The organism is Bradyrhizobium sp. SZCCHNR1051 (assembly GCF_032489615.1).
GTDB lineage: Bacteria > Pseudomonadota > Alphaproteobacteria > Rhizobiales > Xanthobacteraceae > Bradyrhizobium.
The window spans coordinates 114,920-230,262 of sequence record NZ_JAUEYJ010000003.1; the positions used below are offsets into that span (position 1 = coordinate 114,920).

The 115,343-nt window shown below is 65.0% G+C and carries 83 protein-coding genes, 1 tRNA gene and 2 pseudogenes (1 of these 86 cut by a window edge); 32 read left to right on the forward strand and 54 right to left on the reverse strand.

All coding sequences use genetic code 11. From position 1 onward, the window contains the following. Positions 1-307: 307 nt before the first annotated feature. The 10 genes and pseudogenes from QW868_RS04250 to QW868_RS04295 all read right to left on the reverse strand — a co-directional run. Positions 308-727, reverse strand: a pseudogene (locus tag QW868_RS04250) (toprim domain-containing protein); the annotation flags it as partial. 153 nt (positions 728-880) lie between these two features. Beyond that, positions 881-2,893 (reverse strand): carbohydrate porin, encoded by a 2,013-nt coding sequence (locus tag QW868_RS04255; RefSeq protein ID WP_409977822.1) that lies wholly within the window; start codon positions 2,891-2,893, stop codon positions 881-883. Between the two features lie 298 nt (positions 2,894-3,191). Next, positions 3,192-5,867, reverse strand: a complete 2,676-nt coding sequence (gene mgtA, locus QW868_RS04260; protein WP_315764493.1) for a magnesium-translocating P-type ATPase — start codon at positions 5,865-5,867, stop codon at positions 3,192-3,194. A gap of 125 nt (positions 5,868-5,992) precedes the next feature. Then, positions 5,993-6,244, reverse strand: coding sequence for a hypothetical protein (locus QW868_RS04265; protein ID WP_315764496.1), 252 nt, complete (start codon positions 6,242-6,244; stop codon positions 5,993-5,995). 56 nt (positions 6,245-6,300) lie between these two features. Next, positions 6,301-6,657 carry a hypothetical protein gene (locus tag QW868_RS04270; protein WP_315764499.1) on the reverse strand — a complete coding sequence of 119 codons (357 nt, stop codon included), beginning with the start codon at positions 6,655-6,657 and terminating at the stop codon, positions 6,301-6,303. Positions 6,658-6,949: 292 nt separating this feature from the next. Beyond that, on the reverse strand, positions 6,950-8,017 hold the full coding sequence (locus tag QW868_RS04275) for a toprim domain-containing protein (RefSeq protein ID WP_315764502.1): 1,068 nt from the start codon (positions 8,015-8,017) through the stop codon (positions 6,950-6,952). Next, the gene (locus tag QW868_RS04280) at positions 8,017-12,219 is read right to left on the reverse strand and encodes a strawberry notch-like NTP hydrolase domain-containing protein (protein ID WP_315792168.1); all 4,203 of its coding nucleotides are present in this window, start codon (positions 12,217-12,219) and stop codon (positions 8,017-8,019) included. The genes QW868_RS04275 and QW868_RS04280 overlap by 1 nt, the downstream gene beginning before the upstream one ends. Before the next feature lie 207 nt (positions 12,220-12,426). Continuing rightward, positions 12,427-14,554 (reverse strand): annotated as a pseudogene (locus tag QW868_RS04285) (ParB N-terminal domain-containing protein). A gap of 106 nt (positions 14,555-14,660) precedes the next feature. Further along, on the reverse strand, positions 14,661-15,617 hold the full coding sequence (locus QW868_RS04290) for an ArdC family protein (protein ID WP_315764505.1): 957 nt from the start codon (positions 15,615-15,617) through the stop codon (positions 14,661-14,663). 376 nt (positions 15,618-15,993) lie between these two features. After that, entirely contained in the window at positions 15,994-17,346 is a 1,353-nt protein-coding gene (locus QW868_RS04295; protein WP_315764508.1) for a DUF5623 domain-containing protein, read from the reverse strand. 1,212 nt (positions 17,347-18,558) lie between these two features. Here QW868_RS04295 and QW868_RS04300 point away from each other — a divergent pair. From QW868_RS04300 to QW868_RS04315, 4 genes are all read left to right on the forward strand, one after another. Next, positions 18,559-19,518, forward strand: coding sequence for a hypothetical protein (locus QW868_RS04300; protein WP_315764511.1), 960 nt, complete (start codon positions 18,559-18,561; stop codon positions 19,516-19,518). Between the two features lie 262 nt (positions 19,519-19,780). Next, a complete protein-coding gene (locus QW868_RS04305; protein ID WP_315764514.1) occupies positions 19,781-20,143 on the forward strand; it encodes a hypothetical protein in 363 nt (120 codons plus the stop codon). A gap of 490 nt (positions 20,144-20,633) precedes the next feature. Continuing rightward, the gene (locus QW868_RS04310; RefSeq protein WP_315764517.1) at positions 20,634-20,987 is read left to right on the forward strand and encodes a hypothetical protein; all 354 of its coding nucleotides are present in this window, start codon (positions 20,634-20,636) and stop codon (positions 20,985-20,987) included. A 480-nt stretch (positions 20,988-21,467) separates the two neighbouring features. After that, positions 21,468-22,199, forward strand: a complete 732-nt coding sequence (locus QW868_RS04315) for a hypothetical protein (protein ID WP_315764520.1) — start codon at positions 21,468-21,470, stop codon at positions 22,197-22,199. A gap of 258 nt (positions 22,200-22,457) precedes the next feature. Here QW868_RS04315 and QW868_RS04320 read toward each other — a convergent pair whose 3' ends face one another. After that, positions 22,458-27,140, reverse strand: coding sequence for a hypothetical protein (locus tag QW868_RS04320; protein WP_315764523.1), 4,683 nt, complete (start codon positions 27,138-27,140; stop codon positions 22,458-22,460). Positions 27,141-27,761: 621 nt separating this feature from the next. Between QW868_RS04320 and QW868_RS04325 the strand changes: the two genes are divergently transcribed. Next, entirely contained in the window at positions 27,762-27,983 is a 222-nt protein-coding gene (locus QW868_RS04325; RefSeq protein WP_315764526.1) for an AlpA family transcriptional regulator, read from the forward strand. Here the strand turns inward: QW868_RS04325 and QW868_RS04330 are convergent. Both QW868_RS04330 and QW868_RS04335 read right to left on the reverse strand, forming a co-directional pair. After that, positions 27,931-29,208 (reverse strand): tyrosine-type recombinase/integrase, encoded by a 1,278-nt coding sequence (locus QW868_RS04330; protein ID WP_315764528.1) that lies wholly within the window; start codon positions 29,206-29,208, stop codon positions 27,931-27,933. The genes QW868_RS04325 and QW868_RS04330 overlap by 53 nt on opposite strands. A gap of 167 nt (positions 29,209-29,375) precedes the next feature. Further along, a tRNA-Ser gene (locus QW868_RS04335) sits at positions 29,376-29,465 on the reverse strand. 222 nt (positions 29,466-29,687) lie between these two features. Here QW868_RS04335 and QW868_RS04340 point away from each other — a divergent pair. Beyond that, entirely contained in the window at positions 29,688-30,029 is a 342-nt protein-coding gene (locus QW868_RS04340; protein ID WP_315811982.1) for a hypothetical protein, read from the forward strand. A 36-nt stretch (positions 30,030-30,065) separates the two neighbouring features. Here QW868_RS04340 and QW868_RS04345 read toward each other — a convergent pair whose 3' ends face one another. From QW868_RS04345 to QW868_RS04360, 4 genes are all read right to left on the reverse strand, one after another. After that, on the reverse strand, positions 30,066-31,526 hold the full coding sequence (locus QW868_RS04345) for a trehalose-6-phosphate synthase (RefSeq protein ID WP_315757256.1): 1,461 nt from the start codon (positions 31,524-31,526) through the stop codon (positions 30,066-30,068). A 217-nt stretch (positions 31,527-31,743) separates the two neighbouring features. Next, entirely contained in the window at positions 31,744-32,562 is an 819-nt protein-coding gene (otsB, locus tag QW868_RS04350; RefSeq protein WP_316229981.1) for a trehalose-phosphatase, read from the reverse strand. Between the two features lie 3 nt (positions 32,563-32,565). Then, positions 32,566-34,080, reverse strand: coding sequence for an MFS transporter (locus QW868_RS04355; RefSeq protein WP_316229982.1), 1,515 nt, complete (start codon positions 34,078-34,080; stop codon positions 32,566-32,568). 403 nt (positions 34,081-34,483) lie between these two features. Continuing rightward, entirely contained in the window at positions 34,484-36,520 is a 2,037-nt protein-coding gene (locus QW868_RS04360; RefSeq protein ID WP_316229983.1) for a HAMP domain-containing methyl-accepting chemotaxis protein, read from the reverse strand. 299 nt (positions 36,521-36,819) lie between these two features. Between QW868_RS04360 and QW868_RS04365 the strand changes: the two genes are divergently transcribed. The 4 genes from QW868_RS04365 to QW868_RS04380 all read left to right on the forward strand — a co-directional run bounded on the left by QW868_RS04365 (position 36,820) and on the right by QW868_RS04380 (position 41,902). Continuing rightward, positions 36,820-37,305, forward strand: coding sequence for a (2Fe-2S)-binding protein (locus QW868_RS04365; RefSeq protein ID WP_315717018.1), 486 nt, complete (start codon positions 36,820-36,822; stop codon positions 37,303-37,305). Positions 37,306-37,404: 99 nt separating this feature from the next. Then, the gene (locus QW868_RS04370; RefSeq protein ID WP_316196881.1) at positions 37,405-39,744 is read left to right on the forward strand and encodes a xanthine dehydrogenase family protein molybdopterin-binding subunit; all 2,340 of its coding nucleotides are present in this window, start codon (positions 37,405-37,407) and stop codon (positions 39,742-39,744) included. Between the two features lie 68 nt (positions 39,745-39,812). After that, positions 39,813-40,613, forward strand: coding sequence for a xanthine dehydrogenase family protein subunit M (locus QW868_RS04375; protein ID WP_316229984.1), 801 nt, complete (start codon positions 39,813-39,815; stop codon positions 40,611-40,613). Positions 40,614-40,789: 176 nt separating this feature from the next. Continuing rightward, positions 40,790-41,902, forward strand: coding sequence for a CaiB/BaiF CoA-transferase family protein (locus QW868_RS04380; RefSeq protein ID WP_316230074.1), 1,113 nt, complete (start codon positions 40,790-40,792; stop codon positions 41,900-41,902). Between the two features lie 368 nt (positions 41,903-42,270). Here QW868_RS04380 and hppD read toward each other — a convergent pair whose 3' ends face one another. Further along, positions 42,271-43,389, reverse strand: a complete 1,119-nt coding sequence (hppD, locus tag QW868_RS04385) for a 4-hydroxyphenylpyruvate dioxygenase (RefSeq protein ID WP_316229985.1) — start codon at positions 43,387-43,389, stop codon at positions 42,271-42,273. Positions 43,390-43,511: 122 nt separating this feature from the next. Between hppD and QW868_RS04390 the strand changes: the two genes are divergently transcribed. Together QW868_RS04390 and QW868_RS04395 are read left to right on the forward strand one after the other, a co-directional pair. After that, complete coding sequence (locus QW868_RS04390; protein WP_316229986.1) at positions 43,512-43,991, forward strand: Lrp/AsnC family transcriptional regulator; 480 nt, start codon at positions 43,512-43,514, stop codon at positions 43,989-43,991. A gap of 93 nt (positions 43,992-44,084) precedes the next feature. Then, entirely contained in the window at positions 44,085-44,396 is a 312-nt protein-coding gene (locus tag QW868_RS04395) for a DUF1272 domain-containing protein (protein WP_315740755.1), read from the forward strand. Positions 44,397-44,574: 178 nt separating this feature from the next. Here QW868_RS04395 and fahA read toward each other — a convergent pair whose 3' ends face one another. From fahA to QW868_RS04420, 5 genes are all read right to left on the reverse strand, one after another. Beyond that, positions 44,575-45,849, reverse strand: a complete 1,275-nt coding sequence (fahA, locus tag QW868_RS04400; protein ID WP_316229987.1) for a fumarylacetoacetase — start codon at positions 45,847-45,849, stop codon at positions 44,575-44,577. 117 nt (positions 45,850-45,966) lie between these two features. Next, positions 45,967-47,313 (reverse strand): homogentisate 1,2-dioxygenase, encoded by a 1,347-nt coding sequence (gene hmgA / locus QW868_RS04405; RefSeq protein WP_315811974.1) that lies wholly within the window; start codon positions 47,311-47,313, stop codon positions 45,967-45,969. Beyond that, positions 47,313-48,269, reverse strand: a complete 957-nt coding sequence (locus tag QW868_RS04410) for an MBL fold metallo-hydrolase (protein WP_316229988.1) — start codon at positions 48,267-48,269, stop codon at positions 47,313-47,315. The genes hmgA and QW868_RS04410 overlap by 1 nt, the downstream gene beginning before the upstream one ends. A 27-nt stretch (positions 48,270-48,296) precedes the next feature. Further along, positions 48,297-48,524 carry a DUF2783 domain-containing protein gene (locus QW868_RS04415; protein WP_315757245.1) on the reverse strand — a complete coding sequence of 76 codons (228 nt, stop codon included), beginning with the start codon at positions 48,522-48,524 and terminating at the stop codon, positions 48,297-48,299. 12 nt (positions 48,525-48,536) lie between these two features. Then, entirely contained in the window at positions 48,537-50,171 is a 1,635-nt protein-coding gene (locus tag QW868_RS04420) for an FAD-dependent oxidoreductase (RefSeq protein ID WP_316229989.1), read from the reverse strand. Positions 50,172-50,322: 151 nt separating this feature from the next. On the opposite strand from QW868_RS04420, the gene QW868_RS04425 reads away from it, so the two are divergent. After that, the gene (locus tag QW868_RS04425) at positions 50,323-50,880 is read left to right on the forward strand and encodes a MarR family winged helix-turn-helix transcriptional regulator (protein ID WP_315757243.1); all 558 of its coding nucleotides are present in this window, start codon (positions 50,323-50,325) and stop codon (positions 50,878-50,880) included. Positions 50,881-51,015: 135 nt separating this feature from the next. On the opposite strand, the gene QW868_RS04430 is transcribed toward QW868_RS04425, so the two are convergent. Continuing rightward, on the reverse strand, positions 51,016-53,469 hold the full coding sequence (locus tag QW868_RS04430) for an adenylate/guanylate cyclase domain-containing protein (protein ID WP_316229990.1): 2,454 nt from the start codon (positions 53,467-53,469) through the stop codon (positions 51,016-51,018). Between the two features lie 258 nt (positions 53,470-53,727). Continuing rightward, positions 53,728-55,806, reverse strand: coding sequence for an AsmA family protein (locus QW868_RS04435; protein WP_316229991.1), 2,079 nt, complete (start codon positions 55,804-55,806; stop codon positions 53,728-53,730). Positions 55,807-56,018: 212 nt separating this feature from the next. Here QW868_RS04435 and QW868_RS04440 point away from each other — a divergent pair, with 212 nt between their 5' ends. Both QW868_RS04440 and QW868_RS04445 read left to right on the forward strand, forming a co-directional pair. Next, positions 56,019-56,693, forward strand: a complete 675-nt coding sequence (locus QW868_RS04440) for a Crp/Fnr family transcriptional regulator (RefSeq protein ID WP_315740764.1) — start codon at positions 56,019-56,021, stop codon at positions 56,691-56,693. A 266-nt stretch (positions 56,694-56,959) separates the two neighbouring features. Beyond that, complete coding sequence (locus QW868_RS04445; RefSeq protein WP_316229992.1) at positions 56,960-58,594, forward strand: glycosyltransferase family 39 protein; 1,635 nt, start codon at positions 56,960-56,962, stop codon at positions 58,592-58,594. A 24-nt stretch (positions 58,595-58,618) separates the two neighbouring features. Here the strand turns inward: QW868_RS04445 and QW868_RS04450 are convergent, their stop codons facing one another. The 4 genes from QW868_RS04450 to QW868_RS04465 form a co-directional block, all read right to left on the reverse strand. After that, positions 58,619-61,771 (reverse strand): efflux RND transporter permease subunit, encoded by a 3,153-nt coding sequence (locus tag QW868_RS04450; RefSeq protein ID WP_316229993.1) that lies wholly within the window; start codon positions 61,769-61,771, stop codon positions 58,619-58,621. After that, positions 61,771-62,697: an efflux RND transporter periplasmic adaptor subunit gene (locus QW868_RS04455; protein WP_315740767.1), complete on the reverse strand. Its 927-nt coding sequence runs from the start codon at positions 62,695-62,697 to the stop codon at positions 61,771-61,773. The genes QW868_RS04450 and QW868_RS04455 overlap by 1 nt, the downstream gene beginning before the upstream one ends. A 159-nt stretch (positions 62,698-62,856) precedes the next feature. Continuing rightward, positions 62,857-63,534, reverse strand: a complete 678-nt coding sequence (locus tag QW868_RS04460; protein WP_315811968.1) for an OmpA family protein — start codon at positions 63,532-63,534, stop codon at positions 62,857-62,859. A 134-nt stretch (positions 63,535-63,668) separates the two neighbouring features. Then, entirely contained in the window at positions 63,669-65,312 is a 1,644-nt protein-coding gene (locus tag QW868_RS04465; protein ID WP_316229994.1) for a caspase family protein, read from the reverse strand. Between the two features lie 273 nt (positions 65,313-65,585). Between QW868_RS04465 and QW868_RS04470 the strand changes: the two genes are divergently transcribed. Next, the gene (locus QW868_RS04470; protein WP_316229995.1) at positions 65,586-66,392 is read left to right on the forward strand and encodes an N-acyl homoserine lactonase family protein; all 807 of its coding nucleotides are present in this window, start codon (positions 65,586-65,588) and stop codon (positions 66,390-66,392) included. A 714-nt stretch (positions 66,393-67,106) separates the two neighbouring features. Continuing rightward, positions 67,107-67,526 carry a hypothetical protein gene (locus QW868_RS04475; protein WP_316229996.1) on the forward strand — a complete coding sequence of 140 codons (420 nt, stop codon included), beginning with the start codon at positions 67,107-67,109 and terminating at the stop codon, positions 67,524-67,526. A gap of 30 nt (positions 67,527-67,556) precedes the next feature. Here the strand turns inward: QW868_RS04475 and QW868_RS04480 are convergent, their stop codons facing one another. Beyond that, positions 67,557-68,267: a hypothetical protein gene (locus tag QW868_RS04480; protein WP_316229997.1), complete on the reverse strand. Its 711-nt coding sequence runs from the start codon at positions 68,265-68,267 to the stop codon at positions 67,557-67,559. 473 nt (positions 68,268-68,740) lie between these two features. Further along, on the reverse strand, positions 68,741-69,736 hold the full coding sequence (locus QW868_RS04485) for a L,D-transpeptidase family protein (RefSeq protein ID WP_316229998.1): 996 nt from the start codon (positions 69,734-69,736) through the stop codon (positions 68,741-68,743). Positions 69,737-69,938: 202 nt separating this feature from the next. Here QW868_RS04485 and QW868_RS04490 point away from each other — a divergent pair, with 202 nt between their 5' ends. After that, positions 69,939-70,820: an efflux RND transporter periplasmic adaptor subunit gene (locus QW868_RS04490; protein WP_410051277.1), complete on the forward strand. Its 882-nt coding sequence runs from the start codon at positions 69,939-69,941 to the stop codon at positions 70,818-70,820. A 161-nt stretch (positions 70,821-70,981) separates the two neighbouring features. Here QW868_RS04490 and QW868_RS04495 read toward each other — a convergent pair whose 3' ends face one another. After that, the gene (locus QW868_RS04495; protein WP_315740775.1) at positions 70,982-71,842 is read right to left on the reverse strand and encodes a caspase family protein; all 861 of its coding nucleotides are present in this window, start codon (positions 71,840-71,842) and stop codon (positions 70,982-70,984) included. Between the two features lie 431 nt (positions 71,843-72,273). On the opposite strand from QW868_RS04495, the gene QW868_RS04500 reads away from it, so the two are divergent. From QW868_RS04500 to QW868_RS04515, 4 genes are all read left to right on the forward strand, one after another. Then, positions 72,274-73,998 (forward strand): hypothetical protein, encoded by a 1,725-nt coding sequence (locus QW868_RS04500; protein WP_316229999.1) that lies wholly within the window; start codon positions 72,274-72,276, stop codon positions 73,996-73,998. 391 nt (positions 73,999-74,389) lie between these two features. Further along, on the forward strand, positions 74,390-75,115 hold the full coding sequence (locus QW868_RS04505; RefSeq protein WP_316162503.1) for a thermonuclease family protein: 726 nt from the start codon (positions 74,390-74,392) through the stop codon (positions 75,113-75,115). Between the two features lie 155 nt (positions 75,116-75,270). Next, the gene (locus tag QW868_RS04510) at positions 75,271-76,458 is read left to right on the forward strand and encodes a pyridoxal-phosphate-dependent aminotransferase family protein (protein WP_316230000.1); all 1,188 of its coding nucleotides are present in this window, start codon (positions 75,271-75,273) and stop codon (positions 76,456-76,458) included. Between the two features lie 8 nt (positions 76,459-76,466). After that, a complete protein-coding gene (locus tag QW868_RS04515; protein WP_316230001.1) occupies positions 76,467-78,566 on the forward strand; it encodes a S9 family peptidase in 2,100 nt (699 codons plus the stop codon). A 195-nt stretch (positions 78,567-78,761) separates the two neighbouring features. On the opposite strand, the gene QW868_RS04520 is transcribed toward QW868_RS04515, so the two are convergent. The 5 genes from QW868_RS04520 to QW868_RS04540 all read right to left on the reverse strand — a co-directional run bounded on the left by QW868_RS04520 (position 78,762) and on the right by QW868_RS04540 (position 84,088). Further along, on the reverse strand, positions 78,762-79,481 hold the full coding sequence (locus QW868_RS04520; protein WP_316230002.1) for a ribonuclease activity regulator RraA: 720 nt from the start codon (positions 79,479-79,481) through the stop codon (positions 78,762-78,764). A 206-nt stretch (positions 79,482-79,687) separates the two neighbouring features. Then, on the reverse strand, positions 79,688-81,424 hold the full coding sequence (araD, locus tag QW868_RS04525; protein ID WP_316230003.1) for an L-arabinonate dehydratase: 1,737 nt from the start codon (positions 81,422-81,424) through the stop codon (positions 79,688-79,690). Next, complete coding sequence (locus QW868_RS04530; RefSeq protein ID WP_316230004.1) at positions 81,421-82,281, reverse strand: ABC transporter permease; 861 nt, start codon at positions 82,279-82,281, stop codon at positions 81,421-81,423. The genes araD and QW868_RS04530 overlap by 4 nt, the downstream gene beginning before the upstream one ends. 11 nt (positions 82,282-82,292) lie before the next feature. Then, positions 82,293-83,057, reverse strand: a complete 765-nt coding sequence (locus tag QW868_RS04535; protein WP_316230005.1) for an ABC transporter ATP-binding protein — start codon at positions 83,055-83,057, stop codon at positions 82,293-82,295. Then, the gene (locus QW868_RS04540; RefSeq protein WP_316230006.1) at positions 83,057-84,088 is read right to left on the reverse strand and encodes an ABC transporter substrate-binding protein; all 1,032 of its coding nucleotides are present in this window, start codon (positions 84,086-84,088) and stop codon (positions 83,057-83,059) included. The genes QW868_RS04535 and QW868_RS04540 overlap by 1 nt, the downstream gene beginning before the upstream one ends. 123 nt (positions 84,089-84,211) lie before the next feature. Here QW868_RS04540 and QW868_RS04545 point away from each other — a divergent pair, with 123 nt between their 5' ends. From QW868_RS04545 to QW868_RS04555, 3 genes are all read left to right on the forward strand, one after another. Next, positions 84,212-84,922, forward strand: coding sequence for a GntR family transcriptional regulator (locus QW868_RS04545; RefSeq protein WP_315773920.1), 711 nt, complete (start codon positions 84,212-84,214; stop codon positions 84,920-84,922). A 402-nt stretch (positions 84,923-85,324) separates the two neighbouring features. Beyond that, positions 85,325-85,759, forward strand: coding sequence for a response regulator (locus QW868_RS04550; RefSeq protein ID WP_315777231.1), 435 nt, complete (start codon positions 85,325-85,327; stop codon positions 85,757-85,759). Next, complete coding sequence (locus QW868_RS04555) at positions 85,740-89,351, forward strand: PAS domain S-box protein (RefSeq protein ID WP_316230007.1); 3,612 nt, start codon at positions 85,740-85,742, stop codon at positions 89,349-89,351. Before QW868_RS04550 ends, QW868_RS04555 begins: the two co-directional genes overlap by 20 nt. Before the next feature lie 112 nt (positions 89,352-89,463). On the opposite strand, the gene QW868_RS04560 is transcribed toward QW868_RS04555, so the two are convergent. From QW868_RS04560 to QW868_RS04605, 10 genes are all read right to left on the reverse strand, one after another. Next, positions 89,464-90,099: a response regulator transcription factor gene (locus tag QW868_RS04560; RefSeq protein WP_315717165.1), complete on the reverse strand. Its 636-nt coding sequence runs from the start codon at positions 90,097-90,099 to the stop codon at positions 89,464-89,466. A 458-nt stretch (positions 90,100-90,557) separates the two neighbouring features. Continuing rightward, a complete protein-coding gene (locus tag QW868_RS04565) occupies positions 90,558-90,986 on the reverse strand; it encodes a response regulator (RefSeq protein WP_316230008.1) in 429 nt (142 codons plus the stop codon). Positions 90,987-91,205: 219 nt separating this feature from the next. Continuing rightward, positions 91,206-91,529 (reverse strand): PilZ domain-containing protein, encoded by a 324-nt coding sequence (locus QW868_RS04570; RefSeq protein ID WP_316230009.1) that lies wholly within the window; start codon positions 91,527-91,529, stop codon positions 91,206-91,208. 34 nt (positions 91,530-91,563) lie between these two features. Then, a complete protein-coding gene (locus QW868_RS04575; RefSeq protein WP_316162517.1) occupies positions 91,564-92,433 on the reverse strand; it encodes a protein-glutamate O-methyltransferase CheR in 870 nt (289 codons plus the stop codon). Positions 92,434-92,462: 29 nt separating this feature from the next. Next, positions 92,463-92,852: a response regulator gene (locus tag QW868_RS04580; RefSeq protein WP_315716971.1), complete on the reverse strand. Its 390-nt coding sequence runs from the start codon at positions 92,850-92,852 to the stop codon at positions 92,463-92,465. Positions 92,853-92,882: 30 nt separating this feature from the next. Beyond that, positions 92,883-93,356: a chemotaxis protein CheW gene (locus QW868_RS04585; protein WP_315740790.1), complete on the reverse strand. Its 474-nt coding sequence runs from the start codon at positions 93,354-93,356 to the stop codon at positions 92,883-92,885. 26 nt (positions 93,357-93,382) lie between these two features. Next, a complete protein-coding gene (locus QW868_RS04590; protein WP_315757213.1) occupies positions 93,383-96,178 on the reverse strand; it encodes a hybrid sensor histidine kinase/response regulator in 2,796 nt (931 codons plus the stop codon). Positions 96,179-96,436: 258 nt separating this feature from the next. Further along, a complete protein-coding gene (gene flbT / locus QW868_RS04595) occupies positions 96,437-96,832 on the reverse strand; it encodes a flagellar biosynthesis repressor FlbT (RefSeq protein WP_315740791.1) in 396 nt (131 codons plus the stop codon). 226 nt (positions 96,833-97,058) lie between these two features. After that, positions 97,059-98,609 carry a flagellin gene (locus tag QW868_RS04600; protein WP_315740792.1) on the reverse strand — a complete coding sequence of 517 codons (1,551 nt, stop codon included), beginning with the start codon at positions 98,607-98,609 and terminating at the stop codon, positions 97,059-97,061. Between the two features lie 296 nt (positions 98,610-98,905). Then, the gene (locus tag QW868_RS04605) at positions 98,906-99,655 is read right to left on the reverse strand and encodes a histidine kinase dimerization/phospho-acceptor domain-containing protein (protein ID WP_315740793.1); all 750 of its coding nucleotides are present in this window, start codon (positions 99,653-99,655) and stop codon (positions 98,906-98,908) included. 656 nt (positions 99,656-100,311) lie between these two features. On the opposite strand from QW868_RS04605, the gene QW868_RS04610 reads away from it, so the two are divergent. From QW868_RS04610 to QW868_RS04630, 5 genes are all read left to right on the forward strand, one after another. Continuing rightward, positions 100,312-101,034 (forward strand): Crp/Fnr family transcriptional regulator, encoded by a 723-nt coding sequence (locus QW868_RS04610; protein WP_316230010.1) that lies wholly within the window; start codon positions 100,312-100,314, stop codon positions 101,032-101,034. 244 nt (positions 101,035-101,278) lie between these two features. Then, positions 101,279-101,668 (forward strand): response regulator, encoded by a 390-nt coding sequence (locus QW868_RS04615; RefSeq protein WP_008968243.1) that lies wholly within the window; start codon positions 101,279-101,281, stop codon positions 101,666-101,668. A 222-nt stretch (positions 101,669-101,890) separates the two neighbouring features. Then, complete coding sequence (locus tag QW868_RS04620) at positions 101,891-102,205, forward strand: response regulator (RefSeq protein ID WP_316230011.1); 315 nt, start codon at positions 101,891-101,893, stop codon at positions 102,203-102,205. 6 nt (positions 102,206-102,211) lie between these two features. Further along, positions 102,212-104,761, forward strand: a complete 2,550-nt coding sequence (locus QW868_RS04625; RefSeq protein ID WP_316230012.1) for a hybrid sensor histidine kinase/response regulator — start codon at positions 102,212-102,214, stop codon at positions 104,759-104,761. A gap of 236 nt (positions 104,762-104,997) precedes the next feature. Then, complete coding sequence (locus QW868_RS04630) at positions 104,998-105,243, forward strand: hypothetical protein (RefSeq protein WP_315740795.1); 246 nt, start codon at positions 104,998-105,000, stop codon at positions 105,241-105,243. 127 nt (positions 105,244-105,370) lie between these two features. Here the strand turns inward: QW868_RS04630 and QW868_RS04635 are convergent, their stop codons facing one another. After that, positions 105,371-105,976 (reverse strand): LuxR C-terminal-related transcriptional regulator, encoded by a 606-nt coding sequence (locus QW868_RS04635; protein ID WP_316230013.1) that lies wholly within the window; start codon positions 105,974-105,976, stop codon positions 105,371-105,373. A 315-nt stretch (positions 105,977-106,291) separates the two neighbouring features. Between QW868_RS04635 and QW868_RS04640 the strand changes: the two genes are divergently transcribed. After that, positions 106,292-107,443 (forward strand): hypothetical protein, encoded by a 1,152-nt coding sequence (locus tag QW868_RS04640; RefSeq protein ID WP_315740797.1) that lies wholly within the window; start codon positions 106,292-106,294, stop codon positions 107,441-107,443. Positions 107,444-107,476: 33 nt separating this feature from the next. On the opposite strand, the gene ipdC is transcribed toward QW868_RS04640, so the two are convergent. The 4 genes from ipdC to QW868_RS04660 form a co-directional block, all read right to left on the reverse strand. Then, positions 107,477-109,114, reverse strand: a complete 1,638-nt coding sequence (gene ipdC, locus QW868_RS04645; RefSeq protein WP_316162523.1) for an indolepyruvate/phenylpyruvate decarboxylase — start codon at positions 109,112-109,114, stop codon at positions 107,477-107,479. A 156-nt stretch (positions 109,115-109,270) separates the two neighbouring features. Then, complete coding sequence (locus QW868_RS04650; RefSeq protein ID WP_315740799.1) at positions 109,271-109,462, reverse strand: hypothetical protein; 192 nt, start codon at positions 109,460-109,462, stop codon at positions 109,271-109,273. A 113-nt stretch (positions 109,463-109,575) separates the two neighbouring features. Next, positions 109,576-110,487, reverse strand: coding sequence for an acyl-CoA acyltransferase (locus tag QW868_RS04655; RefSeq protein ID WP_316230014.1), 912 nt, complete (start codon positions 110,485-110,487; stop codon positions 109,576-109,578). Between the two features lie 197 nt (positions 110,488-110,684). Next, the gene (locus QW868_RS04660; RefSeq protein ID WP_410051279.1) at positions 110,685-111,905 is read right to left on the reverse strand and encodes a hypothetical protein; all 1,221 of its coding nucleotides are present in this window, start codon (positions 111,903-111,905) and stop codon (positions 110,685-110,687) included. Between the two features lie 147 nt (positions 111,906-112,052). Between QW868_RS04660 and QW868_RS04665 the strand changes: the two genes are divergently transcribed. Next, complete coding sequence (locus QW868_RS04665; protein ID WP_316230015.1) at positions 112,053-113,237, forward strand: glycosyltransferase family 4 protein; 1,185 nt, start codon at positions 112,053-112,055, stop codon at positions 113,235-113,237. Here the strand turns inward: QW868_RS04665 and QW868_RS04670 are convergent, their stop codons facing one another. Further along, a complete protein-coding gene (locus QW868_RS04670) occupies positions 113,238-114,416 on the reverse strand; it encodes a glycosyltransferase (RefSeq protein WP_315811951.1) in 1,179 nt (392 codons plus the stop codon). Beyond that, on the reverse strand, positions 114,409-115,343 hold the 3' portion of the coding sequence (locus tag QW868_RS04675) for a polysaccharide deacetylase family protein (RefSeq protein ID WP_316230016.1). It continues 88 nt past the right edge of the window; only the last 935 of its 1,023 coding nucleotides appear in the window; the start codon falls outside the window, past its right edge — the gene reads right to left on this strand; its stop codon occupies positions 114,409-114,411. Before QW868_RS04675 ends, QW868_RS04670 begins: the two co-directional genes overlap by 8 nt.

Here is a 115,343-nt window from a genome sequence, read left to right on the forward strand (position 1 = left end):
GATCGCGGCCTTCCATAGCGATCTACAAGACGGCGGGCGGACCGGACCAGAACCCGCTGATCCCTTCGAGCAGTGGGCCGGAGCGACAGCGGAGGATGGCGGTTCGCGGTTATTTTGCTTCGCGATGCAAAGGCCCGCGCGCGGGCCGGCGGAAAATAGCCGCGCACCGCCATTGCCGGACCGGACCGCCTGCCGTCCGATCGCCTCTGAAGAAGGCCCCGGCGCGGCTCTCAGAAGCTCAGATGAGATCCTCTCGCCCGTTCACGAGTTGCGAGCGCAGAGCAGCCCCCCGAGGTAGGACCGACGTTTAGGCCGACATCACGTCCATGAAGCGCGCGGCGTCCTCGCGCAACAGCTGATGGCGCAGCATGTCCCGGAGCCGGGCTCGCCCGAAGGCGCGCAGATCTTCGTTGAAGTCCCCAAGGCGAGGACACAAGGCGATCGCCTCGATGCCGGCGTCCAGCGCTCTGACCGTCAATGCCTTTGCCGCAGTGATACCGGCAGCATCAGCGTCGACTGCGACATAGAGCCGGCGCAGTGTGACCGGCCACAGCAGCGTTGCGAGATGATTGGCGGAGAGTGCGGCGGCCACCGGCAGGGATGGCAGCACCGTCCGCAACGACAACAAGGTCTCGATGCCCTCGCCGGCCGCCAGCACGTCATCAGCGATCCCGAAGCGAACGGCGTGCCCAGACAGGTCGCCCATGGCCTGCCGCCGCGTATCGATCAGCCATGCCCAGCCTTCGGCGATGGTCGCGTGTGAACCGCGAAGCGCGAAGCGAAAATCGGTATGGCTCTCGGACTTTACGCTTTGGTTAGCCGCGCGGAACTTCGGAATCCGGCGGCAGCGAGCATTGGACGCGTTCCGCGTGCGCGCGGGTCAGAACTCCCCATGGAGGCGACAGGCGAAGATCGAGACCGGTCCACGGTCGGCGTTGTAGGCGGGATTTGCGATGAACTGATAGTCCGCGGTGACGATGACGTTCTTGGTGACCTGGTAGGCGTAGAACGCCTCAAGAATTTGCTCGGAGCGATAGTTGAGCTGGCCGTCCCCGATCAAGAGGCCGTTTCCGCCGGCGGCGAGATAATCACGATGCGCAGTGGAGAGCCCATTGACAGCACCGCCGATACCGACCGTATCGTTCGGTCGTCCCCAATAGCTGCCCTTGATGGAGACACCGCCGGCCAAGCTGCGGTCGATATCGGTGAAGGAGAGAATTTCGTTCTGGCCGTCGTTCCAACTCGCCCGGGCGAACATGCCGATATCTTGGGCGACCTGCTGCTCGAGATTGGCATAGACGCCGTACTTCGGATTAACGTGACGGATGCTCGCCATCACGTCGTTGATATCCCGGGTGGGTTCCAACGCTGCGAGGGCGATCGCTTGGCGATAATTACCCATGACGCCCTGATTCACGAACGCGCCGAGCCGCAGCTTGCCGGGCTGATCGAAGATGGTGTGGCGCTCCTCGAACTCAATCACGGCGCCGCCGGTCTTGAATGTCAAGATGTCGCTGTTTGGCTGGGACGGCACCTCGACAAAGGCGGCACGCACCGCCCAATCCTTGCGATTGAGCTCGACCATGGCGCCGCGTGTATAGCCCGGAAGGTCAGCGGGAAAATCATACGCCCCCGATTCCCAGATCGACCAATTCATGAAATCGGCGCGCGGGTCATGTGCATAGGCATTGTTGTCGAAGAAATCGCCGATCGCAAAGCGGCCGACAACCAGCGTGACACGGTCGATGTCGCGCTTCCCGGGAAGCTGGTTGGGACCGTCCGTGACCTCCTCCTGCTCGCCACCCAGACCCCAGGTCTGCTTGAGGTAGTAACGTTGGGGACGAATCTTCGGAAACGCCGCGCCCGCCTTTTGCGCTTCCCCATTAGGAAAGCCGGCGATGCCCAACGTCCCATTCAGGCCAAAGCCCTGCGCGAGCTCGGGGTTGAAATAGAACTCCCCGCCGTCCCACAGCCGCACGCCAAGGAATGCCGTCGTGGTCCAAGTCTGCTGCAATTGCCCACCACCTGGAAGGCTGTTTGTTCCCGCATAGGGCGAACGGAACGCCGGATAGGCCTGCGGCAGGAACGTCGTCTGCGCGTGGATCGTCCAGTCGTTCGATTCGGGATGCGCGGTCTTGGCCTCCGCTGCCGGCTTCCAGAGTGTGTCGCCGAACTGATAGTTGAGCCCGACCTTGGCAAGGTGAATGCGCGGGTCGACATTGACGCCCGGCAGCCCGAAGCCGCTGAGGTCATACGCCTGACGCGCCAGGTCGACATAGTCGTATTCGAGCTTGGCGGTCCAGTTGCCACTGACCGCGAATTCGAGGCCGACGCCCGCCGTCCAGCCGGGCTGATAGCGGCCGATGATCGCCCCGCTGCCGTCATTGATGCCGACATGGGTGTGCCCCCAGGCAAAGCCGCCGGTGACAAAAGGCATCCATCGCCCATAGGCGTAGCCGACGCGGCCCCGCAAGGTCCCGACGTAGTCAAGCGTCGCATTGAAGGGCGCGGGCGCCTGCGCCAACGCCGCCTGGTCTGCCGGGCTCGTGAACGACGCATCCGCTTCCAGACCCAGCACCATGTGATTGGCGAATTCGCGATTGTAACCCACCTGGTACCCGCTGATCAGGCCGGTGGGGCCATGCGGAAAGAACACGCCCTGCAGGGGAAGCGAATTGGTGCCGGGACCGAAGCTTCCACCGCCGTAGCCCCAGTGGCCGCCAACATAGAAGCCGGTCCAATCGTAGACGGCTCTTGCCGCCCTTGCCTTGAACGGCAGCTCGACCGCGAGGCCAGGACCGGAAAGCGCGAGCACTCCCACTGCCAAGACAGTTGCAGCACTCTTGTGGGATCGGCGGAGCCCGTTCACGGAGGGACGATTTCGAGCAAGCATTTGGATGGTCTCATCTCGACAAAGGATTACCAATCGGATGCCCGCCGTCTGTGACGGCAGTGCAACAAGCCTTCTGATCAGGGTCGGCTTGTTCACCTCACCAAGCCCCAGCCGAACCGCCAGACGTGGTTGCTCCATCGAATGGCGCACCTAGTACCAGCCAGATCGAGAACTCCGGCCCGATAAAGCTGGTAAGAGAGGCGCAGCATGACAATCGCGATGCCGATGACCACGCTTGCGACGTGTCGCTGCGCACGACTTCGGAACAGCACCCACGTCTCGATGTGCATAACCGAACCTACAACCATTGACCGAACCGGCGAATGTAGAACCGCTTGATCAATTGCGTGAGCAGGCAATAGCTCAGCAGAATCCCGATGAGCCACGGGAAATACGACATTGGAAGTGGCACCATGCCGACATGCGCGCCAAGCGGCGAGAATGGCAGGTAGATGCCGATCGCCATGATGCTGACCGTCAGCAGGATGACCGGGGTAGCGGCCCGACTCTGGATGAACGGGATGTGCTGTGTGCGGATCATGTGGACGATCAGAGTCTGCGTCAGCAGGCCGACCACGAACCAGCCGGATTGAAACAGCGATTGTTTCTCGACCGAATCCGCCCCGAATACGTGCCACATCACGATGAAGGTCACGATATCGAAGATGGAGCTGATCGGGCCGATGAACACCATGAAGCGAGCAACGCCACCTGCATCCCACTTCCTCGGCTGGGTGAGATAGTCCCGGTCCACGTCGTCCCACGGAATAGAGACCTGGGAGATGTCATAGAGCAGATTCTGGATCAGCAATTGGATCGGCAGCATTGGCAGGAACGGCAGGAACACGCTCGCGACCAGGACGCTGAACACGTTGCCGAAGTTCGAGCTGGCCGTCATCTTGATGTATTTGATGATATTGGCGAAGGTCTTGCGCCCCTCGATAACCGCTTCTTCGAGAACCAGAAGGCTCTTTTCGAGCAGGATGATATCCGCCGATTCCTTGGCGATATCGACGGCCGTGTCGACCGAGATGCCAACATCCGCGTCCTTCAGCGCGGCGGCATCGTTGATGCCGTCGCCCAGATAGCCGACGGTGTGGCCTTTGCTCTGGAGGGCGCGAATCACCCGCGACTTCTCCAGAGGAGACATCTTGGTGAAGATGGTGGTCCGCTCGGCAGCTTCGGCCAGCTCGGCGTCAGCCAGGGCCGCCACGTCTTTTCCTGCCATCGCCATGTCGACCGCGAGCCCTACCTCCTTGCAGATCTTGCGCGTGACGACCTCGTTGTCGCCGGTGATGATCTTGACCGCGACCCCGTGCTCGTTGAGCGCCGCAATAGCTTCGCGCGCCGTCTCCTTCGGCGGGTCGAGGAAGGCCACGTAGCCGGCAAGAACCAGCTCCTTCTCGTCCGCAACCGTGTAGGCGCGGTCCTCCGGAGGAAGCTCCTTGTAGGCGACCGCCAGCGCGCGCAGGCCGTCCTCGTTCAGGTCGCGCGTAATCTCGCGCACGTTCCGTCGCATCTCATCGGTGAACGGCACCACGCCCTCGGGCGCTGCAGCATTCTCGTCGGCGAACGCGCAGAGCCCCAGCACTTCCTCGATCGCGCCCTTGCAGACCAGCAGGTTCTTGCCGCCGTTGCGAACGATCACCGACATACGGCGACGTACGAAATCGAACGGAATCTCATCGACCTTCTGATAATGCTGCACCTTGCCGACCAGCTCCAATTGATCGGCGTATTCCAGCACGGCCACGTCGAGCAGATTTTTCAGGCCGGTCTGATGGAAGCTGTTGAGCCAGGCCAACTCCAGAACCTGGCTGTCCTCATTGCCATGAATGTCGAGATGCCGCTCAAGGATGACCCGATTTTGCGTCAGCGTCCCCGTCTTGTCGGTGCATAGGATGTCCATCGCACCAAAATTCTGGATGGCATTGAGCCGCTTCACGATGCTTTTGCGTCGCGCCATCATCACCGCGCCCTTGGCGAGGTTGGCGGTGACGATCATCGGCAGCATTTCAGGCGTCAGACCAACCGCGACCGACACCGCGAATAGCAACGACTCCAGCCAATCGCCCTTGGTGATACCGTTGATGAGGAACACCAGCGGTGTCATCACCAGCAGGAAGCGGATCAGCATCCAGCTGACGCGATTGACGCCGATGTCGAAGCTCGTGAGCGGCCGTGCGCCGACGATATCCCGCGCCATGGCGCCGAAGTAGGTCGTATCGCCTGTCGCCACCACGACGGCGGTCGCGGTGCCGCTCACCACGTTCGTGCCCATGAAACTCGCCGTCTCCAGTTCGAGCGGGCTGCGAGCGAGGTTCCGCGGGCTCGGCAGGAGCGGATATTTCTCCAGCGGAAGAGACTCGCCCGTCAGCATGGCCTGGCTGACGAAGAGATCCTTGGCGCTCAAGAGCCGCACATCGGCCGGGACCATGTCGCCGGCCGACAGATGGACGATGTCGCCCGGCACCAATGCCGAAATCGGCATCTCCTGCGGGCGCGGCATGCCGGCACGCAGCACCGCCGTCGTCGAGCTCACCATCGCTTTCAGCTCTTCAGCGGCCTGGTTCGACCGGAATTCCTGCCAGAAGCGCAACAGCGTGCTCAGCAGGACCATCGCGGAGAGCACGATGACCGTCCTGAACGAGCGATCGTCTGGCGCGGCGAAAATCACATCGGAAAATAAGGAAACGATGCTGACCGCGAACAGCACGCCGTTGAATGGCGTCAGGAACGCCTCGAATAGCTGATGATACCAGGTCGGCGGCTTCTCGTGACTTACTTCATTGAGGCCATACTGCTCCTGCCGCCGTTCGACCTGTTGTTCGGTCAGGCCAGTTGGCGTCGCCTCCAGACGAGCCAGCGCTTGCTCTGGCGAGCATTCGCATAGCTCGACCAGGAGAGACGAAACGACCCGCCCTTTGCTGCCCATCTCACGGTTGTTTTGCGGCGGCTTTGTCACTTTATTCATGGCACGTTGCTCTGGAATGGGAGGTATCGATCGAAGTCGGAGTGCATCCAGACGCGATGGGACGCGCCCGCCAGGCGTGCGCCTTGGCAGGGAGGAAGCGTGCGACAGCGTGAGGAAGAGCCGGACTAGGCGGCTTGGCGGAGGTTATTGCAACTGACACCCTCGTCAGTTGCGGCGCCGCCGTCTACGGCCCAGCGACATTCAAGCCTGCCGCTGGCCGGGTTGGTGCGCCACACCATCACGAGCGCCGTGCGTGCCGGCGCGCCGGTGACGCGACGGTTCTCGAGGAAACCGACCTGATTGACGCGGTTCGCCCGGCTTCCCTCAGGCCCGGGCGCAGCGGCATTGCCGCGAAGAAACGTGACGTTCGTGTTCATGGCTCACCTCTCGGATAGCGACCCCGACGGGTCCCGAGAGGCGAGGACGACAGGCCCTAGGCCCGGCCGCTGCTCGCCCAACGGGCAAAGTCGGGAGCGAATCCGGTTGACTTTTTGGATGTCCGACGGAGGCGCTTCGCCTCGGCCGGACTGCGACTAGGGGAACTGTCCATATTCCTGTTTCGGTTGGCTGAAATGCTCCGGAACTCCCGGCGCGCGGTTCGAATGCTCCCCGAGATATTGTTTGTCAAGCCGGAAATCGAGAGCAGCCCGAACGGTGCGAGTTGATCATTGACCGAACGGCTCTGCTGGATTTCCACCACGACGCGACGGGTCAGCGAACTTTGGCCTGCCGCCTGCCAGTCGGTCCTCGCCAGCTGAACATCCGTACCACCCGCGCCTGGTTCGGCCATGTCTTGATCCGCACCACCAACATCGATGCCGAAACAGATCTCACGCTGAAGGCCAACGCCGTAGCTCTTTGCAAAGTCAGTGAGCCACGACCCGCTGGTGTATGGAAGGAGGACAAGGCTGTCATGGCCTTTCCGAGATCCTTGTGAGTCAGGAGCTATATTTCGGCGTTCCGCCAAGCATTCCTGCTTTGAGTGTTGCTGGACGCAGCGCAAGCGACCACCCTCTTGAAGGCCGACGCGACTTTGTCCGGTATGGCGGCACATCGGCCAGGACGGCCCAGAACACCGTCTGTCACTCCGTCCTGATCGTTCCCTGGCGTATGAAGCGAACGACATCCTGCCGCGCGAGCTGGATGCGCAATTTCGCGCGCAGTGCGCGGGGGCCAAATGCACGCAGGTCCTCGTTGAAGTCGCCTCTCCGTGGAGACAGGGCAAGGGCCTCAATGCCAGCTGCTTCGGCGCGTTTGATCAACGCTCCGAGCGCCATGCAACCCGCTGCATCGTCGTCCCGAGCGATATACAGTCGCCGCAGTGCGAATGGGAACAGCATGGCGGCGAGATGGTTGGCTGAGAGCGCAGCAGCCATGGGCATGGCAGGCAGCGCACAGCGCAAGGATAGCATCGTCTCGATGCCTTCGCCGACAACGAGGACGTCGTCGGCCGAGCCAAAGCGGACGGCATGGCCGAGCAGACCACCCATGGCCCGTCGCGGCGTGTCGACCGGCGCCTTGCCGAGACGGATCGGATCGAAGCCATTCGGATCGAGCCAAGTACGGTGCGCGCCGGTGATGCGACCATCGAGATCGGTCACACGCGCGATCATCGCCGGCCAGGTCTCGGTCGGCGAACCGTCGTCCGGCCGATAGTAGCAGCGCGGGTTAAACCGCAGCGCGCCTGCATCATGGACAGCCTTGATGCCGCGACTATTCAGGTAGGTCTCGACGAGCGTGCAGCGGATCGGCTGCGACATGGCGAAGAGACGCTGCGCCGCTTCCGGCGATCCGGCGGGGGCGGATGTACGAATGAGCGTTGGGCTTCGGCGCGGTTCGGCGCGAGGCAGACTCAGAAAGCGTCGTGCCTCAGCGGCAACATCGTGAAAGTCAACCAGGCCGCAGCTCTCGCGGATCACGTCGAGCAAATCGCCATGTTCGGCCGAGGCGGCATCGGTCCAATGCCCGGCGGCGCCAGGACCGTAGTCTGGGCCGCTGAGTCGGACGAACATTGAGCGGCCGGGCGTATTGCGAGCATCGCCCACCGTCCAGTAGCGGCCCTGGCGCCGCCCGTTAGAGAGATAGTGACGGCACACCGCCTCGGCCTCACGCGCGAGGTGGCGCGCCAGCTCTGACGCGTCGCCTGCCATCACTGTCGCTCCCGCCCACGGACTTGCGTAATCGGAAACCGCTCCAGGACCTTGGCGAGGATCGCCGCACCGCCCACATCGGTCGGCACGAACATCCGCAGCTTCCAGGAGATGATCTCGCTGAACAACCCATAGGCTCTGAGACAATCTCTAAGCCCCTCGGTAAAGCCCAACAGCTCGATCCGATTGGCGCCCATGACACGGGCTCGCCGCAACTGCAGGCCTTCAGCGAGATCGAGCACATAGCCGTCGCGCAGCAGTGCCGCGGACGCGTCTTCAGCTGCGAGCGCCGGTCTCTCCGCCGACATTGCCGTGACCCAACTGAGCGGGACCTTCCGGCCGATGATGCGCTCGCCTGCATTGGTCTGGAGACGGTAGACCCGCGTCGACTCCTGAGGGAGGCGCTTCCAGATCGGCAGCAGGAGCCCGGTGACGAGGTAGATCGTGCTGGTCGTGAACTCTGGGATCGATGCGAGCTCCGCGCTCCAGCCGGCCTTGAACTGCTCGCGATCGGCCTCGACCCAATCGAGCTCGGCGAGCTTGGCCAGCGGCAGAGTCTGGCGCCCCATCGGTGCGATCAAATGGACGCGTGGCTCGATCTCGCCATCGTCGAGCAGCCAGCTCGGCGCCGGAACCTGGATCGCCGCTCGCCCCGAGCGCACGTTGCGCAGCGGAACGGCGCGGCGTTGCAGCAGCCGCTCCAACGCCTCGTTCAGCAGCATTGGCCGATTGCGGTCGCGCTGGGTGATGGTGACGAGATGGGTCTCGGCGCCCGTTGCCGGATGGCTATAGATCGTGCGCCGCTCATTGACGACGAAGCTCTCGGCTCGCAGCGTCTCCAGGCCAGCATCGTAGGTCCCCGATGCGATGGCCCCCTCGATCCGCGCTGCCAGCAGTTGCTCAAACACCGTGAACAGGATGTTCTGCAGCTGAATCGTCAGCGCCAGCAGCCGGTTCAGGAACGTCGTGATCGGCGGCAGCTCATCCCGCAAGCCGTTGTCGTCCGTCAGCTTCAATCCCGTCGCCTGCTCGAACCGTTGCAGCGAGCAGCTTCCGACCTGGCCACGAACCAGAAGCCCATAGAGCTGGCGCAGAGCATCGCGGGCGTGCGGACTTTCGAGATTATCCTCGGCGCGGAACAGCCCCTGCCCGCCGGTCTGGCGCTGGCCGCGGGTGTTGGTCCGCCCAAGCCCCTGGATCGCGGCATCCGCTTTCCAGCCCGGCTCCAGCAGATAATGCACCCGCAGCCGCTTGTTCTTGGCCGACAGTTCGGCGTGGTAGCTGCGCCCGGTGCCGCCGGCATCCGAGAACACCAGGATGCGCTTCTGATCATCCATGAACGCGGCGGCCTCCGCGAGGTTGGCTGAAGCCGCTCTCGTCTCGACCGCGAGTCGATGCCGGATACGGACGATCCGCCGCGACCGTCCCGTGACCTCGGCGACTATATCGGTGCCGAACCGCTGGACGATCTGATCGAGTGCACCGGGCACCGGAGCAAGCGAGGCAAGATGCTCGATCATCTGGTCGCGGCGCGCGACAGCCTCGCGACTCTCCATAGGCTGGCCGTCGCGATAGACCGGCCGCGACAACAAATTACCCTCGCCGTCCGTGAACGGCTCGTACAGCTGGACTGGAAAGGAATGGGCAAGGTAGTCGAGCACATATTCGCGCGGCGTGATGTCGACCTGGACGTCGCCCCACTCCTCGGTCGGGATGTCGGCCAGGCGGCGCTCCATCAGGGCTTCACCGGTCGAGACGATCTGGATGACTGCGGCATGGCCAGCTTCCAGATCACGCTTGATCGCGTTGATCAGCGTCGGCGTCTTCATCGAAGTCAGGAGGTGCCCGAAGAAACGCTGCTTGGCGGATTCGAAGGCCGAGCGAGCCGCCGACTTGGCTTGGGCATTCAGCGTGCCGGTTGCGCCGGTGATGTTGGCCGCGCGCATCGCAGCTTCAAGATTGTTGTGAATGACCGCGAACGCCTCAGCATAGGCGTCGTAGATCCTGACCTGCTCGTCGGTCAGCCGGTGCTCGAGCAGTTCGTATTCGATCCCCTCGAAGGAGAGCGATCGTGCAGCGTACAGGCCGAGGGCCTTGAGATCCCTGGCCATCACCTCCATGGCAGCGACCCCGCCCTCCTCGATCGCCGCCACGAAATCCGCCCGCGTCGCAAACGGGAAGTCCGCGCCGCCCCACAATCCAAGCCGCTGGGCATAGGCGAGATTGTGGACGGTGGTCGCGCCTGTTGCCGAGACGTAGACGATGCGGGCATTGGGCAGCGCGTGCTGCAGTCTCAATCCGGCGCGCCCCTGCAGTGAAGCCGCCTGCTCGCCCCGATCGCCCTTGTTGCCCGCGGCATTCTGCATCGCATGGCTCTCGTCGAAGATGATCACGCCGTCGAAATCCCGCCCCACCCAATCGACGATCTGGCGGACGCGGGAAAGCTTCTCGGCCTTCTCGTCGGTCCGTAGCGTGGCGTAGGTCGTAAAAAGGATGGCTTGATCAAGCCGGATCGGCGTGCCCTGGCGAAAGCGCGACAGCGGCGTGACCAGCAATCGCTCCATGCCGAGCGCCGCCCAATCGCGCTGTGCGTCCTCAATCAGCTTGTCGGACTTGCTGACCCAGATCGCCCGGCGCCGGCCCTTCAGCCAATTGTCGAGCAGGATGCCTGCGACCTGGCGCCCCTTCCCCGCGCCGGTGCCGTCGCCCAGGAACCAGCCGCGCCGGAAGCGGACCGCGCCCTCGGCGTCCTCGCTGGCCGCACAAACCTGGCCGAAGGTCTCGTCGACGACCCAATAGCCAACCAGGAATCCATCATGCGCCTCACCTGCATAGATGATGCTCTCAAGCTGCGCGTCCGACAGCACGCCATCGGTTACGAGCCGGGGCAACACATGCGGCCGATAGGTCGGCCTAGGCGGCACGACGGAGGCCATGGCGGCGGATTGCACGAGCTTCGTCGGATGCGGTTGTGCGCCCGGGATTCGGATCGACTGTAGCTGATACGCCTCGTACAGCGCGTCAGTCAGGCGGGGTCCTTCCGCGGGCACATCATCCACCGGCTCGTAAGCGAGCTCACAGCCCGCAGGCTCGGGCGTGGTCGACGGTGGAGAGGAGCAGCTAGAGGCCAATGCGCGCTGGTCTCTCGGCCGCCGACCGGCACGCATGTCCACCCGCGCAACAAAACGGCCCACCATCGGCAGCCGCGGCGGCACGAGCGCCGTGATCCAACCAAGCAAGGCCCTCACGTCGGGCGCGATCCCGGCTGACTGCGGAAAGACATGAGGATCTCGCGCCGGCTGCTTGTCGATCACGAGCAGCCGGGTGGCCGTCGTCGTCCCCTGCCTCGCATAGACAGCGCCATCGATCGCAGCGGAGAAGACGAGGCGGCCCCGCTCCTGCAGACACACGAAAGCATCCGTCCAGGTCGGATTGTCCGGCGCAAAGCTGGCGGCCGCGATGGCGACCAGTCGTCCTCCATCTCCGAGCCGTGCGAGCGCCGAAGAGACATGGCGCAACGTCGTATCGGCCAGAGGGCGATCCACGTTCGCTGTCGCCGAGAACGGTGGGTTCATCAGGACGACGCTTGGGACGCAGGCGGCATCAAGATGATCATCGATCTGCGCGGCATCGAAGCGCGTCACACTCACGCCCGGAAACACCAGGTCGAGCAAGGCGGCGCGGCTGGCAGCGAGCTCATTGAGTAGGAGCGAGCCGCCGGCAAGCTCCGCGAAGACCGCCAGGCTCCCCGTCCCCGCTGAGGGTTCGAGCACGCGGTCGGTCGATGTCACTTGCGCCGCCGCGGCCGCGGCGAGCGCCAACGGCAACGGCGTCGAGAACTGCTGAAAACTCTGGCTCTCCAGTGAGCGCCTGGTATGGCTCGGAAGAAGCGCTGCGATCTTGGCGACCATCGGCAGCATAGCCGAGGGCAAGCCATGGCTCGCCTTGATCATCGCCGGACCGTACTTGGTCAGAAACAGAACAGAAGCGACCTCGCAGGCCTCGTACGCCGTCTTCCAATCCCAGCTGCCCTCGGCATCACTGGCGCCAAACGCGGTCTGCATGACCAAGCGCAGGCACCGTGCATCGATGCGCTCGCCGCGAGTGAGGATTGGCAGGAGCAGCTCGGCCGCACGAAGGACGGCCTTGGCGCGCGCCAGCAGAGCAAAGGGAGCCGTGTGGCAGCTCGTCTCGGTGATCATGGGGAGGAACCTCAGAGGAGAGCGGGATACGAAAGGGCGCCGCCGAATGCTCTCTCTGGTCCGGCGGCCTCACCCGCGCTGCTCCGCCTCTCTCACTCTCGACCCGCTCAAACAGACGGTGACCTCTCAATGAAAAAGCCCGGCCGAGCTGGCTGGGCTTCCATCGACGATTACTCCGGGCCCGAGGCGATCCTCCCCCGGCAAGGGTCATTCCGCGGCGACGATCTCCTCGACTTCGTCTGCGCCTTCCGTTGCTTCCTCATCCTCGTTGAGGAACGCCGGCAGGCTCTCGGCATCGGCGCCTTCGACTGACGGAGTGATGTCCGCCTCGGCGCCACGCAGCGGCTCCGGCAACCAGCGGCTACCTTCGAGCAGCCGTTCGGCTTCGCGCGCCATGTCTGGCTTCTTCAAATGCGCGATGAGCTGAACCGGCGCCTCTCCCTTCGCTTCGCGCACCGCCTGCAGGATGCGATGCTTGGTGACGCGACCAAAGTAATTGTCCACGGTGGGCTTCCAGCCGGCGCTGACGATATCAAGCCCGATGGCACGCGACAGACGGTCAGCCTGTTCGAGGCGGCCACGGACGCCGTGAGCTGACAGGCGGCCCTGATGCACCCGGTTGGCCGGCTCGAAGATCGCGTTCACCGCCTGTGACGCACAATGGGCGAAGAGCTCGGCCTGCGCCGCTCCGTCCATCACCGTCAACGCTGCCCAGAGGTCCTTGTCGCTGGCAGGAAGTTTCGCCTTCCAGGATGCGTGACGGGCGGCGATCGCCTTGGCCGGAGCGCTGTCCTGCAAGCCGGGCGGCTGCGCCGGGAAGCTCGGCGTACGCAGCGAGATCTCCAGGCAATTGAGCGTCGAACCGAACGGATAGAATGTCGCCAGCACGAAGCTGTGCAACACCGCCTGAAACGCGATCGAAGGCTCTCGGCCGAGCGCATCACGAAGGGCGAGCGTGCGATAGGCTGAGAGCTCGCTGATCAACCGGTCGGGCAAGGGGCGTTCAGCATCCTCACCGTCCTCATCAGACCCATCCCGCTCGCCGCTACCGATCACGATCGTCGGCGTCGGCGCCGGTACGCTGCCCGCCACATCAGGAACGCCGGTCCCGCGATCGCCGCCGGCACCAGCTTCGGCATTCGGCTCGTCGCTGGTCGCCGCGACCTCATCCTCTGGACGGACGAAGCCACGGGCGACACGGAGGCTGCCCTCGGAGTCGATGCTGACGAATGCGCCGGCCCGGGCCATCTCGGCTCGATCGTAGATCATCGGCCGATCGTCGAACGACTGCAGCGCCGCCTCGATCTCACCGAGACGCCACGTCCTCGGGTAGCTCGTCGGCCTGGCCATAGTCCGCCTCGAGCTTGGCCTGCTCGGTCCGCAGCGCTTCGATAACTGCCTCCTCGTCGGCGGTGAGTTCGGCGGGCTCTCCGTGAAGCTCGCGCAGGCCATGCGTATGTCCGAACGGGAAATCGACGGCGGCTGCGATCCACTTCCAACCCTCGGCGCCGATCCGCTCCGCTTCCGTCTGCAGCTTCTCAGCAACGAGTCGATCGAGCAGCGCGACATCCTGCAGCCAGCCACCGTCATCGGCCTCGAACAGATCCCGCAGCACCACCCCGCCTGCGGCCTCGTAGGCGGCAAGCCCGACGAACTGAGCCCTCCGATCGAACGCCCGCACCGTCTGCTCCGTAAGCTGACGACGGATCTGGTAGGGCGCATCGCAACCGGAGCGGCTGACCTTGTCCCAGACGTCCTGCTGGCGCACATGATCCGCCGTCACCGTAAACGCCATCAGCTGATCGAGCGTCATGTCGTCGGCCGCATAGACATCAAGAAGTGCTGGAGCGACAGCAGCCAGCCGCAGTCGCTGCTTGACGACCGCAACCGTTACGAAATGCCGCGTCGCGATCTCCTCCTCGCCCATGCCGTTGTCGCGCAGACCTTGGAAAGCGCGGAACTGATCGAGGGGATGCAGGCCGACGCGCTGGTCATTCTCGGCGAGAGAGTCGTCCAGAGCCGATCCCTGATCGCGTACCACGCAGGGCACTGCTTGCGTCTTCGCCATCCGCTTCTGCTTCACCAGGAGCTCCAGCGCCCGGTAGCGGCGGCCTCCCGCCGGCACCTCGAACATACCGGTCTCCCTGCCCTCATCGTCGAGGACGGCCCGCACGTTCAGGCTTTGCAATAGTGTCCGCTCGGCGATGCTCTCCGCCAGCTGTTCGATCGAAACGCCGCCCTTGATCCGGCGCACATTGGACTGGCTCAGCACCAGCTTATTGAAGGGAATGTCGCGCGACGGCGACAGAGTGATCTTCTGGACGGCCTTGGTCATGTGTTGGTTCTCCACGACGGGCGGCCCGGAGCCTCTCTCTGGCCTTCACCCGTCGCAGAGCACCTCTCGCCCTCTTCCTCTCCTGAGCTCGTCCAGAGCGCTATTCTCACGCGGCGGCGCAATCCGGTCCGATCGCCTGAGCGAGGCCAGCGACATCCGGTGCAAAGCCGAGGAGATAATCGGCCACGCGGCTCGCCTGGCTCGCCGCCCGCACGATGGCCCGATTGTCCTCACGCAGGACATCGAGCCAGTTGCCGATATAGTCCGCATGGCGCACGGTCGGCACGATGCCGAGCGCGGCGCAGCTGAAGGCGGACGCGATTTCTGCGATCAGCTCCTCGACGGCGTATTTGTGGCTGCCGAACCGGCCCGCAAGATCACGGTCCAATCGCGACGCATGACCGCTCGCATGGGCGAGCTCGTGCAAAGCCGTGCGGTGCCAGTTGATCGGCTCGAAGAAAGCCGCAGGCGGTGGTACCTGCACGAAATCTTCCACCGGCGCGTAGAACGCCCGATCGCCGCCAATCCGGAAGTCGACACCACTCTTCGCAATCAGCGACTCCACCACAGGCTCGATCGTCCCTAGCGGCGGTGGCGACGCCGCGGTCGCGATGTCCGCTGGCAGAGCCTCGCACTGGTCGGTGTTGAAGACGGTGAAGCGCTTCAGAAACGGAATCGCCTGTGCCTCTTCGCCGGCCTCGCGGGCACGCTGCCGTTCATCCGTTGGCACGAAACGATCGGCATAGACGACCGTGACGCCGCGCTCGCCCTTGCGGACATGCCCACCCAGGGACAACGCCTGCCGGAACGTCAGCCAGCTCTGGCCGGCAAACCCACGTTCAATGACTGCCCCCCAGAGGATCAAGACGTTGATTCCCGAGTACGGCCGACCCGTGGTCGCATTCTTGGGCAACGCCAACTGAGCCTTCGCCGCCCGCGTCCCCCACGGCTGAACCCAGGGCACACGGCCGCTCTCCAGCTCGCCGATGATCTTGCTCGTGATCTCCTCATAGAGGCTCGCCCGGCCCTCGCCGGCGCGCACACCAACTCTCCGTCCCTGCATCGCGGATCTCCGCGACGGGCGCGGCGGAACTCTCTCGCCACTTCCAACCCGTCACGGCCAAACCGACCTGCACTCTTGCTCTTCGTGTATTTGCGGCCAAACGCATTGCATGTGGCTTACCCAACGCGCCTTATTCGATGCTTCAGGGATGGAAGCCGTCGACCGAACGGATTGGAGCTACAGCAATGAAGTCTTTGGCCAACGCTGGGAACACCTTCTTGGGTGCGTGCCGACCAGATCGGTCCATACCATCTCGATCGTTTTTGCGTTGCGACGGATGTCTACGCGGTGAGGACCCGACTGGCCTTCGACCAGTCGGGCTAATCCAGGTGAGTCACTACCAGCACGTTTGTTGCTGCTCAGGCCGCCCCCTCTGCTACATCGCCGGTCGCACAGACTGTCGAAGCTTAGGTTCGTCGCCGGCAGGAGGAGCTACCTTCCACGTTAGAAGCGATGCGATAGCCTGATCCGCTTTTTTCAGGAGTTTCCTTAACTGCGGGCACTCAGGATAATGTCGAGCAAGAATCGCTTTGATCTCGCCAAGACTCGCAATATGCCGATGCAAACTCCCTGGCACTGCAGCGAGCGGATCGCTCTCCGGGAGCTCGTGATAATATAGATCAAAGAACACCTCATCGGAAAGCTCGTCACGGCCGTACTCATGCTCGGCCCTACTATCGAGCTCGCAACGCATTGCCTCGATCCTGCGGTAAACGCCCGCACGGCCTCTCGTTCCGATCAGCACGGACTTCAGAAGCCTTCCAACCGCCTTGTGTTGTTCAATCGGCATTCGGGCCTTCGGCCAACGCCGCGTCCCCGAAAGAAGGCTATTGTACTCGGTAGAGTTTATTGGTCGCGCTCGGTTACCGAGAGTCTTGACCTCGCGAGCTTTTGCCGCGATCTCCGCCATGCGGCCCGGACTGACGAACGCGGGCGCCGTCGGCCTTGACTCTCCCTGCCAGTCAGAAATCACGATCGGAGGGGGAGCATCTGCCAATCGCGAGATCAGCGGCTCCAGCGAGTATCCCTTCGACACGTCAGCCAAAAGAAAGAGCGACGTGCCATCGTCGGGCCGATACATGCCCTTCCACGGTGCCTTGACAACAGCCCAGCCATGCCGGGCCGCCCATTCGTGCTGCTCTGGCGTCACACCACCACGGGAGTACGGCTCGCTGGTACGGATGAAGCCTTTCGCGACCGGATCGTACCAACCAGCATCATGGTCAGACCCAGGCATCCGATTTTGGAAGGATCCCTTGGGGAAGGAGCGATTTGCACCTGAAGGAACAAGCCCGGTCGCTTCCATAAACTGGATCTTCCTTGCAATCTTGCAGGCGGCTTCACGCGCAGCCTCCTGCGACGGTTCAGTGTAGAGATCCGCAAGATGATCCGGACCTTCGCGCCGCATCGCGGCTAGCCCGTTCTTGTATTGCGCGGGCTTCACCAGCGCATCGAGCGGCTTGCCAAGCCGCATCTTAAGAATCTCGCAGCCCGAGGAACTGGTCGTTCGATCCCGCCAGAGGACGGAGATGTAGAGAGCGAATGCGCGCTGGGCTGTGGCGCGCTTTTCACCAAGCGCTCGCTGGGCATGCCTGTAGTTCTCGAACCCAGCAGCCATCGAGGCTTTATGCAAGGCAACAATATGCGAAACGCCCTCCAATTTCTTGAGGCGCTTGGCAAGCTGCTTGATGCCAGAGATTGAGGATGGACGAACATGATTGTTCGACATGTCAGGTCTCCCGGCTCTAAACGAAGCGTCGCCCGTCAACCACCTCTCGAGCCCGACAAGACATGACGGGAGCGATCGATAAGGGCAGCGCCTCAACGGCTTCGCTATGACGGGCGGCGGGCTCCTGCCGAGAACCAACTCAAGTATGCCACAACCCTGGCCTGCATGGGAAGACCGCTCCTATGAAACGGAGCAGAACCCACAGCTTCTGGTGACTCAGTCGTGACAAAGAGCCAGCCCGGCCTGATACCCTGGCGTACTGTCGGGACGCCGAGATCGAACTTGTTCTCAAGGCCCGCGCCGGGGTACGGGCGATCGTTGCGCTGGACGAGATTCACCGCCAACATCCCGATCTCGATCCCAACATCCAGCGTACGCGGGAGCGACGGATTACTGCATGGCGCACGTTGCAAAGCGGCCGCCGAGGTTGATTTGGAAGTCAGCCCAATTGCCACAATCCTTGCTCTCCACGTCGGAGCAGCTCTCGACGACTCGGCTTTAGGTTGTGTAAGTTACGGAAATGCAGCCGACATGAGCGCCAGAAATGCTACTTTCGGATGGCTCTGCCGTTCGCGCCCGCGCGCTGCGAGACGGCTGGCTCAAGACCACGGTGGGAGACCTGGGTTGCTGTCTCGATACAGCGGCGGGGGCCGTTGCGAGACTGCTGGGCCATCCGATTGGGGGAAGAGCCGGACGAACGATCGAGACGCTATCGCCACGGAAGCAGATGGCCGCGAAGGCACGCTCCCTCAGCGTGATCCATGGGCTAGGTCCACTCCCGATGCATACCGACGGCGCATATCGGCTGGAACCGCCCCGGTTTGTCATTCTCGTGTGCACATCGCCAGGCAGTTCTCCAGTCCCAACAACGTTGACACGATACCGGGACCTCCGGATCAGCGCCTCGGAGCGTGCCCGTCTTGAAGCCGCTCCTTTTCTCGTCCGCAACGGCAGGCAGTCCTTCTATTCAACAATCTGCGGCAGATCCCGGCCGTTCATCCGCTATGACGCGGGCTGCATGGTGCCGCAGGGGATGGAGAGCGGTACGGTACTCCATCTCATGGCCAAGCGCGCGCGGGATGCCGGACCGACCCTTGTTTCCTGGCGTACAGGTGATGTTCTCGTGATTGATAATTGGAATGTCTTGCATGGACGCGGGCACGGGCCTGCAGAAGCCTCGCAGGACAGGAGACTCCTGAGAGTGAGCGTCCAATGAAAACTCAGGATCCAAAGACCCCCGCCATCGTGGCGGCCCTCTCGGCAGACGCTCTGATGGGAAAGTCGCAGGCGTATATCGGGCGGGCGCTGGCAGCCAAGGCAGCAGGGACCATGGGCGAATACCAGCTTTGGGCCTCTCTCGCCCTTGAACTGGTCGGCAAGGCGGCGCTCGCAAAAATCCACCCGTGCCTAGTGGCCGACCCGAACAGCTATGTCTCGTTGTTCGCTGCGGCAGGCATGAATGTCAGCCCGGACATCAAGACCATCACCGCCAAGACCCTGTTCGAACGCCTTGCGCACGTTTCGAAGCGGTTTAATGAGAAGACGAAAAACTTCTGCATCAACATGAGCGAGAGGCGGAACGCGGAGCTTCATTCCGGTGAGGCTCCCTTCGAAGGCGTTGTCGCTTCGTCGTGGGAGGGCCGTTATTGGCACACGGTGGAAATTATTCTTGAGGGGTGCGGAAGCTCGATCGAGTCCTGGCTCGGCGTCGACAAGGCCAAGGTCCCGAAGGCACTGCTGGCAGAATACACGCATGCAACAAAACAAGCGGCTGCAATCCGGGTCGAGACGGCTGCCGAGGCCTTCAACGCGTTGGCGAAGAAGCAACGCGACGCAGCCCATGCCCGTGCCGCTGCTGTCGACGTCTGGAATATCCGGCCGAGCTTCAGGCTGCTAGCAGATCACATCTGGGAGGCGGAATGTCCGGCATGCAAGTCACGCTCCTTTTTGGCCGGCGTTAAATTTGATGAGGAGGTCTCCGAAGATGACAACGGAGACGATCCCTACGAAGAGTTGGTCGACGTTTCTTATGTCGCGGAAGAATTCCTGTGCACATCCTGCGGCCTGCACCTCGATAATCGCGATGCGATCCAAGCGGTTGGGCTGGACGTCGACCACATCGAAACGGAAACACGCCAGCGAGAGTACGAGCCCGATTATGGCAATGATTGACAATGTTCATACTTCGAGAGCCCCTTATGCTGAAAAGAACTGCGTTTCCACCCCAAGAGGCGTGGCGGGCCTCGAGCTGTTCGAGGCGCACGACTTCATAGAGCGTCCGCGATCGGAACTAAGCGGAGCGTTCGGCCCGTTCGTCGATCAGCTCCATGCACGTAGCGCGGCGCGCCATCCAGGATTGGAGACGCTATGAGCGGCACGCCTTTGGCCGAGCCGAGGGCTATTTTCAGGCACGCTCTCGCTCGAAGGTGGCACCGTGGAGGCTTCGGCAACCATCGGCATCGACGCCTTTGGCGAGCTGACGTTTGAACTCACGCCGATTCCTCTTTCGCCACGCTCGGGGGGCGTTCTTCTCAACTGGCATCAGGAGAAGAGCGCCGTGGTCTGTTTTTCGTTCCGGGGCTTGGCCGAAGACGGCACGCGCTTCGAGACAGAGCATCTCTTTCTCTCAAGCCTGGTAACGGCCTCAGACCAGGCGAGCGGTGCGCGTCTCCCGTCGCCAAGGAGCGCGCCAAGCAGACGAGCCAGCGCCGGCGCGGCGGCCGGCTCCGAAGCTGGTGTCGCGGCCGGCGAGCTACGCGACATTCGTCGCGCGCTTTTCGTATTTTACCACGCCTGAAATGAATGACCGATTCCGAAGCTCATAGGGCCCTAGAATATTCAGAGAAATTGGACCTGACGCGCCGATGTAACGGCCCGAATTTTCCGTCGATCCTCTCCCCACTGGAGACAGTACGACCTTTGGTCATCGATGATCCGGCTGCCCTCACGCTGACAATAACTGGCCCGAGCGGAGCGAAGACAGAGAAGGCACCCGCAGGAGGGTCAGCATCGCGGCCGCCGCGTCAGCGGAGGGACCCGGGACCGAGTGCCGTCGCGAGACCGGTCAACAAGGCACCCGCATTCGGGACAGTGATAGCGGTGCCGCGCAGCGACAGTCCCGAACGCGAGTGCCTCCGGCGAGCGACACCATCGACGGCAGCATCCGGAGCAATGAACTACCGCTCGGCAGCTTGTACACGTTGAAATTCTCGTTCTCCCGCTTGTCAGCTGACTCCTTCCTCGGTCATCCTGCCGAATCACTTCTCCAGACCAACGGAGGCGACACTATGAATACGAACCAAGACAGATATCTTGCTGGTGAGCCGTTGAATTCACAGGACCTGCAGAGCGAACGCCTAGCTTGCCTCGCCCATCCCTGCGGCGGCGAGACCATCTATCTCAATACGGGCGACGTCGACCGGTACGTTCGCGATCCGGATGGTTTTGCAGCTGAGCACTTTGGGCTCAGTAAGTCCGACTATCGCGAATGGGTCTTCCACGGAGGTCATGCACTATGTGCTGCACAGACCAAGGCCGGAAAGCCATGTCGCAACTTCGTGACTCGCCATGGGACTGATGCGGCTGAATGGAAGGCCGCACATCGCAGTGAGTATTGCGGCTCACATCGCCATTTGGGCTGAGGCGCGCGGTGGTCTTGGGCCCGCCAGAGACCTAATTGCCACCCGGCGACGACCGCCCGCGGGGGCTAGCCACCGCGCGATGGGTCAATCGGCAACCCGGTGTGGGTTTCCCCACGATGTGGATTCGTTTTCGACGACCGCAATGCTGAAACGTCTTATCGCTACCGTCGCTGTCTTCGCGCTGACCGGGCCGGCGAACGCATTTTACACTGAGTGCACGGCTTCGAAAAGATGCTGAGCTTGCCAACCGTGTTAACCGGCCGGGCGGCAACACCGACCCGCGTTTCCAGCCTGTAGACAAGGGCGACAAGGTCGCCTTTCGAGATAAGTTCGAAAGTTGGTGATTCGTATTGCACAGCAAGGATGGTATCCTCGACTACGGCTGGTACCCGAGAACATCCTGACTAGGTGCACAAAGATGGACGGCACGTCGTAACGTCAAATTGGCGCGCTGCTTCAAGACCTGCGCAATGGCGAAACATGAATGATTCTTCCGACATCCACGCCTATTTGAGGGCCGCAGAAGCCGCTGAGCGTGACAGCCTTGTGGAGCACAAGAGCTTGCTCGCCTTTGCCGGTGAATTGGACCAGCATTTCAGAACCCTAGTGACCGGCCGAGCCTACTGCTCTCACCCGGCCATCGCCCTGCTGGGCATGAACGCCCATGCGTCCTATCTCGCTGTGCTTAGCACGGCGCTACGAGGTCAATCGCCGCCAACATTCATGGTAGTCCGAGGCTGCATCGAAAGCGCCTCGTATGCTTTCTTGATTGGCGACGACCAGTCGGACGGTGACGTTTGGGTTCGGCGGGAGGAAGAACCCCAAGCGGTCAAGGCAAGATTCACGGTGAACCGCGCCGTCCAAAAACTGACGTCGGTGGATCCCAATTTGGGTAAACTTCTAAAATCGAGCTACGACTGGACAATTGAGTTCGGCGCTCACCCAAACAAACGATCTATTCTTGATCACTTGCGTGAAGGAGACCCTCATCCGGAAGGCCATCAGTTCTCGCTGATTTACATTCATGGCAGCGACTCTCTCGCTGTCTTAAGGTGCATAGCCGCCTGCATCGAGAACGGAAGCATGGCAATAGCTCTGTTAAGTCATGCCATGCCCAGTCATCCAGAAGGTGAGCGAGTTTTCGCGGAAAACCGGGAATCAATTTTACGTTTTCAGAAACACATGGCGGATGAAGGTTATTTCACACCATAGCACATTCGCCTTTTGTTTTGCTGCCGACAGCTACCTGCAATTGATGTCGCATCTTAGGCCATGCAACGCAAAAGACGACTGCTAACAAAGTCCTACATGGGCAATAATTAACTCTATTCAATCACAAGATCGGGGCCTCGAAAACCAAGCGCCAGACCTGGTGCCACGGGGGGGGCCGTAACTCGCCCCCCCAAATTTACTTGCGCGCGCGGGACGCGAAGAGTGTGCATTAAGCTGAGACGCTCATAAAGTCATAGCCTAGTCGGAATCAATCTCCTTACCCCAAGGCCCGATACCATCCACGATGTCATGATCGAGGAACTTCTTGTCGCGCCTGTCGAGATGCTTGTCCATCGCGCGCTTGAGCTCGTTCCGATTGAGCTGCACATGGGCGAGCTTAAGGGAAAAGAAGTCGCTATTGTCATAGTGCACTCCCACATCATCGCGCATCCAGGTCCAGGCGCGTGCGTCCGCTGAACGCAGAAAGAGGACCCATGCAGCGTAAGCCTCGACCGGATCATCGGCTTTGAGATAGGCAAGCCACCAGTGGCGTGCGCAGGCTTCACGCCAGCGCAGCCGCGCGGCCTTGCGCCGGATGCCGGCGCAGTCCGAATGCATTTCACCTTCTGGCCATGCTTCGGTAACCGGCAGAGCGTATCCGGTGCCAAGGCCAGCTAATAGAGTGCCGCGCCGCTGCCGCCACACCAACGGGGATGCGCGGTCTGCCGCTACGGATTCAGCTATCCACGCGGACTTGCCGTTGTAGGACGCGGCAACGGCGACGTCGAAGAGATCGCGATCCGAATGGCAGAGCTGTAGGCTCAAGACTTCGTCTCGGAGCGACAAGACGGCCGGTGAATCGGGCGCACGAAAGATGACATGCAGCAATTCGTCGATGCTGGCTGCACCAAGATAGCGAGTGGCCATCGTCATGCGCAGCGCGCGCCACAGCGCGGCGCCGCGTTCGGGATTGTGAATGAGCAACGCCTCACATAGGGCAAGGAAAACCGTCTCGGCGAGGCGCACCCGCCGCCGGAAATCGGTGGTGATCTCGCCCGCCCCTTCGAGCCAGCGATCAAGCATATCAGGGGCATGCAGGACCACGAGTTCCATGTCGAGCGCATCAACGTTAGTGAGATAGAGACTAGCTCCTGCCTTACGCGCTTCCTCCATGCGCGCCGTTGCGGTTTCGACCGCGCGCACGTAGGCTTTGGCGCGAGCATCGGCATCGAGCGTAGCGCGCAACGATGCCATCGGGTTGCTCCGTTCGTCGGCACTGGGCCTGGGCCGCACAGAGATGACAAACGGCATAAATCTCTTCTCGGAGCGATCCACCGTTAGCGTAGATCCCGGGTCGGGCTCAGCGATTTTTTCGGCGGCGAGCACGTGACCGAGAATTTCGGCAGCAACACGGACTTCGGCCGGATCAGCGCCGCGCAAACGCGTCGCTTCGAGTAGAAGCCACGGAGCGAGCCGGGGTGCCAGCTGGTCGAAGGGCAGAGCCGGTTCGGCTTTGATGAGTGCGTCAGTGCCGTAATGGTTGACCCAGATGTGAGCCAACGGATCCCATGCCCACCCGTTCGTCGCAAGGATGCGCCCAAAACGTGCAGCATGTGCCATGGTCAGCATGCGAAACAAGACATGGCGCAACTCGTGGTCGGATTGTTCGGCCAAACCGGTGAGCCATTGCCAAGCGTTTTCGCTAAAAGCGCACCCGTGAAACGACAGGAGCACTATAAGATCGCGTTGCTGCTTCGCGGGTGCGTCTGCATACCGGATGATGAGAGCGTCCACATCCTCATTGGACGGCGTTCGCACGATCTCGACGAAATCGGCAGGGATAAATCTCAGGTCAGCGGCGATCAGCTTGTCGATCTGGCTTTGCGCATCGGCAAGATGCGCCAGTTCGATCTTGAGCAGTTCGCTTGCGGCATAGGCCTCGTGGTTGGCATCCTTGTCGCGTGCGCTCTCGCGCAACGCTTGCGCTGCCGCCGCTTCGGTCGCGCCCGCCAGAATGAAGGATTCGCTCGCGTGGATTGCGCTCCAATAGCGTGATTCCGGCGGGCATGAGGCGAAAGCGTGCAATTTGCGACGAACCAACGTGACGAGAGCGTCAGGCACACACCGGGCGAGTGCTGGCTCCATTACCTCAAACTGATACTCTGCGTGCGTGTGCCCCATCTGCCGATGGAGCTTCTCGACATCAAAAGTTGCGGCGGCTGCGCGCAATTCGTCGATCAAACCGGAGGGTGGCTGAAATGTTGGGTCGAGCCATAACTTGCTGGTGCGCTGCAGGCGGCTGTGGAGATGGCTCTCTTTGTCGTCTAGCGCGATCGCTGCGTGGCGGCGTTCCAACTCAAAAAGGCTACGGCTTGGATTCTCCAGATAGTCCTTCTCATAGGTGAATTGCCGGTCGAGGCCAGGGTCGATGGCAGCCGCCTTCTCCTCGTCGATCTCTTGGCCGGAGAGCCACAGCAGAAGCGCAGCGGCACGCGCAGAGAGCTCCGGATTAATCCCGGACTCAGGCCGGCGCGCACGGATCTCGACAGACAGAGTGCGCAGGGAGGCGGCGGTCGGTTCGGGATCGACCTCGTTCAGGTAGCACAGCCATTTCAAGCCCTGCCATGCCTCTGCGTGCCCGCGAACAGCCGAAGCAACCGCTATAGCCTCGAAGCACGGCAGAATATTAGCCAGAGGAAATCCTTCAAGGATTGAAGGCGCAGCTGTCTGCGGCCTACCATCGTCGCGATCCACCAGTTGAAGCCTGACGCCCAGAACAGTCAGCGGCCCGGACGCATCAACTCCAATTCGACTGTGGTAGCGCTGCGCGCGCCGCCGCTCAAAATCCTCGTTCGCGTTGGGCGTGTTGTCGACTTCGCGTGACACGATCGAAAACCAAGTGCGAACCCGCCCGATGATAGTCATCAATTGCGGACCTTCGATGCGCGGGATGGCACGAAGCGCGCTGATAGCCCAGAGTCGCGCGGACGCCTGGGCATGCGCGTTCGAATGCTCGACGGCATCAAGAAGCGCTTCAGGAACGCTGACCGCGAGACTGGCAAGCTCGCGACGGTGCCCGTCGGTAACATTTTGGGTTTGTAGCCAAGCGGTCACCAAAACGCCGCCAATTGGAGTCGTGGACGGCCCGCCCCGTTCAACGAAGATCGACACGGCTGCGCGCAGAATTTCGGCGCGCTGATCAAGGCCGGCAATCGGGTCTAGCCATTGGTTGACTTCGGCGTCGGCCTCCGCAAAGGTCGCCCAGTTTTTCGCATCGAGATGCGCAAGCAACGCCGCCCCAAGTGCATGAGCAACAACGGTCGGGTTGAGCTGCATGACGCCCGCCGGTCCGGGGCGCACAAAGCGCGCGTCAATGATGTCGCTGAGCCGGGCGTAGACCTCGCGCTCGGAGAGATCGGGCCGGCTTGCAGTTTCGCCGAGGCTCTTGAGCGAAAATTCCTGAATGCCGCCGCGGTAGCATTTGGCAATTTCGGCTAACCACGCTCGCCACTCATCCTCGCTAAAGGATTTGCCGGCGCGATCCCCGAAGGTATCGCGTCCGTATTCCCACAGAAGACGATGAACCGTGACCTGCCCCGCTTCGACGAGCCGATCGCGAAAACGGATAACCAGCTTGAAGAGACGCGGCGTCCGCGCCAGCTCAATGAGTTCGGGATGCAAATCCGCCTGGGTGAGGCCCTCGAAAGCGAGCATCTGACCAAGCTCGCCGGCCGCCTCGGCGTCATAGACGTCAACGACAACTGGCACTGCCGCGACCACAAGCCCGCGCAAGCTTGAGAGTCTCTCCTCGAAGTGATGCCGTCGGGTGCTTAGCATCACTCGCACCCTTCCTTCGAACGCTGTGCCTTGGGCGACCTTAAGGAGGGATAGCCACGGGACCGACGGCTCCTGATTGAGACCGTCGAAAAATACAGTGAGAACAGGGCCTTCTTCCTTGGGCCGTTTGAGCAAGTAGTCGAGGCGGCGCAACCAATGCTCGGGATCGCGGATACCGGTGAGATCGCAGAGGCGCTCAGCAAGAAGACGCTTGAAGGCCGATTCGGAAGTCCCGGCCATAGGCGCGAGAGCGGAAGATGGAACGGTGAGGACAATTGGGTGCTCGGGCATCCGCTCGCTCAACCAGTCGAGCGCGGCCCAGGTCTTTCCGACACCATCCCATCCGATGATTGCGGCTGGAGCATCGTTGCGCGCTGGACCACGCCACCAAGCGTCGAGCGCATTGTGAACGGATAGGCGACGCACCTTCTTGGCCTGCGCGCCCCCCGCGGCGTCCTGCCCCAACTCGGCATTAGACGTGCGCCGCGAGGTCCAGATGCCTTCCAGCTTGCGATGTGATTGGGATCGCAGCGTTTCGAAGCCAAGTGACCAGGCCTGTAGACTACGGCGCAGGACGGCGATGGCCTCGCCCATGACGGGCTGGAGCGCAAGCGCTTGGTCGGCCGCACGCTTCGAGAATTCGACTGCGACGAGGTCGGGATCAAACGCGCAAAGAGCTGCGAGCGGTGCAGGCTCGTGCTCTTTCCAGTCGATGACTAGAACTGGGACCCCCAGCCGCTCGCCCTTCTGGACAAGATCCTGCGCAAGTTGCTCGGGGACGCTCCGTGTGGCAACCAATGTCCACGCCTCCAGAGCCTCGTCACGCGCCAGCGCATGATCAATTTCTCCAAGCAATTCGCGGTCTCTAAGGCTGGTGTCGTCTCCGTATTTCTTACACTCCAAGCGGAATCGGCGGCCCTGCTGGCTAGCTGCACCGGCATCGCCGCCGTGCTGAAATCCCGACTTAGCGACCGCGACCGAGATGCCAAGCAACCGTCCGACAAGGCCTGCCGCAAGACTTTCTAGCTTGTGCGCGCTCCGATCTGCCTGAAGAGCGGCTTTCAGTGCTTCCTGATGGGTTCGGTCGGCAGCGCTCAGCGACATGGGGCGGGCTTTGGGACAGAAGCGGGACAGAAACTGAGGGACAGAACAAAGCGGACTTCGTGTGCGGGCCTCAAGGCATGAACGCCCGTGGCCAATGCGGAAATTGGTTATCGGTCGGTGGCGCGGCATCCGAATCCACCCGGAATCATAGCAGCCTCGGCCAGCCCCGTCTTGCGCCGCAGGCGGCGTCCCGATTGGGCGCCGCCTGCTTTCATCTAGCCGGACGCAAAGGTGGGATCGGCCAGTCCGATCCGCAGCAAAGATGCCGATTGTGGGGCGGTTCTCGGAATGCCACCTCCAAAGTCAGCAGCCTTGCAGACCGCGTCCGGGCTCCGGCACTACCCAACGAGTTTCGCGGTTTTGTTCTGACTGATGATATTTTGCCGCGCCCGGAACGATTCGAACGTCCGCCCCTCAGATTCGTAGTGTGATGTACCTCAGTTCACTCAATCACGCCTCACGGTCAGGCCCCAATGGGAGTGCTCTGGCGTACGAATAGGCCATTGTTCGCACTGCTCGGACTCGGCCAAACTGCCTAAGGAATGTTGGACCCGAGCGAGAGCAAGGCGAGAACCTTAGCCCGGCAGCAGTTTATGTGAAACTTGTAGTGAGGCGATTGGAATGATCGGCGACCTGGACGAGCGCCTTTTGCGGCTTCGCGACGTAAAACAAAAAACCGGGCTAGGCACGTCCACGATCTATCGACGTATCGCCGACGGCACTTTCCCCGTTCCTCGCAGTCTCGGTCCAAACACCGTACGCTGGCTGCAGTCCGATATCGACGCCTGGATCAAATCATTGCCGCCATCTCGCGTCCCGGCTTCGGCGAACGCCGAAGACTGAGGATATCCCCGATCTGCATCTGGTCGACCATCAGCAGGTCAGCCCAGGCCTGCGCCAGCTCGATGCGGCGGTCGAGGTGCTCGGCCCGGTTATAAGCGCCCTCGACCGCATTCTTGGGCACGTGTGCCAACATCAGATCGATGATGTGCCGATCGTGCTTGTAGCGCTCGTTCATCACCGTCGAGAACGTCGCCCGCCAGCCGTGCGGGACGTGGCGATGATGGTAGCCAGCACGGTTCAGCAAGTAGCCGATCGCATTCTCGCTGGCCGGACGATGAGCATGTCGCTGGTTGGGGAAGAGATAGGGTGTTCGCCCCGTGAGCTCGCGAAGGGCGCGAAGGACATCGCGAGCCTGGGTCGAGAGCGGCACCAGGTGATCTCTGCTCTGATCATCCTTGTACTGGAGACGGAGCTTCATCCGCTCGGCCGGCACCACCCAGATCGGAGATTTGGGATCTAGATCTTCGAACTCTGCCCAGGGCGCCGCAATCAGCGTTCCCGGCCGTAAGGCCGTCAACGCCAAAAGCCTCAGTGCAAGCTTGGTGACCGGCGAGGCCGGTGTCTCGTCCGCCCGGCGCAAGACGATCCTCGCTTGTTCGAGGTCCGTGACGGCCGGCTGCCGTCCCTTCTTCAGTGGCTTCATCGCCTTCTGTACTGCGGCGGCGGGATCGTTCTCGGCACGGCCCGATGCGATGGCGTAGACGAAGACCGCCGACATCCGCTGGCGGACGCGGCGCGCAGTCTCGACCGCGGGACGCCCCTCGATCTGACGTAGAACAGCAATGACGTTGGCCGCAGTGATATCCCTGATCGGGATGGTGCCGAGATCGGGAAACACGTCCCGCTCCAGGGAATGGAGAACGTCGAAGGCATGCTGCTCGACCCAATGCCCCTTGTTCAGATCATGCCATTCGCGGGCAATCGCCTCGAACGTCGACGATTGGCTCGTGGCGACCTGGAGGCGCCTGAGCCGCTTCTCGACGGCAGGATCCCGCCCCTCTCGAAGAAAGCGCTTGGCGCTTGCCGCCGCGTCCCTGGCTTCGGCGAGACCGACCGAGGGATACGGTCCGAGCGAAAGCAGCTTCTCCTTGCCATCGAACTCGTAGCGCAGGCGCCATAACTTGCCGCCGGCAGCGGAGACGTAGACGTGGAGGCCTCCGCCGTCGGTGAGCTTGTAGGGCCTGTCCGCCGCCTTGGCTTTCCGGATCTGGACGTCAGTCAGCATGATCTCACCCGCGATACCCGGTCAGCTCGGCCCGATACCCGGTTTCATACCCGGTCCAGACCGGGTTTGGATGGGTCATCCTGGGAAGGGCCGGTAACGATTCCACCACCTAATGCATTGTTAAACAAGCATTTTGGCAGGTTTTGGGAATGGCTGGGATGGGTGACTGGCGGAGAGAGTGGGATTCGAACCCACGGTACGGTTTCCCGCACACACGCTTTCCAAGCGTGCGCCTTAAGCCACTCGGCCATCTCTCCAGCGGCCCTCTCTTGGCGGGGTCGGCGGCGTTTTGCAAGCCGGGCGGGGGCTCAAGGGCTAAATTTCCCCCAAATCGCTGATAAAAATCATCAATCCGCCCTGGTCGCGGGCTCAATCAGGAGGCCATGCCGCCCGGCCGGCCCATCATGAACCGACCGGCCGGGCGGCACGACCACTGTTTTGCAGCCCGTCGGTCCCGGCTGCCGACTGAGGGATTCGCGATGCCGTCATCCTCCCCTGCCCGTCTCGCCATCCTGCTGACGGCGGTGCTCAGCCTCGCCGCCGGCCCGGCCCGCGCAGATCATTGCACCAAGCAGGGCGTCGACGTGACCTGCGACGACGGCCGCAAGGGGATCTGGCAGGGCGATGCGATCCTGTGGCCGGACGGGACGAAGTCGAGCCTGAAGCCGCACCCGTCCGTCATCGTCGGCAACAAGGCATCCGTGGTGGTGGGACCCGGCGTGTTCGTCGGACAGGGCAACGGGATGGTGCCGATGGACAATCCGAGCTCGCCGAACAAGCTGCGCTGCGCCGTGCTCGACGGCGTCTCCTACTGCCATTGAGCCTCGCCGCACGGAGCGGCGAGGAGCAAGTCCGGTTCAGTGATAGCGCGCGCCAGGCGACAGCATGCGGCCGGCCAGAAAACCCGCCGGAGTGGCAGGCAGGGGTTCGATCTCGACCTCGGCAGCGTCGCCGTCCTGCAGCGCCTCGACGAAGTCGGCAAACCATTGCTGGATCGAATGGCGGCGCAGCTTCGTCATCATGATCTCATAGCGCATGCGGCGCTCGTTGAGCGGCATCGACAGCGCCATCGCGATCGTCCGCGCCATGCCGTCGATGTCATGCGGATTGACGATCAGCGCCGCATCGAGCTCGTTGGCGGCGCCGGCGAATTTCGACAGCACCAATACGCCGGGATCGACCGGGCTCTGCGCCGCGACATACTCCTTCGCCACGAGATTCATGCCGTCTTGCAGCGGCGTGACGACGCCGACCTGGGCGCTGCGATAGAGGCCGGCCAGCACGCCCTGACCATAGCCCTTGTTGAGGTAGCGGATCGGCGTCCAGTCGACCTCGCCATGGCGGCCATTGACCTCGCTGACGAGGCGCGCGACCTCGCTCTGCAGATTGCCATAGGCCTCGATCGATTCGCGCGACGGCGTTGCGATCTGCAGCAGCGACGCGGCGCGCAGCAGGCTCGGGTGCATCGTCCACATCCGGTCGAAGGCGTTGATGCGGTTGACCAGACCCTTGGAGTAATCGAGCCGGTCGACGCCGATGGCGAGCTTCTCGCCATTCAGGCTGCGGCGCAGCCGCGACACATCCGGATGCGCCACCGCCTTTGCCGCCTGCTGCGCAAACTTGTCGGCGTCGATGCCGATCGGGAACACGGCCAGACGTGTGCGGCCGTGCAGCGACCTGACCACGCCGTCACGCACCTGCAAGCCGAGATCGGCGCGGATGCAGGCGGTGAAATTCTCGCGATCATCCTCGGTCTGGAAGCCGATCAGATCATAGGCGAGCATCGCGGTGACGAGATCGCGGTGATTCGGCACGCTGTCGATGACGCTGCGCGCGGGCCACGGCGTATGCAGGAAGAAGCCGATCGGGCTCTTCACGCCCAGCGTGCGCAACTCCGCGCCGAGCGACAGGAAGTGATAGTCCTGGATCCAGAACAAGGTGTCCGGCTTCTGGAACCGGAGCAGCGCGCGCGCCACGAAGGCGTTGACCTCGCGATAGGAGCGATAATCATCATGCGAGACGCTGATCAGATCGCTGCGTGAATGCAGCGCCGGCCACAGCGCCGAATTGGCGAAACCTTCGTAGTAGCCGGCATAATGCGCAGCCGGCAGATCCAGCAGCGCGAGCGCGCCTTCACCGATCTGCTCGATCTCCGCGATCGGTTCCGTCTGCGCGCCGTCGCGCACCCGACCCGAGGAACCCACCCATACTGCCCCCGATTTCTCCACAACGGGCAGCAATGCTGCCGCAAGTCCGCCGGTCATTGGCTCATTGGCTTTGCCACGGGCCACCCGATTCGAAACCACGACGAGGTTCACAGCTCCCTCCTGTTGGTCATGTCGGTTAACAGCTGTTCATCAATATGGTTCCGGGCCACCCTTTCAACCAATTGAAACCAAATTCGGGCATTCGCGCGGTGTAATCACAGCGTCAAATCAAGTCAGAACTGTTCTAATCAACAGCGACGCATTCAACATGCGACCGCATGGCGAATGGAACTAACAACGTAGCGATGCGGAACCGCTGCAGGGATCGCTAGGTCGATGAATTAGTTCCATCGCCGGCGAGGCGCGCCAGGAATGCGCGCACGTCGTCCGGTGCGTCGAAATGTCCGTCGACGCCGAGCGCACGGCGGCCGACGGAGAACGAGAGGCCGGCGAAATCCGGCATGATCGCGAACACCGTTTCATCCGTGACGTCGTCGCCGATGAAGAACGGCTTGCGTCCCTTGAACGGTGCGTTCCGCATCAGCTCGCGCACGCCGCTCGCCTTGGTGAAGCCGGCATGCTTGATCTCGCACACACACTTGCCGGGCAGCACCTCGATCGGCGCCCCCGGCAACTCGGCGCGGATGCGCGACACTTCTTCGTAGATCGCCTTCTCAGCCTGCGGCGCGAGGCGATAATGCAGCGCCAGCGAGTAGCCCTTGTCCTCGAGCAGAATGCCGGGGCTGAGCCGGGCGATCGCAGCGAGCCTGCGCTTCAGCTCCTTGTCCAGCGGCGGCGCCTTGATGGCGTCCGCCTCGCCGCCGCCGCCGAGCCGCATCTCCGCGCCATGGCCGCCGACGGCGGGATAGACCTCCGGCGCGAAGATGAGATCGATGTCGTTGAGAGAGCGGCCCGAGACCAGCGCCAGCGCGCCGGAGGTTCGTTGCAGCAATGCGTTCAGGGTCTCGGCCAGGCCCGGCGGCACCCACACCTCGCGCGGCGTCGGCGCGAGATCGAGCAGGGTGCCGTCGATATCGAGCAGAATCGCCACCTCGCGAAGATGCGGCACGAGACTGGTGGGCGCCGGAACGATCTCGGCGGGCTCCGACGCAGGAGAAGCGATCAGATCGGAGTTTTCGGACATCATCAACTACTCCATGACAGCGAGCGGACGCGCCACCTGTTCGAGCGATTTGCGCTCGGCCGCGATGGCATAGCGCCAAGCGACGAGCGCCGCCACCAGCATCAGCGCGGCACCGAACAGATAGCCGCCGAACACCGCGCCGCGCGCCCCGCTGTCGAGCAGCGCGCCGAACAGCGCGGGTCCCGCGACGCCGCCGATCCCGGTGCCGATGGCGTAGAACAGCGCGATCGCGAGCGCGCGCACTTCCAGCGGAAAATTCTCCGACACGGTGAGATAGGCGGCGCTCGCCGCCGGTGACGCGAAGAAGAAGATCACCATCCAGGCCGCAGTCTGCGTCGCGGCGCTCAGCACACCGATCGAGAACAGATAGCCGGTGAGCGCAAGCAGCACGCCGGAGACGCCATAGGTGAAGGTGATCATGGCGCGGCGCCCGAGCGTATCGAACAGGCGGCCGAGCAGCAGCGGCCCGAGCACGTTGCCGGCCGCGAAGGGCAGGATGTACCAGCCGACATGATCGGACTTGATGCCGTAGAAGTCGGTCAGCACCAGCGCGAAGGTGAAGAAGATCGCGTTGTAGAAGAACGCCTGGGCGATCATCAAGGTGAGCCCGACCAGGGAGCGCTGGCGATAAACTGAGAACAGCGTATGCGCGACCTCTCGTAACGGCGTGTGGCTACGCATCCGCAGCCGCATCCTCGGCAATTCCTTTGCGCGCGCCTCGCGGTCGTGGCCGATGACGTCGCGTTCGATCTCCGCGACGATCCGATGCGCCTCTTCAGGATGGCCGTGAATCATCAGCCAGCGCGGACTTTCCGGAATCCACATCCGCATGACCAGCACGACGAGGCCGAGACAGGCGCCGATGCCGTAGGCCAGCCGCCAGCCGACATCCGGGCCGGTGACGTCGGGATCGAGCAGCACGATGGCGCCGACCGCGCCGAGCGCGGCACCCAGCCAGAAGCTGCCGTTGATCATGAGATCGGTCCAGCCGCGATAGCGCGCCGGCACCAGCTCCTGGATCGTCGAGTTGATCGCGGTATACTCGCCGCCGATGCCGGCGCCGGTCAGGAAGCGAAACAGCGCGTAGGTCGCGATGTTCCAGGACAAGGCGGTGGCGGCCGTCGCGGACAGATAGAGCGCAAGCGTGACGAAGAACAGCTTTCGGCGGCCGATGCGGTCGGTCAGCCAGCCGAAGCCGAGCGCGCCGAGCACGGCGCCGGCGAGATAGGCGCTGTTGGCAAGCCCGATGTCGAGATTGGAGAAATGCAGCGCCGGGCTCTGCTTGAGCGCGCCCGACAAGGCGCCTGCCAGCGTCACCTCGAGCCCGTCGAGCACCCAGGTGATGCCGAGCGCCAGCACGACGCGGGTGTGAAAGGCGCTCCAGCGGAGATCGTCGAGCCGGGCGGGGATGTTGGTTTCGATGACGCGATCCCGGCCTGCCATGTCGCCCGGCGGAGCGCCGGATTGCGGCGCTGACGTGACGACGCGGAGGTTGGGAAAGGATGCCTGTCGGGGTGCCATGGAATCCCAATGCGACGGCGCGGGTCGCACCGCATGCTCGACCGAGAGGATGAAGCAAATGCGGCAGCGAATGCCTGCCGCTGCGACTCAACGTCTCGTCGCGCGCAGGGTTCCCGGAGTGGGGCGGGGTTCGGCGCTCGACCCGCCTGGGGCCGCAGCGTTTCCTGGGTGAGGCCCAGGCGCGCCTCATTTCAGCTGTCGTCCCGGGCAAGCGAGCGGAGCGAGCGCGACCCGGGATCCATACCGCGTGATGCAAGATTGGGGCACGCGATCGATACCGCCCGCCACACATCTGCCGCGGCGTACCGATCCCGGCGTTCGCCGGGATGACAGCGGAGGGTTTGGCCGCGGGCCCGCCAACGCATTGGCGAGCGGCGCGAAGACCAGCCTGTCGCCGCAAAACTCACGCCGCGCGGATGTTGGCCATGAAGCGGTTGAGCTCCGCGCGCAGCCGCGCGCTCTCCGAGGACAGCGACTGGGCCGAGCGCAGCACCTCCTCCGAGGCTTCGCCGGTCTGGGTCGCGCCGCGATTGACCTGCGTGATGTCGGTGGCGGCGGCCTGCGTGCCTGCCGCGACGCTCTGCACGTTCCTGGCGATCTCCTGGGTCGCGCCGCCCTGCTGCTCGACCGCGGTGGCGATCGACGCGGCGATGGTCGAGATCTGGCGGATCGTGCCGCCGATCTGCTTGATCGCCGTCACCGACTCCTGGGTCGCCGCCTGCATGCCGGAGATGTGGTTGGAGATGTCGTCGGTCGCCTTGGCGGTCTGCTCGGCCAACGACTTGACCTCGGAAGCCACCACCGCAAACCCGCGGCCGGCATCGCCGGCGCGGGCCGCCTCGATGGTCGCGTTCAGGGCCAGCAGGTTGGTCTGCTCGGCGATCGCGGTGATCAGCTTGACGACGTCGCCGATCTCCTGCGCCGCACGCGACAGCTTGCCGATGCGCCCGTCGGTCTCCTCGGCCTGGGCCACGGCGGACTCCGCGATGCGGCTGGACTCGCGAACCTGGCGGCCGATCTCGTTGACCGAGGCCGACAGTTCGTCGGTTGCGCTCGCCACCGAGTGGATGCGGCCCGTGGCCTGGTCGGAGGTGCCGCTGACGCGGCTCGCCAGCGACTGCGTGGTCTCCGCGGTGCGCGTCAGGGTCGAGGCCGCCTGCTCGAGGTGCTCGGCCGAGGTCGAGACGTTGGACACGATCGAGCCGACGGCGGTCTCGAACTCGTCGGCGAAGCGGATGAGCTCGGCCCGCCGCGCGGCGCCCGCCGCCCTGTTCTGGGCGTCCTGCGTCGCAGCGTCGCGCTCGGCCTTGGCCACCGCCTGGACCTTGAACTCCTCGACCGCCGCCGCCATCTCGCCGATCTCATCGGCACGCCCGAGGCCGGGCAGCCGGACGTCGAAATTGCCCGAGGCGAGCTCGCGCATCGCCTTGCACATCGTGATCATCGGCTTGGAGATGCCGTTGCCGAGCATCAGCGCCAGCACGGCGCCGAGCGTCAGCCCGCCGATCGCCAGCATTGCGATCAGCCGCTCGATGTCCGCGATGGTGGCGTTGGTCGCGGCCTCGATGCGCTGCTGGTCGGAGGCGACCTCGGATTTCAGCCCGTTCGACAGCGCGATGATCTCGGTCCCGACCACGCTCATCTCCTGTTCGAGCTTGCCGAGCGCCTTCATGTTCTCCGACAGCTTGATGAAGGCGGCGCGGTACTGCTTGATCAGGTCGCCGAGCTCGGCGACGCGCTGGGTGATCTTCTCGTCATTGGCATAGATCGTCACCAGCGAGGTTTCCAGGAAGCGCGTGCGCGCGATGGCGCCGTCGGCCGTCTTGGCATCGGGCTTGGCGACGTAGGTCCCGACCAGCGCGGACACGGTCAGGTACTGGCCCGTGAGGTCCTTGGCCGTGGTCTGCACCGACGGCAGGCCGGCCAGCGCGGCGGTGTCTGCCAGATCATCGAACTTGAAGCGGATCTTGTTGCCGATGAGGCCGATCTGGTCGGTCGCCAGCTTCGCGTTCTCGCGGGTCAGAGCAACGATGCTCGAGAATGTCTTGGCGAAGGCCTGAAACTGCGCCTGCAGCTTGCCGACCTGCGCCCGCCGCTCGGCGCCGGTCGCCGCCATGGATTTGTCGATCGCGGCCTGGAGTGCCTGCTGGGCAGCGGTGGCCGCCGCCTCGTCGTCGGCTTTGCCGGTCAGGGCATAATAGCGGGCGAGCGCCTGGTACGAGACCAGCTCGCGATCGATGGTGCGGGTGGTGTCGGCTTCGGCAACGCTGCCGCGATAGGCTGCCACCGCCGCGGCGACCCGCTCGAATCCCAGATAGGAGAAGCCGATGCTGGCAGCAGAGATCGCCAGCACAACGGCGAAGCCAAGGACGATCTTGCCGCGAAAACGCAGGGTCAGAAAATTGGCACGCCGCGACTGCGGCGCAAGCTGCGCAGACATTCCCACCCCCGACACGCCATTCTTTAATATTGGCCAGAAACCAAACCGCCCGGCGGCAACGCACCAGAGCGTGATCAAAACTACGTCACAATGGCTAAGGGGCGGTAAATGGGCAGCGTCGGCCTGCGGCCTGCGCTTCACCTGCGCCGGTGCCGGCTCGCGTGGCGCGCCACATGCGACCGGATCGCCGATGCCGCGCGCAAGACGTCGCAATGACATCGGAGACGAAAATTCGAGTTGCAAAGTCCTGAGGGCGCTGTTTCTAATCAGAATAAGAATAATTCATCGGGAGGTTACTCGTGTCGACAGTCAAACTGACGGTGAACGGCAAGGCGGTCTCGGTCGAGGCCGAGGATCGCACCCTGCTCGTTCACCTCCTGCGGGATCATCTGAACCTCACCGGCACCCATGTCGGCTGTGACACCAGCCAATGCGGCGCCTGCGTCGTCCATATCGACGGCCGTGCCGTGAAATCCTGCACCGTGCTGGCCGGCCAGGCCGCCGGCGCCAACGTCACCACCATCGAAGGCATCGCCAAGGGCGACGAGCTGCACCCGATGCAGGCGGCCTTCCGCGACAATCACGGCCTGCAATGCGGCTATTGCACGCCGGGGATGATCATGTCGGCCATCGATATTGTGCACCGCCACGGAGGCGAGCTCGACGAGAGCACGGTGCGTGAGGAGCTGGAAGGCAACATCTGCCGCTGCACCGGCTATCACAACATCGTCAAGGCCGTGCTCGACGCTGCCGGACGGATGAAGGTCGCGCAAGCTGCCGAATGAGGCCGGCGAGAGCCGCCGTTTACCGCAATACCGAGACCACGACCGCTGCGCGCGATGGCCGCGGCGGGACAACAGAACTCCGGTAGGGGAGAGATTCGCATGGGTATGGAAGGCATTGGCGCCAGCGTCGTCCGCAAGGAGGACAAGCGTTTCATCACCGGCAAGGGCCGTTACGTCGACGACGTCAAGCTGTTGGGCATGACCTTTGCCCATTTCATCCGCAGCCCGCACGCGCACGCCAAGGTCAAGAGCATCGACTCCTCGGCCGCCGAGGCGATGCCTGGCGTGGTCGCGGTGCTCACCGGCCGCCAGATCGTCGACGACAAGGTCGGCAACCTGATCTGCGGCTGGGCCATCACCTCCAAGGACGGCTCGCCGATGAAGATGGGCGCATGGCCGGCGATGGCGCCGGAGACCGTGCGCTTCGTCGGCCAGGCCGTGGCCGTGGTGATCGCCGAAAGCAAGAACCTCGCACGTGACGCCGCCGAGGCAGTCGTGGTGGAGTATGAGGAGCTGCAGGCCGTCGCCGACATGCCCTCCGCGCTGAAGCCCGGCGCGCCGCAGCTTCACCCGGAAGCCCCCGGCAACGTCGTCTACGACTGGTCGATCGGCGACGAGGCCGCGGTCAACGCCGCCTTCGCCAAGGCCGCCAACGTCGTCACCCTGGAATTGACCAACAACCGGCTGGCACCGAACGCGATGGAGCCGCGCGCGGCGATCGCCGAGTACGATGCGGCCGAGGAGCATTTCACGCTCTATACGACGTCGCAGAACCCGCACGTCGCGCGCCTGGTGCTGTCGGCGTTCTACAACATCGCACCAGAACACAAGCTCCGCGTCATCGCGCCCGACGTCGGCGGCGGCTTCGGCTCCAAGATCTTCATCTACCCGGAGGAGATGGTGGCGCTGTGGGCCTCCAAGAAGGTCGGCCGTCCGGTGAAATGGACCGGCGACCGCACCGAGGCGTTCCTGACCGACGCGCACGGCCGCGACCACATCTCCAAGGCCGAGATGGCGTTCGATGCCGACAACAAGATCCTTGGCCTGCGGGTCAAGACCCACGCCAATTTCGGCGCCTACATGTCGCTGTTCTCGTCGTCGGTGCCGACCTATCTGTACGCGACCCTGCTGTCGGGCCAGTACAACATTCCGGCGATCTATGCCGAGGTGATGGGCGTCTACACCAACACCACGCCGGTCGACGCCTATCGTGGCGCCGGACGCCCGGAGGCGAGCTATCTGCTGGAGCGGCTGATCGAGACGGCGGCGCGCCAGTTGAAGGTCGATTCGGCCGATCTCCGGCGGAAGAACTTCATCACCCAGTTCCCGCACCAGACCCCGGTGATCATGGCCTACGACACCGGTGACTTCAACGCCTCGCTCGACGCGGCGATGAAGGCGATCGACTATGCCGGTTTCCCGGCCCGCAAGGCGGCGGCAAAGGCGGCCGGCAAGCTGCGCGGCCTCGGCCTGTCCTGCTACATCGAAGCCTGCGGCATCGCGCCGTCGAAGGCGGTCGGCAGCCTCGGCGCCGGCGTCGGCCTGTGGGAGTCCGCGGAGATCCGCGTCAACCCGGTCGGCACCATCGAGGTCCTCACCGGATCGCACAGCCACGGCCAGGGCCACGAGACCACCTTCTGCCAGCTGATCGCCGAACGCCTGGGCGTGCCGATCAGCCAGGTCTCGATCGTTCATGGCGACACCGACAAGGTGCAGTTCGGCATGGGCACCTACGGCTCGCGCTCGGCCGCCGTCGGTCTCACGGCGATCCTGAAGGCGATGGAGAAGGTCGAGGCCAAGGCCAAGAAGATCGCAGCCCACGCACTCGAAGCGTCGGAAGGCGACATCGTCATCGAGAACGGCGAGTTCAAGGTGACCGGCACCGACAAGTCGATCGCGCTGCCGATGGTCGCGCTCGCCGCCTACACCGCGCACAACCTGCCGGACGGCATGGAGCCCGGATTGAAGGAGACTGCTTTCTACGATCCGACCAACTTCACCTTTCCGGCCGGCACCTATATCTGCGAGCTCGAGGTCGATGAGGCCACCGGCAAGACGTCGTTCGTCAACTTCGTCGCGGCGGACGATTTCGGCCGGCTGATCAACCCGATGATCGTCGAGGGCCAGGTCCATGGCGGCCTCGTCCAAGGCATCGGCCAGGCGCTGCTCGAGCACGCGATCTACGACAGCAACGGCCAGCCGGTCACCGCCTCCTTCATGGACTATGCGATGCCGCGTGCTGATGACGTGCCGTCGTTCAAGCTGAGCCACACCACGACCCTGTGCCCGGGCAATCCGCTCGGCGTGAAGGGCTGCGGCGAGGCCGGCGCGATCGGCGCGTCGGCTGCCGTGATCAACGCGATCACGGATGCGATCGGCAACAACAAGCTGGAAATGCCGGCGACGCCCGACCGCGTCTGGCACGCGATCCACGGTTGATCATCGCTCCGGGGCGCGCGCAGGCGCGGCCCCGGAATGATCTCGATGAAAAATTCAGGGAGATTCCCATGTACGAGACGACCTACCATCGCGCCTCCTCGGTCGACGAAGCGGCGGCGCTGTTCGCCAAGGGCAGCGAAGCCAAGTTCCTGGCCGGCGGCCACACCCTGCTTCCGGTCATGAAACAGCGCCTCGCCAGCCCGTCCGATGTCATCGACATCGGCAAGATCAAGGACCTGATCGGCGTGCAACTGTCCGGCGACACGCTCGTGATCAAGGCGGCGACGACCTATTACGACATCATGACCAATGCCGACGTGAAGAAGGCGATCCCCGCGATCTCCTATCTCACCTCGGTGCTCGGCGATCCCGCCGTGCGTCACCGCGGCACCATCGGCGGCTCGATCGCCAACAACGATCCGGCCGCGGATTTCCCGGCGGCACTGATCTCGCTCGGCGCGACCGTGAAGACCAACAAGCGCACGATCTCGGCGGATGATTTCTTCAAGGGCCTGTTCACCACGGCGCTCGAGGACGGCGAGATCATCACCGAGGTGTCGTTCCCGGTGCCGGAGAAGGCGGGCTATGCCAAGATGCGCCATCCGGCGTCGCGCTTCGCGCTGACCGGCGTGTTCGTGACCAAGACGAAGGGCGGCGACGTCCGCGTCGCGGCCACCGGCGCCTCGCAGAGCGGCGTGATGCGCGTATCCGCGATCGAGGCCGCGCTGAAATCGAGCTGGTCGACCTCGGCAATCGACGGCGTCAGCGTTTCGGCGGCAGGCCTGCTGAGCGACATCCACGGCTCCGCCGATTACCGCGCCAATCTGGTGAAGGTGATGGCACAGCGCGCGGTGCAAGCCGCGGGCTGATTGTCGTAGATCATTCCGCATCACGGCAGGACAAATTCCATACGGCGCGCAGCAATGCGCGCCGTATTGCTTTGCGACATACAGCGCGCTTGCGTTGGCCTAATACAAGCGGGACAATTGGCTCATCAGGAAACGCCAATCGCAGCGCGATGAAAGAAGCCAGGGACAACACGGACGTGCTCGACAAGACCGCACCACACAGCCAGACCCGCGCCACCGGACCGCTCGCGGGCTTTCGCATCGTCGAGTTCGCCGGCATCGGTCCCGGACCGTTCGCCTGCATGCTGCTGGCCGACATGGGTGCGGAGGTCGTCACGCTCGATCGCGTCGGTGCACGCAAGACCATGAAGTCGGCGGCCGGCCGCGGCCGCAAGGTGATCGAGCTCGACCTCAAGGACAAGGCTGTGATCGCCGAGGTGCTCGACCTTCTTTCTGGCGCCGATGCGCTGATCGAAGGCTTTCGCCCCGGCGTGATGGAGCGCCTCGGCCTCGGCCCCGACGTGGTGCTCGCACGCAATCCCAAGCTGGTCTATGGCCGCATGACCGGCTGGGGCCAGCAGGGACCGTTGGCGCAGGCGGCCGGCCACGACATCAACTACATCTCGATCACCGGCGCGCTGGCCGCGATCGGACCCAGGGAGCGGCCGGTGCCGCCACTCAACCTGGTCGGCGATTTCGGCGGCGGTGCGCTCTATCTCGTCGTCGGCGTGCTCGCCGCACTGCTCGAAGCCTCGAAGTCCGGTAAGGGGCAGGTGGTGGATACCGCGATGTGCGACGGCGCGGCCTCGCTGCTCGCGATGTTCTTCGACCTCACCGCGATGGGCCGCTGGACCGAGGGGCGCGAGCGCAACTTCCTCGACGGCGGCGCGCACTTCTACGGCGTCTACGAATGCGCCTGTGGAAACTTCATCTCCATCGGCTCGATCGAGCCGCAGTTCTACGCGCTGCTGCGGCAGCATGCCGACCTCTCCGATCCCGCCTTCGACGCGCAGATGGACCCGCGCGCCTGGCCGGCGCTGAAGGAGAAGCTGGTCGCGGTGTTCAAGAGCAAGACGCGCGAAGAATGGTGCAAGATCATGGAAGGCACCGATATCTGCTTCGCGCCGGTGCTCACCATGTCCGAGGCGCCAAAGCACGCCCACATGGCCGCCCGCGGCGTCTTCGTCGAGCGCCACGGCATCACCCAGCCCGCCCCCGCCCCACGCTTCTCGCGCACGCCGTCGACGATACGGGAGCCGGAGGTGGTGGAGATTGGGGCTGTCGTGAGTGCGTGGAAGGCTGGCGGGTAAGCGATTGCGGCGCGGTCGCGCCGATCAACGCTGCGCGACAATCCCGATGCCAGTGAGTTGACGACGCCCGCGCCTCACCCTCGGTGTCGTCCCCGCGAACGCGGGGACCCATAACCACCGGCCGCAGTTTGGCGAAAATCGTCTGCGACTATGCCCTATCGATAGATCACGCGGTATGGGTCCCGGGTCGGCGCCCGACGCCGCTGGCGCGTCGTCGGGCTTGCCCGGGACGACAGTTGAGGGGTTGGCGACATCCTGCCTCCAATCACACTGTCATTGCGAGCGAAGCGAAGCAATCCAGGGTGCGGACGGAAGTCTGGATTGCTTCGTCGCTCTGCTTCTCGCAATGACGGGCGCATCTCCTCCACCTACTCCGCCGCCTCCACCTTCAGCACGCCGCGGCGGATCTGGTCCTCTTCGATCGACTCGAACAGCGCCTTGAAGTTGCCTTCGCCAAACCCGTCGTCGCCCTTGCGCTGGATGAACTCGAAGAAGATCGGGCCGATGGCATTGGCCGAGAAGATCTGCAGCAGCACCTTGGTGTGGCCGCCATCGACCACGCCCTCGCCGTCGATCAGGATGCCGTTGCGCTTGAGGCGGGTGACGTCCTCGCCGTGCCCGGGCAGGCGCGCTTCGATGCGCTCGAAATAGGTCTCGGGCGGCGACGGCATGAACGGCAGGCCCGACGCGCGCAGGCCCTCGACGGTGGCGTAGATGTCGCGGGCGCCGCAGGCGATGTGTTGGATGCCCTCGCCGCGATAGATCTTGAGGTACTCCTCGATCTGGCCGGAATCCCCGGCATCCTCGTTGATCGGAATCCGGATCTTGCCGTCGGGGCTGGTCAGCGCGCGTGAGAACAGGCCGGAGGCGCGGCCCTCGATGTCGAAGAAGCGGATCTGGCGGAAGTTGAACAGTTTTTCGTAGAAGCCGGCCCAGACGTCCATGCGACCGCGATGCACGTTGTGGGTCAGGTGATCGATGTAGTAGAGGCCGGAGCCGATGGGGCGCGGGTCGCGCTCGCCGATCCACCCGAATTCGAGATCATAGGCCGAGCCCTTGGCACCGTAGCGATCGACGAGATAGAGCAGGCTGCCGCCGATGCCCTTGAGTGCGGGCACGTCCAGCGTCTTCTGGGCCGGCGGCAGGTCGGCCGGCTCGGCGCCGAGCGCGATCGCCCGCGCATAGGCCTTCTTCGCGTCGACCACCCTAAACGCCATCGACGGCGCACACGGCCCGTGCGCGGCGACGAACTCGTGGCCGTGGCTGCCGGGCTCCTCGTTCACGAGGTAGTTGATGTCACCCTGGCGGTACAGCGTGATCGCCTTGGTCCTGTGCCGCGCGACCGCGGCAAACCCCATCAGCTTGAACAGCGCGTGCAACTCGCTCGCGTCGGGATGCGCATATTCGACAAACTCGAAGCCGTCAGTGCCCATCGGGTTGTCGGCGGAGATGGTGGCAGGCGGCGCATCGTGCGGAAACGGACCCATCGGGGGAAGCTCCTTCAGCTTGATGGGCGGATCATCTCCCGAATCCCGCGCACGGGGCATGCAAACCATTGTCATTTTCGCCCGAATATGCACGATCCATGTACATTCAGAGGAAATGGCGCATGATTTCGGTCGACAGCTTCGATCTCCGTATCCTGGCCGCGCTGCAGGACGACGGCCGGCTCACAAACCAGGAGCTGGCGGATATCGCCGGCCTGTCGGCCTCGCAGTGCTCGCGGCGCCGGATGCGGCTGGAGCAGGACGGCGTCATCGCGGGGTATCGCGCGCAGCTCGCCAGCCGGGCGCTCGGCTTCGAGCTGATTGCCTTCATCCAGATCACCCTGGCGACGCACTCGCCCGACAATGCGCAGAAGTTTCGCACGCTGGTGAACCGCGTCGAGAACATCCAGGAGGCCTACGCGCTAACCGGCGATTCCGACTATTTGCTCAAGGTCGTGCTGCGCGATCTCAAGAGCCTGTCCGACATCGTCAACAACGTGCTGATGCCGCACCAGAGCGTGGCGCATGTCCGCTCCTCGATTGTGCTCGACCGCCTGAAGGAGAGCGCGAAGCTGCCGCTGGCGTCGCTCCCGCATGGCTGACGCCGCCGTGGCGCAAATCGAGGGAAATGCGCCATTCACCGTCATCGCTCGCTCTGCGACACTCGCCGGGTTTCAATTACCCGCGAGACGACCATGGCCCTGCAGCTTCGCCCCAACTGCGAGTACTGCGACAAGGACCTGCCACCGCAGGCGCAGGACGCGCGCATCTGCTCCTACGAATGCACCTTCTGCGCCGACTGTGTCGAGACGAAGCTGTTCAACGTCTGCCCGAACTGCGCCGGCGGCTTCGCGCCACGGCCGATCCGGCCCGCGCGAGAATGGCGGCCGGGCGTCTGCACGGTGAAGCAGGTGCCATCGGACAAGCGCGTGCATCTGAAATATGCGGCCGAGGACGTCGCGGCCTTCGTGGCTGGTATCAAGAGCGTGGCGCCGGAAGAGCGCTGATCTCTATCCCCGTCATTCCGGGGCGCGCGCAGCGCGAGCCCGGAATCCATACTCACGATCGAGATTTTGGATGGAAGGCTTAGCCACGGGCGGCTCGCGTCACCACATCCGCCTGTGGTTATGGATTCCGGGCTCGGCCCTGCGGGCCGCCCCGGAATGACGGCGGTGGGTGGAGTGGCTACTCGGCCGCGACGATCGTGCCTTCGACCTCGCCGAAGCCGACCCGATAGCCGTTGCCCTGGCACCAGCCGCGCATGACGAGGGAATCGCCATCTTCCAGGAACGTGCGCTTGATTCCACCAGGGAGCTCGACCGGCTCGGTGCCGTTCCAGCTGATCTCCAGCAGGCTGCCGCGCTGATGCTTCTCCGGACCGGAGATGGTGCCGCTCCCCAGGAGATCGCCGACACTCATGGCACAGCCGGACGAGGCATGGTGCATCAGCTGCTGCACGCTCGACCAGTACATGTACTTGAAATTGGTCTGCGCGATGGTCTGCGCGGCGTTGCTGCCGGAGGCACGCAAGGCCACGTTGAGGGAGAGATCGTAGTTCTGCGCCTCCTTCTGCTGCAGGTAGGGCAGCGGCGTTGGATCCTGCGTTGGCCCCGACACGCGGAACGGCTCCAGCGCCTCCCGCGTCACCACCCACGGGCTGATCGAGGTCGCGAACGCCTTGGCTTGGAACGGGCCGAGGGGCACATATTCCCATTGCTGGATATCGCGTGCGCTCCAGTCGTTGAGCAGCACGAAGCCGAAGATCATCGCCTCCGCCTGCGCCTCGCTCAGCATCTCGCCGAGCGGCGACGACTGGCCGATGACGACGCCCATCTCCAGCTCGAAATCGAGCCGCTTGCAAGGGCCGAAGCTCGGGGCATCGGCACTCGGCGGCTTCAACTGCCCACGCGGCCGGCGCACCTTGGTACCGGAGACGACCACGGTCGACGCGCGCCCATTATAGCCGATCGGCATGTGCAGCCAGTTCGGCTGCAGCGCATTGTCCTTGCCGCGGAACATGACGCCGACATTGGTGGCGTGCTCCTTCGACGAATAGAAATCGGTGTAGCCGGCCACGTCGAACGGCAGATGCAACGTGACGTCCTGGCGCGGCAGCAGCGCCCGGCTGCGCAGCGGCTTGTCGTCACGCAGCCGCGGATTGTCGTGGCGCAGCAGTGCGCTGATCGCGGCACGCGTCTTCGACCACACGGCGGGGCCGAGCGCCATGAAGGCATTCAGCGAGAATTGCGCGAACACCTCATAGGCCGGCGCCAGATCGAGCAGGCCTTCGTCCTCGAGCACGGCGAGGTCGAGCACGAACTCGCCAATGGCGACACCGACGCGCGGCTTTGGCGAATCGGCGGCGGAGAACACGCCGTAGGGCAGGTTCTGGATCGGGAAGTCCGAGGCCGGATCGACCGGGATGAAGGAGCGGAGCGAGGGATCGTTGGGATGAGTCAAAATGCTTCTCCGGACTACGTCGTCATGCCCGGGCTTGACCCGGGCATCCATCTCTCACCGCACAGAGAATGTCGTGGATGGCCGGGTCAAGCCCGGCCATGACGGCATTCTCCCAGTTCAAGGCCTGTTCGGATCGAAACGCTTCTCCAGTCCGTTCCAGCAATCGGCGTAGTCGCTCTGCATGGTGCCGGACTCCGCGGCGTGCTTGGTGATCCGCTGCGGGAAGCGCGTCTCGAACATGAAGGCCATCGTGCCCGTGAGCTTGACCGGCTTCAACTCGCCATTGCTGGCGTGATCGAACGCCTCGCGATCCGGACCGTGCGGCAGCATGCAATTGTGCAGGCTCATGCCACCAGGCACGAAGCCCTGCGGCTTGGCGTCGTAGACGCCGTAGATCAGACCCATGAACTCCGACATGATGTTCATGTGATACCACGGCGGACGGAAAGTGTTGTCGGCCACCATCCAGCGCTCGGGGAAGATCACGAAATCGATGTTGGCCGTGCCGGCGGTTTCCGACGGCGAGGTCAGCACGGTAAAGATCGACGGATCGGGATGATCGAAGCCGATGGCGCCGACCGGCGAGAAGGTGCGCAGGTCATATTTATACGGCGCGTAGTTGCCGTGCCAGGCAACGACGTCGATCGGCGAGTGCCTGAGCTCGGTCTTGAACAGCGCGCCGCCCCATTTCACGTAGAGTTCGGTCGGCGTATCCTTGTCCTCATACGAGGCCACCGGGGTCAGGAAGTCGCGCGCATTGGCAAGACAATTCGCGCCGATCGGGCCGCGCTCCGGCAAGGTGAAGGCGCCGCCATAATTCTCGCAGAGATAGCCACGTGCCGGTCCCGCCGGAATCTCCACCCGGAACTTGACGCCGCGCGGGATCACGACGATCTCGCCAGGCTCGGCGTCGATGCGGCCGAACTCGGTGACGAACAGCAAACGGCCCTGCTGCAGCACGAACATCAGCTCGCCGTCGGCATCGTAGAAGTGCTGGTCGACCATCGACTTGGTGATGACGTAGACATGCGCCGCCATGCCGGCCTGGGTCGTGGCATCGCCGGCCGTGGTCATGGTCTGCACACCCTGCAGAAACGTCACATCGCCTGCCGGAAGCGGCGTCGGATCCCAGCGCAGCTGCTGCACCGTGATCTCCTGCTCGTGACACGGCGCGGTGCGCCACAACCCGGCATCGACCTTGGCGAATCGGCCGGAGTGCTTCACCGAGGGCCGGATGCGGTACAGCCAGGAGCGCTCGTTGGAGCCGCGCGGCGCGGTGAACGGCGAGCCAGACAGCTGCTCGGCGTAGAGCCCGTAGGCGCAGCGCTGCGGCGAGTTGCGGCCGATCGGAAGCGCGCCCGGCAGCGCCTCGGTCTCGAACGAATTGCCGAAGCCGGACATGTAGCCCGGCGTGACCTGTCCCGATGCGCGGTGCAACCGGTCAGGCGATGTGTTGATGTTCATCATCCTTCTCCTTGCAGGCGGGCCCACATCTCGCGGTCGCGCTCGGCGGTCCAGATCACGGGATCGTCGATGCCGCTGGCTTCGTCATAGGCACGCGACACGTTGAACGGCAGGCAGTGCTCATAGATGGCGAAACTCGAGAATTTCGGATCCATCACGTCGCGCGTGGCGGCCATGGACTCCTTGAGGCTGCGTCCCTTGGCGACCGACATCTCCGCCGCGCCATACAACGACGAGACGAAGTCGCGCGTCATCGCGATCGCTTCGCGCACCGTGGCCTCGCCCTTCAGCGCGTCGCCGCGGCCGGGCGCGATCGCCTTGGGATTGAAGTCGCGGATCTCGTTCAGGGTCGACGGCCATTCGCGCAAATAGGCATCGCCGCAATAACAGGCCGAGTGATATTCGATGAGATCGCCGGAGAACATCACCTCGGCATCCGGCACCCAGGCGACGATGTCACCGGACGTATGGCCGGCGCCGAGCTGGATCAGTTGCACCTCGCGCTTGCCGAGATGGATCGTCATCTCGCCATCGAAAGTGAGCGTCGGCCAGGTCAGGCCGGGAATGCTCTCGGCGTCCTGGAACAGGCGCGGGAAGCGGCCGTATTCGGAGTCCCAATCCTGCTGGCCGCGCTCGACGATCAGCCGGTGCGTCTCCTGCGAGGCGACGATGCCCTGCGCATGATAGGCCGAGGCGCCGAGCACGCGCACGGCGTGGTAGTGCGACAGCACGACATATTTGATCGGCTTGTCGGTCACCGTCCTGACGCGCTCGATCACCTTGTTGGCCATCGCCGGCGTCGCCTGGGCATCGAACACGATGCAGCCGTCGTCGCCGACGATGACCGCCGAATTCGGATCGCCCTCTGCAGTGAATGCATAGAGATCCGGGCCGATCTCGGAGAAAGTGATCTTCTTCTCGGCGAGATCGGTGGTGGATGCGAAACCCTTCGCCATCAGTTCATTCCCTGTCTGCGCAGCAGGCTATTGCTGCTGCTGTTGTTGCTGTTGACCGGTATCGGCCATGCTGCGTTTCGCCAGCGTGATCGCCTCGCGCAGCACACCGATGTCACCGATGTGATTGGCGAGGATCAGGACCAATGCCGCATCGAGGTCGGCGCTTTCGAGGTCCGAGAGGCCCCGATGGGCTTCGACGATGGCGCGAAAGGCATCGTCGGGCTTGGCGAAATTGGAAGCGGTCGAGAGTGTCATCGTTGCGGCTCCTCAGCTCAGGCCGGAGGCGCGTGCGACCGCCGCCGCGATCGCGGCCCGGCGCGGGTGCCGGAAGCGCGCCGCGACATAGCCGTCCGGACGCAGCAGATAGGATGTGCCGGGTTCGGCTCCGTAACGCTTGCCCGCGAAACCCTCGCCATCGGCAAGTCCATTCGGACCGCCGATGCTGACGACACCGACATCGTCGGGCACATCGATCGCCTCACCATTGGCAAAGGACAGCAGGGTGAAACGCCGGCCCTGAGCATTGAATGCATCGGTGAGATGAAGGTGCCGTCCGTCTGCCGTCTCGAGCGGCGCATCCGGCATCGATGTTCCCGGACGAGGGCCACTGTGCCAAGCCTCGTCGTCTTCGGTCGACAGCGGCGTCTGGTAGACCGAGGGAACCGACAGCCGGCCGCCATTGACCATGCGCTTGCCGAATTCGGTGTCCCTGGCGAGCGCTAGCACCACCTTGCGCAGCCGCGCCTCCTGGTGCGAATTCGGCGCCATGAAATCCGTCGCCCGCGTGGACTCGCGAATGTTTTCGTCAGCCGCTGCGCTTCGCTCCAGATGATAGGTTTCGAGCAGCGCCGCGGGCGAGGTACCGCGCAGCACGCGATCGAGCTTCCAGGCCAGGTTCTCGGCATCCTCCAGCCCCGAATTGGCACCGCGCGCGCCGAACGGCGAGACCTGATGGGCGGAATCGCCGGCAAAAACGACGCGACCATGAATGAAGCGCTCCATGCGCCGGCACTGGAATTTGTAGAGCGAGATCCATTCGAATTCGAACTGGTCATGGCCGAGCATGCGCGCGATCCGTGGCCGCACATTCTCCGGCTGCTTCTCGACGTTGGGATCGGCATACCGACTGAGCTGCAGGTCGATGCGCCAGACATTGTCCGGCTGCCGGTGCAACAGCGCCGAGCGCCCGGCATGGAATGGCGGATCGAACCAGAACCAGCGCTCGGTGGGGAATTCAGCCGTCATCCTGACGTCGGCGATCAGGAACTGATCCTCGAACACCTTGCCGGAAAAACCCGCGCCGACCATCTGGCGCAGCGACGAGCGCGCGCCGTCGCAGGCGATCACATATTGCGCCGACAGCCGATAGGGGCCATCCGGCGTCTCGATCGTCAGCACGACATGATCGTTGCGCTGCTCCAGCGCCGTCACCTTGTTGCGCCAGCGCAGCGAGATCTCCGGCAGCGCGTTGACGCGATCGACCAGATAGGCCTCGGCGTAGAACTGCTGCAGGTTGATGAAGGCCGGCCGCTTGTGCCCGGGCTCCGGCAGCAGATTGAACTGATAGAGCTCGGACGGACCGTGAAAGATGCGGCCGACGTTCCACACCACGCCCTTGTCGACCATCCGGTCACCGACGCCGAGGCGATCCCAATATTCCAGCGAGCGCTTGGAGAAGCAGATCGCGCGCGAGCCCTCGCCGATACGGTCGGCATCATCGAGCACCACGACGGCATGGCCGCGCTGCGCAAGATCGATCGCGAACGACAGCCCGACGGGACCCGCACCCACGACGACGACCGGATGCGCGGCTGGCGTGGCCTGATCCTGGTCTTCGTGCCGATGATAGCCGAACTGAACCTTCGCCTGGCTCGCGCCCCGCCCCGGATTGGCTTGCACCATGGCTTGCTCGCCTTGTGGTTTTCTTGGAGTTTCGAAGCGACCGACATTTCCTCGGGTGAGGCCATTCGGCCGTCTTGCCAGATAGTCTCACCTGCAACTATTCTAAAGCCGACGGCTTCGGCCGCGTCAACTCAAAAATCGGAGCGCGATTTTGGCGAAGCCATCCACCGCGGCGTCCAGGCGGCAGGCGAAGCCGGTCGAGGATGACCGAAATGCGGCAGTGCCGCAGGAAGACGAGCGGCTCGACCTGTTCAAGTTCGCGCCATTCCGGCTCAACCGTCTGGCCGCCGAGGTCAGCGCGGCGCTCGCCATCGAATATCGGGAGCGCTATGGGCTCGACATTCCGGAATGGCGCGTGCTCGCGACGCTCGGCTTCCGCCGCGAGGCCTGCAGCGCGCAATATGTCGCGGCGTGCACCCGCACGCACAAATCGACCATAAGCCGGGCCGTGACGTCGTTGCTGGAGCGGCGGCTGATCGAGCGCGTCGAGAACGCCGAGGATCGCCGCGAGTTCCGTCTGCGCCTGACACGTAAGGGCAAGACGCTTTACGAGGAGCTGATCCCGCGTTTGCAGCAGCGAGAGCGCGAAATCATGGCATGCCTGTCCGCCGACGAGCGCAAGACGTTCGACCGCCTGATCGGCAAGATCGAGGAGAGCCTGGACCTGATCCAGACCAGCGAGGAGGCCGATGCGAAGCAGGCCTATTGAGCCGAGCTTCGTCCGGTGGGCAAAGCGCCGAAGGCGACCCGTGCCCACCATCCTTCGTCAAACGACAGCGATGGGCACGGGGGCGCGCGAGACTGCCGTCGACGACGAGCAAGGCGCCGCGCGCCTTTGCCCGCCCTACTTGTTAGTCGCCGACGATCGCCGCCGCTCCTCGACTTCGACCACGTCGGCGCCCTCCCCGCGCCAGCGCAGGATCTCCATCGCCAGCACCGGGTGATTGAAGCCTTTGAGATGCAGGTCGTCGATCGGCCTGGCGTCGACCGACTGTTCGACCACGCCGAACACCCGGCGCGACACGATCACTTGTCCTGCCTTGGCTTCGTCGCACAGCCGCGAGGCGAGATTGGTGACGCTGCCGATCGCGGCGTATTCGAGCCGGTGCTCGAAGCCGACCTGGCCGAGCGTCGCATACCCCAGTGCAATGCCGACGCCGAACCCCAGGCTGTGGCCGCGATTTTTCCAGCGCTCCGTCAATCGGCCGATCTCGTCGCGCATTTCGAGCGCCATCTTCACCGCGCGCATGGTGTGATCCTCGAACGGGATCGGCGCGTTGAACAGGATCATCACGCCGTCGCCGGCATAGCGATCGAGCGTGCCCTCATATTTGAAGATGAGCTTGCCGAGCGCGGCGTGATATTCGCGCAGCACGTTCATCGCCTCTTCGGGCTCGGTCGTCTCGGTAAACGCTGTGAAGCCGCGCAGATCGCAGAACACCACCGTGACCTCGCGGCGGTGGCTTTCCAGCAGCGCATCATGGCCGTCCGACGACGCGATGATCTGCGCCACCTGCGGCGCCAGGAAGCGCTCCAGCCGCCTGATCCGCTCGATCTCCGCCAGTTGCTTCTCGACCCGCTCCTCGAGCGACTTGTTCCATTCGCGCAGCTGCTCGGTCTGCTCGGTGAGCTTTTCGGCCTGCTGCTGCACCGTTGCGTGGGTCAGCGCGAGCTCGCGGCCCTTCTGATCGACCTCGGTGAACAGTCGTGCGTTGCGCATCGCCAGCACGGCCTGGTTGGCAAACGTCCGCATCAGTCCGATCAGGTTCGGCGGGAACGTGCCGGCCGACCGGCGGAGCACCACGAGCGCGCCGAGCACGCCCTGCTGATCGACCAGCGGCGTGAACAGCACGGCGTGAAAACCGGCAGCGACCGCGACGTCACGCAGCGGGTGATCGGGTGCGCTTTCGAGCTCGGCGATCGCGATCGGCTCACCGCTGCGCACGGAGTCGGAGAGCAGGCTCGTCCGCTCGTCGAGCACATTGTGCGCGCCGTCCCGGTCGACACCCTTGGCCTCGACCAGCCTGAAGCGGCGTTCGGCGGCCTCATAGGAATAGATCAGCACGGCGTCGGTCTTGGTGATCTCCAGCGCCCGGGCCGCCACCGTCGGCAGCACGGCATTGAGATCGAGCGAGGAGGCCACCGCGCGGCCGACCTCCTCGAGCACCTTCAGCTCATTGATCGACTGAGCCAGATCGCGCGTACGCTCCTCGACCTTGGCTTCCAGCACGGCATAGGACTGCGCGAGCTGGCCGGCCATGCTGTTGAACTGATCGGCGAGCTCCTCCAGCTCGTCATGCGTCTTCACCTCGATGCGCTGGGCGAAATCTCCGGCGCCGAGCTTGCGCGCGCCGGCGCGCAACGCGGTGATCGGGACGAGCATGCGTCGCGCCAGCAGCGAGCCCGCGAGGATCGCAACGGCAAGACCGAGCGCAATCAACAGCGCCCCGCGCAACAGCTGATCGCGGATCGGCGCCAATGCGTGCGCGGTAGACTGTTCGAAGAACACGGACCAGCCGAGCTTGGGGAGCGTCGCGACCGCCGAGAGCACGGCGTGCCCGGCGCTGTCCGTGCCGGAGGCCAGCGGCTGGCCATCCGGCGTGAGCGCCGCCGCGACCTGCGGCAGCTTGGAGAGGTCCTGACCGACCGCCGGCCCCCTCGCCGAGCTCGCCAGCACCTGGCCGCGCGGATCCACCACGTAGGCGGTGCCGACCTTGCCGATCTGCGCCTCGGTCATGAAGTCTTCGAGAAAGTCGAGGTCGATGTCGGCCACGGTCACACCGGCATTGAAGCCGGAATGCGCGACCGAGATCGACATCATCGGCTGCGCACCCTTGAAGGTCACAGCGGAGAAATTGCTGCCGTGCGTGACGGTGTCGGTGAAGCGCAGATCGCGCGACAGATCGTTGCCCGAGGAGAACGCGATCGAGGTGCGTGACACCCGGAGCTGCTCGCGACCCTGGCCGTCGAGCTGATACAGCTGCCGCACGGCCGGCGCCTGACTCAGCAGTTGCACATAGTCGGCGCGGCGGAGCTCCAGCGTATTGGCGCTCGCCCGCGTCACCCAGCTGATCTGTCGCTGCAGATCCGAGAGCGCCTGATCGATCCGCCGGGCGCTGGCGTCGGCCTTTTCGGCCATGGCGGCGGTCAGGCTCGCTTTGGTGGACTGATAGCTGATCCAAGTTTCGGTCGCGCCATTCACGGCCAGGACGAACACGACGAGCCCGACCAGCGACACGACGTATTTGGCGAACAGGCCCTGCCGCAACGACCAGCCTCTGTTCTCGACCTCGTTCATCCGGACCCCTCACGCGCGTCATCGCCGAGGTCAGCCTCGGACAAGCGCGTCCGCTGCCGTCCTCGCGGCAGCGACACCTCGGAGACGGGACCGCTCGAGTGCGAGACGGTCCATCGCCGGCATCCGTTTAGCACAGAATGACAAGCAGAGCCGCGCGTGCAGTGCGCACCCGCGCCGCCCGTTGTTTGCGCGGTTGGCCTTGAACCCCTCCACCGCTCGGAGGAGATCCCTGCGGATTCGGTTGCCTGCGGTTCTATATTACCTATTGAAGATTCGCTTCAGTACGTCGTTCATCGGCTGGCTATCCTGCGCGCCGTCCTGCCGAGGCTCGGCGGGGGCGGCCTCCGCCGGGCCCTGGCCGGCATCGCCCGAAGACGGCGGAACAGCGCCGCCCTGGGGCGCAACCAGCGTACGGCCGCGGCCCTTGGCCTGCGGCTGCGCGCCCTGCTGCAGCCCTTGCTGAATCAGATTGCCGATCGCCGATCCGAGATCGCCGCCGAGCAGGTCGGATTGGCCGGCCGCCGGGGCCTGCGCGTTCGGAGCCACCGTCGATGGCGCGCCGTTCGAACCGGCGTTGGGCGCAGCATTTCCGATGAGGCCGCCGATGCCGTTGATCAGATTGTTCAGCCCGGCTCCGTCTTTGCCGAACAGGCCCTGGCCCATCTGCTTGAGCCTGGCGTAGGCAGCATCCGGATTGTCGAGGATGCCGGCGATGTCGGGGTAGAAGCGCGGCTGACTCCAGGGGCCGTCGATGACGACGGGAATCCCAAGGCCGATCGGCTCCGAGGTGCGACCCTGCCCCTCGGTCGTCATCACGAGCTTCGGCTCGACGCGCATCGCCAGCGCCCGATTGCCCAGATCGATCGTCCCCGCACCGGTGACCTTGACCAGCGGTCCGACCAGGTTGAAGTCACTGGTGGCGGCCTGCCCACGCTCGACCTGGAACGAGGCCGAGAGTTGCGTAAGATCGGTCGTCAGCTCCTTCGAATCCTGCCATCCCGACAGCGGATTGGCCGTCAATGAGCGGATCATCTGCGCGACGTTGATGCCGCGGATCGCACCGTCCTGGAACAGCAGGAACGCCGAACCGCTCAGGTTGCTCATGAGAGCCTGCTGGCTGGCGCCGCTGGAGCGCAAGGCCAGCTTGCCCTGCATCCGCGCATCGAGCTTGTCGAATCCGGCGACGCTCGAGAGCAGCGGCAGCGCGCGGATGCCGACGAGATCACAGTGCATCGCATAGGCCGGATTGCCCGTGGAGGCGTCGATCACGACCTCGCCGCTGGCCTGCCCCTCATAGGCGCCAAGATTGGCGACGGTCGCCTTCAGCAGGCCGCCGGCCAGCGAGGCTTCGAGATCGAGCGGACCGAGGCGAGCCCCGGAGAGAACGACATCCGTCGCCGACAGCTTCACGCGCGCATCGACGTAGTTGAGACCGCGCAAGTCGATTGCCGCCGTGCTCCATCCCGACACGCCGGCAGAGCCCTGCCCCGCAGGCGCTCCCAAGTCGAGCCGGCGAACGTCGAGATCGACCTTCACCAGCGGCTTGCTCGCGAGATCGACCGAGGCCCAGCCGTTGAAATCGCCATCGCCAAGCGTACCGCTGAGGCCGTTGATCATCACCACCGGGCCATTCAGCCGAACGTCGGCGCGGCCAGCAAGGACTCCGCGAGATGCATTGGCCACGTCGATCTTGAAGTCGACTGGCAGCGTCTGGCGGTCAATTGGCAGCGCAGGCGCCGCCGCTGAGACGTCGAACGTCACCGGGCGGTCGCCGGCACGGGCCGCGCCCGTGATCTTGACCTTGCCGTCGGACAGAGACGCCGTCGCGCCGATGCCCTCGAGCCGATTCTCGACGCGGTCGCGCGGGTTGGAAAGGATGACGGCGCCGTCCCTGACGGTGACCCGTTCGATCCGGACCGCAGGCGCCGCTTCCGACTTCGCCGAGGCACGGCTGCGCGGCGCGTTGTCCCGCAGCCGTTCGCGCAGCAGCGGCAGATAGAGTGTGGGCTTGTCGATGATGATCTCGCCGATGTCGGGCCGGCCGGACCACAGGCTCGACAGCGCCACGTCGGCCTGCAGCTTGCCGATCGTCAGCCGATTGTTGCCGTCCCGCTCCTTCGGATCCTGCAGGGTGATGTCCATCAGGGTCGCATGCAGCGACGGCCACAGGCTGACGCTTGCCGAGCCGGCGATGCTCAGGCGATAGCCGGTGTCACGCTCGACGCGGTCCTGGATGGCGACCGTGAGGAAGCTCGCCGGAAGTCCAAAAGCGAGCGCCAGAGCGAGCACGACGATGACGGCGCCAATCAAACCGCCTGCGATCTTCAATGCCTTCATGTCGATGTCCCAAGCGCAAGGCGCGAGCGGTCTCCACGGGTTAGCGTGCGGCAACGCCGACCCGGTTCAATCCGAATTTTTCTCGGAACGAAGACCGCTCCGAGAGCGACCAACATAGTCGTGAGCGCGTGCGCCATTATGTGACTTATGACACACTTCCGCCCGGGCGGATTCTGTAACTCGGGCTTTGAACCACTGCCGAAGGTATAGTGATGAGCAAGCAGGCCGAATTTGCGGTCATTCTGAAGATGAACCCGATGTTCGCCGACCTCGGCGCGGACGAGCTGCAGCGAATCTCGAGCCTCTGCCACACCCAGCATCTGTCGTCGGGCGAGGTGCTATTCCAGAAGGGCGATCCCGGCAATGCCCTGTTCGGGGTGCGGCGCGGCCAGATTCGCATCGAGACCGGCGCCACCGACGGCAGCCGACTGACCCTCAACTTCATGGGACCCGGCGATCTGTTCGGCGAGGTCGCCGTGCTCGACGGGCAGGAGCGCACGGCGGACGCCACGGCCGGTGAAGCGTCCGAGCTGTTCGTGCTTCGCCGCGAGGATTTCCTCAGCTTCCTGGAACGCGAGCCCAAGGTGGCGATCAGGATCATTCAGCTGCTGTGCCAGCGCATCCGCTGGCAGAGCGAGCGAATGGAGGAATCGGTGCTGCAGCCGCTGCCGGTCCGGCTGGCACGCCGGCTGTGCGCGCTGGCGGAGGATTTCGGCTCCGAGGTTCATATCTCGCAGGAACAGCTCGGCGTCTTCGTCGGCGCGGCGCGTGAAAGCGTGAACCGCCAGTTGCAGGCCTGGCGCAAGGACAAGATCCTGGATCTGCAACGCGGCCGCATCCTGCTGCATGACCTGACGAAGCTGAACACGATCGCACGCAACGAGTAGCAAGCCGGGCGCCCAGCTTCGTTCACCGCGAATTTGTCGATTGCGGGTCCGGTCCATGGCGGGAACCGCCCGTCGTGCATCGTTTGGTATCGGCATCGGCCAAACATGATCGCAATTGGGCCACCACGCCTCACAATTTGCGACATGAACTCTTTTTAACAATTCTAACAGGGTTCAATCCGGCGGCGGAGAGTTCCATTTGCTCGCGCGCGGCTGCGCGCGGGTGGAGCTTTGCGCGCCAGGCGAGCGTGGTTGGAAGTAAAGTCATGAGTCTTGCGTTGCCGGCGATCGCGATCGAGGCCAGTGGTTCGGTTGGCCGTTGGCGCAAAGCTCTCGCGGTCTGGATCGACGCCGTGGAGGATGGTTGGGCCGTTCCGGCCTTGATCGTCGGGTTCGTCGCGGTCTGGATGGTGTATTTCTCGATCGCCTATCTGGGAGGCGATCTCCACCAGGACGTGATCGAAACCTGGTCGCTCGGACGCAGCTTCGACTGGGGCTCGACCAAGCATCCGCCGCTGATGGGCTGGGCCGCGCGGGCCTGGACCACCGTGTTTCCGCTGACCAACTGGTCGTTCAACCTGCTGGCGCTGACCAACGCCGCGGTCGGCCTCTGGGCTGTCGACCTCATCACCCGGCGTTTCGCGCGCGGTGACAAGCGCCTTGTCGTACTGCTGCTGCTCATGCTGCTGCCGGTCTATCAACTGCATGCGCAGCGCTTCAACGCCAACGCCGTGCTGCTGTCGAGCTGGCCGCTGGCGACGTGGTGCTTCCTGCGCTCCTTCGAGACGCGTCACTTCGGCTGGGCCGTCGCGGCCGGCCTGACCGCGGCACTCGCCATGCTCGGCAAGTACTACGCGGTCTTCCTGATCGCGGGCTTTGCGGTCGCAGCGTTGTGTCACGGCGAGCGTCGCGCCTATTTCACCTCGTCCGCGCCCTGGATCGCGGCGCTGTCCGGCTTGGCCGCGCTCGCACCCCACATCTATTGGCTGGCCACGACCGGCGCCCAGCCGTTCTCGCATGCGATCGAGCATCACGTCGGCAAGACCGCTGGGGCCGCCCTGGTCGAGGGCAGCGGTTTCCTGCTGGCGATGGCCGGCATCGCCGGTATCCCCGGCCTCATATGGCTCGCCATGACGCGGCCTCGCCCCACCCGCGTGCTGAACGATGCGCTCAGCCTCGAACCCGGGCTCCGGCTGCTGGCGACAATCAGCATCGGGACCGTTGTGTTCCCCACACTGGTCTCGGTCGTGTTCGGCACCGACATGCCGCCGCTGTGGGGCCTGCAGGGCATCTTCCTGTTCGTCATCGTGATCGTGTGCGGCGCGAGCTATCACGCTCCCCGCGACATCACGATCAATCTCGCCGCCGCGACGATCGCGATCGCGGCATTCGCGGCCACCGTCGTGGCGCCCCTCCATGCATTGTACCGGAACTACGTTCCGTTGAACGAGGGCCGCAACTTCTATGAGCCGGCCGTGACCGAGCTCGACCGCCTGTGGCGGACGGCGTCGAACGGCGTCCTTCCCGCCGTCGGCGGCGACGACGGCCTTGCTTTTGCCGCCGCGTTCTACAGTCCCGACCATCCGCGCTATGAAATGGCGCTGGTGCACCCGCACGAGCTGCAGCCTCCGTCCAAAGTGCTGACCGCGCAAGGCTGGGCGGCGCTGTGCTACGACTCCGACATCTCCTGCATCTCGGGCATGCAAGCTGCGGCGGCGCAGGCGCGACGTTCGGTGCGGGCCGATTTCACGCTCCGGACCAAGCTGTTCGGCCTGGAGGGCGCGAGCCAGGGCTTCGTTGCCCTGATCGTTCCGCCTGAGACCGCCGCGCCGCTCGAGAGCACGCCGAGCGAGGCCCACGATCTCAGCGCGCGCCGCCGTACGCCCTCGACCGCGAACTGAGACAGTTCGTTCCCGCACGTCATCTCATTCCGCAGCCGGCGACATCGCCGACGGCGGCGACTTGGGCTGATGCCCCGCCTCCGGCCCATGGCCGGACTGCGCCTCGTCGGCGGCATCGCCGGAGGAGACGATCAGCTTGCGGCCGAGCCGGGCGAACAGCGCGCCGACATCGTCCATCACCAGGAACATCGCCGGCACGAACAACAGCGACAGCACGGTCGAGAACACCAGCCCGCCGATCACCGCCAGCGCCATCGGCGAGCGGAACTCGCCGCCGGCACCGACCGCGAGCGCGCTCGGCATCATGCCGGCGACCATCGCGATCGTGGTCATCACGATCGGACGCGCCCGCTTCATGCCAGCATCGATGATCGCCTCGTCGCGCCTGATCCCGGCATGGATCGCCTCGACCGCGAACTCCACCAGCATGATCGCGTTCTTGGTGACGATGCCCATCAGCATCATCATGCCGATATAGACCGGGATCGTGAGCTGCTTGCCCGTCAGCATCAGCGCGCCGATCGCCCCGCCGATCGACAGCGGCAGCGAGAACAGGATCGTGATCGGCTGCAGGAAGGTGCCGAACAGCAGCACCAGCACGGCGTAGACGATCATCAGGCCCGCGGTGATCGCCGTGATGAAGCCAGAGGCCAGCTCGTTCAGGCTTTCGGCGTCATCGGACGGGATCAGCTTGACGCTGGCCGGCATGCTCTTTCTGACCGGCAGCTCATCGATCTGCTTGGTTGCGTCACCGAGCGCCGCCAGTCCGACGAGGTCGGCGGCGACGGTCGCCTGCCGCCCGCGATCGTAGCGGCTGATGCTGGTCGGCCCCTGGTCGAGCTTGATGTCGGCGACCACCGCCAGCGGCACGCCGCCCTTTTCGCCGTACTGGCCGAGCGGCACCCGCAACTGTTCCAGGATCTTCACGTCGCTGCGCGCTGCATCCTCGAGCTGCACCCGGATCGGGACCAGCCGGCCGCCGGCGTCATACTTGGCCAGCGCCGGTCCGACATCTCCGATCGTGGCGACGCGGATCGTCTGCGACAGGCTTTCGGTGGACACGCCCAGACGAGCGGCCAGGTCGGCGCGCGGCTGCACCCGCAATTCCGGCCGGTCGAGCGAAGTGTCCGACACCACGTTGGAGATGATCGGAATCCGCTTCATCTGCGAGGCGAGCTCGCTCGCAACGTTGTCGACCAGCTTGGGATCCGAGCCCGTCAGCACCAGCTTGATCGGGCGCAGACCGTTTTCGTCGGTGAACCAGAAACGGATGTCCGGAATGGTTTCGAGATCCTTGGTGATCTCGAGTTCGAGCTCTTTCTGGGTGATCTTGCGCTCGGTCTTCGGCGTGTAGTTGACGATCATTCCGGCGCGGCGAACCTCCATCGCGCCCTGGAGCCGGCCGCCGTCGACGAACACGCTGCGGACCTCTGGCCGCTTGCGCAGGCGCGCGACGATGTCCTCGGTGACCTTCTCGGTGTAGGCGAGCTGCGCGCCCGGCGGCAGCTCGATCGCGAGCAGCGATCGCGCCGCGTCCTGCGCCGGCAAGAACCCTTGCGACAGCAGCGTCGTACTCCAGATCGAGGCAGCGAAGATCCCGATGCCGAGCAGCACCGTGACAAAGTAGTGCTTTACCGACCAGGTCACGATGCGCTGATAGGCACGCAGGATGAACCCCGGCGGCGGATCGTCATGGTCGTGATGCTTGAGGAAGTAGGCCGCCAGCATCGGCGTGACGAAGCGCGCCGCCAGCAGCGAGAAGAACACCTGCACCGAGACGGTGATGCCGAACTGTTTGAAGAACTGGCCGGCGATGCCGGACATGAAGCTCGCCGGCGCAAAGATCGCGATGATGGTGAGGCTGATCGCGATGACCGCGAGCCCGATCTCGTCGGCGGCATCGAGCGCGGCGCGATAGGGCGACTTCCCCATCCGCATGTGGCGCACGATGTTCTCGATCTCGACGATGGCGTCGTCGACGAGAATGCCGGTCGACAGCGTGATCGCCAGGAACGAGACCATGTTCAGCGAGAAGCCGAGGATGTCCATCGCCCAGAAGGCGGGGAAGATCGACAGCGGCAGCGATATCGCCGCGATCACCGTGGCCCTGAAGTCGCGCAGGAAGAGGAGCACGATGATGACGGCCAGGATCGCGCCCTCGAACAGGGTCGAGATCGCGGCCTCGTAGTTGCCTTTGGTGAACTCGACCGAGGTGTCGATCAGCTTCAGATCGACGTCGGGATGGGCGGCCTTCACCTGGTCGATGCGCTTCTGCACGGCGGCCGCGACGACCACGTCGCTGGCTCCCTTGGAGCGCTTGATGCCGAGCGCGACCACCGGCTCGCCGTTGAAGCGCGCAAAGGTACGGCGATCGGCGATCGTGTCGGTGACCGTCCCGAGATCGGCGAGCCGGACCTCGCCGCCGCCGAACAAGGGAATCATCGTGTTGGACAGCTCGTTCAGCGTTTTCGCGCCGGCAAGCGTGCGGATCGCCTGGTCGTTCTTGCCGATCTCGGCGCGGCCGCCGGCGACGTCGACATTGGTGCCGCGCAGGCTCTGGCTGACATTGACCGCGGTGAGCCCCATGGCCTGCAGCCGGTCGGGATCGAGCGAGACCAGGATCTCGCGCTCGACACCGCCGATGCGCTCGACCTGGCTGACGCCGCGCACGCCCTGCAGCTCGCGCTTGACCACATCGTCCACGAAGAACGACAGCTGCTCCGGCGTCTTGCCCGGCGAGATCGCCGCATAGGTGACGATCGGCAGGCCGATCTTGTCGACGCGCGAGATCAGCGGCTCGGTGACGTTCTGCGGCAGATCGGAGCGCACCCGGGTCACGGCGTCCTTGACGTCGTTGATGGCGCGATCGGTGTTGGTCTCGAGCGCGAACGTAATCGTCGTCACCGACAGGCCGTCGGTGATCAGCGACTGGATGTGGCGCGCGCCCTCGACGCCGGAGACGCCGTCCTCGATGATCTTGGTGACCTGGGATTCAAGCTCCGAGGGCGCCGCGCCGAATTGCGCCACCGCGACCGAGATCACCGGAATGTCGGCGTTCGGCAGCCGCGTGACCGCGAGCTTGGTGAAGCTCATCCAGCCCAGGATCAGCAGGATGATGGAGAAGAGGATCGATGGCAGCGGGTTCCGGATCGACCATGCCGAAATATTCAGTGCCATCAGCGTACCCGCGTGCGATCGATGTCTTCGGCAAACATGGTCTTGATCTGGTCGCCGTCGTGCAGCGAGCTGCCGGCGTCGGCCACCACGATTTCACCCTCTGTCAGACCGTCGAGGATTTCGCTCGATGTATCCGACACCAGGCCGACCCGCACCCGGCGGGTCTCGATCGTGTTGCCCTTCACGACCTGGATGGTGAGATGATCGATCGCCGTGTTGGGCACGGCGACGCCGCAGCTCCGCCGGGCATCGATATTGGCGCGCGCGAACATGCCAGGCTTGAGCGACGGACTGCTGGTCAATGCGATGCGGACATGGCCCAGCTGGGTGGTCCGGTCGACCTGCGGTGCCACCACGCGCAGGCGGCCGACAATGTCGGGAAGGTTGTCACGGGTGATGCGCACCGGCGCGCCCGCGCCGAGCTTCAGGAGATGAATGCTCGGAACTTCGGCGTCGAGCTCCAGCTCGTTGTTGACGGCGATACGGAACATCGGACCGGCCTGCGGCGAGGCCGGCGCACCGGCGATCGTGCGGACCTCGGTGACGAGTCCTGCGGCCGGCGCACGCAGCGACACCGGGCGGTTCGCGGCCGCCGCCGGCGCTCCCGGCTGCGGCGGTGGCGGCGTCAGGCGCGCCAGCTCCTGGTTCTCGGTGACGGTGTCGCCCTCCTTGACCAGGACGTCGATGACCCGCGAGCCTTCCTGGTCGGCGCCGACCACCGCCTCGCGGCGGGCCATGACGAAGCCGGTGACGCGCACGAGATCGGAAAAGCAGGCCTTCACCGCCTTGGTCACCAGCACCTGGGCCTGCATCGGCGGCTCCTCGGCGGCGTGATGGGAACGATGCTCGTACCAGTAATAGCCCGCGAACAGAGCCACGAAGACGACCGCGCTGGCCGCAGTTTTGAGGGATTTTGGCAGCTTCATCGGCAGGTGGATCCGGTCGGCGCGAGATGCGGGTTATGGATGCTGCGAATTTGGCGCGAGGCGCCCCGACAAGGCGATGCGCCCCACAATCCTGCGGGACGCATCCGTTCACTTCGATTTCCGGCCACGCGACCCCGACGGCGCTTGATGGACGCGACGCTACTTGGCCGCCGCCGTCTTGCTCTGCATGTTGACGACCTGAACGCGGCGGTTCACCTCGGCGAGCGGCTGGCTCGGATCCTTCAGCTTGCTCTTGCCGTAGCCCACTGTCACCAGGTCGGCGCCGGCGATGCCGAACTTCTCGACCAGATAGCGCTTGATCGAATCGGCGCGGCGCTCGGAGAGGTCCTGATTGTAGGCCTCGCCACCGGCGGCATCGGTATGACCGGCGACGACGAAGGTCGACCCCTTCAGCTCGGCGTTCGTCAGCGCCCGGCCGAGCGCCTGCACCGACGGCAGCGACTTCTGGCTGATGTTGGCGGAGTTGTAGTCGAAGGTGATCTCGAGGTCGATGTTCGGCTTGGTCTTGGCGACCGCGGCGATCTCCTCGCGCTCGGCCATGGACAGCGACCGCGTCGAGCGGCCGCGAATGCTCTGCAGGAACTTGTCCTGTTCGGGCGCGACCGCAGGCGCGGCCTCGGACGGCGGCGACATCGACAGTCCGCGGGTCAGCGGCCTCTTCGGCCCGGCCAACGCGCGGACGATCTGATCCTCGCTGACATCATCGGCGGCGAAGGCCGGCGTCGCGCTCAGCGACGCGGCTGCGCTCAGAACTGTCACGGCCAGGAGAGCCGTCAGGCCGGCGGTCCTGGTCGAATTCGTTTTCGGTGCGGTCATTGCCATCCCTCCTCACGCGAACTGATCATCCCGGTCTCCGTCGCGAAGGCCCGCTCGCGACACCCGGCTGTCCGCTGTTATGTCGGTCCGGCCTGCCGCATGGTTCGAGCCGGCCGGCCGACGCGCGCAAGAAATCAGCGCACGCCGTAAGCTTCGAACTCGCGGACGATGTTGGGGTCCATCGCCTTGGCGTTGGCGATGTCGAGCGCGCCCTCCTGCGCGGCGCCGTTGCGCTGCTTGGCGAGGCCCCGGCCGTACAATGACGACGTCAGCCGCGGATTGATCTTCAGCGCCGCATCGAAATCGGCGATGGCGTTCTTGACCGCGCCGCTCTTGAGATTGACCAGCCCGCGGCTGTCGAGCGCGTCGACGAAATTCGGCCGCAGCCTCAGCGCCTCGTTGCAATCGCGCAGCGCAGGCTGCAGCTCGCCGACGACGGTGCGGGCCCAGCAGCGGTTGTTGAGCGCCTCGACGTCCTTCGGATTGATCCGGATGGTGTCGTCGAAATCGCGGATCGCCTGCGCGTAGGCGCCCTTGCTCGCATACACTTGGCCGCGCCGGTACAGCGCGCCGGCATCCTCCGGATTGGCCGCGATCTTGGCGCTCAGGCTCTTGATCGTCGGATCGTCGGCGAACGGATCCTGCGCAGGCGCTGCCGGAGCGGCGGGGGCCGCGGGCACAGCCGGAGCGGCGGGCGCCACGTTCGCGATCACAGGAGATGGCGCGGACACCGGCGGCGCTGGAGCAACCGGCGGCGCGGGCGGCGGGGTATCCACCTTCTGCACCGGCGTCGGCTGCGGCGCGGGCGGAGCCGGCGGCAGCGGTGACGGCACCGGCGGCGCCACCACGACCTGTGTCGGGGTCGGCGCAGGCGCAGGTGCAGGTGCGACACTGCTCTCGGCCGGCGGCGTCGGCCTGACGCCGTTGCCCGGCACGAAGGAGAAGTCCTCCGCCAGCGACGACGAGATCCACGGCACCTGCTCGCTGCGCGACGCGCGGGTGACGCCGACGCGGGTGCGGTTCAGCGTCTCCTCGGCGGTGAGATCGGGAACGCGGATCTCCTTCAGCAGCTCCTGCACGAACAGGCTGCGATCGCGCCCGCCATCCGTCACGACAGCGGACAGCGCCGCCGAGTACATCACCAAAGTACCGCTCGGTGCGATGACCGGAGCGAGCCCGGCCGAGGCGGTGCGGAACCTGCGCTCATAGGGATTGCGCCGGGAGGCATCGAGCAGCGCGATCTTCACGCCGGCGCCGCGGCTGTTGATCTCCTGCAGCACCTGCTCGAGGCCGATGCCGTCGCGCCGCACGTCGGCCTCCTGCCAGATCTGCGCATCGACCGGGATCATGTAGCTCTGCCGGCTCGACTGGATGCCATAGCCGGAGAAGAACAGCAGCGCCACCGAGCCTGGCTTGATCTTGCCATAAAACCGATCGAGGCCGCGGCGCATCGCGTCGCCGCCGGCATTTTCCAGGGTCTCGACGCTGAAACCGTCGCGCTTCAACTCGTCGGTGAGATCGCGGGCATCGTTGACCGGCTCCTTGAGCGGCGCCTCGGCATCCGGATATTTTGCATTGCCGATCACCAGCGCGAAGCGGTCGCCGGCCGCGTGCGCGGGCCAGGAGACCACGGCCGAGACCACGGCCGAGAACGCGACGGAGAACATCAGGCCGAGCGGCAACAGCAGGCGGAAAGTCATCACGATGGCGGTCCAGCGGTCAGCAATCAGGCGCCGTCCAGCTTGCGCCGCGGCGACCATATCCCACGCGTCAGGCATTATCAAATCGCCGTGACGGCACGTCAACCGCTTGCAGAGGTTGAAGAATCGTCTGAGGCGGCGACCGCCCGCAGGAGCCTCTTGCGAGCTGCGGGTCATGACACGAGCGGACCATGCAACGATCCCAATGGCTTGAAATGTGAGATGCCTCACGCTGTGTCGCGGCAGCGCACCGTCCGGTTCGACGCGCACCGCGATTGACCTCGATGCGATTGACCTCGATCCCTGCCGATGGCTCGATGGCGGCCGTGCCCAACCAACGAGAAGGCCATCATGGGGAACGCTGCCGAGATCTACGCGCTGCGCTATGCGACGATGTCGCCGCGCACGCCGCACATGAACTTCCTGCAGCCCGATCCGCACGACAGCATGGCGCAAGACCTCGACTATTTCGTGTGGCTGATCCGCCGTGACGGGCGCGACATCCTGGTCGATACCGGCTTCAACGCCGCGGAGGCCGAGATCCGCCACCGCACCCTGACGCGCGATCCGATCGACGCGCTCGCTTCCTTCGGCGTCGACGCGGGCGGCATCCGCGACATCATCGTGACCCATCTGCACTACGATCACGCCGGCAATCTCGACCGCTTCCCGAACGCGCGCTTTCATCTGCAGGAGCGCGAGATGGCCTATGCCACCGGCCGCTGCATGTGCAACGGCATGCTGCGCTACCCGTTCACGGTCGAGCACGTCACCACCATGGTGCGCCACGTCTATGGCGACCGCGTCACCTTCCACAACGGCGACGGCGAGGTCGCGCCGGGCGTCACCGTGCACCGGGTCGGCGGCCATTCCGACGGGCTCCAGGTGGTGCGCGTCGACACCGCGCGCGGCCCGGTCGTGCTCGCCTCCGACGCCGCGCACTACTACGCCAACCTGCAGCGCCGCAGCCCGTTTCCGATCGTGCTCAATATCGGCGACATGATCCAGGGCTGGGAGATCATCGAGCGCCTCGCCGGGCATCCCGACCGCTTCATTCCTGGCCACGATCCGCTGGTGACCGAACTCTATCCGCGCGTGAGCGAGGCGGCCGATGCCTACGCACTGCATGTGGCGCCGTCGCGGTCGTTTGCGAGATAGTGGCGCGGCAGGACCAGGTGACGTGACACGATGAGCGTCGTTTCCGCCATCTCGAAGCGCTGCCGATTTGCTGCGCCGTCATCGTCCGGCTTGATGGTAGCCCGGAGACATAGCCGACACCTGATTCGGCGCGCGGGCTGTGCAAACAAATATGCCCCCGCGTTCTCGCGGCGCGTTTCGCGTCCGAGCTGTGATCATCGGGACACCCTCTTGAAGCAGAGGGCGCAGGGAGAGCCAGGCCTCGGCTGAGGCCTGCGGTCCGCCTGCAAGAAAAAATGCAGGCGGCAGAACCACAGGTACAGCCGGAATGACCCGGCCCTCCCTGCGCGATGGCTTTACGATTTATACGCAGTCTCCTCGGTGACCGGCTTGTTTGCCACCGTGGCGACAACGCGCGCATGACGCGCATTGCGCGGACCTCAGCGTCGGGAGGCCAGGACCCTGCGACTTCACCGTCCGCAGCATGGCGTACGTCGGCGTGCCGAGCACGCTGCACCACATCGCGGCCATCGCATCCCACCCCAACGCGTCGTGACGTTCGCGAAAGCGCCCCTCTTCAACGAGGCGGGACGGGCGTAAATCTCCACCCGATTTGCCCGACGGCGCAAGCGATTTCTTTTTTACCGAACATCTGGACAGGGCAAATCAGCTTGAAACGGCTAGACAAATTCGTCTTTTGCGACCAAGGATTGAGCGGTATTTCGATGAGATGATTTGGCCGCGATGGGGGCATTCTGTGGTTTCTCAGATCACCGGCAGGACGACATCAAATCGAGAGCCTTGCCACCGGAAATCTGCTCGATGCGCAACATCAGTCAGGATGCATTCCGTCGCATCCGCCTTCCCTTTCCCCCAGGCGAGGTTCGGCGGGAATTGATCGGACGGCTGGAAGCAAGCTTTACCCAAGCCGACCGCCTCGAAGCCGAGGCGGCGCGCGCACGAGCGCTGCTCGACCGGCTGGAGGCGGCGATCCTGACCAAGGCATTCAAGGTCGAGCTGGTGCCGCAGGACCCGAACGACGAGCCGGCCAGCGTCCTGCTCGAGCGCATCCGCGCGCAGCGCGCGGCGGCCGCGCCCCCGAACGGCAAGCGAGGTCGGCGGGCCCCCCTGTCAAATGATCGGCTTTCGTTTTGAACGGGGGCGACCGCCCCCTCGAAGCGGCCGTCAGCGACTGACGAGCACTTGAGGAACTGGGTTTCGCATCAGCATGTACGTCTCCGAATAGAGCGAGCCGCTGACGTTGCTCATCGGTGCGGCGCCGATCAAGACCTCCTTCTGCTGTGACTCGCTGTCAGGCAGGATCACGTGGAAACGCAGGCAGGCCAGCATGAGGTCGCCGTTCTTCGGCGCGGGTGTGAGATCGAAAGAGGTTAACCTGCCGTCCCGGACCTCGTAGCTGATCGCGCGCGTGGGGCCCGAAAAGCCCGACGCGGCGGCGCCGGCGCCACCGTCCTCCAACGTGTCGAGCGCGAGGAGACTCATTTCACCTGGCTTGATCACCAGAGGCGTGAAGACATAGTTCAAAAGCGCCTTCATTCCATGCTCATCGCACGACGGCTCTGGCCTCTCGTTACCGGGACGAAACCAGACGGTGAGGTTGATCTTGGTGACCGCCACAGGCCGGTTGCCAGCGTTGACGAAGACGAGATTTTGGCTCAGCCCGCTGAGCTCCTGCGCTTTCGACGACACCGACATGAATGGGATATTGTTGATGACCACGCGGAGGTCGTCCCTGGTCCTCACCACGGTCGCATACAGGCTCGCCGCCGATAGCAACAGCGCCAGCCACGCCACCGGCGAGCCGATCCACTTCGACCAATCGACACCTGGCTTGGGCGGCGGCCACAGGCGGTCGCGCAAATGCTCCGGGGTCATGTTCGGGCCAGCTTTCCGGTTGCGGTGAACGCGATTATGCGCGCTGGATGGGCGTTGGCAATGTCCGGGCGGCGGCGTAGCGCGTGCTTGTTTGGCTTTGCTACCGTCTCCTCATGAGTTGCGTCGTCATTGCGAGGCGCAGTTGCGCCGAAGCATTCCAGAATGGCCCCGCGGACATCGTCTGGATCGCTTCGCTGCGCTCGCAATGACGTGCTGCGCTCGCAATGACGTAGGGCTGGCATGGTGCGCTCAGCCGTCGTCCCGCAGGCAGCATCGCGCGATGGCGCGGCGTGGCACTGACTAGGGCCGCCACGCGCCGCAGCGGTTGTCGGGGCGCGGTGTCAGCGACCCATCTGCCTCAAACTTCTCCCTGTGTTTATGGGTCCCGGCTCAAGGCCGGGACGACAGCGGAGGTTGCCGATGCGGCTTGGGTCCATTGAAGGCCGGTGGAAATCGCAGCGGCAACGCCCCGCTCAATGCAGCTCCACCTTCGCCTTCTTCGCGAGGTGGTCGCCGAGGAATCGCACGTCCCAATTGGTCAGCCGCACGCAGCCATGCGACTCCGACTTGCCGACCTTGGACGGCTCGGCGGTGCCGTGGATGCCGTAGCCGATGCCGACCGACAGGCCGATCCAATAGGCGCCGACCGGGTTGTTGGGGCCGGGCTTGATGGTGAACGGCTTGCGCGCCTTCACACCCTTGAACTTGTAGTCGAGGTTATAGCGGTAGTTCGGGTTGGCATCGATCGAGATCACCTTGAAGCTGCCGACCGGCGTCGGCTTCTCTTCGCTGCCGACCGTGGCGGGAAATACCGCCACCAGCTTGCCGTCCCGGTCGAACGCCTGCACGGTGCCGGCGTCCTTGCTGATGTCGAGCCGCATGATTTTCGGCGCGGCGTCGTCCGGCTTCATCACATTGGCGACGGAGATTTGCTCGCCCTCCTTGTCGAAGCCGGCCTTCGGATTGAGCGCCGACAGCAGCGCTTCGCTCATGTGGAATTTCTCGGCCAGCGCCTCGCGCGGCGAGGTGTAGCCGAGCGCCGGCAGGTCCTTCATGTCCTCCATGTGCTGCGGCAGCTTCTTCAGGAACGGCCCTTTCACATCGTCGCGGGTGATCGTGTAGGAGACGATGGCAGGCGCTTGGTCGCCGCGCAGCAACGCATCCCACAGCTCGGGCGTCAGCTTCGCATCACCGGCAAGGCCCTGATCGCCCACAAGCCCCTTGGCGCGCGCGAATGCGGCGAGCGCCTTGCGCGCATTGTCGCCGAAGCGGCCGTCGATCTCGCCGGGCGAGACGCGCGCGCGATCGAGCAGCACCTGGGCGCGGATCGCCACCGGATCCATCTTCTCCTCGGCCGGCGGCCGCTTGCGCAACTCGGCGCCGTTGACGGCGTCGGCGGTGAGCTCGGCGGAGACCGCAGGCGCGACGACGACGACGCAGAGCAGAAGCGGTATCCAGAGCCGAAGCATGGTCGTGAGTCCCAAGTGAAAAGACGTCTGACATTCGGCAGCGTCAACGTGGACCCGGCCGAGAAGTTCGGCACCGTCGGCTGAACGTCGCGGCACCCTGGCGCGACTACCAGGGACGCGGGTCGGCTGGCCCGGCGGCTGCGCGTCTGCTATCCCGACCGCGGCCGCTGAATGAATGGGTTTTCGCGAGGATCGGTTTCGCATGGGACATGCCGCAATTGCCGCCACGATGCGCCGGATGCCGATGCTTGCCGCCGCCGGCCTGCTGGCGATGATGCAGGCTGCGGCGGCGGCCGAGGACACCGCGCCGAGGGGCGCCGCGGTCAGCGTGCTCAAGGCGACCAAGGCCTGCTTCGACAACACCGTCGAGGTGTCCGGCATGGTGCTGGCGCGCGACGAGACCGCGGTCAGGCCCGACCGTCCCGGACTGAAGGTCGCGGAGGTGCTGGTTGATGCCGGCGACACCGTCACGGCCGGACAGAACCTGGCGCGGCTGACGCCGCCGGAGGGCGGCACGATCATGATCCAGGCGCCGGTGGCGGGCAGCATCCTGTCGTCGAGCGCCACCATCGGCGCGTTCGCCTCCGGCCGCGGCGAGGCGCTGTTCTCCATTCTCGCCCGCAATGAATATGATCTCGTCGGCCTGGTGCCGAGCGCGCAGCTCGCCAAGCTCGCGGTCAACCAGACGGCGCGGATTCGCATCGTCGGGGCCGGCGAGGTCGAGGGCAAGATCCGCAGGGTCGCGCCGACCGTCGAGCCGAACAGCCAGCTCGGCCAGGCCTTCATCGGCATCACCGGCACGGCGCGGCTGCTGGTGAATTCGTTCGGGCGCGCCGTGATCAAGATCGGCCAGAGCTGCGGCGTCGCGGTGCCGCTGACCGCCGTGCTGTACGACCCGGACGGCACGGTGGTGCAGGTGGTCCGCGCCCAGCGCATCGAGACCAAGCGGGTCGAGATCGGCCTGATGGCCGGCGGCCAGGTCGAGATCCGCGACGGCCTGGCCGAGGGCGACGTCGTGGTCACCCGCGCCGGCGCGCTGCTGCGCGAAGGCGATCCGGTGCGGCCGGTGATGGCGAGCAATTGACGGACACGGCCGAGTCCTGCGGGACATAGCGGGGAGACCGCGCCAGACGCGGTCCGCTCCCCTCCCCCTTGCGGGGAGGGGAGCTGACCGTCAGCTTGGTGAGAGCGGGGCAGACGCTCCGAGCGTCAGATGCGTTGGACGAGAGATGGAAAACCGCCGCCTCAGCTGCCGGCGTTGGCGACGTCGGCGCTGAAGCGGATGTCCTCGACCAGCGAGGACGACACGGTCGGCACCTGCTCGCCGTCGGAGCTGCGCGCGATGGCGTTGCGGGTCTTGTTGAACACCGCCTCGGCGCTCGGGCTCTTGCCGAGCTGATTGAGCAGCTCGCCGACCAGCACGCTGTTCTGGCCCTTCGGATCGTCCAGCACCTTGCCGGGCGTCGCCGACGACAGGATCAGCGCATTGGCAGGCGCATTGATCGGCGCCAGGCCGTGCGAATAGGCGCGGAAGCGGCGCTCATAGGGATTGCGGCGCGCGGCGTCGATCACGACCAGCTTGGCGCGCGCCCCCTGCTCGCGGACCGTATCGAGCAGGCCCTCGATGCTGGTGCCGTCGCGGCGCACGTCGGCCTCCTTCCAGATCTTGGCATCGACCGGGATCATGTAGCTCTCGCGTCCCGCCTGGATGGCGTAGCCGCCGAAGAACAGCATCACGACGGAGTCGGGCTTGATCCTGGCCTTGAGGCGCTCGACCGCGCGGATCATGTCGTCCTTGTTGGCATCCTCGACGACATCGACGTCGAAGCCGTCACGGCGCAGCGCGCCGGTCAGCGCCCGGGCATCGTTGATCGGCTGGACGAGCGGCGCATTCGCATCGGGGTAATGACCATTGCCGATGACCAGCGCGAGGCGCGCGCCGTTGCCGGTCGCCACGCTGCTCTGCTCTGAGGCTGCCGCCTTGGGCGCCTCGAGCGAACGCTTGTTGAGGGCAGCATGCGCACCGATCGCGAGCGACACCGTGCAGAGAAGCGCGGCGGCGATCACGGCCGATCGGCGGGAGAGAGAAGGCTGCCTTGCGGTCATCACGTCAATCCTGGTCCGAGCCTGCCCAAGCGTGACCAAAGGGGCGCACCCTTTGGTCGCGCTGGCGCCTCTGAGGTTTGAGGGGTTGCGAGACGATGTGTCGTCGAATTGCGCGCAATTTGCGGCACCGCAACGAGGAAAGGCTTAACCCGAACCCGCATCCCAAGCAACATCGGAACAGCCTTGACTTTTCAAGCACTTGAAGAGAAACGCAAATTTAACCATGGCGCCGATCTCCAAAGAGCCCTGGGCGGACCGCCGGGAAGCCATAATACCGCCAGATCCGCCTCGCGCGCCGTGACCGCCGTCACGTTGTCTTTGGCCGTCCAGCGTGTCAGTTTGCCCCATGCATGCGCGTGACGCGCCGTTTGCCGGGCGTTTCGAGCAGCGCATGCCGTCCGTCCCGCCTCCGACAACCTGCGAGTCCTCGCTTGAGTTTCCAGTATTTCGCCGGCGCGGCCTGCCGCGCACTGACGGCCCGGAAGGATGGGCCCTCGCTGTACGAGGTCTGCGATCCCATCCTGCGCCGGCCCGGCAGCGGCGACCCGCATCTGTCGAAATTCTACCGGACCGCGCTGGGGAACCCCGCGCTACGCGCATTGCTGCGCCGTGCCGGCCTGCCCGAGTTGAACGATCCCGCTGTTCTCAATGCGCTGCGCGACGCGCTGGTTCTCGCCCGCGACAATCCGACGCCGGACTGGGAGCAGGTCGGCCGCCCGATCGCCGATCTGGTCGACAGCGTCGCCTTGCATCACCCTGCCCCGCCGCGCCGGACCGCGGCGGCGGCCATGCCGCCGGAAGGCGAGATCGACCGCGTGATCCGGGCCTGTGGCGCCGACCTGCTCGGCTCGTTCAGCCGCAATGGCTTCATCCCGACCTATGCCGCCTTCAACCTGATCGGCGATCCCGACATGAAGGGCCGCGAGGTGCTGATGGCGCTGCAGGGGCTGGACGCGCGCGGCTACAAGAACTCGACGTTGCTGTTCAACCTCGCCCGCGTCTTCATCGCGCGATCGCCGGCGGCCGCGGTGATCAATCCGCCGTGGCGCGGCATCGCCGAGCCGATGTGGGAGCCGGTGCAGATCCGCCACCGCTCGGCCTATTACGACGCGTTCTTCACCGAGGCGCTGCTGAGCTATCTGGAGACCGGCCTCGCCTCGTCGGAGCAGGCGACCGCGGCGCGCACGGCGATTTCGGCCATGGTCGAGTTCTGCCTGACCGTCAGCCGCGAGGAGGTGCGCGGCGCCGACGGCAAGAGCTACGACGTCGTCACCGCGCTGGCGCCGCCGCCGCATCCGCGCTTCTCGCGCTTCTTCACCCAGATCAAGCAGGACCTCGGCTTCGGCGTCTACGTGCCGGATTGCGACACCACGGCGTGCTCGTTCTCGGCGGCGACGCAGGCCGGCTCGGACGATCCGATGCTGAGCCAGCCGCTGCTGGATTTCTATGCCGGCTACCAGGTGCGCGCCGGCGGCAACGAGCCGCGCGTGACGGTGCCGATCAACGACAACATCGACTATGAAGGCGGCGTCGCGACCTGGATCGACAGCCTGGCCGGCGAGCGGCCCTACGGCAACGATCTCGATCCGACGCTGAATCTCGACGTGCTCGAAGTGTCGTTCCGCAACCTCGCACGCTGGCAGGTCCTGGAGACGCAAGCCCGGCTCGACGTCGTCAGGCGAATCGTCGGCTTCCAGCAGCGGCTGGTGCTGAGCGGCGCCTTCGCCGACCCGCGCGCGCACATCTATTATCTGCCGGAGCTGTACTGCGCCTATTTCGGCCGCTGCTACCACGCCTTCATGGCACTGCCGCCCGCCGCGCGGCGGGCGATCGATCCCGACGGCGCGTTCGAGCTCATTCGTCTGCGCGTGCTCGGCTATGTCGAGGACGAGCTGATCGGCCGCGAGATGAACCCGTTCGACGCCGCGCTGGCGCTGATTGCGCTCGGACATCTCGGCGGCGCTGCGGCGAGCTTCGCGCCCGCGGTGCATTGCATCGTGACGTCGTTCGGCGAGGGCGGCCGGCGGCATCCGTACCGCGCCTATGAATGGAACAAGATGAAGACCCCGACCCGCATCCTGGTCGGCGGCCCCGAGGTGACATCTGCCTTCGTGCTGATGGGCCTGGCGCTGGCGCGAAGGGTCGTGGTGCGGTGAGGCCGAAGCTCTGTGTCGACGGTGTCGGTCCACTCCCCTCCCCCTTGCGGGGAGGGGTCGGGGGTGGGGGTCCACGAGTCGCGCTCTGAGTGATGACAGCGTGTGCCGCTGAGGGCGTCAGCGTTTTCTACGTTTCACAAGGGCCGTGGCCGAAAGGCTTGGCGCGATCTCACACAGCTGCTGAGTTCAGCGCCGCGGACCCCCACCCCCAACCCCTCCCCGCAAGGGGGAGGGGAGCGCACCGCCGTTGTAGTGATAGCTCGAGTCGCAACTCCCGTCCCACCATCGCGCGAAGTTGAGCGGCTCAGGCAATCACGGCGCTGGAACCACGGGCCGATCCGCCGCACAATCGCCCCCATCAATCCATCCCAAGGACGTTCCGCGCCCTTTCATGTCGATGAAGCCAGCACTTCTTCTCCTGCTCACGCTCGCCCCGTCGCTCGTCCATGCCGCCGACATCACCGGTCCCGCCAAGGTCCGCGAGGCCGACAGCGTGCTGATCGGCACGACGCGCATCCGGCTCGGCGGCATCGACGCGCCCGCCGTCGATCAGCTTTGCCTGAACAAGAACGGCGAGCGCTGGACCTGCGGCGTGGCCGCGCGTGACGAACTGATCAAGCACGCCGACGGCAAGAGTTGGACCTGTCATCCGCGTTCGATCGATCGCCGCGGTCGCCAGGTCGCGCGCTGCGACGTCGACGGCGAGGACATCCAGAAATGGCTGGTGCGCAGCGGTTGGGCGCTGGCCTATCGCACCATCTCGCACGATTACGAGCCCGACGAGGCCGAGGCGCGCGCCGCCAAGGCCGGCATGTGGCAGGGTGCATTCATCGCGCCGTGGGACTGGCGGGTGCGCAACAAGAAGACCACGATCCTCGGCGCCACCAAGCCACCGGACAGCGCGAAAGCCATCCTGCTCGCCTCGGCCTCGGGACCGGTCGCGCCGTCACCGGACTGCACCATCAAGGGCAACGTCAACGGCGCCGGCGAGTGCATCTATCACACGCCGAAGAGCCGTTGGTACGCTCAGATCAAGATGCACGTCGCCAAGGGCACGCGCTGGTTCTGCTCGGTCGAGGAGGCCGAGGCCGCCGGCTGCCGCGAGACGAGGCGCTGACGGCCTGACGCGCCGGCCTGCCGGGGCATGCCAGCCCCCCGGCTTCTCCGGCTTTTCTTAATGCGCCGCGCCACGTAAAACGACCGTGGGCCAGCCGTGTGCGAGAGCCCGCCACCACCCTCAACCGCCAAACCACATCGCCGAGGACACTGACAATGACCGTTCGCGCGGGCCGGGAGTTTCTGGCCATCCCGGGACCCACCACGATGCCGGACGAGGTGCTGCAGGCGATGCACCGCCCGGCGCTCGACATCTACTCCAAGCAGATGGTCGAGCTGACCGACGGCATCATGTCCGATCTCGGCCGCCTGTTCGCGACCAAGGGCAAGACCTACATCTACATCGCCAACGGCCATGGCGCCTGGGAGGCCGTGCTCTCCAACGTGCTGTCGCGCGGCGACAAGCTGCTGGTGCTGGAGAGCGGCCGCTTCGCGATCGGCTGGGGCCATGCGGCGCGCGCGATGGGCGCCGAGGTCGAGGTTCTCAGGGGCGACTGGCGCCGCGCGGTGCGCCCGGCCGAGGTCGAGGCGCGGCTGCGCGCCGACAAGGAGCACACCATCAAGGCCATCGTGGTGGCGCAGATCGACACCGCCTCGGGCGTCGTCAACGATGTCGAGGCGATCGGCCGCGCCATCAAGGCCGCGGGCCATCCGGCGCTCTATATGGTCGACACCGTCGCCTCGCTCGGCTGCATGCCGTTCGAGATGGATGCCTGGGGCATCGACGTCGCGATGTCCGGCTCGCAGAAGGGCCTGATGACGCCGCCCGGCCTCGGCTTCGTCGCGGCCAACGACCGCGCGCTCGAGGCGCATAAGCGCGCCAACATGCGCACGCCCTATTGGGACTGGAGTGAGCGCGAGGGCGCCGAGCACTATCGCAAATATGGCGGCACCGCGCCGGTGCATCTGCTGTTCGCGCTGCGCCAGGCGATGGACATGCTGTTCGCCGAGGGGCTACCGCACGCCTTCCGCCGCCATGCCCTGCTCGCCGAGGCCGTGCGCCGCGCGGTGGCGAAGTGGAGCGAGGGCCAGGTGATCGGCTTCAATATCGCAGACGCCGCGGAGCGTTCCAACACCGTGACCACGGTGCTGGTCGGCGGCGGCTATGATCCGGCCGTGCTGCAGACCTACTGCAAGGAGCAGTGCGGCGTCGTGCTCGGCACCGGGATCGGCGACCTCCAGGGCCAGGCGTTCCGCATCGCCCATATGGGCCATGTCAACGCGCCGATGGTGCTGGGCACGCTCGGTGTGATCGAAATGGCGCTGGTGGCGTTGAAGATTCCGCATGGCCGCGGCGGCCTCGACGCCGCGATCCAATGGCTCGGCGAGAGCGTGACCCCGTAAAGGACGACATGACCGACAGCAGCACAAGTGCGCCGGTGGCGCCGCGCCGCCCTTATTCCTTCACTCGCCACGGCATCACCGTGAGCGACGATTATGCCTGGCTGAAGGATGCGCGCTGGCAGGAGGTGCTGCACGATCCGTCGCTGCTCGACGCCGACATCCGCGCCTATCTCGAGGCCGAGAACGCCTATGCGGAATCCGTGCTCGGCCACACCGCACCGCTGCAGAAGAAGCTCGTCGCGGAGATGCGCGGCCGCATCAAGGAGGACGATTCCTCGGTGCCATCGCCGGACGGGCCCTACGCCTACTTCCGAAAGTACCGCGAGGGCGGGCAGCACGAGCTGTTCTGCCGCACGCCGCGCAACGGCGGGGCGGAGACCATCGGGCTCGACGGCGATGCGCTGGCGCGCGGGCATGAGTATTTCAAGTTCGGCGGCAGCCGGCATTCGCACGACCACAAGCTGGCCGCCTGGAGCGCCGACACCAAGGGCTCGGAATATTTCACCATCCGCGTCCGCGACTGGGACGGTGGAAACGATCTCGTCGATCTCGTCGAGGAGACCGACGGCGGCGTGGTGTGGTCGCGTGACTGCAAGAGCTTCTTCTACGTCAAGCTCGACGACAATCACCGCCCGATGCAGGTGTGGCGGCACAAGCTCGGCACCAACCAATCAGACGATTTGCTGGTCTATGAGGAGAAGGACACCGGCTGGTTCACCCATGTGCACGAGTCGACCTCCGGCCGGTTCTGCGTGATTGCCGGGGGCGACCATGAGACCTCGGAGCAGCGGCTGATCGATCTCGATCATCCCGATGCGCCGCCGCGTCTGGTCGCCGCGCGCGAGAACGGCGTGCAATATTCGATCGCCGATCGCGGCGACGAGCTGCTCATTCTCACCAATGCCGACGGCGCGATCGACTTTAAGATCGTGACCGCGCCGCTGGCCGCGCCCGAGCGCGCCAATTGGCGCGACCTCATTCCACACCGCGCCGGCATCTACGTGCTCGACCACGATCTCTATGCCGGCCATCTGGTGCGGCTGGAGCGCGCCAATGCGCTGCCGTCGATCGTGATCAGAGACCTGAAATCCGGCGAGGAGCACGCGATCGCCTTCGACGAGGGCGCCTATTCGCTCGACGCGATGGGCTCCTACGAGTTCGACACCACCAACCTGCGCTTTGCCTATTCGTCGATGACGACGCCGTCGGAAGTGTGGGACTACGACATGGTGACGCGCGCTAGAACGCTGCGCAAGCGCCAGGAAATCCCGTCGGGGCACAATCCGGCGGACTACGTCACCACGCGCATCATGGCGAAGGCGGACGACGGCGCCGAGGTGCCGGTCTCGCTCTTGCATCGGCGCGACTTCAAGGCCGACGGCGCCGCGCCGCTGCTGCTCTACGGCTACGGGTCCTACGGCCATGCCATGCCGGCGTCGTTCTCCACCAACCGGCTGTCGCTGGTCGACCGCGGCTTCGTCTATGCCATCGCGCATATTCGCGGCGGCACCGACAAGGGCTGGGGCTGGTACCTCGACGGCAAGCGCGAGAAGAAGACCAACAGTTTCGACGATTTCTCAGCCTGTGCGCGGGCGCTGATCGCCGCCAACTACACGAGCGAGAAGCGCATCGTCGGCCATGGCGGCAGCGCCGGCGGCATGCTGATGGGCGCAGTCGCCAACCGCGCGGGCGAGCTGTTCGCCGGCATCGTCGCCGAGGTGCCGTTCGTCGATGTGCTCAATACCATGCTCGACGACAGCCTGCCGCTGACGCCGCCGGAATGGCCCGAATGGGGCAACCCGATCGAGAGCGAAGCGGATTTTCGCACCATCCTGTCCTACTCGCCCTACGACAACGTCGCTGCCAAGCCCTATCCCGCGATCCTCGCGATGGCCGGTCTCACCGACCCGCGCGTCACCTATTGGGAGCCGGCGAAGTGGATCGCCCGGCTGCGCGCGACCATGACCGGTGGCGGCCCTGTCGTGCTGCGCACCAACATGGGCGCCGGCCACGGCGGCGCCTCCGGCCGCTTCAACCGGCTGGATGAGGTCGCGATCGTCTATGCGTTCGCGCTGTGGGCGGTGGGCTTGGCGGATAGAAGCGCGTGAGCGCGGCGACTGACAGCAACAGCGAGATGTGTAGCGGGATCTCGCCCGACCAACAGTGTCGTCCCTGCGAACGCAGGGACCCATAACCACCGTCCCCGGCTGTTGGGCAGGCTGGAGCTACTTTCTTCGTAGTCACATCCGCCTGTGTTTCTGGGTCCCGGCTCGAGGCCGGGACGACAGCGGAGTGTGTGACGGTTACCTGCCGTTCTTCGCGCGCCACGCGGCGAAATCCGCCGGCGTCTGCGGATCGGTCGCCGGATAGAGGCCGAGGATGGAGCGGCCGTTCGCGACCTGCTCGGCGACGAAATCCTCGAACGCGGTCATCTCGAACGTCTCCTCGGCGATCTCGTCGGCAAGATGCGCGGGGATGACGATGACGCCGTCGGAATCGCCGAGGATGACGTCGCCGGGAAACACCGGCGCGTCGCCGCAGGCGATCGGGCTGTTGATCTCGATCGCATGATGCAGGGTGAGATTGGTCGGCGCGCTCGGGCGCCGATGAAACGCGGGGATGCCGAGCTTGGCGATCTCGGCCGCATCGCGAAACCCGCCATCGGTGACGACGCCGGCGACGCCGCGCTGCTGCAGGCGGCTCACCAGGATGGCGCCGGCCGAGGCAGCCCGCGCGTCCTTGCGGCTGTCCATCACCAGCACGGCACCGGGCGGACACTCCTCCACGGCCTTGCGTTGCGGATGGGCACGGTCGCGAAACACCTCGATGGTGTTGAGGTCCTCGCGCGCCGGAATATAGCGCAGGGTGAAGGCCTCGCCGACCATGGTCGGCTGCCCCGGATTGAGCGGGTGGACGTTCTGGATGCATTGGATGCGCAGGCCGCGCTTGAACAGCGCGGTGGCGACGGTCGCGGTCGAGACGGTCTTGAGCTTGTTGCGGGTGGAGGTGCTGAGTCTGGTCATGCGGTCGGTGCTCGCAGTTCTCCCCTCCCCCTTGCGGGGAGGGGTTGGGGGTGGGGGTCCTCATCAACGGTGTCGCTTGGGGTACCCCCCTCCCCGACCCTCCCCCGCAAGGGGGGAGGGAGCGCACCTTTGTCGCGGTGATAGTCAGAGTCGCAAATCTCGAGGTTCCGGGGTCAGGCTTCGCCCGCCCCAGAACGACTGTGGAGTTAGTAGATCACCGGCTCGCCCACGGGCGCGCCGAAGCCGGTCTCGAGGAAGTCGAAATCGCAGCCGTCATTGGCCTGCTTGATGTGGCGGGCGAACATCCAGCCATAGCCGCGCTCGAAGCGCGGCGTTGGCGGTGTCCAGGCGGCGCGACGGCGCGCCAGCTCGTCCTCCGGCACATCAAGATTGATGGTGCGCGCGGCGACGTCGAGCGTGATGCGGTCGCCGTTCTTCACCAGCACCAAGGGACCGCCGACATAGGCCTCCGGCGCGACGTGCAGGATGCAGGCGCCGTAGCTGGTGCCGCTCATGCGGGCGTCCGACAGCCGCACCATGTCGCGCACGCCCTGCTTCACGAGCTTGGTCGGGATCGGCAGCATGCCCCATTCGGGCATGCCCGGCCCGCCCTGCGGCCCGGCGTTGCGCAGGATCAGCACGTGATCGGCCGTGACGTCGAGATCGGGATCGTCGATCGCCTTCTTCATCGAGGGATAGTCGTCGAATACCAGCGCCGGGCCCGTGTGCCTGAGGAAGCGCGGCTCGCAGGCGGAGGGCTTGATGACGCAGCCGTCCGGCGCAAGGTTGCCCTTCAGCACGGCGAGCGCGCCCTCGCGGTAGATCGGGTTGGATTGCGGGCGGATGACGTCGTCATTGTAGACGCCGGCGCCTGTGATGTTGTCGCCCAGCGTGCGGCCGTTGACGGTGAGGCAGTCGAGATGGAGATGCTCTTTCATCCGGCTCATCAGGCCAGGCAGACCGCCCGCGTAATAGAAGTCCTCCATCAGATAGGTGTCGCCGCTCGGCCGGACATTGGCGAGCACCGGCACCTTGCGGCTCGCGGCCTCGAAATCGTCGAGGCCGATATCGGCGCCGGCGCGGCGTGCCTGCGCGATCACGTGGATGATCGCGTTGGTGGAGCAGCCCATCGCCATCGCGACCGCGATCGCATTCTCGAACGCTGGCCGCGTCTGAATCTTCGACGGCGTCAGGTCCTCCCACACCATCTCGACGACGCGGCGGCCGCACTCCGAGCTCATGCGGATGTGCTCGGCATCGGCGGCGGGAATCGACGAGGCGCCGGGCAAGGTCATGCCGATGGCTTCGGCGATCGCGGTCATGGTCGAGGCCGTGCCCATGGTCATGCAGGTGCCATGGCTGCGCGCGATGCCGGCCTCCATCGCATTCCAGTCGGCGTCCGACAGTTTTCCGGCGCGGCGCTCGTCCCAGTACTTCCAGGCATCGGAGCCGGAGCCGAGCGTCTTGCCCTTCCAATTGCCGCGCAGCATCGGTCCTGCGGGGAGATAGATCGCCGGCAGGTTCATGCTGGTGGCGCCGAGCAGCAGCGCCGGCGTGGTCTTGTCGCAGCCGCCCATCAGCACGACGCCATCGACGGGATGGCTGCGCAACAGTTCCTCGACGTCCATCGCCAGCATGTTGCGATAGAGCATCGTGGTCGGCTTCAACAGCGACTCCGACAGCGACAGCGCCGGCAGCTCGATCGGGAAGCCGCCGGCCATCAGCACGCCGCGCTTGACGTCGTCGACCCGCTGCTTGAAGTGCATGTGGCAGGGCTGCGCGTCGGACCAGGTGTTGATGATGGCGATGACCGGCCGGCCCTTCCACTCCTCCTGGGCGTAGCCCATCTGCATCACGCGCGAGCGATGGCCGAAGGAGCGGAGATCGTCGGGGGCGAACCAGCGCGCGCTGCGCAATTGATCGGGTTGCCTGCGCTCGCTCATGATTGCGTCCCCCAGGTCAGCACGGTCCGGCGCTCGATGGTGCGGAAGATCAGGTTCTCGACCACGAGGCCGATCACGATCACGGTCAAGAGGCCGGCGAAAACGGCCGGAATCTCCAGCAAATTGCGGTTCTCGAAGATGAACCAGCCGAGGCCGCCCTGCCCCGAGGAGACGCCGAACACCAGCTCGGCCGCGATCAGGGTGCGCCACGCAAACGCCCAGCCGATCTTGAGGCCGGTGAGGATGGCACCGAAGGCCGCGGGAATCAGGATGCGGATGACGTAGGAAAGGCCGCTCAGCTCGTAGTTCCGGCCGACCATGCGCAGCGTGTTGGACACGCTCTTGAAGCCGGAATGGGTGTTGAGCGCGACCGGCCACAGCACCGAATGGATCAGCACGAAGACGAGGCTGCCGCTGCCGAGCCCAAACCAGATCAGCGCCAGCGGCAGCAGCGCGATCGCCGGCAGCGGGTTGAACATCGCCGTGACGGTCTCGAGGAAATCGGTGCCGATGCGGGTCGATATCGCGAGTATGGTCAGGATGGCCGCCAGCGTAATGCCGGCGGCATAGCCCATGAACAGCACCTTCAGCGAGGTCCAGGCGCGCATCGGAATGGTGCCGTCACGGACCTTCTCCCAGAGCGCAGCGATGGTGTCGGAGAAGGTCGGGAACAGCAGCGGATTGTCGAGATAGCTGCCGTAGGCCTGCCAGATCGCGGCCAGCACGACGATGATCAGCGTCTTGCGCACGAAGCCGTCGTTCCACAGCAGCTCGAGCATGCCGAGCTTGCGCTCGACCTCGGCCGGGGACGCGCTCGCCGCAGCCGTGTCGCGCAGGATGATCTTTGCGTCAGCCATGGGAGCGGCCCTCAATGTGCCGTTGCGGGTTCAGAAAACAGGAGATCATGGATCTGCTTCTCCAGGCGAGCCGCGCTGCCATCCTCGGCCGAGACCTTGTCGACGTCGATCACCTCGGCCTTGACCCGGCCGGGATGCGGCGACAGCAGCAGGATGCGGTTGCCGATCTTGATGGCCTCCGCAATCGAATGCGTCACGAACAGCACGGTGAACTTGGTCTCGCTCCAGAGCTGCAACAGCTCGTCCTGGCAGGTCCGCCGCGTCAGCGCGTCGAGCGCCGCGAACGGCTCGTCCATCAAGAGAATGTCCGGCTCCATCGCCATGCCCCTGGCGATCGCGACGCGCTGCTTCATGCCGCCCGACAGCGTATGCGGATAGGCATCGACGACGCGCGTCAGCCCGACCTTCTCGATGTAGGCGCGGGCGCGGCTCTCGGCCTCCTTGCGCGGCATGCGCCGCGCCGTCAGCAGCGGGAACATCACGTTGGCGAGCACGGTCTTCCACGGCAGCAGTTGATCGAACTCCTGGAAGATCATCATGCGGTCGGCGCCGGGACCGGTGATCTCGCGGCCGTTGATGCGCATCCGACCCTCGCTCGGCTTGATGTAGCCACCGACCGCCTTCAGCAGGGTCGACTTGCCGCAGCCGGACGGTCCGAGCAGCACGAAGCGATCGGAGCGGTCGACGGAGAAGCCGACGCGTTCGGTCGCCGTGATCACGGCGCTGGAGGTCCTGTAGCGCAAAGTGACGCCATCGACATCGAGCAGCGCAGACATCAGTTGCCCTTCAGATCATGCGCGACCGGCAGGTAGTAGTCGGTCCAGGCCTTGGGCTGGGTCTTGATGGTGCCGATCTTGGCGAGATGCGCGGCGAACTTCATCGTGCCCTGCGGCTCCAGGTTCCACTCCATCATGCCGGGCTCCTTGAGCCAGGCGAGCAGATCCTCGACCGAGGTCTTGTCGCCGGTGATCTCCTTGTAGATCTCCACCGCCGTCCGGGTATCGCTGCGGATCAGGTCTTGCGCCTCCTTGGTGGCGTCGCGGACCGCCTGGATGATCTTCGGGTTGGCGTCCGCGAACTTCGTCGTGGTGAAGAACTGCGCCTGGCTGAGCGGTCCACCCATCACGTCGGGCGAATTCATCACGACGTGCGCGCCGGGGACGTTCTTCAATTCGAGGAACGTATAGGGCGGAATCGAGAAATGGTTGTGCACCTCGTGCTGCGGGTTCGAAAGCGCGGTATAGGCGTCGGGGTGACCGAGCTGCACGGTGTTGGCGTCGAGCTTATTCCACTGGTCGGCGCCGAACGCCTCGGCGGCCGCGATCTGCAGCACGATGGCCTGGGTCGAGACCTTGACGGTCGGCACCGCGATCTTGTCGGTGGGACCGAAGTCCTTGATCGACTTGATGTTGGGATCGCGGCTGATCAGGGTCATCGGCTGTGCGGAGGTCGCGACGATACCCTTCACGCCGCCGCGGGTACGGTCCCACAACAACAGCAGATTGCCGGTGCCGGTGTTGAGAATGTCGACGCTGCCCGACAGCAGCGCATCGGTCTGCGCGCCGCCGCCGGAGAAGGTCAGCCATTTGGTGGTGACGCCGGGCACGCCAAGCGCGGCAGCATGCTTCTCGATCAGCTTGTTCTTCTCGATGATGTGGCTCGGCATGTAGAAGATGCCGGGCTGGCGCGACAGCGAGACCTCGGTCTTCTGCTGGGCCTGTGCGGCGTCATTCCAGGCCGCCGCGACCAGCAGCGCGGCCAGCAGGCCGGCGGCTCGTGCGGCCGAGCGCCCGAACTTCTCGAACATGGGACATCCCTCCTCGCGTGCCGGCTCCTTCTTGACGGCCGGCGGAGAGATGCACTAATGCATTAGTGCATCTCTGACAAGGGCTGTTCTGCCCTGCGACATTCGAGCCGGACGTCCGACCAAATGGCATTGCCCGCGACGCCTGCTGCGGTTCTCCCGCCCGAACGGCTCGATCCGAGCCGGCGTGCGGCACCGCAGGTCTTCGAGCGGTTGCGCGACCAGATCATCGCGCTGGCGCTGCCGCCGGGAGCGCCATTGTCGCGGCCGGCGCTGCAAGCCGAGTTCGGCCTCAGCTCGACACCGATCCGGGACGCGCTGATGCGGCTGGCCGAAGAGGGCCTGGTCGACGTCTTCCCGCAGCATGCAACCCTGGTCAGCCGCATCGACGTGGCACGCGCGCAGCAGGCGCAGTTCCTGCGCCAGGCGCTGGAGCTCGAGATCGTGCGGCTGCTCGCGCTGACGCCGGCGGCGGCCCCGATCGACGAGCTGCATGCCCTGATCGCCCAGCAGAGACGGTTCGCCAAGGACGGCAACTTCACCTCGTTCACGATCGTCGACAACGCATTCCATGAGCGGCTCTACACCGCCGCGGACAAGCACGAGCTGTGGAGTCTGGTCCGCAGCCGCAGCGGTCACATCGACCGGCTGCGCCGGCTGCATCTGCCTTCGCCCGGCAAGGCGCAGACCATCCTGCGCCACCACAAGCAGATCGTCGACGCGATCGCCGCGGGCCGGCCGGACGAGGCGCAGACGCATCTGCGCGAGCACCTGACCGGCACGCTGAGCGACCTCGCGACCATTCGCGGCCGCTGGCCGGACTATCTCAGCGGCTAGCGGCCCGCCCAATCGGAGGACATAAGCGGTGTCACGCCGCACCCCGGCACGTCGCTCCTGTGGCCACTCCGTCCCGTGCAGGTCCGCATCGTCTCCCACCCGTCGCGCCGCCCGGGATCGTCGACCTTAGACATGTGCTCAAATATTGTGCATTCAGCGCGACTGCCCTCGCCGGGACGAGGCGATTGTGAAGCGCTCCGCGCCCTGCAACTACGGCGCGAGCGCCTCGAATGCAGGCACGGCGCCCGGATGGTCCACCCTTCGCCCGCACGGGACATCGATCACCGCGTCCCATCCTGCATGTGACTTGCGCGGCGAAGCGCTTGCGGCGCGCCGCGAATTGGGCAAAACCTTTACAACTGACCGTTGGTCTTGCTGCCAGCCAATCGGGAGATGCGGAGCGTGGCGAAGATTCTGGTCGTGGACGACGATCCGCTCATGCAGCTGACAATTCAGCGCGTGCTCGAACGCGCCGGTCACGTCGTCGGAATCGCCGGTGACGGCCAGAAGGCGCTCGTCCGCTTCAAAAGCGAGAGCTTCGACCTGGTGATCCTGGACATCTTCATGCCGGGCATGGACGGGCTGGAGGCGATGCGCATGATCCTCAAGCAAACGCCGGGTGTTCCGATCATCATGACCTCGGGACGTCCCCACACCCCGACCTCGATGTCAGAGCCCGACTATCTTGCCATGGCCACCAAGCTGGGAGCGGTTTCCGCATTGCCCAAGCCGTTCAAGCCGGCAGCCCTCCTGACGATGGTTTCCGATTGCCTGGCATCGGCAGGCGATCAGGCTACTCGACCCAGGCCAGGCCACGATGCTGTTCCGAACTCCTGACAGCCGAAGCGAAGAGCCCCTGCTGAGCGGCGCGCAGCCCGCGAGCGAGGGTCCGCGGCTCGGCGGCCGCATCACGCTGACGACGCGACTGGCTGTCGCGATGATCCTGCTGGTCGCGATCGCGGTGTTCGCCGTCGGCTGGCTCGGCTACCGCAGCCTCGAGCGGGCGCTGCTGCCGCGCGCGCTCGATCGAATCGAGTCGCATTCGCGCCTGATGGCGACCGAGCTCGAAAACTATGTCGGCGGTGCCCGCAACGACATCAACGGCTATCGCGCCTCGCCAAATCTGGCAACGTTGATACGCACGCTGAAGACGGGGGCTCCCGATCCCCGCGAAGGGCTGCCGGCGCAGTCGTGGCGCGAGCGGGTCGCAATGCGCTACTTCGCTGAGCTGCAGGCCAAGCAGACCTACGCGATGATCCGCCTTGTCGGGATCGAGAACAATTATCGCGAGCTGATCCGGGTCGACCGGCTCGGGCCGGGCAACACGGTGCGGATCGTTCCGGAGGACGAGCTGATCACGCGCGGCGAGCGCAACTACATCAAGGAGACGCTGAGCCTGCCGCCCGGCGGCATCCGGCTCTCGCCGATCATTCTCGACGGCAACACGACGGATCCCAAGACAGGCGTGCCGATGCTGTGCGTCGGCACGCCGGTGTTCGCGCCGGACGGCAAGCCGTACGCGATCCTGATGATCGATCTCGACATGCGCCCGATCTTCGCGCATCTGCGCACCGCGGCCCGGCCGGGCGCCCAGCTCTACGTGGTGAACGCCCGCGGCGACTATCTCTTCCATCCCGAATCAGACCGGGAATTCGCCTCCAAACGCGGCCGATCGACGCGATGGCAGGACGATTTTCCGACGCTCGCCGGCGCGACGGGCAGCGCCGAGAGTTTCGCGCGGATCCTGCACGACGAGGCCGATCGTCCCGGCGGCGTCGCCTTTGCTCCGGCGCTGCTCGCGGGACAGGAATGGGTGGCGGTGATCGAGACGATCCCGAACACCGCCTTCATGGCGCCCGCCCTCGCCATCCGCAAGACGGCGATCGAGGTCGGCCTGATCGCGATGCTGTGCGCAGCAGCGCTCGCCTTCGTGGTCGCGCGCTCGCTGACGCGACCGATCAACCAGCTGACCCAGGCCGTCGAAGGCGTGGGCCGCGGCGAGGCGGTGAACATTCCGCTCGAAGCGGTCGGCGAGACCGGCGTGCTGGCGCGCGCCTTTGCCCGCGTGCTGGACGAGGTTCGCACCAAGACCGCCGAGCTCGAGCGCGAAGTCCAGGAGCATTACCTGACCGAAGCGGCGCGCGACCATTTCGCCGCCCGCGAACGGCTCTACAGTGCAGCGGTGGAATCGTCGAACGACGCGATCGTGACGCTGTCGCTGGACGGCACCATCACTGCGTGGAATCCGGCAGCCGAGGCCATGCTGGGCTACTCCGCCGAGGAGGCCGTGGGCCGCCGTGCGGATTTCCTCGTGCCGCCAGAGCGCATGGCCGAGGCCCAGGACATTCTGGCGCGCATGGCCCGCGGCGAGCGGATCCAGCACTTCGAGACGGTGCGGATCCGCAAGGACGGTGAGCTGGTCCAGGTCTCGCTCAGCGTCTCGCCGATCAAATCACCGACGGGCCAGATCATCGGCGCCTCCAAGATCGCACGCGACGTCACCGAGAGCCGCCGGACCGAGCTGGCGCTGCGCCAGCAGACCGAGGAGCGGCGGCGCATCTTCGAGACGTCGCGGGACCTGATCCTCATCACCGACCGCAATGGCATCCTGGTCCAGGTCTCACCGAGCGTGGAGACGATTCTCGGCTATACGCCGGCCGAGATGATCGGCCGCAGCGGCGCGGATTTCATCCACTCCGGCGATCTGCTCAAAGCACGCGAGGAGCTTCGCGCCTCGCGCCTCGGCCTGCGCGCACGCACCTCCGATTGCCGCTACGTCCACAAGGACGGCCGCGTGGTGACTCTGTCTTGGACCTCGAACTGGTCGGAGCCGGTGCAGCGCCACTTCTTCATCGGGCGCGACATGACCGAGAGCCGGCTGGCGCAGGAGACGCTGCGGGAGAGCGAGCAGCTCGCCCGCAACATCATCGAGACCGCGCTCGATGCCTTCGTCCAGGTCGACGACAACGGCGCCATTCTCAACTGGAACTCCCAGGCCGAGAAGATCTTCGGCTGGTCGCGCGCCGAGATCATCGGCAAGGACGTGTTCGACGTGATCACGGTCGGGGACGTCGGCGAGGAGCTGCGCGAGGCGCTCGGCCGCATCCTGATGACCGGACAAGCGAGCGCGCTCGGGGTCGGCCGTCGGCGCGAGGTCATGGTGAAGCGGCGCGACGGCCGCGAGTTCAAGGCCGAGCTCAGCGTGACCGCGCTGAAGACCCGCAACGGCTTCGTGCTGAACGGCTTCTTCCGCGACCTCACCGACAAGATCGCGACCGAGGAGCGGATCCGCCAGTCCGAGAAGATGGAGGCGATCGGCCAGCTCACCGGCGGCATCGCGCACGACTTCAACAACATCCTCACCGTGATCACCGGCACAATCGAGATTCTCGCCGCGGCCGTGGCCAAGGAGCCGCAGCTCGCCGCGATCACCAGGATGATCGACGAGGCCGCCGCGCGCGGTGCCGATCTCACCCAGCATCTGCTCGCCTTTGCGCGCCGGCAGCCGCTGCAGCCGCGCGAGGTCGACGTCAACACGCTCATGATCGACACGGCCAAGCTGCTGCGGCCGACGCTCGGAGAGCAGATCGAGATCGAGTCCGTCTTCCAGGACGAGACCTGCGTGGCGCATGTCGATCCGAACCAGCTCGCCACGGCGGTCATCAACCTCGCGCTCAATGCCCGCGACGCGATGCTGAATGGCGGCAAGCTCATCCTGGAGACCGGCTGGGCCGACCTCGACGAGAACTACGCAAGTCTCTACGACGACGTGCGGCCCGGTCGCTACGCGATGATCGCGGTGAGCGACAGTGGCAGCGGCATTCCGGCCGCCATCATCGACAAGGTGTTCAATCCGTTCTTCACCTCGAAGGGGCCGGGCAAGGGGACGGGGCTCGGATTGTCGATGGTGTACGGCTTCGTGAAACAATCGGCCGGACACATCAGGATCTACAGCGAAGAAGGCCACGGCACCACGATCCGGATGTACCTGCCGCCGGGCAGCGAAGAGGCCGTCACGCAGCCATCGGGCGCCGCGCCGGCGATCCAGGGCGGCCAGGAGACGATCCTGGTGGTGGAGGACGATCGGCTGGTGCGCGGCTACGTTCTCGCCCAGCTCCATGCGCTGGGCTATGCGACGCTGGAGGCGGCCAATGCCGCCGAAGCGCTGGCGATCACCAATGCCGGGGAGCCGTTCGATCTGCTCTTCACCGACATCATCATGCCGGGGACGATGAACGGCCGCCAGCTCGCATCCGAGATCCAGCGGATTCGCCCGGCGCAGCGGGTCCTATTCACCTCCGGCTACACCGAAAATGCCGTGGTGCATCACGGTCGGCTCGACGAGGGAATTCTTCTGCTGCCGAAACCGTACCGCAAATCCGAGCTCGCCAAGATGATCCGCAAGGCGCTCGCCGCCACCGAGGCTTGAGCAATGCGGCTTGAGCAATGCGGCTTGACCATGCGGCCTGACCAACGTGGCCTGGCGCTTGCCATTGCCGCTGCTCCAGAGCGAGGCCACCTGCGGCGGCCCGGCCATCGGCTCAATTGGCGCGCGACGCCGTCATCACGATACGGATCAGATCGGCCGCGTTGCGCGCGCCGAGCTTCTTCATGATGTTGGCGCGGTGATCCTCGATCGTGCGCGGGCTGATGCCCAGCGTGCGCCCCGCCTCCTTGTTCGAGGCCCCCGCCGTGAACTGTTCCAGGACCTCGCGCTCGCGCCGCGTCAGCGGCTCGCGGCCGGGGAAATGCAGCGAGCCGATCTTCGGCGAGGCGTTCTCCTTCTGCCGCCGCGCGAACGCGCCGATCGCCTCGTTCAGACGGGCCACGATCTCACTGCCGCGGAACGGCTTCTCGATGAAGTCGAGCGCCCCGTTCTTGATCGCATTCACGGCCATCGGAATGTCGCCCTGGCCCGAGATCATGAAGATCGGAGCCGGATAGTCCTCGCCGTGCAGTTCCCTGAGAATGTCGAGACCCGACTTTCCGGGGATGTGCACGTCGAGCAGGATACAGGCCGGTGTCCTGCTCCGCGCCACCGCCAGGAGCGCGGCGCCGTCCGCAAAACAGATCACTTCATACCCACCCGCCGACAAGACCATCGAGAGGGTGTCACGCACGGCTGGATCGTCATCGACGACAAAGATCTCACCGCGAGAAGTTGTTTGTTCGGCCATGGGCGATTGCTCTTGCAAAGGAGAAGAAACAATGAAAGCGCGTGTTATGATACCATACTCGTCGGGTGCTTTGGGCACCCGTATTTGTACGGTTTATGGTCCTAACCCACAAGTAGTAGCTGCAGATCGGTGACCGCCTTCACGAGACCACGATCTGGACACGATCTCAAGGCAGCCGTCGTGAGCGGCATGCTGCTCTGCAAAACACATCAACGTCGACAGCGTCATGATCGACATCAAGCTCTGATCGCATCGGCGTTGCCGGCTTGCACCACGCCGAACGGGCATGCTCGGTGCCAGACTATTGCACGGCTCTTGCCACGAAAATCTGCACGGCATTTGACACAAGACGTGCAGCCGTCAGCCAGCCTTGCCCTCGTCTTGATCAGAGATCGGCGCGATTTGGACGTTGCACAGGATGTGCACTCTGGACCGCGGCTTGTGCCGATGCAGGTCTCTCAGGACCGATGCTTCGCGGCAACACTTTCGGCTGCGACGCCGCCCCAGGTGTGGACCACGGGCAGGCCGAGCGCAGTCTTGCCGAGATTGGCAAGGCAGATGCGCAGCGCCGCCAGATCGACCGGCTTCGGCAGACTCTGCAGGTCGATCCCGAGCGAGCGCGCGAACAGCCGGGCCTCAATTCGCTTCGCCGCATCCATGCCGCTGATCACGATCACGGAACCGGCGAAGCGGGTATCTGCGATGACCTTGAGGACCTCGGTCCCGTCGCCATCCTCGAGCATGAGATCGAGCGTCACGCAGTCGAAGCGCTTGTTGCGCACCTCGCGGATCGCGTCGCTGCAGGTGGCCGCGACCGTCACGGCATGGCCGGCCTGCTTGGCCGCCAGCGCGATCAGCGTCCGCGCGCTCCGGCCGGCTAGGTGCAAGTTCCGAACTCATGACCGGCATTGGTCGTTCCTGGACAATTTGACCGAGGTCATTGTCATACACGCCCGACCCTGCGGCGGCGTAAAGCGGTTCTCCGAAAACTGGCTCCCGGCCTTAGGACTTGCGCAGGATCCGGGGCGGCGCGTCTCCTCGTCGCTTCGCGCGCGGAAGCTTCCCGAGCGGTGGGCGAACGATGCGCCGCGCTGCCGGAAGGCGAATTAGTTGACGGTCGCTTCCTGGCCGCCGGAAGCGTTGCCACGCTTCTTCTTGTTCTTTCCCTTGATGAACTGGATGTCCATCTCGGAGCCGTTGACCCGGACCAACTCGCAGCGGCGGTAGGCGAGCCCCGTCGAGGACAGCAGCAGAAAGAACTCCTTCAGGTTCAATCCCTGGATCGATCCTTCGACCGTCAGCACCGCGTCGTTGTCCGAGATGGCGTTGAGCTGGCAGTCCCTGCGCCAGGTCCCGTCGATGCCCATGATGCAAACATCGTAGCCGCGGCTGAAGGTGACGCGCTCCGTACCTTTGTTCTCGTCAGACATCTTCGCGTCCTGCTCTGTTGGGCTGCGGGAACATCTAGTTGCCCGCGGCCGCGATCCTGGGCATTCCCGGAGCGGGCGCCTTCGCCGCGGAAGCGATCCCGCTCGGGCGATACAGGCCACGCCGGTCCGTGAGCGGCTTGAACACGTCGGTGAGGCCGACGACGGTCTCCGCAGCACCGAGTACGAGGAAGCCGTCCGGCTCCATCTGCTTGGCGAGCCGGCCGAAGATGTTGATCTTGGTGTCCTGATCGAAATAGATCAGCACGTTGCGGCAGAATACGACGTCGAACGTGCCGAGCTGGGAGAAGTCGTGCAGCAGATTGAGCTGCCGATGCTGGACCATGCCGCGCACGTCGGAATTGATCTGCCAGAGCTCGCCTGCCTGCTTGAAATATTTGACCAGAAGCTGGATCGGCAGCCCGCGCTGTACCTCGAACTGACTGTAGAGACCCGCTTTCGACTTCTCGAGCACTTCCTGGGAGAGATCGGTGGCGATGATCTCGATGCGCCATCCACTGAGCGCAGATCCCATCTCCTTGAGCGACATCGCCAGCGAATACGGCTCCTGGCCGGTCGAGCACGCGGCGCACCAGATCCGGATCGACTTGCGATTGGCGCGGGCCTTGAGGAGCTCCGGCATGATCACGTCACGGAAGTGATCGAACGGGACCTTGTCGCGGAAGAAGAACGTCTCGTTGGTCGTCATCGCTTCGACGACCTGACTGATCAGGGCGCTCGACCCGTCCTTCAGCTTCTGGACGAGATCGCTGATGCTGGCGAGACCGGCCTTGCGCGCGAGCGGAAGCAGGCGGCTCTCGATCAGATATTGCTTGTCGGCAGACAGATCGAGACCCGATTTGTCTCGAAGCAGCTTGCGCAGGAACTCATAATCAGGCTGGTTCACGGACGGCCTCTTCTGGGCAGACGAAGGGATCAGGCGGATTCGGCTGACAGCGCCTGGATGAGACCGACTTCCTGGAATTTGGCGGCGACAATCTCTTTGTCGAACGGCTTCATGATGTATTCGTTGGCGCCAGCGTTCAGCGCGCGCGAAATATGATCGATGTCGTTCTCCGTGGTGCAGAACACCACCTTCGGGCCTTCGCCGCCCGGCAGCCGGCGCAGGCGCCCGAGGAAATCATAGCCGTCCATGACGGGCATGTTCCAGTCGAGCAGAATGGCGTCCGGCAGGCTCTTGGTGCAGATCTCGAGCGCCCGCTCGCCATCCTCCGCCTCGACGACGGAGAAGCCCAGCTCCTCCAGGATACGGCGTGCGATCTTGCGCACGACGCTGGAGTCATCCACGACCAGACAGCTCTTCATTGTTGTCTCCCCTATGGGACGGTTGACGGACTAGGCGGCGATTGCTGCCTTCGGCAGGAGCTCGAGCACGCGATCGACATCGAGGATGACCATCAGCTGACCGTCGAGGCGGTGCACGCCGCCGGCGAGCTTCGCCATGCGCGGGTCGAGATTGACCGGGTTCTCCTCCCGGCTCTCCTCGGGCAGCCGCAGCACCTCGCCGATCTGATCGATCAGGAGACCATAGGACTCGCCACGCAGATCGACGCCGACCGCCATCGGCGGCTTGCCGTCCTCGGCACGGGCGAGGCCGAGCCGCGCCCGCATGTCGACGACGGTCACGATGCGGCCGCGCAGATTGAGGACGCCGGCGATCTCCGCCGACGACAGCGGCACCCGCGTCACCCGCTCCGGCATGAACACGTCCTGCACCCGGGAGATGGGCAGGCCGAACAGCTGACCGCCGATCATCGCAGTGACGTATTCGACGGCGGCGCCTTCGGTGGTTTCGATCTTGCTGCTCATCGCACGCTACTCCTGTCCGCTTGCTGTCACGCGGCCCGCCGGTTGGCTTCGGCGCGCGCCCGTTCCTCGATCTGTTCCTTCAGCGCCGCGATCAGGCCGGGACGGTCGAACTTGGCGATGTAGTCGTAGAGCCCGGCCTGGCGGCCGCGCTCGATCGCCGCCGGCGACACCAGCGACGACACCGCGATGACCGGCATCTGGTTCAGGTTCTGGTCGGCGCGGATCGCCTCGGTGAACTCGAAGCCGTTCATCTCCGGCATCTCGATGTCGGTGACGACGATGTCAAAGCTGTGCCCGGAACGCAGCGTGGCGAGGCCCTCGATCGCCGACGCCGCCGTGCGCACCTTGTAGCCGGCCGACTTCAACACCGGCGCCAGCATGTTGCGGAAGAACGGCGAGTCGTCGACCAAGAGCACCGACTGCGTCTGCGACTCGGTCGCCATCTCCTTGCGGATGAACCAATCGGCGAACGCCATCGGCAGGAAGTGGCCAACGTCGATCACTTCCGTCGCCTGGCCCTTGATCACCGCCGAGCCGAGGATGCCGTCCTTGGCGCCGGAGACCTGGATGTTGAGCCGCTCCTCGACGATGTCGATGATCTCGTCGACCACGAGGCCCATCGCCCGGGTCTCGTCGGCGAACACCAGGATCGGCTGCGAGCCCGACGTCTGCACCGACACGCCTTCCATCTGCACCAAGGGCATTAGCTGGTCGCGGTACTGCACCATGTAGCGGCCGTTGGAGATCTCGATCTTGTCGGCCGCGATCTCCTCCAGGCGCGTGACCAGCGCCAGCGGCACCGCCTTGGGCTGCGCCGTGCCGGCGCGGAACACCAGCAGCGAGGTGAGCTGCTCACCGCCGATGGCGTGATGCGCGGCGTGCTCGTCCGACACCGCCTGCGAGGCCGAGCCGGCGGCGCCGAGCGCCTTGGCGATACCGTTCGGATCGATGATCATGATCACGGCGCCGTCGCCCAGGATGGTGTTGCCCGAGAACATGTCGATGTGACGCAGCTTGGTCGACATCGGCTTGACCACGATTTCCTCGGTGTGGAACACGCAGTCGACCACGATGCCGAAGGTCTGGTTGCCGACCTGCGTCACCACGATGAAGCCGTTCTCCGGATCGGTCGACGAGCCGTCGTCGATCTTCAAGAGCTTCTTCAGATGCATCAGCGGCAGCAGCTTGTTGCGCAAGCGCAGCACCGCGGTGTCCTTGATGCGCTCGATGCGGTGCTCGGAGTTGGCGCGCGCGCGCACCAGCTCGACGACCGACAATTGCGGGATCGCGAAGCGGTCGCCGCCGGCTTCGACGATCAGCGCCGAGACGATCGCGAGCGTCAGCGGGATCTTGATGGTGACCGAGGTGCCCTCGCCGAGCACCGACTTGATGTCGATGGTGCCGCCGATCTGGTCGATGTTGGTGCGCACCACGTCCATGCCGACGCCGCGGCCCGAGACCGAGGTGACGGCGGCCGCGGTCGAGAAGCCCGGCTCGAAGATGAACTTGTGGATCTGCGCTTCCGTCATCTTCTCGAGCTCGGCCTCGGTGACGAGGCCGTTCGCCAAGGCCTTGGCCTTGATGCGCTCGGTGTTGAGGCCGCGGCCGTTGTCGGCGATGCAGATGATGATATGGCCGCCTTCGTGATAGGCGGACAGCCGGATCGTGCCCTGCTCGGCCTTGCCGGCCGCGGCGCGCTCGGCCATCGTCTCCAGGCCGTGATCGGCGGAGTTGCGCACCATGTGGGTGAGCGGGTCCTTGATCAGGTCGAGCACCTGGCGGTCGAGCTCGGTGTCGGCGCCGTGCATCTCGAGCTCGATCTGCTTGCCGAGTTCGGTGGCGAGGTCGCGGACGATGCGCGGCAGCTTCTGCCAGGCATTGCCGATCGGCTGCATGCGCGTCTTCATGACGCCCTCCTGCAGCTCGGCGGTGACGTTGGACAGCCGCTGCAGCGGCACCTTGAACTCGGTGTCCTCGTTGCGGCGGGCGATCTCGAGCAGCTGGTTGCGCGTCAGCACCAGCTCCGAGACCATCGTCATCAGATGTTCGAGCGTGTCGACGTTGACGCGGATCGACTGGTTGGCGACCTTGTCGTTCTCGTGCACCTCGCCATCGGCATTGGCCTTGGCGCGCGCCGCCTTCTTCGGCGCCTCGGCCTTGGCCTCTGCTTCCGCCTTGGCAGGCCCGGCCTTGGCAACCGGCGCCGGGGCAGCGGCTTTGGGCTCAGGCGCCTTCTCATGCGCGGGCGGCAACTCGATCGCGGTCTCGCGGAAGGCCCGCTCGAGCTCGTCGAGCGACACTTCGCCCGGACGCAGCGGACGCTCCAGCGTCTGGTCGATCAGCGAGCCGTGCGTGACCGCGGGCGCGGCCGGCGCTGCAGGCGCAAGCGGTGGCGCGGTCTCGCCGGCCATCGCGATCGGCTCCGCCGACGCGGCCATTGCCGCCATGCCGCGCTCGACCATGGCTTCGAGCTCGCTGATGAGGTCGCGGTCCTCGCCTTCGGGCTCGGCCTCGTTGGCCTCGAGCTGTCCGAGGATGTCCTTGATGCGGTCGATGGTGGTGAGGATCAGCGTCACGGCCTCGCCGGTGACCGGCATGCCGTCGCGGAACTTGCCCATCAGGGTCTCGGCGGCATGCGCCAGCGCTTCGAGCCGCGGCAGGCCGAGGAAGCCGCAGGTCCCCTTGATCGTGTGCACCAGCCGGAAGATGTTATCGAGGATCTTGGCGTTGTTCGGCTCCTGCTCGAACCGCACCAATTGATTATCGACGGTGTCCAGGCTCTCGCTGGTCTCCGTCAGGAACTCACGCAACAGGTCATCCATGAAACTGGCCTTCCAAGAATTGGCGCCGCGGTCACGGGGCGACCGCTGATCCCTGTCAGAGCAACGGTCGGTCCCAGCCTTCACCAGCCGCGCGGATCGATACCCGGCCCTCGCTGACTGGGCTGAACAGACTTTCTGTCCGTGCCATCGTTAGGTGGGGCTTTTATCCGTCCCGTTAATTTTATTGTCCGTGCTAATACGGACGTAGCATCAACCTCTCAGGCTGCGGCGAGCCCGGCCCCTTCGGCGGCCGGAATGTCAAGGCATCGCTTCGGCCGGCGCGACTGCGCGATCCTCTCGCTCGATCAGCGCCCTGATCTCCTTCAGCGCCTTGTACAGCGCTCCTTCCGTGACATGACGATCCACCGTCTCGGCTTGGCCGGCGGCTTCCGGAATCGCCCTGCGCAACTCGTTCATGCAGGCGAGATAGGACGCGCGATAGCGGATCGCGTCGTTCTTCAGATACATTGTCTGGACGCAGAGATAGAGGCGCTTGGCCGGCGTATCGGCGGTCTCGGCGGTGACGGTGTCGCGTTCGCGGAGTATAGGCGCGTCGCCTTCGACGATGAAGCGGGCGCGCGTGTTCGAATTCACGATGACGCTGTCGCCGATCACGATGCGCTCGAAAGGCTTCAGCTCGACCCGCAGGGGCATGACCCAACTCTCCTCTCAGAAGGCTCCTCTCGGGAGTCTCCTCTCGGGAGCGGCGTCGTCGGCAGGCTGCATTCGCGTCGACACGACGTTGCTCTCGTGCTCGCTGTCCGGCTGATCCGGCGCCGCAGACGCCGAAGCCGAGCGACGTCAATCTTCGATTATTCTAGAGCCGAAAACGGCGGGGCAAGCCCCGCCGCCTCCGATGTTCGTGGGTGCCGCCCGCGCCTTAGCGCAGGAGCTGCAGCACGCTCGCCTGCGACTGGTTGGCGAGCGACAGCGCGGACACCGCGATCGACTGGCGGGTCGACAGCGCCTGGCTGTTGGCCGCTTCCTCGTTGGTGTCGGCCAGCGTCAGGTTCGACGAGCCGGTCTGCAGCACGTTGATCAGGTTCTTGTTGAAGTCCTGACGAACCTGCACGACCGAGAGGTTCGAACCCAGCGTCGAGGCCTCGTTGCGCAGCGTGGAGCTCGCGGTGGTGAGCACGCCGATGACCTTGTTCGCCGAGCTGTTGTCGAGGAAGTCGGTGCCCGAGGTCAACGTCGAGAGGCCGAGGCCCGCCGAGTTGAACGTGACACCAGTGATCGACAGCGTCGACTTGCCGGTTTCGTTGAAGGTCAGCTTCAGCGTGTCGCCGTTCAGCAGGTTGATGCCGTTGAACGAAGCGTCAGCAGCGGTCGTGTTGATCTGCGCCAGCACGTTGTTGTACTGGGAGACCAGGCTTGCGCGCTGCGTCTGCGCGGTCGCATCCGCCACCGGAGCCGCCGCCGTCAGACCATTGAAGGCCTGGCTGGCCGCAGCCGACGTACCACCGATCGCGCCGATCGTGGCCGAAGCCGCGTCGTTGGTCGTGGTGATCGAGATCTTGCCGGTGGACGAGTCGACCGTGGCCTGCAGGTTGTTGGCTGCGAGCTTGGCGTTGAGATCGTTCAGCGACTTGACCTGTCCTGTCCCTAGACCGAACGTGATGCTGGTCGCCGTGCCACCTCCTGTGGCGCCGACCGTCAAGGTCTGGCCTGACAAGCCATCGCCGACGGCAGTCAGCCCGAGCTTGCCCAAGGTGCCGGTGCTGCCCGAGAGCGTCAATCCCGCCGCCGGAGGCGTCAGGGTGATCGCACCCGCGGTGATCGACGCGGTCACGCCGGTCTGGGTCTGGATCGCCGACAGCAGGTTGCTGACGCTGTCGCCGATGCCGATGTTGGTGCCGGACGAGGAGGTGCCGGTGACGAAGGTGAAGGTGGTGCCGTTGACGACCAGCGTCTCACCGGAGGTGATGCCGGTGGCGAGGTTGTTCGACGCGGTGCCTGCCGTACCCGACAGCTTGGTCGAGCCGGTGATCGCCACCGCGCTCGAGGTATTGTCGTTGTTCACGACCGAGCCGGTCACAGCCGTCGAGCTGGAGCCGAGCAGGTCGGTGGCGGTCGCGCCGGTCAGAGCCGCCGAGGTCACGCTCGACTTGGTGGAGTAACCCACCGCGCTCTGCAGCACCTGGTTGGCGATCGACTTGGCGCTGTCGACGAGCTTCTGCAGCGAGGTGATGCCGGTGTTGGCGGCCTGCAGCACCTGCACGCCGTTGCCGATGCCGTCGAGCAGATTGGAGATGTCGGAAGCGCGGTTGTCGAGACCCTGGGCGGTGAAGAAGTTGGTCGGATTGTCGAGCGCCGAGTTGACCTTCTTGCCCGTGGAGAGGTTGTTCTGCGTGGTCGCGAGGAGCTGAGCCGTCGACTGGAGCGAGAGCAGGTTCTGGCGAACCGACGCGGAGAGGACGATACCTGACATTGTCATTCCCTTCTGGATGAACATGAGTAAACATCGCCGCACCGTTCTGTCGGCGATGGCGCAGACTGGTCCGCGGAATCCTACCCGTTCGTTAAATTGATCCCGGAACGGCCGCGCGCGGCATCCGCCCCCGCCGTTAATCCTAATTGGCCGCTAATCAGTTCGATCAAATGCGCGCAGACCGCAGAGACTCGCGGTAAAATGGCGCGCTGACACGGCCTCGCGGTCGGCGTGCGCCGATGCGCGGCGTGACCGTTAAGGCAGCGCTAACTATGAGCTTGCGGAAGAGCGGCCGACTACGAGGGGACGCGGTCCGCGCGCGGGAGGACGATCTCGACGCCGGCGGTCCGGCCGCGCGGCTCCTTGAGCTCCAGACGTCCGTTCGAACGCCTGACGAAATCCTCGACCATGCGGATCTCCGAGAAGGCGGGATCGGCCGGAGAGGCATCCGCCGCGCTCACTGACGCCGTCAACACGATCAGCACGTCGGAGGAAATGCCGTCGGCACCCGAGGCGTCCGCACGCATGCGCCTTGCCTCGATGTCGATGCGGCCGCCATGCTCCAATCGATGTCGGGCCCCGATCGCAAGACACAGCAGTGCCGCCATCAGTTGTCCCGGATCGGCGAAGACGGCCGGCACGTCCGCGCCCACCGATGTCGTCACCTCGACCTCGGTGCCCAATGTCGGACGAAGCAGACGAGCGACGTCGATCAGGAGCTCGTTCAACTCCACCGCACATGGCAGCGGCGGCCGGCCTCTTGCGAACGACAGAAGCTGCGAGGTCAATCGAGCGCCACGAGTCGCAGCCTCGTCGATCAGACGCGCGACGGCCGCCAGTTCGGGCTTGTCCTCGACCGCTTCGGCGAGAATGTCGATGGTCCCCGTGATCACGGTGAGAATGTTGTTGAAGTCGTGCAGCAGGCCACCGGCAACCTGACCGACGATCGCCATTCCTGGGTGGATGTCCGGCGTCGCTGCGGCCGGAATGTCTACGCCCGCGCTTGGCAACGACTGGTTGGACCGCTGGTAGGTGGAAGAGGCCATGAATCCTGCATTACCTGTTGGGGGGGAGGACGGCGGGGCTACCGGGACGCAAACGAACGGACGCCGCTGCAACGTTCAGCTTCGTCGTGGCGCTCAGTCTCATCGCTGACCATCGATCGCGCTCCAGCTGGATGCAGCATCAGGCGGACTCCTGCTCCTGCAATGACGACAACCTCGTCACCGCCAGTCGCAAAACACCGGCCGATGCCTCCACTCGCGACGAGGGTTGCATCCGACAGGAAAAGATCCGTCAACGAATCAGCGCGCTTATTAGCGATTTTGGCTTCAAGATGTCCGCTGTCAATGCGGCCGCATGCTACGTGGTGTTCGTGCCCGCCGGAGCTGCGGCGGCCGGAGCAAGAAGGAGGCTCGCCGCAAGCGCGTTACGCTGCTTTCACCAGCCGAGGCGAGGCTGATGCGTGCCGACTGTATACAACAGCGCGCTATCAGATCAGCACATCGCACACATGTTGATGGCCAAATGCGCAACCGCGCATCCGCGCCCGTCTGCACGACAACGAGCACAGCAGGAACGAATGGCCTTTACTGGGAATATTACCCGTGATTCTTCTTGTCAGCGGATGGGACGCAGTTCTATGGAACCATGAGTGCATTGAGATCTGCGAGGCTCCGTTACTGCAATGCAGGAGATGGCTTTGGACCCCAGCTTGCGTTCTCCGAACGGCTTCCTGTCGTCACTGACCGACGATGACTTCGAGCTGATCCGACCCTATCTGCGGACCGTGGATCTGGTGCAGGACACCATTCTCGCCGAGGTCGGCGAAAAGCTTTCGCGCATCTACTTTCCTCATCGCGGCGTCATCTCGCTGGTCGTGAACCTCGCGCGCGGAGAGCGTGTTCAGGTGGCGATGATCGGTCGCGATAGTCTCTTCGGAAGCATGTCCCTGCTCGCGGGCGGCGATCCGGTGGTGCTGAACAGCGCGGCGGTCCTCGTTCCCGGTGCTGCATCGGTCGTCGACATCGACAAGGTACGGGCGGCCGCCGAACAGAGCCCCTCGTTTCGCGCGCTGATGTTGCGCCACGCACTCGCCATCTACGTGCAGAGCCAGCAGACCGCCGGTTGCAACGCCGCCCACACCGTCGAGTCGCGTCTCGCCCGTTGCCTGCTGCAGACGCATGACCTTTCAGGCGGCAACAAGCTCTACATCACCCAGGAGGCCCTGGCGCAGATGATCGGCGCCCGGCGCAACAGCGTCTCGCTGGTGGCGAGCACGCTGCAGCAGGCGGACTTCATCCACTATAGCCGCGGCCATATCGAGATCATCGATCTGGACGGGCTGAAGAAGACGGCGTGCGAGTGCTACGGTACGGTGAAGGCCCACTACGAGAATCTGGTCCGGCCACGCAGCGTGCCGTGAGCAGGCGTCGTTCCGGCCCTCGCTCGTCGCGCGCCGTTGCCTCGCCGAGCGCCCTTGCCTCCGTACAACTACGGCCCGTGGCATGATCCCCATCGTCGGCACCGCTGGAATTAACGCGCTGTTCAACGGGCGCTGATAATTGTCGACGTGCTGACGAGCGCGAGTTCCAAGAGGCGTCGAATAATCTTCGTGCTGATATACCTCGCCCGTGTTCGGCTTTTGACCAAACGCGCGGAGTAATGACATGGCCTTTGATCTGTCGATGCCGATCCTGGTGGTCGATGACTACGCCACTATGATCCGGATCATCCGCAACCTGCTGAAGCAGCTCGGATTTGAGAACGTCGACGACGCCAGCGACGGATCGGCCGCGCTCTCGAAGATGCAGGCGAAGAAGTACGGTCTGGTGATCTCCGACTGGAACATGGAACCGATGACCGGCTACGACCTGCTGCGGGAGGTGCGCGCCAGCCCGGAGCTGTCGAAGACCCCGTTCATCATGATCACAGCCGAGTCGAAGACCGAAAACGTCATCGCCGCCAAGAAGGCCGGCGTGAGCAACTACATCGTCAAGCCGTTCAACGCGGCGACGCTCAAGACCAAGATGGAAGCCGTGTTCGGCCCGGCCGAATAGCCGAGCTCCGTGGGAATGTCCTGCGCGGCGGCCGGACCGGTGTTCGGCCGCTTTCTCTTTGGCGGGCGAACTCCGCGTGGTTGACGACGGCAGGACGCATACATCGCCGTGCCCTCCCGTAGTCGTACGGAAACCAAAATTTACGAGGGGGTCAGAGCCGGCCGATAGGCATAATCCTGCTTGCCGATGACCGCGTCAGGGTGGCAACGGGACAGGGAATTCATGCGCAACGAACTCCTCGTGATCGAAGATGCCGCCGTGCATCTTTCCATCTTGCGAAAGATTGCAGCACAGGCCGGCTTCAACACGACGGACGTGAGCCCGGTCGACGCAGCCTCGATCGTCCTGCAGAAGAGGAACTTGGACTGCGTCATGCCGGACCTCTCGCTGGACAACCGCCCCGGCACCGAGGTTCTCGAGCTGAACATAGATTCTCCCTTCTGGAAGCCGATCGATCTGATGCGGCTCCGGCAGACTCTGAAGCAGATCGCGCAGGAGACCGATTGCCGGCGGCTGGTCAGAGCGGCGGGCTGGTAGCAAGCGATGAGCAACAAGAAACGCTTTCTGGGAGCGCCTGCAGCGATCGCGCTGATCCTCATCTGCGTCATTGCCGGCAGCAACCTGTTCTTCCTCACCAACCTGCGCGAGAACGCGCTTCAGCACGCCGAGGAAGATCTCAGCCGCCATAGCCTCACGCTTGCAGAGAACGCCGACCGCTCGGTGAAATCGGTCGACCTCGTGCTCACCAGCGTGCGCGACTACCTGGTGCGCGGCGGCGCCATCGACGCTGCAGCGTTTCGCAAGGTCGCGTCAGACCATCAGACCCACCTCCTGCTCAAGGAGAAAATCGCGGGACTGCCGCAGATCGATGCGGTGACGCTGATCGACGCACAAGGCGGGCTCCTGAACTTCTCGCGCTACTGGCCGATCCCGGACGTCAACATCGCCGACCGCGACTATTTCAAGGCGCTGAAGGCCGACCCTGCACTGCGGACCTTCCTCAGCACGCCGGTTCAGAATCGCGGCGACGGCACCTGGAACATCTATTTTGCCCGCCGGCTCGACGATTCCAATGGCGAGTTCATGGGCATGATGCTCGGCGCCATGTCCGTGCCCTATCTGGAGAACTTCTTCGGCTCCACCGCGCAGGGTCTCGATGCCGCGGTGTCGCTGATCCGCGAGGACGGTACGCTGCTCGCGCATTTTCCGCCTACGAGCGAGATCGGCAAGCCGACCTCCGGCTTCGGTCACCGCGCGCTGTCGGCCGGCGGCGTGCTGCGCGAACCCTCCGCACGAACCGGCGAGATGCGCCTGCGGGCGGCAAAGATGCTGCCGAACTATCCCGCGATGATCGTGGTGTCGGTGTTCGAGCACGACGTCCTGAAGGCCTGGCGCGACATGGCGACGCTTCTGGTCATCGTGTCCCTGGTGAGCGCGATGGCCGTGTTCGCGGCCGCCGTCCTGATCTCACGCTGGTGGGAACGCCACGAGCACCTGATCGAGGCCGCCGAGGCCGCGAACGCGGCGAAGTCCACCTTCGTCGCGATGATGAGCCACGAGATCCGCACGCCGATGAACGCGGTGCTCGGCCTCGCCACGACGCTGCTGGAGACCAATCTCGATCCCGAGCAGCGCCGCTCGGTGGTGGCGATCCACAATGCCGGCGACAATCTGCTCGAGATCCTCAACGACATTCTCGACTTCTCCAAGCTCGAATCCGGCCAGCTCTCGCTCGAGGACATCGCGTTCTCCGCCGAGGCCCTGGTCCACAACACGCTGAGCATCATCGGTCCGCGGGCTTCCGCCAAGGACCTGAAGCTGAGGAGCGTCAGCGACCCGGCCGTGCCGCCGGCGCTGGTCGGCGACGCCGGCCGCATTCGCCAGATCCTGCTCAACCTGGTGTCCAACGCGGTCAAGTTCACCTCGTCCGGCGAAGTGGTCGTCACGACGCGCTGCATCGAGAAGGATGACGAGAAGGCGACGGTGGAATGGACGGTGACCGACACCGGCATCGGCATTGCCGCCGACAAGATCGGCTCGCTGTTCGCGAACTTCGTCCAGGCCGACAATTCGATCAGCCGCCGGTTCGGCGGCTCCGGACTCGGGCTTGCGATCTGCAAGCGCCTGATCGAGCAGATGGGGGGTGACATCAAGGTCACCTCGACGCTGGGCAGCGGATCCACCTTCTCGTTCCGCCTGACGCTGCCGATTGCCGAGACCATCGCGGTGCCAGAGCAGAACGACGACGGCATCTACACCTCGCTGCAGAACCGGATCGCGGCGTTCGGCCGGCCGCTGCGCGTCCTCGTGGTCGACGACAATCCGACCAATCGCCTGGTCGCGACCAAGATGCTCAAGGATTTCGACATCCAGACCGACACGGCCTGCGACGGCGCCGAGGCCGTCACCGCCGCCAGCCGCTTCAACTACGACCTGATCCTGATGGACGTCCGCATGCCGGAGATGGACGGCTTCCAGGCAACCCGGACCATTCGCGCGCGAGGCGAGCGCCGTTCCAACGTGCCGATCATCGCCTTCACGGCGAACGCCTTCATGGAGGATATTCGGGCCTGCCGGGAAGCCGGGATGAACGACTTCGTCGTCAAGCCGGCCCGCAAGAAAGCGCTCGTGGAAGCCATCCTGCGCGTGCTGCCCCTGCCCGTGCCGGTGCTGGACACCGTGGCGTCAGACGCCCCGCTGGTGCCGGCCCAGCCGGATGCCAGGGCCGCCGACATTGCCACCGACACCGAAATTGCTCCCGAAGCCGCGCTCGACCGCGAAGCCTATGCCGAGCTGGTCGGCGAGATCGGAGACGAGGCCGCGGAGGAGATCCGCGACGTGTTCTTCAGCGAGACGGATGCGCGGCTGAAGCAGCTCCGCCAGCTGACGCTCGACGGCGAGCGCATCAAGATCGGCCGCGAGGCGCATTCGCTGAAGAGCGCAGCCGGAACCTTCGGGTACCGCCGGCTTGCGACCTACGCGCTCGCGCTGGAGAAGAGCGCGCCACGCCTGTCCGCCAAGGAGTATGCCGAGCTGCTCGACAACATCGAGGCCGCCTACGCCGCCGCCCGCGCCCAGGAGCTGCAATATTGAAAGCGGGGGAGGCCGCAGGCCTCCATGGCGCAATCCGATCGGCGTCTCGCACGCCGCACCGCCGCGACGGGCTCGGACGACCGAGATGGCAAACGGGACCTTCACGACGCGGATTCGCTGAACCTGATCTTCATATTCCCTTACAATAAGTTGACGCCGTACTTCTACGGCTCACGATTTTCACAATCAACTAATCATGAGCTGCGAGACTCGGGGTCACATAGGAGATGTGTCCCATGTTTACTTTTGAAACCGCCGACCAGAAGGAAGTCAGGCGTTTCCGAATTGCGCAGTTCAACGGCCGGACCGCGACCGTGAAATCCGGCGGATCGACGATCACCGGCCACGTCCGTTCAGTCATGGAGAACGAAGCGAGCGTACCGCCGCGCTGGACCATTACGATCGTGCCGGCACCGCCCAAGGCGCAGGCGCCGCTGCGCCCGACCTCCCGGGTTCGCCCCTTCGCCGAGGATTATTTCTGACAGCACGGACGTCCGCGTCCCGCTCAGCGCGTTCGACCGAGCCGGTCGGACGCCGATCTTCATTGCCTGCAGCGCGGGGCACTGCGGGGGTCGAAAGCGCGAGCGCGGCATTCGCGCTCGTCCGCCGTCATCCGATCTGGTTGAGAAGTGCTGCGCGAACGAGCTCGGCTGTGTTGCGCGCGCCAACCTTGCGCATGGCCTCGGCGCGATGGCTCTCGAAGGTGCGGGGGCTGATGCCCATGCGCAAGGCGCCCTCCTTGTTCGAATGCCCCTCACTGATCAGCTTGAGAACCTCGTGTTCGCGCGGGGTCAGCGACTTGCTGGCCCGGCCGGGTGGTCGCGCGGGCGCCGCGCCCTGCTCGTGAGCCGGCACCGTCCGCGACAGCGGTCTTAACTGCCCGTGCGCGCCGGACATCTGGTTGACCAGGGCGCAGATCCGCTCGGTCTGCAGCAACGCGTTGTCGACGACCACCTGGACATGCCGGCGCTCGCCGGGCGTCCTGGCGATCTCGTCGCTGCGCTGCTTGATTTCCTCCATGTAGAGCATCAGGGCGGTGAGCGAACCGTTCAGCTGACGCGCCAAAGCGAGCGTGGCCTGGTCGTCGTGACGTCCCATCGCGAGCGGCGCAGATGTGCCGGAACGGGTCGCCAGGAGGTCCGGGTCGTTAACTCCTTGGCCGCCCGGAGCAGGTGCGGCATGAGCGTCGGAAAGGCTGTTGTTCAGCTGTGCCATGCCTCATTCTGACGCGGCGGCAGCTTTAACATGGTTAATTATACCGTCCGTAGCAATACGGGATTTTTCCCGACAACTCGTGCAACCGCCGCTAATTTTCCCAAAAGTTACAATCTGAAATGGTTAAGCCGGGCGTGATGCCGTGCTTCGGGAGACCCGTCCCTGGCGCGTGCCGCGACGCCTGTCCACGATGTCGTGCAATGCTACGATTGTTTCCTGACATTAATTTCGCACCAACTGTTTCGTGCTTCGATGAGCTCCGTGCTCGTCCGTGGAGACGAGCGACCTTGACATATAGCTGACAGCCTGACGCCAATGGGACCGGTCGACCGGATCTGGGAATTCCTGCAGCGGTTGTCACCGCTGACACGAAGCTGCCTGCTCAGCGAGCTCGAACGGCTGGAGCTGAGCGGCGTCGACATGCCGGGATCCGCCGACCTCCAGGCCCGGCTGCGCGCCGAGATCCGCAACAACAATGGCGCCGGCGGCCACCGCACCATCAATCCTTCGCGCTACTTCTTCATGCCCGTCGAGCAGCTTCTCATCGACGGTTCGCCGGAGCATGCCAATGAGGGCCGCATTGCCCGCGGCTCCCTCACGCCGATCTGGGAATGGATCTCGCGCGATCTGCTGCCGACCATGGCGCGAGACTACAACGCGCAGATGAAGGACCTGATCGCCGGGGACAAGCAGCGCGAGATCCGCCAGGTCGCGAGCGCGTTCCAGACCAAGGTGACGAAGTCGCTGGAAGGCACGTTGGCGCGCGCCGAGGGCATCGAGCAGGTCCGCAGCAAGCTGAAGGCCTATACGGCCTCGCCGTCGGTGTTCGACGACGTCGTCAAGCTGTTGAAGGCGCTGCGCGCCCGCGAGGAACTCGCTAAGTTCGCCGATTCGCTGCCGGACCGGATCGTTGAGTTCGACGATCCGCAGGTGAAGAAGATGGTGCTGCTGCTCGATGCGCTGCGCAAGAGGCAGCCGGAAGCCGTGCCCTTTGCGTTGACGCTGGTCGCCAAGCGTCTGAAGGAGCCCTGGCAGGTGTTGCGGCTGGCGACCAAGGCGGCGCGCTCGAAGAACGTCGCGGATGTCATCGCGGCGCCCTACGCCATGACCGTGCCGATGGTGCTCGATCAGCTCGAGGACAAGCGGCTCGCGCTTCGTGTCGCGTTGAAGAACAACCGCGTCGTGACCGCCAAGGAAATCCTCACCAGCATCTATGACATCGAGTATGCGATCCAGGTCCGCATCGATCGCATCGACGAGTCCGAGTGGGGCACGCGCCTGAACGCCATCATGGCCAATACCGACAGAATGGTGCAGGCCGAGGTCAAGCGCTTCCCCGCAGAAGTTGGGCACGTGCTCGGCTCCAACAGGCTGCGCAGCCATCGCTCGTTCGGCGGCCGCCTCACCTATTTCGCCTGGAAGGGCCGTGACGCGATCAAGACGGTGCTGCGGTCGGCAACCGGTTGACGGCCGCGCGTTCAAAGCGCCCTTCCGGCCATCCTATCCCTGGGCCATGCGCTCGCGCGCCGACTTGAAGCCTGCCACGAAGCGCGCCAGCGTGTCCGAGGTCTTGCCGCGCGGCAGCATCACTTCGATCAGCGAGAAGCGTCCGCGCCGATGCACCGCGCGCTCCAGCGCAGCGACGAGCTCGCTCCGGGTGGCGACGCGCTCGCCGGTGCCGCCGATGGAATTGGCGATGTCGGCATAGTGCCAGTCATCGAGATCGTTGAACCGCGACTCCGGCTGGAACACGCGCAGCATCTCCCAGCTGCAATTGTTGAACAGCACGACGATCGGATCGAGGCCGTAGCGGCGACAGTTGCCGAGCTCCCATCCGGTCATCTGGAATGCGCCGTCGCCGACCAGGATCAGCGGACGAAGGCCGGTCGCGGCCACGCCGATGCCGGCCGGCACGCCGAAGCCCATCCCGGCGTAGTAGCCCGGCGCGGCCAGCGCCGTGTTGTCGATCTCCATCGCGGTGAACAGACAGTCGCCGATATCGGAGGTCATCGGCATCCGGCCATGGCGATCGAACATGTCATTGATCGCGGTCGCGATGTCCGAAGGCGCGATCGGCGCACCATCGGCCGCGAGACCGCGCGGATAGGCCGAGCGCTGCCGCGGCAGGCCGGACGCCGCGGCCCGCGGCGTCGCGCGCTCGTCCAGCGCATCGATCAGATCGCCAAGCGGCATGTCGCGATAGGCGTGATGGCCGATCTGGACCTCACGGCTGGCGGCCAGGATCATGCGGCGCGGGTCCGGCGCCCGGTTGGACAGCGCGAAATTGGTGTCCGACAGGATGACGCCCAGCATCAGCACGAGATCAGCATTCTCGACCAGCTCCGTGATCGCCGGGTTGCCCGCGGCGCCAAGATAGGTGCCGGCGACGACATCGTCGGCCCTGTCGAGCAGGCCGCGGCCCATGAAGGTCGTCACCAGCGGCAGGCCCAGCTTGCGCGCGAGCGCGGCGATCCTGTCCTCGACGCCGTAGCGCCGGATTTCGACGTCGACGACGATCACGGGACGCTCCGCCTGCGCGATGCGGGCGAGGATCTCCTCGACGCATTCGTCGAGCGCCTCACGGCTGGCCCGCCGCGGCGGCAGCGGCACCACCGGCTCGACCTCGGCATCGACCATGTCGCGCGGAAATTCGAGATAGACCGGCAGCGACATCTCCTTCGCGCTGCGCAGCACGCGCGCAATCTGGGCCGGCGCGGTGGCCGGATCGGTCAGCACCGCCTGATCGCAGGTGATCTCCTTGAACACCGCGAGCTGCGTGTCGACGGTGCGGGCCTGGTGGTGTAGCAGAAAACCGGAGACGCGCTCACGCGCGCCGGGCGCGCCCGCGATCACCACGACCGGCGAGCGTTCGGCATAGGCGCCGGCGACCGCGTTCACGACGTTGAAGGCGCCGGCGCCATAGGTGACGACGGCGACGCCGAGGCCGCCATGATAGCGCGCGGCCGCATCCGCGGCGAAGCCGACCGCCGGCTCATGGCTCAGCGTGAAGCTCGGCAGGATGTTGCTCTCCTCGATGACCTTGAACAGCGGCAGCACGAAGTCGCCGGGAATGCCAAAGATCTCGCGGGCGCCGTGGTCCTTCAGGGCGGCGAGCAGCGCATGGGCAAGAGCAGGCATCCGGATCCCCTGAGCGTGGCGTGACGTTCAGCCGGTGCTACACGATGAGGGGCGGACTGCCAACCGCCGGCCGTTCGGTCTGCGAGCCGTACAGTCCGGATTGCCCCGTCCAAACTTCATGCTGGAGCGGCAAGGCCCGAGCTCACCCGCGCCACATCAGTTCGCCGTCAGCCGCAGAACCTGGGCGGAGGGTGCAACGCCATGCGGGACGGCAAGCGTAACCGTGAACAGGATGGCGACTGCCATGATCATGCAGAGCTTCATCATGACCGTCCTGCGATCGGTGATCGGCAGGAACAGGAAGAACAGCAGCATCGCCGCCAGCGCGAGTTCGAAAATGTAAGACATGGATGACCACCTCCGTTGCCAGGAGGATGGCGCAGGCCGGAAGCTCAGACTGTGCGTGCCGTCACATCCCGGCCGCCGCAGTGGGACCATGCAACCCAATCGATTGCCACCTCTCAGCCGTCGAACAGCGCGGCCTCGGTAAAGGCGAGATCGCCGAGACGCGGCGGATGCGGACCCTTGGCATATTTGCGTCCGCGCTTGTCCGAGTACCAGCCGGCCAGCCCGGCAACGGGCTCGTTCGCATCGAGCCGCACCAGCAGGCCGCCCCGCCGCAGCAGGAACCGGCCGATGTTGCCGGCCAAGCGCACGAGGTCGGCGACATCCCGGCAATACAGCAGGCGATACACCGGCAGCGCGTTCATCACCCGGTGCTTCTGAAACACAAACGGATACGCCGCATCGGCCTCGCGCCCGACGAGACTGAGACACCCCCATTGCGCATGCTGCCGCAACAGATCGGCCGCGTCGGGAGAGAGCCCATGCACATCGTCCTCGGAGAATTCTTCGATACGGACATCCGAGCGCGATCGCGACAGGGCCAGCGCAGCGTAGACTTGTCCCTTGCAGTAGACCGAAAAGCCCTGAGCCTCGACCTGCGGCCAAGTGTGCGGGGCCGGCGTGATGTTGAAATAAGTCACCGTCTTGTCGCGCGTCGCCGCGCGCACCAGCATCGAGCTGAAAGCACGGAACGCCGGCTCGACATACCAGCTCGAGACATTGGCCCTGACGATCGGCTTACCGCCGCTGTGGAGCTCGGAGAACAGCAGCAGGATCACGCCGACGGGAACGTCGCCATGGTCGAGACAATAGCCGAATGCCGGAAAGCCGGCCGGCCGCGGGCGCGCCGCGTGGCGTTCGAGTCCGCGCAACCAATAGGCCTCACTGCGAAAGGCGAATCCGCGCGTCAGCAGCGCGGCGACCGCTGGCAGATCCGCCGAGCGGATCTCTCGGATGCGAACCCCGGTCACGGCCTGCGCCGGCACCGGCCTGTCGTTCGCAATCTCGGCCTTTTTGATCGGCTGCATTCCAGCATCACCCGAGAGAGGTCCAGCGCGTCACCCGTCGCGCGGCGGGATTGTCGTGGCTGCAATTATCGTAAAAAGGTCAGGTGGCAGTGAACCACGTCGCGCTGGCCTTACTTTTCAGTTAACGGGATTCGCGAACCACATCGAGATGTTGTCACTCGCCCCCTCACGGGGACCTTCGCGACTGGCGTCGTCACTCACGGCCGCGGCACGCGAAACATGTAGGTTTCATCGGCATTGAGGCCGTCGACGAAGAAGCGTCCGGGCTTTGCCTCGATCTGGCGCCGCAGCCCATCCCAGCCCCAGACCTCGAGGCTGCGCGTCCATGCGGGCAGCTCGAGCTCGACCGCGCGGCCGGGCCGGTCGGTCCAGCCGGCAATGTTCTGCCACACGATCAAATCGGCATCCGGTCCGCGCAGCGTGTACAGCGCCAGCCGCCGGTCGATGGACACGATCCTCATGTGACCGGCGAGCTGCAGCACCGTCTTCACCACGAGGCTGCGCGCCTCCGGGGTCCAGGGATCCTTGCCCGTCGCCATTGCATAGGCCACACCGTCGACATCGGGCGTGTCGCCGAGATTCCAAGGAAACGCCAGCATGGACACCGGCATGCTGCCATCCTTGCCGACCACCGCAAGCTGGTCCCAGATCGCATTGAGAAACAATCTCGCCGCGTCCGTATCGCTGTCCCACGCGCCGGCGCGCGCGACGTTGAACTCGGTTGCGTAGAAGTTGATGTCGCGGCTCAGCCCCATCGCCTGCTTGATGCGGTCGAAGCAGGTCTGCACCGAGAACTCGCGGCCGCGGGTCATCGGATACCATTTATCATTGTAGTAGGTATGCAGGTCGATGCCGTCGAGACGGCCGTCCTCGAGCAGATCGGCGATCGCCGGACCGTAGCCGCGCAACGTCGCATCGCCATGCGAGTTGCAGGTGGCAAAGCCGCCGGGAACGACCCGCAGCTTGGGGTCGACGCTGTGAACACCGTCCGCAAGCCCAGCCAGCGCGTCGTGATAGTCCTGGCGCGGGATCGTGGCCTGCACGTCGGGCTCGTTGATCGCGGTGAAGACGGTTGCGCCCCAATCGGGAATGCCGTTCTCGCGGCCCCAATCGCCACCGGGACGGAAACGTCTCGCCATCGCCTGCCCGGCGGCGAACCAGTCCTGATAGGATCCGATCGGCTGCGGCGGATCCAACCTCTGATAGCTGCCTTCGTACTCCAGCAGGATCAGCGGCATGATACCGTTCTTGTGCGCCTCCAGCATGGCGGCATCGAAGTCGTGCGGCGTGGGCACCCGCGCTAACGTCCGCCAGCCGTAGGAATCCATTCGGCCCATCCTGGCACCGACACCGTGCAGCGCCTGATAGATCTGCGTGCCCTCGCCGGCCAGATGCGTGACCAGATTGCCGCCGCCGATGCGCTCGTCGATCCGCAACGCCGAGGCGTTCGTTTCGCCGGCGCGAACGGCGCTCGGCCATGGCGACGTGACAAACGTTAACAGGGCTGTGCTAATGACCAGCAGATTGGAACGAAGTCGCAATGTCTGATCCCTTAGATTTCCGTTATGACGTTTGAGATTGTCCAGATCGTTCAAGAGATAAGCAATGCGGGCGGCGTGGAAACCGTTGCTATCGAGCTGGCGCGCGTTTTCGGCCGGAATGGTTTATCGAACGTCGTGCTCGCGAGCGCCGTCGCGGACAATCTCGAACACACGATAAGGGTCGAGCGCGTTGCGCCATGGCTGGCGCGGATTCCGACTCGCGGACTGTTTCGGCACATCGGCCGCGCCGTGGTCGTGCCGCTGTTCACGCTCGCCGCGACACGGGCGCTGGCGCGGCACCCCGATGCCGTCGTCGTCAGCCACGGCGATGGTCTCAAGGGCGACGTGCTGATCGTGCATGCGGTCAATGCGCAGAGCCTGGCCGAGAAGCGCGCCGCCGGCAGCTGGCGCTGGATGCTCAACCCGATGCATCTGTGGGTCGCGCTGCGCGACCGATTCATGATCGGAGGCCTGCGGTATCAGGCGTTCGTGGCGGTGTCCTCCCGCGTCACCGCGGAGCTGCAGCGCTTCTTCCGCGTGCCGGCCGCCCGCATCCACGTCATCTCCAACGGCATCGATCTCGCGCGATTCAACCGCGATACCACCAGCGGCCAGGCGATCCGGCGTGAGTTCGGCATCCCGGAGAACGCGCGCCTGCTGCTGTTCGCCGGCCACGAATTCAACCGCAAGGGACTGGCGCATGCGATCGGCGCGCTCGATCGGCTCGGCAACGACGTCTGGCTGCTGGTCGTCGGCTCGGACAATCCCGCGCCCTACCGCAGACTGACGCGCAACGCCCAGCAACGCGTGATCTTCGCCGGCTCACGCTCGGACATGCCGGCGCTGTACTCGGCGGCCGATGCCTTCGTGCTACCTACGAGCTATGAGACGTTCTCGCTGGTCTGCATGGAGGCCATGGCCTGCGCAGTGCCGGTGTTCGCAACGCCGGTCGGCGGAATCGAGGATTATCTGCACGACGGCGTCAACGGCTTCCGCATCGCGGCCGACGCCGACGACATCGCCGCCAAGCTCGCGGCGGTCTTCGCCGATCCCGCACTGATGCGCCGGCTGCAGGACGGCGCCCATGCGACCGCGCAGACCTATGGCTGGGACCAGATCGGGCTGCAATACATCGAGCTGCTCAAGCAGATCGATGCCGCCAAGCGACAGCCTGGCCGCGCAGTGATTGCACTGCCGCTGAAGGCCTAGCTAATTCGTCTGCAGCCGCTGTGGGCGGGCGAGGCGGGATGCGGTTCTCGACTGATGGGCCGCACGGCATGCCGTTTCAATCGCCGCCGCGACCGCATCATAGGTGAAGCGCCGGAGCACGTTTGCGCGGGCCGCCTCACTGCGAACGGCGAGCTCCGCCCACTGGCCGCTGAGCTCATCGATGAGCCGACACAGGCTGCCGGGATCCTGCTCCGGCACGATCCAGCCGCCGTCGCCGACGACATCCGGAATCGCTCCGCAGGTTGATCCGATCACCGGAATGGCGCAGGCCTGGGCCTCGATGATCACCCGGCCGAACTGCTCGCGCACCGCGTCCGTGGTTCGCGTCAGCAGCAGCAATGCGTCCAGGCCGCGCAGGAAGGCCGCGACCGCGGCTGGTGAAGCCCAGCCCTGGATCGTGACGCGCCCGCTCAAGCCGAGTTCGGCCACGCGCCGGCGCAGATGCGGCTCGTGCGGACCTTCACCCATGATGCTCAGCGTGGCCGCCGACTTGCTCCGTGCGAGCGCATCGAGCGCATCGTCGAGACCCTTCTCGACCACCAGCCGGCCGACATAGCCGAGCCGCAGCGGCGAGCCGGTCGTCGCATTCGACGGATCATCCGCCGGCATGAAGGTCGCGAGATCGACACCATAGCCGATCGGGGTCACCGGACCCGTGTAGCCACGCGCCCTCACGACCTCAGTCGCGTCGGGACTGCGCGACAGGATGTGAGCGGTGTGGCCGAGGACGAATTTGCGGATCGCCTCAAACGGCGGCGGCAGCCGTTTCAGGATGTTCTGGTCGACCTCGAGCACGAGCGCCGCACGACCATGCAGCATCTGCGCCTGCAGCGCGACGATGCTCCAGGGCTCCTCCCAAAGATGAATCACGTCCGGATCGAGCTCGCGCAGCAGGCGACGCAGTGCTGGATAGAAGTGCAGGTACCATTTCATCGGCCCGGCGTTCGGCAGCCGGATCGGAAGCCGATGGACGGGAAACCCTTCGTTGGAGTGAGGCGCGGTAATGGTGCGGCCGAATTCCTTCCACACTTCGGGCATCACAAGATGCAGATCGACGTCGGGCCGGGAGGCGAGATGGCGGTAGCGCAGCCGGCCGGCCTCGCTGCTGGTGGCAGGATGCGCAATCGAGACGATCCGCAAGCGGCCCCTGCTAGACACGGCCCATCACCTTCGCTGCAGTCCCGCTGAAGCCGGTGAGATGCAGCTCCATCGCCGCCAGCGTGCGATGCGCGCCGTTCATGGTGTTGCGCGGAATCGAAAACGCATCCTGCCCGGCTTTGACAAGGCCCTTGCGCGTGGTCGCAGCACTGGCGAATCCGGCCTGCCGCGCCAGCGCAAAGTCCCGCGGCCCGCAATCGGCGGCGCGCCCGTAAGGAAACGCGAAGTGCCGGACGTCGATGCCGAGCCGCTCGTTCAATCGCAGCCGCGCGCCGGCCAGCTCGCGCAGGGCGGCTTCCGGAGGCAGCGACGAGATGCGCGCATGCGAGACGGTGTGGGCTCCGATCTCGATGAGGGGATCCCCCGCCAGCGCTTCCAGCATGTCCCAGGAGATCGCATGTTTCCAATGCATTGCATCGCTGTCGATGGCGTTGGCGGCACAGAACGCGGCGTAACGATTCGCGGCCTGCGGGCCATCCCAGCGCGAGGCGACCTGCGCAAACACCGCGCGGCGCTGCTCGGCGCTCGACAGCGCGATCCGCTCATCGTCGACCGTGACGTGGTCCCTGTGCAGCAGCGCATCCTCCAAGCCAGCGGCCCACAGCGGCAAAGTGCCGTCGGGAATGCCGGTCGTCACGAACAGCGTCACCGGCACCTTGTGCCTGCGGAACACCGGCACCAGCAGCTCGCACGTATCGCGGTAGCAATCATCGATCGAGAAGTTGACGTAGCGGCCGGGCGGCTCGGCGCTTGCCGGCCGGCGCAGCGCCTCGCTGATCGTCACGACATCCCAACCCTGGTCGAGGACATAGCCGAGGAAACGATCGAGAAAGTCGGCATCGACGTAGAAGTCGCGATTGGGCAGACGCTCCCATTGCTCCGCGGGCGCGGTGCGGTGGAAGGTCAGGCAGCAGCCGCGCGGGCCGA

What these genes read in the sequence shown, in the direction of transcription:
- QW868_RS04255 (WP_409977822.1), bottom strand. Translation starts at nt 2,893, where the DNA reads ATGCTTGCTCGAAATCGTCCCTCCGTGAACGGGCTCCGCCGATCCCAC.
- mgtA (WP_315764493.1), bottom strand. Translation starts at nt 5,867, where the DNA reads ATGAATAAAGTGACAAAGCCGCCGCAAAACAACCGTGAGATGGGCAGC.
- QW868_RS04265 (WP_315764496.1), bottom strand. Translation starts at nt 6,244, where the DNA reads ATGAACACGAACGTCACGTTTCTTCGCGGCAATGCCGCTGCGCCCGGG.
- QW868_RS04270 (WP_315764499.1), bottom strand. Translation starts at nt 6,657, where the DNA reads ATGGCCGAACCAGGCGCGGGTGGTACGGATGTTCAGCTGGCGAGGACC.
- QW868_RS04275 (WP_315764502.1), bottom strand. Translation starts at nt 8,017, where the DNA reads ATGGCAGGCGACGCGTCAGAGCTGGCGCGCCACCTCGCGCGTGAGGCC.
- QW868_RS04280 (WP_315792168.1), bottom strand. Translation starts at nt 12,219, where the DNA reads ATGATCACCGAGACGAGCTGCCACACGGCTCCCTTTGCTCTGCTGGCG.
- QW868_RS04290 (WP_315764505.1), bottom strand. Translation starts at nt 15,617, where the DNA reads ATGCAGGGACGGAGAGTTGGTGTGCGCGCCGGCGAGGGCCGGGCGAGC.
- QW868_RS04295 (WP_315764508.1), bottom strand. Translation starts at nt 17,346, where the DNA reads ATGTCGAACAATCATGTTCGTCCATCCTCAATCTCTGGCATCAAGCAG.
- QW868_RS04300 (WP_315764511.1), top strand. Translation starts at nt 18,559, where the DNA reads ATGAAAACTCAGGATCCAAAGACCCCCGCCATCGTGGCGGCCCTCTCG.
- QW868_RS04310 (WP_315764517.1), top strand. Translation starts at nt 20,634, where the DNA reads ATGAATACGAACCAAGACAGATATCTTGCTGGTGAGCCGTTGAATTCA.
- QW868_RS04315 (WP_315764520.1), top strand. Translation starts at nt 21,468, where the DNA reads ATGAATGATTCTTCCGACATCCACGCCTATTTGAGGGCCGCAGAAGCC.
- QW868_RS04320 (WP_315764523.1), bottom strand. Translation starts at nt 27,140, where the DNA reads ATGTCGCTGAGCGCTGCCGACCGAACCCATCAGGAAGCACTGAAAGCC.
- QW868_RS04325 (WP_315764526.1), top strand. Translation starts at nt 27,762, where the DNA reads ATGATCGGCGACCTGGACGAGCGCCTTTTGCGGCTTCGCGACGTAAAA.
- QW868_RS04330 (WP_315764528.1), bottom strand. Translation starts at nt 29,208, where the DNA reads ATGCTGACTGACGTCCAGATCCGGAAAGCCAAGGCGGCGGACAGGCCC.
- QW868_RS04340 (WP_315811982.1), top strand. Translation starts at nt 29,688, where the DNA reads ATGCCGTCATCCTCCCCTGCCCGTCTCGCCATCCTGCTGACGGCGGTG.
- otsB (WP_316229981.1), bottom strand. Translation starts at nt 32,562, where the DNA reads ATGATGTCCGAAAACTCCGATCTGATCGCTTCTCCTGCGTCGGAGCCC.
- QW868_RS04355 (WP_316229982.1), bottom strand. Translation starts at nt 34,080, where the DNA reads ATGGCACCCCGACAGGCATCCTTTCCCAACCTCCGCGTCGTCACGTCA.
- QW868_RS04360 (WP_316229983.1), bottom strand. Translation starts at nt 36,520, where the DNA reads ATGTCTGCGCAGCTTGCGCCGCAGTCGCGGCGTGCCAATTTTCTGACC.
- QW868_RS04370 (WP_316196881.1), top strand. Translation starts at nt 37,405, where the DNA reads ATGGGTATGGAAGGCATTGGCGCCAGCGTCGTCCGCAAGGAGGACAAG.
- QW868_RS04375 (WP_316229984.1), top strand. Translation starts at nt 39,813, where the DNA reads ATGTACGAGACGACCTACCATCGCGCCTCCTCGGTCGACGAAGCGGCG.
- hppD (WP_316229985.1), bottom strand. Translation starts at nt 43,389, where the DNA reads ATGGGTCCGTTTCCGCACGATGCGCCGCCTGCCACCATCTCCGCCGAC.
- QW868_RS04390 (WP_316229986.1), top strand. Translation starts at nt 43,512, where the DNA reads ATGATTTCGGTCGACAGCTTCGATCTCCGTATCCTGGCCGCGCTGCAG.
- QW868_RS04395 (WP_315740755.1), top strand. Translation starts at nt 44,085, where the DNA reads ATGGCCCTGCAGCTTCGCCCCAACTGCGAGTACTGCGACAAGGACCTG.
- hmgA (WP_315811974.1), bottom strand. Translation starts at nt 47,313, where the DNA reads ATGAACATCAACACATCGCCTGACCGGTTGCACCGCGCATCGGGACAG.
- QW868_RS04410 (WP_316229988.1), bottom strand. Translation starts at nt 48,269, where the DNA reads ATGGCGAAGGGTTTCGCATCCACCACCGATCTCGCCGAGAAGAAGATC.
- QW868_RS04415 (WP_315757245.1), bottom strand. Translation starts at nt 48,524, where the DNA reads ATGACACTCTCGACCGCTTCCAATTTCGCCAAGCCCGACGATGCCTTT.
- QW868_RS04420 (WP_316229989.1), bottom strand. Translation starts at nt 50,171, where the DNA reads ATGGTGCAAGCCAATCCGGGGCGGGGCGCGAGCCAGGCGAAGGTTCAG.
- QW868_RS04430 (WP_316229990.1), bottom strand. Translation starts at nt 53,469, where the DNA reads ATGAACGAGGTCGAGAACAGAGGCTGGTCGTTGCGGCAGGGCCTGTTC.
- QW868_RS04435 (WP_316229991.1), bottom strand. Translation starts at nt 55,806, where the DNA reads ATGAAGGCATTGAAGATCGCAGGCGGTTTGATTGGCGCCGTCATCGTC.
- QW868_RS04440 (WP_315740764.1), top strand. Translation starts at nt 56,019, where the DNA reads ATGAGCAAGCAGGCCGAATTTGCGGTCATTCTGAAGATGAACCCGATG.
- QW868_RS04445 (WP_316229992.1), top strand. Translation starts at nt 56,960, where the DNA reads ATGAGTCTTGCGTTGCCGGCGATCGCGATCGAGGCCAGTGGTTCGGTT.
- QW868_RS04450 (WP_316229993.1), bottom strand. Translation starts at nt 61,771, where the DNA reads ATGGCACTGAATATTTCGGCATGGTCGATCCGGAACCCGCTGCCATCG.
- QW868_RS04455 (WP_315740767.1), bottom strand. Translation starts at nt 62,697, where the DNA reads ATGAAGCTGCCAAAATCCCTCAAAACTGCGGCCAGCGCGGTCGTCTTC.
- QW868_RS04460 (WP_315811968.1), bottom strand. Translation starts at nt 63,534, where the DNA reads ATGACCGCACCGAAAACGAATTCGACCAGGACCGCCGGCCTGACGGCT.
- QW868_RS04465 (WP_316229994.1), bottom strand. Translation starts at nt 65,312, where the DNA reads ATGCCTGACGCGTGGGATATGGTCGCCGCGGCGCAAGCTGGACGGCGC.
- QW868_RS04470 (WP_316229995.1), top strand. Translation starts at nt 65,586, where the DNA reads ATGGGGAACGCTGCCGAGATCTACGCGCTGCGCTATGCGACGATGTCG.
- QW868_RS04480 (WP_316229997.1), bottom strand. Translation starts at nt 68,267, where the DNA reads ATGACCCCGGAGCATTTGCGCGACCGCCTGTGGCCGCCGCCCAAGCCA.
- QW868_RS04485 (WP_316229998.1), bottom strand. Translation starts at nt 69,736, where the DNA reads ATGCTTCGGCTCTGGATACCGCTTCTGCTCTGCGTCGTCGTCGTCGCG.
- QW868_RS04490 (WP_410051277.1), top strand. Translation starts at nt 69,939, where the DNA reads ATGGGACATGCCGCAATTGCCGCCACGATGCGCCGGATGCCGATGCTT.
- QW868_RS04495 (WP_315740775.1), bottom strand. Translation starts at nt 71,842, where the DNA reads ATGACCGCAAGGCAGCCTTCTCTCTCCCGCCGATCGGCCGTGATCGCC.
- QW868_RS04505 (WP_316162503.1), top strand. Translation starts at nt 74,390, where the DNA reads ATGTCGATGAAGCCAGCACTTCTTCTCCTGCTCACGCTCGCCCCGTCG.
- QW868_RS04510 (WP_316230000.1), top strand. Translation starts at nt 75,271, where the DNA reads ATGACCGTTCGCGCGGGCCGGGAGTTTCTGGCCATCCCGGGACCCACC.
- QW868_RS04515 (WP_316230001.1), top strand. Translation starts at nt 76,467, where the DNA reads ATGACCGACAGCAGCACAAGTGCGCCGGTGGCGCCGCGCCGCCCTTAT.
- QW868_RS04520 (WP_316230002.1), bottom strand. Translation starts at nt 79,481, where the DNA reads ATGACCAGACTCAGCACCTCCACCCGCAACAAGCTCAAGACCGTCTCG.
- araD (WP_316230003.1), bottom strand. Translation starts at nt 81,424, where the DNA reads ATGAGCGAGCGCAGGCAACCCGATCAATTGCGCAGCGCGCGCTGGTTC.
- QW868_RS04530 (WP_316230004.1), bottom strand. Translation starts at nt 82,281, where the DNA reads ATGGCTGACGCAAAGATCATCCTGCGCGACACGGCTGCGGCGAGCGCG.
- QW868_RS04535 (WP_316230005.1), bottom strand. Translation starts at nt 83,057, where the DNA reads ATGTCTGCGCTGCTCGATGTCGATGGCGTCACTTTGCGCTACAGGACC.
- QW868_RS04540 (WP_316230006.1), bottom strand. Translation starts at nt 84,088, where the DNA reads ATGTTCGAGAAGTTCGGGCGCTCGGCCGCACGAGCCGCCGGCCTGCTG.
- QW868_RS04545 (WP_315773920.1), top strand. Translation starts at nt 84,212, where the DNA reads ATGGCATTGCCCGCGACGCCTGCTGCGGTTCTCCCGCCCGAACGGCTC.
- QW868_RS04555 (WP_316230007.1), top strand. Translation starts at nt 85,740, where the DNA reads ATGCTGTTCCGAACTCCTGACAGCCGAAGCGAAGAGCCCCTGCTGAGC.
- QW868_RS04560 (WP_315717165.1), bottom strand. Translation starts at nt 90,099, where the DNA reads ATGGCCGAACAAACAACTTCTCGCGGTGAGATCTTTGTCGTCGATGAC.
- QW868_RS04570 (WP_316230009.1), bottom strand. Translation starts at nt 91,529, where the DNA reads ATGTCTGACGAGAACAAAGGTACGGAGCGCGTCACCTTCAGCCGCGGC.
- QW868_RS04580 (WP_315716971.1), bottom strand. Translation starts at nt 92,852, where the DNA reads ATGAAGAGCTGTCTGGTCGTGGATGACTCCAGCGTCGTGCGCAAGATC.
- QW868_RS04585 (WP_315740790.1), bottom strand. Translation starts at nt 93,356, where the DNA reads ATGAGCAGCAAGATCGAAACCACCGAAGGCGCCGCCGTCGAATACGTC.
- QW868_RS04590 (WP_315757213.1), bottom strand. Translation starts at nt 96,178, where the DNA reads ATGGATGACCTGTTGCGTGAGTTCCTGACGGAGACCAGCGAGAGCCTG.
- flbT (WP_315740791.1), bottom strand. Translation starts at nt 96,832, where the DNA reads ATGCCCCTGCGGGTCGAGCTGAAGCCTTTCGAGCGCATCGTGATCGGC.
- QW868_RS04600 (WP_315740792.1), bottom strand. Translation starts at nt 98,609, where the DNA reads ATGTCAGGTATCGTCCTCTCCGCGTCGGTTCGCCAGAACCTGCTCTCG.
- QW868_RS04605 (WP_315740793.1), bottom strand. Translation starts at nt 99,655, where the DNA reads ATGGCCTCTTCCACCTACCAGCGGTCCAACCAGTCGTTGCCAAGCGCG.
- QW868_RS04615 (WP_008968243.1), top strand. Translation starts at nt 101,279, where the DNA reads ATGGCCTTTGATCTGTCGATGCCGATCCTGGTGGTCGATGACTACGCC.
- QW868_RS04620 (WP_316230011.1), top strand. Translation starts at nt 101,891, where the DNA reads ATGCGCAACGAACTCCTCGTGATCGAAGATGCCGCCGTGCATCTTTCC.
- QW868_RS04625 (WP_316230012.1), top strand. Translation starts at nt 102,212, where the DNA reads ATGAGCAACAAGAAACGCTTTCTGGGAGCGCCTGCAGCGATCGCGCTG.
- QW868_RS04630 (WP_315740795.1), top strand. Translation starts at nt 104,998, where the DNA reads ATGTTTACTTTTGAAACCGCCGACCAGAAGGAAGTCAGGCGTTTCCGA.
- QW868_RS04635 (WP_316230013.1), bottom strand. Translation starts at nt 105,976, where the DNA reads ATGGCACAGCTGAACAACAGCCTTTCCGACGCTCATGCCGCACCTGCT.
- QW868_RS04640 (WP_315740797.1), top strand. Translation starts at nt 106,292, where the DNA reads ATGGGACCGGTCGACCGGATCTGGGAATTCCTGCAGCGGTTGTCACCG.
- ipdC (WP_316162523.1), bottom strand. Translation starts at nt 109,114, where the DNA reads ATGCCTGCTCTTGCCCATGCGCTGCTCGCCGCCCTGAAGGACCACGGC.
- QW868_RS04650 (WP_315740799.1), bottom strand. Translation starts at nt 109,462, where the DNA reads ATGTCTTACATTTTCGAACTCGCGCTGGCGGCGATGCTGCTGTTCTTC.
- QW868_RS04655 (WP_316230014.1), bottom strand. Translation starts at nt 110,487, where the DNA reads ATGCAGCCGATCAAAAAGGCCGAGATTGCGAACGACAGGCCGGTGCCG.
- QW868_RS04665 (WP_316230015.1), top strand. Translation starts at nt 112,053, where the DNA reads ATGACGTTTGAGATTGTCCAGATCGTTCAAGAGATAAGCAATGCGGGC.